The following is a 115,343-nucleotide window of genomic DNA, read 5'->3' on the forward strand; positions in this document are numbered from 1 at the left end:
TTCAAGGTAGGTTTTCAGCAGATCTCGTTGTGGTGCCTGGCGCTTATCCCGTGGAATCATGGCGTTTTCTTCCGGTTTTTGGGCGAAACGGGGAGATTTATGGTGGATATTATACTCGAAACTCAAGCCAACTCATTGCTTTGTTTCAGTTTTTTGGTTTTGCAGGGACGACTAAATAGGAAATTACCGCCACTTGCATTGAGACGTCGGAATCATAAAAACTCTGATTATCTCTGATAAAAATAGAAGCTAGCCTAAGAGCGTGCTGGTAGATCTGAAAATCTTCATCGCTTTTTTTTTCGTGGCTTTTGAAATTCATACTAAATTCCAGGGGCCACTCTTCAAAACCAATAAACTTATCCTCTAAATCCCTTATCTTCTTCTTGAGTTCGTCTGAACTCCTACTATCCCAGACCTTTACCAAGGACCCTACCAGGAAATCGGCTAGTTGGATTAGAACTTCCTGAGTGCTATCTATCGTGCTGAAAGAGGAGCTCCATAGAAGATCGGGAATGTGATTTTTCTCAACGTAAATCTTTAGACTTTCCTGGAACTCCTTTGATCCATGTTGGTCAACGACTACATCTAGGTCATCGAATGCTCTAAATAGCTTCCTATAGATTATTCCGTTAGTAAACTTCACAAAGGACCGCTTGAACTTTAAACCACTGTCCGGATTTATCTTCGATTTATCGATAAGAAGAAAAAACATCTTAAAGTCTAAAGCTTCAATGTCTGAGAGTATTTCAGTACGCCTTTTAAATCCCTTCTTATCCTTTACCTGACTGCTTTTAATTTCGCCAGATTTAAAGTGTTTTTCTCTAATTTTTTGGACAGCCGAACGCAACTCGGGGAGGTCTTGTTCTTCCACAACAACTGCAGCGACCGCGAAAAAATTAGTTGCTCCCGGCTTTTCAATTTCTAAATCTTGATTGCCTGATTCGTCGAGAAAAGCATACGTCCTTGTCACTGAAACACTCTCCTTAGCTCGACGAAACGACTTTGAATGGGATGAAGAAATTTTCGGCCAGTTGGTCGTATCGAATTTTGGAACGCTCAAGGTGCTGAGAACACTCCAACTCTAGATCACCATGAGGCAGCTTTGACTCAGCTAGGAACGCCACGAGCTGTCGAGCTTCAGTAATTAATCGCTGAAGGCTCTCATACGTTAATACAAAGGAGTTGTGAGCCTCAGCTTGATCTGTAGAGAAGCTATTGGGGTGAACAGATACTCTAATCGATTGAAATCCTGGATACTTATCCTTAAACCATTCATCCGCGACAAGAAGCTGGCCGTGGTTGTCTTTATTTAGCGGATTCGTGGCCTTCTTACGGCTCTTAGCTTCTAGGACCACCCCAATATTCCCCGGCATTAACCAGAGCACATCAGGCCCCTTACCTTTGACATCAAATCGTTCAGAAGAAAACCCAAGGAATTTTCCAAGTAAGGTAAGGGACTGCTCGAAGTTTGACGCGGAAGCCTCAGCATTTAAATTACTGACCACACTTTCAAACTCACTCAGAGTTCCCCGACGAACTCGATAATTTGCAAAGCGCTCTACAATGTTCTTCGCTTGTGATGTGGGCACATTAAGCTGACGGTACGGTGGTTTTACTTTAGGACGATGAAGCGCCCTATTCGTTGCAAAAGCGGACTGTTGCAGTGAGTCAGCCAAATCTTTGTTGCCCCAATGGTCGGCGATTTTCGCAGCTAACTGCCGCAGATACCCCTGGAGGGGTTTGTCTCCCGGCTTGCAGGCCTCGGCTGCTTTCTGGAGGGTATCAATTGCTTTTTCGACATGCCCATCTTTCCAATTTTCTATAGCCTTTCTCTCAAGCGCCGCAACCACAGTTTGGGAAGAGTCCTCCTTTTGGTCATCAATCAAGTCAGCTAGTTGCTCAGCATGGAACGAAGTCCAGTCAGTAGCTCGCGTAAAACTGAGGTCGACAGTCTCAATCAGTTCTTCATCTGAACTGATGTCCTTGCTTACATCTCTGCCCATGTCCAATTGGGCTTTGGTGGGAGCTGTAAGGAATTCAAAATTAGCGTCTTTCGCAATCCAAGCAGAAAGATCAGAGCCAACCAAGAGAACTACGCAATAATCCCCTGCTCCCCTAGCCGCGCGGCCTATGCCCTGCTCGATTCTTTGAGCGACAATCCTTGCTAAGCTTTCACCACCCTGTAGAACGACCGCTCTGTGCAACTCATAATCCGATGTCCCTTTCGGCAAACCATCCATTATGAGCAAACGACAGGAATCTCCAGGCAGATCGATCCCATCGTACCGATTTGCAAAAACAACGGGGCCCAGCAATTCGCGCTTCTGCAACTTCCCCACGATCTCATTTACTTCGCTGGTGGAGCTGGGCTTATAAGCGACATCCGTCCACTTCGTGGCAGCGTGATTTGAGGGTGTAATCACTATTGCGCCCGTGCGCTTCTGATCAACACAGATCGAGAGTAGCTTCCGGGAAATCGCCGCAGCATCGGGCGCGTAGTCCATGAGGGACGGAATGAGGATCATGCGCTCACTAACGCCAGCCAGAGAGCGGGACCGCAGAGGTGACTCAACCGCGGATTTCGAAGCACCGAAAGTTCGAATCAGCTCGCTATCGTCCGCAATTGTAGCCGACATGTATATTCGCCGTGGCGCACTAGAAAACGTCGGAAACAAGTTCGTTAGAGGTAAGACCGGAGTGATAGTAAACCGATTACGACTGATGAACGCTTGGCACATTTCTAGGCTGTCCCGGACCAATCTCCAGGCGAACTGTTCGGACATACCGGCCTGTGTTAAAAGTTCCCTCACGGTGTCGAGATGTTGATGCCAAGCCCAGTGTGGAACCTCTAGAACAGCCAGGTCATCACCCGATCTTATGTCATCAAAGGTTCCAATTTGAGATGAGGCTTTGAAGGTCTCTCGAAAGAGGTCTGTAAGGTTTTCATAGACGTCGTTTTCACCTTTTCGCTCCACTTCGATAGTGAAAGACGCCCGCACATCGGAAAAGGCCACATGCGCATCATCAAGAATTACGGCACCTACTTCTACAGGCGCAGTTGAGCCCGTAAGTCCGAATCTACTGCGACCATTGAAGAGTGACTTATAGTTGGCGACAAGCACGCAGCCGGAATTCTGGAAGTCTTCTTGGAAACCTTTGTTTGAATACTCGACTGCAGGTATTCCGTATTCCTGTGCTTTTTCGAGAGTTTGCCGCACCAATTGGTTGTTAGGCGCAAGATAAAGGACCGGCCTTCGCTGTTCATTAAGAGAAGACTGGGCAATAAGCAGGCCGACAAGGGTCTTTCCTCCTCCAGTATGTAGTTTAAGAACAACGTCGCGATCATCGCGCCTAGAGAACCAGCCTTTCAGAACCTCCGATTGGCTTGTGTAAAGATCATTAATTTGCGGTGGTTTAGGAAGTCGCCGAAAAATTTCTAGCGGATCAATAGGAAGGCTCTTTTTCTTTCGGGCTCGTAACTTGGCAAAATCGACCATGATTCAGATCCTTAGAACCAAAACGGCATGTAAGATACATAGGAAGATAACGTAGCATATGTAACGAGAGTTGTAGATGGTGAACGACATCAAGCGTCTACATAACGTCTACATTTTAATTATTGAATAAACCGAAAAGGGCGGCGTAGAAGCCAAGGCTTTGTTTTTTATGGTGCTCCGGGCCGGAATCGAACCGGCACGACCGTGAGGTCGAGAGATTTTAAGTCTCTTGTGTCTACCAATTTCACCACCGGAGCATTCGGGGGGAAGTTTTGAGGGCCGGAATTGTATAAGGCCATGGGCGATAACGCAATTCAAAACACCCTCGGTTAGTTTTTCCCTCAGGCTACTGGCTTCCGGGCCATCCCTTTGTAGATATACCCGGCTATCTTTGGTGATTTCGGAATGTAGAGGTTTTCCAGTTCCTCAAGCTCAAACCCGGCATGGCGGATCAGGTCTGCGATATGGCGGTTCAGGTGGCAGCCACCCGCCAATTTTTTCCAGCTTGGGTTGATGCGGTTTTGCCATTTGCGGGTGCTGTCATCGGGCGACTCGCCGTGCTCCAGGAACAGGAGTTCTCCCCCAGGCTTTAACACGCGCTTCATTTGCAGCAGCGCGGCGTTCCAGTCGGGAATGGTGCACAGAGTGAAGGTAAGCAGCACGGTATCCACGCTGTTATCTTGCAGCGGAATTTTCTCCCCCGGCAAGCCCAGCCACTCCACATGAATCGGTGTGCGCTTTAGATTTGGCTGGGCTTTGCGGCGCATGCCCTCGGAGGGCTCCAGGCCGTAAACCATTTCCACGGTGTCCGGGTTGTAGAATTCCAGGTTAATACCCGATCCCATGCCTACTTCCAGCACACGGCCTTTGGCCCGGGGTACTAGCTGGCTACGCAGTTTCATAACCTGCCCCATGGAGCAGGCCTTGTCGATAATATGCGGCAGGATGCGTTCTTCGTAAAAGCTCATGCTTTCCACCATACTTGTTTTTAATCAACGGGTGCGACAATCTGCCCTATCGGTTTAGCAGCGATATCCAGTAGCATGCTCTCTAACTGCCGGTAAAAACAATATTACAATTCAGGCTGTGGCAGCTGTGGAGTGAGTGCGCTGTGCTCGCTTATTGTGACGTTAACCTTTACCGGGGGTTCCTATGGAACTAGATCCTCTCATCCTATCGCGAATCCAGTTCGCTTTTGTCGTGTCATTTCACGCCATTTTTCCGGTGTTCACCATCGGGCTTGCTTCCTATATTGCCGTACTTGAAGGGCTTGCGTACAAAACCAGGAACCCGGTATGGCTGAAGCTGTCTTCATTCTGGACCACGGTGTTTGCAGTGGTCTTCGGAATGGGTGTGGTATCCGGGATTGTTATGTCGTTCCAGTTTGGTACCAACTGGAGTAATTTCTCCCAGGCTTCTGCCAACTTCCTTGGGCCCATGCTCAGCTATGAGGTTATTACGGCCTTCTTCCTTGAAGCGGCGTTTCTTGGGGTGTTGCTCTTTGGGCGCGATCGCGTTCCGCCCGGTGCGCATCTGTTTGCCGCAATTATGGTCGCCACGGGCACCTTCATATCGTCGTTCTGGATTCTGTCAGCTAACAGCTGGATGCAAACACCTGCCGGAACCGAGCTGCGAGATGGCATCTTCTACGTTACTTCCTGGAGCGAGGCGATATTTAACCCCTCCTTCCAGTTCCGCTTTGCCCATAAGGTTATCGCCTCGTTCCTGACTGGCGGCTTTGTTGTGGCCGGTGTCAGCGCATGGTATCTGCTGAAAGGCCGTGAGGTGGAAGCAAACCGCAAAGCCTTGTCCATGTGCCTGTGGTTGCTGCTAATTCTTGCACCTGCGCAGTTGGTGGTTGGCGATTTCCACGGGTTGAATACCCTTGAGCACCAGCCAACAAAAGTGGCGGCAATGGAAGGCAACTGGGAAACCTCCCGCAACGTTCCGCTGTTGTTGTTCGCGATTCCTGATCAGGAAAACCAAACCAACCATTATGAAATTGGTGTACCCAGCCTTGCCAGCCTGATTCTTACCCACGAATGGGACGGCGAGATTCCTGGCCTTAAAGATGTTCCTGTAGCAGAGCAGCCACCGGTTGCCATCGTATTCTGGTCCTTCCGGATTATGGTTGGGTTGGGAATGTTGATGATTCTTTTTGCTCTTACCGGTCTCGTTCTGCGTGCAGGTGGCCGCTATTGGCAGGCACCCTGGTTCCTTCAGGGTATGCGGTTCATGAGCGTTGCACCGTTTATTGCCGTTCTGACGGGCTGGTTTGTAACCGAGTTTGGGCGGGCTCCATGGCTGGTCTATGGAATGATGACCCAAGCTGAGTCAGTCACCCCCTCCCTCACCGGCGGTATGGCGCTGTTTACTTTGATTGGCTACGTGGTTGTGTATGCCCTGGTGTTCACGGCAGGCGTTTATTACCTCATGCGGGTGCTTTACGAAGGTATGGAGAACGATAAGCACGAGCCAGACACCCAGTCTGAACGGGCTAAACGGCCTATGTCTGCTGCACACACGTCATTTGAACTCCATGACTCCAAAGAACAGCCGACCAAACAGGGAGGACACTGATTATGGAACTGCTTGATTTGGCACTCGTATGGGCATTTATCATCGGTTTTGGCGTCATTATGTATGTGTTGATGGACGGCTTCGATCTGGGCGTGGGAATTCTCTTCCCCTTCGCCCCGACAGAGCAGGATCGCGACGTGATGATGAACTCGGTTGCTCCGGTATGGGACGGCAACGAAACCTGGCTGGTGCTCGGCGGTGCCGGGTTGCTGGGCGCATTCCCGCTGGTTTACAGCATATTGCTGCCGGCCTTGTACATTGGCGTGTTTCTGATGCTGGCCGGTCTGATTTTCCGGGGCATTGCCTTTGAATTCCGTTTCAAAGCGCGCACCTCCCGTTATCTTTGGAACTGGGCCTTTGCCGGTGGCTCGACTGTGGCCGCATTCGCCCAGGGCGTGGTTGTAGGCACTTACATTCAGGGCTACGAAACCGCCAATGGCGTGTTCACTGGCGGTGCGTTTGATTGGCTGACCCCATTCACCGTATTGACTGGCCTTGGGCTGCTCGCAGGTTATGCGTTGCTGGGCTCTACATGGCTGATCATGAAAACCGAAGGCCGGTTGCAGGAGTGGGCGTACAAAATCACCCTGCCCCTGTTAGCCGCTGTGCTGGTGGTGTTTGGCATTATCAGTGTGTGGACACCGTTTATAGACGATATGGTTCGCGACCGCTGGTTCAGCAACCTTAGCCTTATCTGGATTCTGCCAGCACTGACTTTGCTGTGCGCTTTCCAGATATTCCGGTCGGTGCGTAACCGGTTTGAAGGCATGCCTTTCGTGGCCACTATGGGATTGTTCATAACAGCCTATCTGGGTTTGATTGTGAGCCGGTGGCCGTATCTGGTTCCGCCTGACTACACCCTGTGGGATGCAGCCTCGGCTTACGATTCGCAGCTGTTCCTTTTGATCGGCTTGCTGATTGTTATTCCATTTGTACTCACCTACACGGCGTGGACCTATTGGGTTTTCCGGGGCAAGGTACGTGCTGGGGAGGGTTACCACTAAGTGACAAAGCAGGCTCTTGACCAGCGCGCAGTACGGTGCTGGCTTTCAGGGCTTACAAGTGGCAACCGGCGCTGGATTCAGGGTACGGTTGCCGCAGGTACCCTGGCCGGCGTCGCCACCATCGTGCAGATGGTGTTTCTGGCGCGCATTGTTCACCTTGGTGTTATCGAACATGCGCCAACCTCCGAGCTGGCGCCCTATTTTCTTGGCCTTGTTCTGGCTATTGTTTTCCGATCTGTAGCCCAGGGTGTGCAAACTCACCTTGCGGCACGATGCAGCGAACAAGTACGCCGCACTGCACGGCGTCAGATCCATCAGCACTGGTGCAGCATGGGTCCACTTGAATTGGGGCAAACCTCTGCAGGTAGCCTGGCAAGAGAGTGGATTGACCACGTTGATGCCTTGCACGGTTATTTCGCTCGCTTTCTTCCCCAAATGGCGCTTTCCCTGATCGTTCCGCTTTTGATTCTGATGTTGGTGTTCTATCTCGACTGGCTTGCCGGGATTTTTCTGCTTCTGTCAGCCCCACTGATCCCATTCTTCATGGCACTGGTGGGTATGGGTGCGGAGAAGCTTAACCAACAGCATTTTGAGACTGTGAGCCGTTTGTCTGGTCAGTTTCTGGATAAGGTTCGAGGCATAACCACTCTGCAATTGTTCGGGCAAACCGAAAGCGCTGCAGAAGTGATTCAACAGCGTTCGGATCAGTACCGCAAAATCACTCTGAAAACTTTGCGTGTGGCGTTTTTATCTTCAGCGGTTCTCGAGTTCTTCGCGTCCGTCGCCATAGCGGTCATCGCTATCTATATCGGTTTTGGTCTTCTGGGTTACATAACCTATGGGCCGTCATCGGATTTAACGCTGTTCTCCGGGCTGTTGATTTTGTTATTGGCGCCGGAGTTCTTTCAGCCATTGCGCATACTCTCCCAGCACTACCACGATCGGGCCGCTGCGCTTGGGGCTGGTGCCGAGATTCTTGCCCGTTTGAATGATGACGGGTCGGTTGTTTCTTCCTCGGGCGAGGAAACAGAAAGCCTCAGAGCTACGCCCTCAGCCCCCGAGCCTGTTACCGGCAACGAGACAATCGAACTGAACGCCGTGTCACTGGCTTTTCGAGAAGATCACAAGGTTCTCAGGGATGTATCGCTGGTGATCGGTAAAGGCGATGTAATTGCCCTTATAGGCCCGTCCGGGGGTGGTAAATCCACACTGCTGAACCTTCTTGCAGGATTTTTGGTGCCAGACAGCGGCGATATTCACCTGTTTGGCATGCCAGCAGGCAGCTTTGCCTTTGGCTGGCTAGGCCAGAGCGGATTTCTTGTGCACGGCACCTGGGCAGATAACCTTCGGCTGACCAGTCCGGATGCTTCTGATGTGGCTATCGAGACAGCATTGAGAAACGTTGGCCTTGGCCCCTTGCTGGACAGCCGAGACGACGGCATTTTCAGTCAGGTGTCGGAAGACGGCCAAGGCTTGTCCGGTGGTCAGGCCCGGCGCCTGAGCCTGGCACGAATTTTTGTGGCGGATTACGACGTAATTCTTCTGGATGAACCCACAGCCGGCCTCGACAACGACAGTGAGATGTTTGTTCTTGAGGCGCTTCACAAGCTTGCTCAGGCCGGCAAGACACTGATCTTTTCCACCCATCATCAGGCGCTGCTGGCTCTCGCCAATCGGGTGTTACTGGTGTCTGGCGGCGAGGTTAAAGATGTCTGAACTTAAGCCATGGCTAACATTGATATATCAGCGCCCCGGCAGGCTCTTCGTGGGTGCCCTTCTGATGCTGGCCGCCCTGCTTTCCGGGCTTGGTCTGCTGGCGCTTTCCGGCTGGTTTATCACTGAAACTGCATTGGTGGGCGTTCTTCTCGCGGCCAGCTTACCGGCCACTATCAATCTGTATGTGCCAGGTGGTGGCATCCGGTTTTTTGCAGTATCCCGCACGGTTTCCCGTTACGTGGAGCGGCTCTATAACCACGACACCGTGCTGCTACTGCTCACGGACATTCGCGTCGCCCTGTTCCGAAAGCTTGCCGCCGCCGGACGAGGCCAGAGGCGGGAGCTGACTGGTGCCCAGTGGTTATCGCGACTTACCAGCGATGTGGATGCTCTCGACACCCTGTACCTGCGCCTGATTGCACCAACGGCTTTGGCTGCGTTTGTAGCGCTACTGCTTTTTGGACTGGCTTGGATACTGTTTGATGTGAGAATCGCCGCTGGCGTCGCCCTGATACTCGGCATCGCTTTTGTAGTCGCCACAATCGGTGTTTACGCAAGAACAGCCAGGATTGCAGCTCGGCAGAGTGATCAGCAGGAATCTCTTCGCATGGCGGTTGTAGAGCACCTGGAAGGTTTTGCGGAGCTTACTGCAGCTGGCCGCGTAGGCAAACACGGCGCCTGGCTTATGCGCCAGGCGCACCAAACGGCAACGGAGCAGGTGAAAGCCGACTCCCGCACCGGCTGGCAACTGGCAGGCTCCAACTTGCTGATTAATCTTTCTGCAGTATTCGCACTCTGGGCAGGCTTCGAGTTGTTCCGCGCTGGCGCTATTTCCGGGCCCATTCTGGTTCTGCTGCCCATCGCCCTGCTCGGCCTGGCAGAAGTTTACAGCATGCTGCCGGAAGCCTTTGGCAAGCTGGGCGCTACCCAGGCCTCTGCTGCACGCTTGAACCGGGACTGCAGGAGTAAAGACATCGAGCATGTGCCGAATACCATTGAGCTACCTGAAGGCACCGCTCTGCTGGCCAAAGATCTCTCCGTAAAGTATCCCGAACATGCACCACTTTTTACCCACTTTGATTTGCAGATAGCAACCGGCGAGCGAGTGGGTATTCTTGGCCATTCAGGCAGTGGCAAGTCATCCCTTGCAGATACGTTCTCGGGTCTTCTGGCTCCTTCAGGCGGTGCCAGCTCAAGCCTTTCGTGTGCTTATCTCACTCAAAAAACCGTGTTGTTTGAAGATACCTTGCGAGCCAACCTGTTACTGGGCGCTCCGGATACAAGCGATGCACAGCTTTGGAGAGTTCTTGATGTAGTGGACCTTGCAGAGCGATTCGGCTCAGAGCGGGATCAACTTGATACCTGGCTGGGGAGTTCAGGAAGCCGGCTTTCCGGTGGTGAGGCGCGTCGCGTTGTGCTTGCCCGAGTGCTGTTAAGCCCTGCCCCCTTGCTGATACTGGACGAGCCATTTACCGGGGTTGATGCACCCACACGAGAGAAGATAACCAAGCAAATGGATATCTGGCTGGAAGGACGAACTGTAATTAGCTTGGCACACGGGCCGGAAGCCCTTCCGGGCACCGACCGTGTGATTCATCTAAGCGTTTAAACCCCAGCGTTTACCGGGTTTCAACTACCTCAAACGTAAGCCCTGCTTTGTTGGTCAAACGACCCAGCAGGTTGTCGCCAAGTATCGATGCGGGCGTCCAGAAGCCACCCTGCTTATCTGCAGGCACATCGAATGCCAGGCACATGCCGGCTTCGCCCAGCATTTTACCGGTAGAACCGTAGCCAGGGTCAGCATCGCCAGTCACCTTGGTGATCATGGTTTTGCCATCCGGGGTGCGCCCTACAAATCGCAAATCATAGAATCCTGCCTTTTGAGCCTCCGGGCTCGGGCCTTCGCCAGGCTGAGGCACGAACTTCTCGATCAACCAACGGGTTGGTTTAAGAGCAGACGCCGTCAAGAAACCCATCAGGGCCGCAGTAACACCGTAAGCCGCCAAACGGCCCTTGGCGCCAGTGCCCGTCATGATGGCTTCATCGTAGGTGAACTCTTTGCCATAACGGGCGTCTTGCAGGGCATTGGAGCGGTGCACAATACGAGTATTGATCGCACCCATTACAAACGGTGCCAGCCACACATTGAATGTTTTATCGAATTCCGCACCTTTCAGTGCCGGCTGGCGCACCTTTGAGCGATGCTCCGGTGGGCTGATTGAGAAAGGATTGGCTATTTCCTTACGCAGCTGCGAGTCGGATGCAGCTTCTTTGGCTACGTTGATAATAGAAGCAACCGTACCGCCGGAAACCCCGCCTTTGGCTACTTTCACACGCATGCGCACGTCTTGGCATGGCTCGCCAAACGTCTTTTCTGCCTGTTGTTGCAGGAACCAGACGCCCATATCCGACGGAATGGAATCAAACCCGCAGCAATGCACAATTCGTACACCGGAAGCCTTGGCCTGATCTTCATAGCGGTCAACCATCTGGCGAATCCACTGAACTTCACCGGTTAAATCGCAATAGTCGGTGCCTGTCTCAACACAGGCTTTCACCAGAGGCTCACCGTACAGCGCGTAAGGCCCTACCGTGGAAATGATCACGCGGGTTTGTTCACACATAGCTTTCAAGGCAGCGTCGTCGGTGGAATCTGCGAGAATCACCGGAAGTTCGCTTGCGTCAGCTCCCAAACCCGACTTTAGCGTGCTTAGCTTGGATTCTGAACGCCCGGCAATGGCCCACTTAACCTCGCCAGCAACGCCGTAGGTGTCATACAGGTATTGCGTAAGTATCTGGCCGACGAAACTGGTCGCACCGAACACAACCAGGTCGTAGGTGGTTTCTGCTGATTTGGTCATTGCCTGTCCTTTTTATGAGATCTTTTTGCCGGAATTGTGTGAGTTTTTCTGACTATTTACAGCGAAATTCAATAGAAGGATCTTAGCAGCTTTGAGGTGCCGTTCTAACTTCACTGGGAGCGCTTTAGTGACGTCGTCACGGCCAATCGCACAGCTTGGTGTATAAGGCACACTGGTGAATATCGAATAGATGCACCTTTGGAGATTCCAATTGGCCATATTCCTCCTGATACTTTGTTTGCTTCTTGCCATATTCAGTGGTTTTCTTTGCTGGCAATTCATTGAGCAGCGCAAGATTCTGTCACACCTGATCACCGAAACAATGCGAGCAGACCCGGAAGCTGATCTTGGGAAAGAGCCAGACTTGATCCTTACGCTTAAAGTGCTCAACCCGATTACTGTGGCGAAGCGTGAATCCCGTTCTGCACGGGTTCTGGCGGATAAACTCCCGGTGATGGTACGAAAAATGGTGTACCAGGGCGTTATGAAAGAGCTGGAGCAAGAGATGGTTGAGCGTGAAATCGACGTGGAGCTGAAGATTGAGTATCGCTAGGAGTTTCGCACAGTGACCGTCCAGCTATCCTTGGCATTGCTTTTATTAGTTGTAGCATCTGGCGCTCTTGGCTATGGCTTCGTGCAAGCCAGGGGCTCCAGAGCTCTCATACGCAAGCTTAATTCCTACCGCATAAAGACCAACAGTGCTGTTCAAAAGCGCCGCCTCGATCTCTATGAGGTGCGTAACCGGGCAAAACTTCTGGAGGACACGGTATCCAGTGGCGCGAGCGCTGTTGAGAAGGTGCACAGAGTCATCGCAAACACCACTTTTAGCCTGGTTGAGCGCCTTTCAAAAGACGACGAGGCCCGCGAAAGCGCCCTTAAAGCCCGCAAAACCCACGATCACACCAGTAAGCAGGTTTATCATGCGGTGCGCACCACGAATAAAGCCATTCATATTCTTGCTGACTCACTGTTTATCACTAAAGCAGAGCGGCGAGTGATATTGAGAAGGGGCACCCCCGAGCAGAAAAAGAACGACGAATAGGTCGCAAGGCAGATCAGTTCTTTTTGAAGCGCTTTACGGTGGGCTCTACAGTAACGGTAAGTGACTCAAGCTCTGCCACACGCGCAAGACCTTCCGCTCCAGCCCGATACAAATGTGGCGTCATCGCCAGTAAGTCAGAAACAGACTGTTTATCCGGAAGAGTAAGGCTGAAACGAACGGCCGACGTATCCACAGCTGTGAAACCTTCAGGCGCATCACTTGGAGGCTGGCGAGGCTCTTTTAGCTCTGGATAGATAATGTTTCGCAGCTCTATTAGGTGATCCGGGCCTGCGTCTACCTGTACTATCTCCCCGCCAGGTCTGAGCACTCGGGCAAATTCCCTGTAAACCGGAAAGCCGAACAAACATAGTATGCAATCGAGTGTTTCGGGCAGTACCGGCAAGTTTGCGTTACTCCCAACTACCCATGCAGGCGTTTTATCCTGCTTGGCTGCGGATAATATGGCCCACTTTGAGATATCCAGTCCCAGCATCGCAAGGCGTGCAGCGTCTGGCATTTTCTCTGCCAGATATCGCATGTAGTACCCTTCCCCACACCCGGCATCCATACAAGCCATAGCCGCCTCACAGTGAGTTTCATGGAACACTGCCTGAAAAACTGCTTCAGCAATAGGCTCATAAAATCCCGCCGCCAGAAATCTCTTGCGTGCCGCAACCATCTCCTTGTTATCACCAGGATCTTTGGAGCGTTTGTTCTGAACGGGCAACAAATGAACGTATCCCTGGCGCGCAATATCAAAACTATGGCCAGCATCACACTGCCAACTTCTACCCTTTAGCTGCAGGACAGAACCGTCGATTGGGCAAGCAAGTGCTTCAAATGGGGTGATGGTCATTAATAGACATCCGGAGTGGAAGGCTGGTTACGAGGGTAAGATTACAACTTATGGCTCTGCAACAAAAAAGACACCCGAAGGTGCCTTTTTCGTTTGCTGGCAGAAGGTTACAGAACCTTCTTCAGCTCTTCCTCAAGTTGCGGTACTGCTTCAAACAGATCCGCTACCAGGCCGTAATCGGCAACCTGGAAGATAGGTGCTTCTTCATCCTTGTTGATCGCAACGATCACCTTGGAATCCGACATACCGGCCAAGTGCTGGATAGCACCGGAGATACCCACCGCGATGTACAGCTGTGGCGCAACAATCTTACCGGTCTGACCTACCTGCATGTCGTTCGGTACAAAACCGGCGTCAACCGCAGCACGGGATGCACCCATACCAGCGCCCAGCAGATCAGCCACCTGCTCCAGCATTTTGAAGTTGTCGCCGTTCTGCATGCCACGACCACCGGAGATAACAATACCGGCACTGGCCAGATCAGGACGATCAGATTTGGCTTTCTCTTCGCCTACAAACGAAGACAGGCCTGCGTCTTTTACAACGTCCAGCTGCTCAACGGATGCAGAACCACCTTCAGCGGCTACAGGATCAAAGCCTGTCGGGCGCACGGTGATTACCTTGATGCTATCGCTGGTCTTGACCGTTGCGATGGCGTTGCCGGCGTAAATCGGACGAACGAAGGTGTCTGCGGATTCAACGCGAATGATGTCAGATACCTGGGCAACGTCCAGCAGCGCTGCAACGCGCGGCATGAAGTCTTTGCCTGTGGTGCCGGCAGAAGTCAGGATGTGGCTGTAGCCCTTACCCACTTCTGCAACCAGCTCGCCCAGATTCTCACCCAGGAAGTGACCGTATGCTGCGTTGTCGGCAACCAGTACCTTTGCAACGCCTTCCGCCTTGGCGGCAGCTTCTGCAACCGCGCCACAGTTTTCGCCGGCAACCAATACATCAATGTCGCCACCGATGGCCTTGGCAGCCGCTACAACGCTCAGAGTCGCCTGCTTCAGGCTGCTGTTGTCGTGTTCAGCAATTACAAGGATGCTCATTTAGATCACCTTCGCTTCGTTCTTCAGTTTATCGACCAGCTCGGCTACGTCGGCCACTTTAATACCTGCTGAACGGGCAGCCGGTGCTTCCACTTTCAACGTGGTCAGGCGCGCCGCAATCTCAACACCCAGATCGGCCGGGCTCATCACATCGAGAGGCTTCTTCTTGGCTTTCATGATGTTTGGCAGAGACGCATAACGTGGCTCGTTCAAACGCAGGTCGGTGGTTACCACCGCAGGCAGGTTCAGGGAAACGGTCATCAGACCACCGTCTACCTCACGGGTAACATTGACTTTTTCGCCATCAACAACCACTTCAGACGCGAAGGTGCCCTGGCCCATGCCAGTCAGCGCAGCCAGCATCTGGCCGGTCTGGTTGTTATCAGAATCGATGGACTGTTTGCCGAGAATAACCAGTTTTGGCTCTTCCTTCTCAACCACGGCCTTTAGCAATTTGGCGGCGTCGAGGGACTGAACGTCCTCATCGGCTTCAATGTGGATACCACGGTCTGCACCCAGCGCCAAAGCAGTACGAATCTGCTCCTGACACGCCTTGGGACCAATGGAAACCACGACGATTTCGTTTGCAATGCCCTTTTCTTTCAGACGAACCGCTTCTTCAACAGCGATTTCGCAGAATGGGTTCATTGCCATTTTGACGTTGGCGAGATCAACACCAGTGTTATCCGGCTTGACGCGTACCTTTACGTTGTAGTCGATTACTCGTTTTACAGCGACCAGAACCTTCATAGATTCCTCGTTCTTCTACGATGGGTTAATGACTCTCAACCAAAAATACTCTAAGACAGGCCCTGTATGGGCGGGTGACAGAGCATTCTCGATTGCTGCGTCTCGGCAGAATACCAGTATAAAAGGTATACAGACCGAACGTTTCAAACAGCGGCCTCGCACTGGGGCCATCCGTCACGGCGGACTAATACTGAAGGCAAAGATTAAATGGGTCAATAGTCCAGTTAGACGCGCCACATGTGTTTTCTTGGCCAATTTACCGGTACCGCACCTACTGCTAAGGGCAGAAACACACGCTACAGGCGGCTCAGCGCACTGAATTACAGCACAAATCTACAATGCCAAACCTTTGCTTATAATTCAAACAAACGTTTGTTTGAATCTTCAAATACGTTATCCTTTAAGCGTATAAAGGCTGAGTATTCGCCTGCGGGTAGTCGTCTGGGCAAACATTTACCGGTATGATGGCGCCCCAGAATTTTAAAAAAGCCTGCGGGCATACAATATCCATTAAAGATGTTTGAGGAGACCAACGTGGAACGCGAATCGATGGAATTTGATGTTCTTATCGTCGGCGGCGGCCCTGCTGGCTTGTCGGCAGCTTGCCGAGTGATGCAGCTGGCACAAGAGTCCGGCGAAGAACTGACGGTATGCGTAGTAGAAAAAGGTTCAGAGATCGGCGCGCACATTCTGGCCGGTACGGTATTTGAACCTACCGCCCTCAACGAACTCTTTCCCGACTGGAAAGAGAAAGGCGCCCCACTGAACACTCCGGTTACCCGTGACGATATTTTCCTGCTGAAAAACCAGGACAAGGGAACCAAGATACCAAACGCCTTCGTACCGAAGAACATGCACAACCACGGCAACTACATTATCAGCCTTGGTAACCTGTGCCGCTGGCTTGGCGAGCAGGCAGAGGCACTGGGCGTAGAAGTTTACCCGGGGTTTGCTGCAGCTGAGACGATTATAGAAGACGGCCAGGTTAAGGGGATTATCACCGGTGACATGGGCGTTGCAGCCGATGGCTCGGAAAAGGAAGGCTACATGCCGGGCATGGAACTGCGTGCCAAGTACACTCTGTTTACCGAAGGCTGCCGTGGACACCTGGGCAAGCGCCTGATTAAAGATTTCAACCTCGATGAGGGCAAAGACCCCCAGCACTACGGCATCGGTATTAAAGAGCTTTGGGACATTGACCCAGCCAGGCATGAGCCAGGCCTTGTTGTGCACACAACCGGTTGGCCTTTGACGGAAAGCGGCTCTACGGGTGGTAGTTTCCTGTATCACCTGGAGAACGGCCAGGTATATGTCGGGTTGATTGCAGACCTTTCCTACAGCAACCCGCATTTGAGCCCGTTTGAAGAATTCCAACGCCTCAAGCTCCACCCAGAATTCCGAAAGTATCTTGAAGGCGGCAAGCGCGTGTCTTATGGCGCTCGCGCTCTAACCAAGGGTGGATACAACGCTCTGCCCAAGATGAGCTTCCCTGGCGGCCTGATACTGGGTTGCGACGCAGGCACTCTGAACAGCTCCAAGATCAAAGGATCTCATACTGCGATGAAATCAGGTCTTTTGGGCGCTGAAGCAGTATTCGAAGCACTCAAAAATGGCCAAACTGGTGAAGAAATTACCAGCTTTGCAGACCGTTTTGAAAAGAGCTGGCTGTATAAAGAGCTGTACGATGAGCGCAACTTCGGCCCGGCAATGCACAAGTTCGGTAACTTCATTGGTGGCGCAATTGCATTCTTTGAGCAGAACATTCTGCGCAGAAGCCTGCCTTTCACACTACGTGATTTGACGCCAGACTACGCTGCGATGAAGCCCGCAGCCGAGTGCAAAAAGATCGCCTATCCCAAGCCGGATAACAAGCTGACCTTTGACCGCCTTACGTCGGTGTTTATTTCCAACACCAACCATGCGGAAAACCAGCCGGTTCACTTGAAGTTGACCGATCCTGATATCCCCATCAACGTAAACTTGCCCAAGTACGATGAGCCTGCTCAGCGCTACTGCCCTGCAGGGGTTTACGAGGTGGTTGAAAAGGATGATGGCAGCGGTAAACGCTTCCAGATCAACTCTCAGAACTGTGTTCACTGCAAGACCTGTGATATCAAGGACCCTTCGCAGAACATCACCTGGGTAACGCCAGAAGGCGGCGGCGGGCCAAACTATCCCAACATGTAAGTTGGCCTGGTAGCCTGAAGCACCGATTTACCCGGTGCTTTAAAAGAACGGAGTTGCGATTGAAACCGCATCTCCGTTTTTTTATGACTGCTTTACAGGAGCACAAAAAAAGGGCCCCCTCAGGAGCCCTTCTTCAGAAACCGTCCTTACACTCTTAGTGAGCGTGGCCGTGTTCCTGCTCTTCTTCCGTGGCGTCACGCGCTTCGATGACTTCAACATCAAAGTGCAGAGTCTCGCCGGCAAGCGGGTGGTTCGCGTCGATGGTGACGGTCTCTTCGCTCACTTCCACAACACGTACAACCTGGGGGCCGCCCGGGGTCTGTGCCTGGAACTGCATACCTGGTTCGATGGTGTCTACACCTTCAAACGCGGTACGTGGAACTGGCTGAACCAGCTCTTCGTTGATTTCGCCGTAGCCTTCCGCAGGCTCAACAGAAACCTTAACCTGGTCGCCTGCGTTCTTTTCGGTCAGAGCACTTTCGAGCCCACCGATAATGTTTTGTGCACCTTCCAGATAAGACAGAGGCTCGCGACCTTCGCCACGGGAGGAGTCCAGCTCTTCTCCCTGGTTGTTGGTGAGCGTGTAGTGGATGGTAACAACGCGAGGTTGGGCCATGTGATCTCCTTGAGTGTCGCAATGACTGTTTGATTGATTAAGGGTAATCGAAAGTAATCATGAACAGCCAGACTGAACAGAGGGACTAACGACCACCGGGCCTCGTTTGAGAGCCAGGCTCGTAACAAGAGTGAAAACACAGTTTAACAAGTGACAGAGTGCGTTTTCCACCGTCATTTTTGGGGGCGCCGCTCGGCTTTTCAACCGCCCTGCCCGATTTTGTAGAAATTTCCGTGGCTGAATACGCCCAGCACCGGCTTTCCGTCGACGGTTTGCTCCACAACGTGCTCCGCCAGATCATAGTAAGCTGCGGTTACAAGGCGAGCATCGACACCGTGGCGAACCCGCACTATGGGACGGGGTTGATCCGAATCCTCATAGCTGCCGACTTCCAGAGGGTGATCCTCGCCAACCTCAATGGTTTCGCCCACGTTGGTGGTTATCTTTATGATTTGCTGTTTGCCGCTTCCCTCAACCATAAGTGAGTGAGCAAGCAAAGGCGTATCCTCAACCTGAATCCGCCATTTCTCTACGGGCGTTACCAGATAATAGTGATCGTCTTCTTCACGGCGGAGTATGGTTGAGAATAGCTTGACGATGGCTTCCCGGCCGATTGGCTCACCCTTATGAATCCATTCGCCATCACGGCTCACGCGCAGATCCATGTCTCCGGAAAGCTCCGGGTGCCATTTATCCAGCGGTGGGTTGCTGAGGTTTTTTCCAGTTTTCTGCACTTGTTCAACTAGATTGTCCGGGCTTTGGCTCATATCTCTGCTCCGTTAACCGCTAATTTACAACCCACGCTGCCACTCGGCCCTGAGCGGCACAGCCCCCGGGCTGGTGATGGCCAGGTTAACCTGATCCAGCAAGGTCTGCTTATCTCGCCCCAGGGTCCCTTTGAGGATCAGGTAATTCGAGGCATGGTCGCTTCTGAATATGGTTTGCTCAAGCTCAAGGTGCTCAAGGAAGGTTTTAATCTCCTCAAACAGGCCTCGTTGGGATAACGGTACAAAATCCACACCAAACCCTTCCCGGAAACGTTCTTCGCCCTGGGGAAAACTGACTACCAGGGTAGACAGGTAATCGGGTTGGGTTTCATTACAGAGGGTTGCGGTATTGATGGCATGTTGGCGGGAAAGAGTTTCGCCGCCTAAACCATTCAACACCATCACAGAGCTGGTTAGCCCCGCTTCGCGAATTTTCTCCAAGGCAGAGCGCGTTGATTCCCAGGTCTCCCCTTTATTGATGCGACGCAGCACTTCGTCGTCACCGGATTCCATGCCTACATAAAGGATTTTCAGGCCCGCTTCACGCAGCTGTTTGAGCTCTTCTACAGTTTTTTTGGCAAGGTTTCTGGGTAGGCAGTAGCTGGACACCCGCTGCAATTCCGGGAACGCTGAATTCAACTCCCCCAGTATCTCCAGCAACCGGCGGGTTGGCAGCACCATGGCGTCACCATCCGCCAGAAACACCCGCTTTACGCCGCCCAGGCTTTTGGCTGCATTTTCAATATCCTTGCGGACATCCTCCGGCTTACGGGCACGGAATTTTTTCTGTGGCTGAGTGTACATTTCACAGAAGGTACATTTATTCCACGAGCATCCGTTGGTAACCGGCAGAATCAGCGATTTTGCTTCACTGGGCGGCCTGAAAACGGGTTCAACATAATCAATAGGAAAGCTGTACATAGTCTGTACTCAAACAATAGAAATGACCCTGATCATAATTCAATCAGGGCAAAAACTGGGTTTTCAAGTCTGCGCAGCCAGGGCCTATAACGGGCATATCAAGAACCACGGCTTGCGACGTCATAAAGGGAATGCCCCGACGGTGCCCATCAACCAGCAATGTGGACAAGGCACCTACCAGAGGCATATGCGATACCAGCATTAATGGCGAGTGTTTGCTTTCAAGCAGGGCGTTCAGGCAAACGCCGGGGTCGTCATCCGGCGTAATGAAGTCTTTCTCTTCCACGGGGCAGTTCAGGATTTCTGACACAATGGCCGCTGTTTGCCGTGCACGTATGTAGGGACTGCTCCAGATAACTTCAGGGCGCCAAGGCGATGCGGCGATCTGCCTGGCGCACTGCGCAACCTGCTTGCGGCCCATTTCGGTGAGTGTTCGTTCCTGATCAAGCGAATGCCAGCCAGCCTCGCCATGACGCATAATGAGCAGATGCACAGTTAACCTCCAATAGTGGCTCCCGCATTACCCTTTACTTTTTATTCTGCGACTGTTCTCGGCAGTATGAACTCCACGTCGGAGTTCTGCACAGACATCATCAGTTTGTTGATCACGGCACTGATGGGAGCGTCTCCGTACAAAATCTCAAAAAGCCCGCGAACCAAGGGCATGTAGATCCCTAGCTCTTCAGCCTTTTCTTTCACCAGCTCCAGGGTGTAAATGCCTTCCGCTACCTGACCTAGCTCAGCCACTGCATCATCCAGCTTCTTACCCTGGCCTACAGCATGGCCAACCCGGAAATTTCTGCTTTTTGAAGAAGTGCAGGTAGCAATCAGATCACCTACGCCCGCAAGCCCCATAAAGGTCATCGGGTTTGCTCCAAGGCTGACAGCAAAGCGGCTCATTTCCGCAAGCCCGCGGGTAATCAGCATGGCCTTGGCGTTTTCGCCCATATTCAAGGCGGAGGCCAAACCAGAAACAATGGCGTAGATATTCTTGAGCGCGCCCGCTAGTTCCACGCCATAGATATCCACGTTGGCATACACACGGAAGTACTCACACCCCAGAAGATCCTGAACCCTGCTTCTTACCTGGGGATCTTTGGCTGCAATCACCGTGGCGGTAAGCTCCCGGTTTGCAATTTCGTTCGCCAGGTTCGGGCCGCTCAGAACCCCAATGCGACACTGAGGGATCTCTTCCTGGAGAATTTCGCTCATGAGCTTGAAGCCATTGGCTTCTATGCCCTTGGTCAGGCTTACAACAATCTGCCCTTGGGGAAAGTTGCCGCTGTTTTCTTTGATTACGGCACGGAATGCCTTGCTAGGGATGGCGACAAATACGATTTCCGCCTTGTTTACAGCGCTGCCCAGGTCCGTGGTTGGCAGTATATCGCCTTCAATTACAACATCTGGCATGTAACGGCTGTTGATGCCGGTTGTGCGGATTTCTTCAGCCTGGGCCTCATCACGCATCCAGAAGTGCACCCGGTGACCATTTTCACCGAGTACTTTTGCCAGGGCAGAGCCAAAGCTGCCTCCTCCGAGAACCGCTACATCGTGCACCGGCTCTTCAGCCCCATGTTTTAGAGGCTCGTTTTGTTCAGGCATAGTTAGTCCGTCTGTTTTGAATCAGGTTCGAATCCGTTGGGGCCCTGATGAGGCAAACACAGCGGCTCAGCTGGGTTCTTCGCACTCCAGAGCGCGAACAAGATTCTTGAACTCTTCCCGATTTTGGCTGTTCAGCCCCATAAGAACTTTATGAGCGGCCAATACCCTGTCACGCACGTCCTGCTCGCTCGCTCTCAATACAGGTATTTCTTCGAGTTCTTCGATGCGGGAGGCAGGCTCACGGACGATAATAAAGATCTTATCAAAGCCCATGGAGGTGATAATACGGGTAATATCCGGGTTGGTTGTAATAAGCGTAGGTAAGAATTGGCTTTGCTTTTGGGCGGCCATCGCAATTTTGGCGAGGAGGCCGAGGGTGGTGCTGTCAATAATTTCAGTTTCCGTGAGATCAATCACCACGGTTTTGAAGTGCGGATCCAGAGTAATGGAATCAACCAGATTATCCAGCGTGCAACAAAGGTTCAGCCGGATTTCTCCAATAAACTTAAGGACATAAATGCCCTGTTTTTCAGCCTGCAGGATCTTGTAACCAGCCATGTCTCTCACACTGCCACTATTTCAACGATGTGTTGTCTGACACTTTAACCGTATCAGTAACCGTCACTATACCGATATCGTCCGGCAACTCCGTGATCTCATCGAGCTTGAGAGCCTCGTTTAGAGATGCGACAGTGTGACGACCTCCAGATACGAGTTCAAGTAGTCTCTGCTCCTTTTCATCCAGACTCTTTTGCTGGATGACTTCAAGAATCCCATCTGAAAACAGAATCAGGTGGAAAGGTTTGTCCAGAGCAACGTCATACACTTCCCACTCAGGGTTTTCGAAGAGCCCTATTGGAAGGCCGCTACCTTCCAGAAATGCCGTTTCCCCGCCTTCAAATGAGAGCACCGGCATCGGGAAATGGGCTCCCACTGAATATCTTAACTTACGCTCGCTAAGGGATATGATACCAACAAACATCGTAACGTGTTTTCCCAGGCCGGTATCGAGCAGTTCAGAGTTAATTCGCTGCAGAAAGCGGTCAGGGTAAAGAATGTCGTCAGTAGAGCCACGACGAAGGTTGCGCTGCAAACGGTTACTCAGGTTTTTCAGCAGCACGGTCACGAATGCGGAGCTGGCACCATGGCCGGACACATCGGCAATATAGACCAGTGTCTTGTCTTCACTGAGGGGGAAGTAGTCGAGAAAGTCGCCACTAAGATAAAGAGAGGGTTTAATTAGATGGTCGACGTACAGGCCACCGGTAAACTGCTCTTTCTCCGGCAACATGCGCATTTGAACCTTGCGTCCTGCCCTTTGATCGGCTCGCAATTCTGCAATGCCATCCCTCAGGTCGCGGTTGGCGTCTTCCAGCTCCTGACGATACAACTGATTAAGCCGACTCAACCTTACACGGTCGAGCAACTTGCGAATCACATCGCTCAGGGACTTTTTATCTTTAGCAAACGGCTTGAGGACAAAATCCGATGCGCCGGCACGAAGCGCGTCTACGACCTGTTTACTCGATTCAGTGGCTGAGAATGCAACGATGGGCGTTGGTGATTCAGCTTCGTCCAGCTGATCTGCCAGGCTCTCGATCTGAGGGGGCATGAGGTCTGCAAAGATAACATCGGGCATGCTATCTTCAATGACCGCACTTGCTGTGGCCAGATCATGATATCCCGACACGTAAAAGCCCCTGGTTTCAAGGTAGCGCGCAAGTTCGGCACGAGTCTTCTCGTCTGCATCAATGATCAGTATTCGAATGAGTAGGCGCCCGGTGCGCGAGGTCATGGCTGCTGCCCTAAACTACTAGCGATAAACGAAAATCGGCTTTTCAAAACCTATTTTGGCACGCCCCTGTGATATAACAAGGCCAGTTTCACGAAACCCGGAGATTCCTGCGAATGAGAAGTGCGGTAAATGACCTGTTAGGCGCTTATGACAAGTTGATTATGGATCCGGTTCACGGTGCCATTCCGCTATACCGTCATGAGGTGCAGGTGATTGACCACCCTCTGTTTCAGCGCCTTCGAAACATTTGCCAAAACGATATTCTCAGCCTGGTATTCCCCGGCGCAACACACTCCCGGTTTCTGCACAGCATTGGCGTGATGCACGTTGGCACACGCATGTTCCGCTCAATGATTGACGCCTACCTGCGCGAGCGCCAACTTAGCAACCAGACCGACCTCAGCTTGAGTCAACTGGACGCCATTGATTACCTGGCAAAAACCATTCGCATGGGCTGCCTGCTTCATGACAGCGGGCACTCAAGCTTTTCGCACCAGTTCACCAAGGCACAGCGGATTCGTGATCTGATGAGCCGCCCTGGTCGCTTTGCCGACCTCTGGGAAGGTGTTGATTACTCTGCCTATCACCGCGCCGAGCCGGAAGAGCTGGAACATGAGCACTATTCCGTGCGGGTAGCACACGATGTGCTTGAAGCGGTTGATTTGGAAAGCGCTGGCCTCCATGCCGAAGATGTTATCGGCATTATGGAAACCACCGAGGTAACGCCCAGCGAGACCTTCTGCCGCCATGCCCGAACCTTTTGGGGTTTTATTGCAGGAGAAGATTCAGAAGCTGGGTCCCTGATCAGCGAGAATATTCCACAGCTGGTGCTTGGCCTGCTTTCATCCATCGTATCCGGGGAGATTGATGCCGATCGCGCAGATTACATGCTGCGCGACGGGTTTCACTCTTCTGTGACCATTGGCGGATTTAATCTCGACCATCTGCTCAGCAACCTGCGTATCGGTTGGGATGAATCAGAACCCTGGTTGGGGCTGGCAATTACCCAGAAAGGTCTGGGAGCGCTGGAAGACTTTGTATACAGCCGCTATCAGATGTACCGCAAGGTATACGCCCACAAAACAGCGCTGGGATTCGACTGGCTGCTGCGTGAGGCCATCAACGAAGTTCTGGAGGATGCAGAGAGCTTTGAGTGGGTTGATACCTGCCTGAGCAACATGCGGTACTTTGCAGAACTCACTGACAACTTCTTTTGGGAAGCTTTTCGGAAGGTTGCCCGCCAGCGCCCCGACAGTTTTTCCTTCTGCATCGTCAACCGGGTAAAGCTGAACCACCTGGATACCCGGGAAGATCTGTCAGCCGGCGGCATTGCAAGCCACAGCGCCTGGCTGGCCGAAGCTATGGAATTGAATCCGGCCCACGTAGTGACTTGCTCCATGCGGGCTCGTTTTTCCAACATTCAGGACAACTTCAACGGCATAAAGGTGCTGGTGCGGGACCCGGTGAACCGTACCCGCTCGCTGAAAAAAATCACCGATGTCAGTGCCTTTTTCAGCAAGTTCAGCGACGGAACCATCACCCACTTTTACACCCGCCCAGACTCCACCGTAGATGCCGCAAAAGGGGTCACCGGCTAACTGACTTTGCCGAGCAGGCAGATACCAAACCAGAGGCGCTGTCGAAAGCGCCTTCAACCCTGCCACCGCAGAGCCAATCGCCCGCAAGGCCGATACCCTGCTCTTCAAACCAAAGGTGGCCCGGGTTGGCGCCACCTTCCGAGCGAGCATACAGCCAGCGATGAGCCACTGAATCGGTCACCTTTGTGTCTGTTCCGGTTAGCTCTCGGAAGGCTGCGATCAGGTCTGCCGTTACCTGCTCGGGCGTTGCATCAACATTCTGTTCCGTCCAGTCTGCGTTTGCATGCAACACCCACCACACGCCTTTATCTTGGGAATCGGTATTTTCACGCCCAGGTTTGGTGGAGTTATTAGCCACCCAGTAGAGCACGGGGTGATCACACCTCATGCCAACGTGGCGCGGCCATGGATTCTCCTCAAACCTGGCGGCCACAGCCCAGCAGGGTAAAACCCGGCTTACTGCATCATCAAGCTGTGCGGCCAGTTCCGACAAATCACTGTGCGCCAGCAAATCTCTGGCCTGGGCCGGCGGCGCTGTGATAATAACCTGATCGAATTGGCCCACCTGCTCTCCACTGGTATCCCAAAGTAACCACCCCCCCTTGTTGCGGGTAAGTTGCTCAATGCGGGTTTCCGCCACCACGTTTACATGGGCCGCCATTGCACGGGAAATAGCAGTCATCCTGGGTGTTCCAACATAGCGGGGTTCCTCAGGAAACCCCTGCCACTGGCCTTGCTTGTCCTGAAACCCCAGGTGGCCCTTCCACGTACTAAAGCTATTCTTCCCGGCAAACTCTGTCAGAAATGGCACAAAGTCGGGATTGCGGGCAGTGAAGTATTGGGCACCAACATCTGCGGAACCACCAGCAACCCGTTTTGCTGCGAGCCTGCCGCCGGGGCCTCGGCTTTTTTCAAACACTGTTACGTCGTGGCCCTTCTGTTTCAGTTTGATGGCGGCAGTTAAACCGGCAAGGCCTGAACCAACTATCGCGATACGGCGTATATCATTTTCAGAAATCGTCTGATTAAACATGGCTTAGGGTGCATCCAATTACAGTGGTCAGAGCGTACAAACGAGCAAGCGACAGGGCCAGGGGTTTCCGAACACCTCGCTGTACAGGTTCCATTCAGAGCAAAAGGGCAATCAGGGTATGACCCGAATGCAACACTTTTTCTTCAATATTCAAAGATGGTTCGATTCCGATGCCGGATCGGATCACATAGATGCCAACTCCCGCGCCTTCAACGTTGTGCGCGTTATACCATTTCTGGCTTTGCACATGGCCTGTTTGCTAGCTTTCTATACCGGCGTAAGCGTGTTTGCGGCCGGTTTTGCCCTGGTGTTTTTCTGGCTAAGAATGTTCGCCATTACGGGATTTTATCATCGGTACTTTGCACACAAGACCTTTAAAACCAGTCGCGCTGCACAATTCGTTTTTGGCGTGCTCGGCGCCAGTGCAGCTCAGCGAGGGCCCCTTTGGTGGGCAGCGCATCACCGGCACCACCACCAGCATTCTGACCGGGAACAAGATCTGCACTCCCCTCATCACGGCGGTTTCTGGTGGGCCCATATGGGATGGTTTACCTGTGATGCAGGCTTTATAACCGATGAAAAGCGCATACGCGACTGGCTGAAATTCCCTGAACTCAAACTTCTCAACCGTTTTGATGCGCTGGTGCCAGCTGCGTCTGCACTTTTGATTTACGGGCTAGGTGAAGCGCTAGCTGCCTGGGCACCGGAGCTTGGCACTAATGGTCTGCAGCTGCTGGTTTGGGGATTCTTCATTTCCACAGTGGCGCTGTTCCACGCAACGGTTTCCATCAACTCCCTCTCCCATGTGTGGGGCAAACGCCGCTTTGAAACATCAGACGACAGCCGCAACAACTTCTGGCTGGCGCTGCTCACTCTTGGTGAAGGCTGGCACAACAACCACCATCGTTGGCCTCAATCCGTCCGCCAAGGATTCCGCTGGTACGAAATCGATGTGACCTGGTATGGGCTTTGGGCTTTATCGAAACTGGGCATCATTTGGGATTTGAACCCGATACCCAAGCATATCCGGGAAGAAACCCGCCAGCGTGACCAAATCAGAAAGGTGCAGAAATGAAAATCGAAGTTGGCTGTCCCAACCCAGCCATGCCCGCAACACTGGAAGCGTTCAGGGTTTTGTTCAACCAACTGGACAAAGGTAACCTGCACAAGTTGCCTGCTGTGTACAGCGAGGACATACAGTTTCAGGACCCGCTTGGCGCTGTCGAAGGCCTTGATGCATTAACTCATTACTTCGCCGGCGCCTATTCCAACGTAATCTCCTGCCAATTTGTCTTTGAAGATGCCCTGGTTCAGGACAGCTCTGCCACCATTCCCTGGGTAATGCATTTACGCCACAAACGCATTCGCAACGACCGGGAGATACAGGTTGCAGGCATCAGCCATGTGGCCGTGAAAGGCGGAAAGATCTGTTATCACCGGGATTATTTCGATGCCGGGCAGCTTCTGTACGAAAACCTGCCGGTGATCGGCGGGGTTATTCGCTGGGTGAAGGGTTACGCGGGATGAGTGATCGCCTTAAAACCGTATCGAACATATGGATTACGGGTGCCAGCTCCGGGATTGGGGAGTCTGTAACCCGGGCCCTTGTGCGCGGCGGGCACCGATTGATTGTTACCGGGCGCCGTGCCGAGCCTCTGGAACAACTTCAAACACTTGCCGAAGAGCGAATTTCTCCGGCAGTGGCAGACACAACCCGCAAAGAGGATCTGCAAGCCATAGCGCCAGCGCTGGAATCCTTTGGCGATCTGAATATGGCCATACTCAATGCCGGCACTTGTGAATACCTCGATGTCGCCGACTACAACAGCGATGTGATCGCCCATAATATCGAAACCAATGTGATCGGCACCGCACGTTGTGTTGACATTGCCTTGCCTGCACTGCGCCGTGCTCGCGCCAAAAACTTGCCAGCCACCCTGGTTATTGTGGGTTCTTCTGCCTGGTGGTTTCCATTCACCCGGGCAGAAGGCTATGGCGCATCCAAGGCTGCCTTGGCGTACTTCACCCAGAGCCTGCGAGCGGATCTTGCCGCAGAAGGAATTGATGTGGTGCTGGTATCTCCGGGGTTTGTAAAAACGCCCCTGACCGACCGCAACGATTTTCCTATGCCCTTTCTCGTCACTGCCGAAGAGGCCGCAGAACGGATTGTGAGCGGCCTTGCCAAGGGCCATAACGAAATCGCTTTCCCCAAGCGCTTTACATGGATTTTGAAATGTCTGGGTGCTCTGCCCCAGTCACTGATTGACCGCATAGCCGCTTCCATGGCCCGCAAAAGCTCCAGCGAACAGGAAACCAATTGATGAATAACGAACGTCAGCGAATTGCCGTTATCGGTGCCGGAGTATCTGGCCTCACGGCTGCTTGGCTTCTGGCAGGAAAACACGATGTAGAAATCTTTGAAGCCAACGATTACGCGGGTGGCCACACCAACACTGAATATGTGGAAGCAGACGGGCGAACCTGGCCGGTTAATACCGGTTTTATTGTGTTCAATGACTGGACCTACCCGAATTTCATGCGCCTGATGGAACGCTTGGGAGTACCTTCCGAAGTCAGTGATATGAGCTTCAGCGTAGACAGTACCACCACGGGCCTGCAGTACAATGGTACCAGCCTGAATACGCTGTTCGCCCAACGTAAAAACCTGTTCAATCTGCGATTCCTGAATATGGTTCGGGAGATTCTCCGGTTTAATAAAGAAACCCGGGCCGACATGGCGGCTGGAAATATCGAAAGCACTGAAACTCTGGGCGCCTATCTAAACCGCAACGGCTACTCCCGATACTTCCGGAACTACTACATTGTGCCCATGGGTGCAGCTATCTGGTCGGCGCCGGAAATTGTGCTGGAGCAGTTCCCGATCCGCTTTTTCCTCCAGTTCTTCAACAACCACGGCATGCTTTCCGTTGACGACCGGCCTACCTGGCGGGTTATTTCCGGTGGTTCTGCCCAATATGTGAAAGCAATGATGGATCGACTTGGTGACTGCATTCGCCTGAATACACCGGTACAAGCTGTAAGCAGAAATGAGAGCGGCGTTACGGTAACGGCACAAGGGCAGGCCCACGAGTTCGATCAGGTCATATTTGCCTGCCATAGCGACCAGGCACTCAAGATGCTGACCGACCCCAGCGACCAGGAACGTGACATTCTGGGTGCCATTCCTTATCAAAAGAATGATGTGGTTCTGCACACTGACAGCAGCGTGCTCCCAAGCAACCAAAGAGCCTGGGCCGCCTGGAACTACTACATTCCAAAGCACAGCACCGAGCCGGTTTCGGTTACCTACAATATGAACATTCTGCAGAATTTTCATCAGGCCCCGAAGGTTTTCTGCGTCACCCTGAACCGCAGTCATGACATCGCACCGGATAAGGTCATCAAACGGTTCAACTATGCTCACCCTGTGTTTACCCTCGAAGCCGTTCAAGCTCAGGAGCGGTATGCAGATATTGGCAATAAAAACCGCACCCATTATTGCGGCGCATACTGGTTCAACGGTTTCCATGAGGATGGCGTGCGCAGCGCCCTGCGGGTAACGGGTGATTTTGGAGTGGAGCTCTGATTATGGCCAGCCAATGGTTACAAGGCTCAATACGGCACCGGCGCTTATATCCGGTTCGGCACGAGTTTGAATACCACACTGGCATGCTGGCGCTGGATACCGATGAGTGGCATCAGGTTGCCAATGTAAGCCCCTTTTTCTCACTGGAGCGTTTCAACTGGATGTCCCTGAAGCGCAAAGACTATTTCCGGCCCGAGGCCGGTGACCTGTCAGAAGCGGTGCGGGATCAGGTAAAAGCGGCAACAGGCTGGTTTCCTGACGGGACGGTGGAGTTGATTACTCACCCCCGCTACGCCGGGTATATTTTCAACCCGGTGAGTTTTTACTTTTGCTATCGCACTGGCAAAAGTGGCGCCAACGGCGATGTTCCTGCTGTGATCATGGCGCAGATTACCAATACCCCCTGGCATGAGCGCCATGTGTATTGTCTGGAAACCACTGGCAGCGAAGCGAATTCAGCCGGATGGCGCACAGAACAGTTCGGGTTCACCAAGCGCTTTCATGTGTCTCCCTTCAACGCCATGGCGCAACACTACAAATGGACATTCAGCTTTCGTGGGCCGGAGCTTAGAATTCACATGAACGTGCTGGAAGAAGGCAAAAAACATTTTGATGCCACCCTGGTAGTCCAGAGAGCCCCTCTCACACGTAAAACCCTTCATAAAAGTCTGCGCCATTTCCCGGTGGAAGCATTCAAGGTTGCGGCCGGTATTTACTGGCACGCGCTGAAGCTGAAATTCAAGGGTGCGCCCTTCTACACCCACCCGGACAAACTCGCTGACAGTGACCCCGCCCACAGGCTGGGGAACACCGATCAAGGTGTCGATGTGACCAGCACAGGCGACTCAAACAAGACTCGAGGAAAGGTAAGCTCATGGAGAACATGAATACTTCGGCCAATAGCATCGCCAACTCTCAGGGCAGTTCTTCACTGGTTAGCCGCATAGCGCGCAGCCTGGTTATCCAACAACTGCGGCAATTGGGAGCAGGCACCCTCACCGTTCGTGAAACCGGCATGGACGACCTGGTGTTTGGCAATGGCAGCTCTGAGCACCCGCCCGTAGAGCTGATTATTCATGACCAAAGCACATGGCGAGACCTGCTGACTGGCGGCAGCGTTGGCGCAGCTGAAGCCTACGTAGCGGGAGACTGGTCGTCGCCGGATCTTGTTGCCCTGCTCCGGTTTTTTACCCGCAACATAGACCGGATGAACGAATTTGAAGACAAATTCAGCTGGGTTACCAAGCCTGCTCTGAAGGGCTTGCATTGGCTGAACCGCAATACAAAAGACGGCTCCAGAAAGAACATCAGTGCCCATTATGATCTGGGCAACAATCTGTTCGAAACCTTTCTCGACCCCACCATGATGTATTCCTCTGCGATTTACCCCAGTGAGGAATCGACACTGGAGGAAGCCGCCGTTCACAAGCTGGACACCATCTGTAAGAAGCTGGACTTGCAGCCCGGCGACCGAGTAATCGAGATAGGCACCGGCTGGGGGGGCTTTGCCATTCATGCTGCCAAACATTACGGGTGTCACGTAACCACCACAACCATCTCCAAAGAACAGCTGGAACTGGCACAAGCGCGGGTACGCAGCGAAGGCCTGGATGACAAAATCACCATGCTCTTCGATGATTATCGCGACCTGGAAGGCCAATTCGACAAGCTGGTTTCCATCGAGATGATCGAGGCCGTTGGACCGCAGTTTCTGGACAGCTATTTCAGCAAGATAAACGCCTTGCTGAAACCAGACGGCCTGGCCCTGATTCAGGCCATCAACATGCCGGAACAGCGTTACCAACGCGCCCTGAAAAATGTGGACTTTATCCAGCGCTTTATTTTCCCCGGGAGTTTTATTCCATCCTTCGGTGCCATTCTGGATTCGGTACGCAATCAGTCAAACCTGGTACTCACCCATTCGGAAGATACCGGCTTTCATTATGCTCGCACGCTCCGGGACTGGTGTGACCGCTTTATGGCCAACCGGGACGCCCTCGAAGCCATGGGCTACGACCAGGCCTTCCGCAAGCTCTGGCACTTCTACTTTGCCTACTGCGAAGCAGGGTTCAGCGAGCGGGCTATCGGAGTATCACAGTTGGTTTTCGCCAAGCCCGGCAATAAGCGGCAGAACATACTGAGTGTATGATTACTTCAGAAGCTGCTCGTAATATATTGAACTTCATACTCTTTCAGATCGGTTGGTTTACCTGTGTTGTGTATCCCGATCTGATGGGACCCTTGGTGGTCGTGGCGTTTCTGGTTATCCATTTTGTGTTGGTGAGCCAGCATCGCTTTACGGAATTGCAGTTTATCGGGCTAGGGGTCCTTGTAGGCTCCCTGCTTGACGGCTTTTGGCTCAATGCCGGCATTCTGAGTGATGGCAACACAGGCGATGAACACCTGATTACACCTGTGTGGCTGGTGGCTATCTGGGCAATCTTCATGACCACCCTCAGCCATTCCCTGAATTGGATTAGCCGCAAAATCTGGCTGGCCTTTGTGTTTGCGCCCATTGCAGGTCCACTCGCCTATTGGTCGGCAAGTAAACTGGGAAATGTAGCCCTTCCGGACTTGCCGCTCTCCCTGGCAGCCTTGGCTCTGGGCTGGTTTGTAGTGTTTCCGTTGTTACTGTTCATTCGCAAGTCACTCTACCCGGAGCTTGTGTAGATGACTCGGACAGGAACAACTGTTGCTGCTGCGATTGTTCTGGCCGCCTTGGCAGCACCAGCATCTGCTGGTCTGTTTGAGTTTACCGGGCAGGCGGAATCCAGCACTGGAGAAGCGCTATATGAGGAACGGCACCGCATTGAAGGTTCTTGTAAAGCCGGAGTGTTCCAGCCTCTGGAGCATAGGGTTGTCTATATCCGCCGAGCTGAAAGTAATCGCCACCCTTTCGCTGAAAAGCGCCTCGATTACCGCTCTTCTCTTTTGCGCCCAGTGGTGAAATATCAACAGCCAGACTTTAAAGAGTCGCTTGAAATTACCTACCCGGCTTCAGATTCTGCGGCGATTGTGTGGCAGCAGCCCGGGGGAGAAATCAAACAGTCCAATTTAGGGGGTTCGAACGATCTGGTGGTGGATGCCGGCTTTGACAACCTGGTACGCCAGAACTGGCATAAGCTTACCACTGGTGAATCCGTAAAATTCCGGTTCTTGGCACCCACCCGTGGAACGGATTACGCCTTTATACTGGAGCCTGCTCAAAACCTTTCAATAGAGGCCGATCATCTGGTGCAAATCCGCCCGGAAAGCCTTGTTCTGAAATTCCTGGTGGATCCTATTGTTCTTGGCTACAACAACAAAGGCGCTCTCACAGCCTACTCGGGCCTTACCAACGTGCGCGAGAACGCTGACCAAAACCACACTGCGACCATCCATTATGAAGTGAACAACTATCCGGAATGTGACCTCATTCCCTGAAACTGCCGTCTCCAGGGACGCAGCTCAGCGGTTTCAATGTGGTAAACTCCTGCGGCAACCAACGCCGGAGAGTTTTTAGTCATGATGTTTGTGTCTTTTAACGTCAACAGTATACGTACCCGCCTGCACCAGCTTGAAGCGCTGATTGAAAGCCATAACCCCGACTTTATCGGCCTTCAGGAAACCAAGGTAAGAGATGAAGAATTCCCGGTTGAGGCCATTCGTGAACTGGGCTACCACGTGCATTTCCACGGCCAGAAAACCCACTACGGTGTTGCCTTATTGTCACGCATGGAGCCAGATCAGGTTACTAAAGGCTACCCTGGAGATGACGAAGACGCCCAGCGCCGCATGATTACCGGCCAGTTCACAATTAATGGGCAAAAGCTCACTGTTCTCAACGGTTATTTCCCCCAAGGCGAGAGCCGCGACCACCCCATCAAGTTTCCAGCCAAGGAGAAGTTTTACGCAGATTTGATGGCCTATCTGGACGAGCTTAACGATCGGGACGGCCACGTGGTGATCATGGGTGACATGAACATCTCTCCCACCGATAAAGATATCGGCATTGGCCCAGACAACGCCAAGCGGTGGCTGCGTACCGGTAAATGCTCATTCCTTCCGGAAGAGCGTGAATGGCTGGCTCAGGTTGAGGCCCGCGGTTACACCGATGTGTTTCGCCACCTGTACCCCGATGAGGCGCAAACCTTCAGCTGGTTTGATTACCGCAGCAAGGGGTTTGAACGGGAGCCCAAACGGGGTCTGCGTATTGACCTGATCATGGCCAGCGACGGCCTGTTAACGAAAGCAAAGGAAGCTGGCGTGTCTTACGAGTTTCGAGGCATGGAGCGGCCATCTGATCACTGCCCGGTGTGGGCTACATTTGACCTTTGATACCTGGCCGGGGCCGATATGACGAAAATTAAAACCCGGGATCGAATACTCAACACCAGCCTGTCGTTATTCAACAGTTTGGGCGAGCCCAACGTAACTACGTTGCTGATCTCGGATGAGCTGGATATCAGCCCCGGCAACCTGTATTACCACTTCAAGAGCAAGGGTGACATTGTAGAGGAGCTGTTTTCTGCGTTTGAGGCTGAAGTGCTGGATTTATTGACGGTTCCGGAAGACGTGGATATCAGCCTTGATCAACAGAGTTTCTTCTTGCATATGCTATTTGAGGCCGTGGCAAGGTACCGGTTTCTGTATCAGGATCTGGTGAATGTATTGTCCCGTTACGAACGCTTGCAACTACGGTTCAAACGGATTCTGAAAAAGAAGACCGGGGCTTTCCGTAGCATCTGCCAAAGCTTGCGCAACCAAAGGATGATGAGCATCGAGGATGATGATCTGGACTCACTGTGTGAGCAGCTCACCCTGACCGCCTGTTACTGGAGTGCGTATGACACCCTATCCCACCTTGACGACCGGGAATCGGTAGATCCCGGTCGCGGCGTGTATCAGATGATGCACTTGATGCTGCCTTATTTCGCACCCGATATTCAGGAGCACGCGAAACTGATCAGCCAGGACTACTTGATGTAGTTTGCGCCAGGTTCTTACTCTTCTTCGTCACTGGTATTACTGCCTCGGAGCTTTGATAGCTCCGCCTCCAGCGCCTCTATTCTTTGCTCAAGCGCTACAATATCTTCCCTGCGATGAATCCCCAGCCTGCGCAAGGCTCCAGACACCCGCTCATCAAACATGTGCTCCAATCTATCCCAGGTACCGGTTGCCCGCTCGCGGACACCTTCAACCCGATCTTCCACAGAGCGGATCTGCTTTTCCACCACGCCACGGGTTTTATTCTCCAGCTGCTCTCCCTCCTGGACCAAGCGATCAAAAAATCGACCGGTGTCTTCCTCAGCCTTCGTATAGGCTCCCAGACCAGCAAGCCAGATTTGCCGTGCTGAGTCCTTTATTTTTGCAGCCAGTTGCGGATCACTTTCCGGCTTTTTGTCGTTCTCATCAGACATGTAACAACCTCAGGGAAGGGATAGTTTGCTTAACGTTCATTATATTACAGGTCGCAGGCAATTTCAGTCGGGCTGGAAGCCGCGTTGCAACAGGGCTCAGTATAACAGCGGGTTTTATATGCAAAAATGTTCCCACGCAAAGTGGTTGCCAGCTTGAAGTGTTCAAAATATAGGCAATACTTGCTTATACCGGAGTCTCTGCAGACGCCGGTTTGTCTGGAAGCCTTTCATGGATACTACTCGCACGCCTCTGCCCGGCATTCCCGCCGGGCTTTTTTTTGGTATGATTGCCAACGGTTATAAGCTTATTCCTATTTTATCTTTCTAATCGGCTTAGCATCTGAAAGTAATTAGAATACCTTAACTGACATGACCCGTTATAGGAGTTACGGAATGATTGATATTGCATGGGGTAGTTTCACTCCCTGGTCGGCACTGGTTGGTGGGGGGCTGGTAGGTCTCGCTGCTGCGAGCTTTCTTCTGCTAAACGGCAGGGTTGCGGGTATCAGTGGAATTCTGGGAGGGTTGCTGTCTCCATCTTCTGGTGACATCGGCTGGCGTATTGCGTTTCTCGCCGGCCTCATCGGTGCACCGGTTATTTGGGTACTCGCTGCAGAGTTACCCGCTATTGATATAGAAGCTGGATACCCTGCCCTGATAATCGCAGGTCTTCTTGTGGGCATTGGTACCCGATATGGCTCGGGCTGCACCAGCGGTCATGGGGTTTGCGGGCTATCACGGCTATCACCAAGATCCTTAGCGGCAACGATAAGCTTCATGTTCGCCGGTTTTGCGACCGTTTATATTATCCGACACGTATTGGGAGTGTAATTCATGAAATCTGCTTTGGCCTCGTTGTTCGCAGGCTTGCTGTTTGGTATTGGACTGATTGTTTCTGGCATGGCAAATCCGGAAAAAGTGTTAGGTTTCCTTGATATTGCGGGCCTTTGGGACCCCTCTCTTGCATTCGTGATGGGCGGCGCAGTTATCGTTGGGCTTTTTGCATTTGCGATTGCGCGAAAAAGAACCCTGTCGTTCCTTGGTTTCAGCATGAGGGTGCCGGGCCAGTCACATATAAATAAACGCCTGGTCATCGGCGGCTTGCTGTTCGGGGTTGGTTGGGGTATCGCCGGTATCTGCCCGGGCCCCGGGCTTGTAGGTGTGGGCGCGGGTGAAATCAAATCCGTTGTATTTGTAGCGTCCATGGTGGCTGGCATGGGCCTGTTCGAACTGATAGAGCGCATGCGAGCGGGCAAGCCCGCCCAAGGTTGGAGCACGACGGCCCAAGAGTGAGCCGACTGACCGCCTATCATTCTGACAGACGCCATCACCTATGAGATGATGGCGTCGTTTTTTACCGAATCCGGAGACTAACCCCCATGGATATCCGAAAGATTGACGACACAATTTCTGTCGCTCCACAGATTACGTACGGCGATGTGGCAGAAGCCGCCAGGCTTGGTTTCAAGACACTGGTTGCCAACCGTCCAGACAGGGAGGAATTTGGACAGCCGGCCATGGCTGATCTCGAGGCCGCCGCATTGGAAAATGGCATGACTTGGGTTTACATGCCAGTGGCATCGGGGAACATCACTGACGCCGATGTGGATCATTTTGGGGCAATGATCCAGAATTCCGAAAAGCCCGTATTGGCTTTCTGCAGAAGCGGAACCCGTTGTACTGTGCTCTGGGCTTTGAATGCTGCTCGCAGTGTTAACGCCGAGGAAATTTTCACAAAAGCGCGAGGCGCCGGATACGACATCAGTGGTCTGGCCCCTCGCATGGCGCAGCAAGCTCGCAGCCAGTAAATAGTCTTTCGTATTTTCGATCAACGCTCAGGATTCACCTCCCCATGCAATACAAAGGTTCAGAGAACTTCCGGCACAACCAGCCGGAACGGATTGGTGTACTGGTAACCAACCTGGGCACTCCAGATGCCCCAACCCCCTCAGCTTTAAGGCGCTACCTGGGTGAGTTTTTGTCTGACCCCAGAGTAGTTGAGCTACCTCGCCCCCTTTGGTGGCTGATATTGCATGGCGTTATCCTTCGCATCCGCCCCAAGCGCAGCGCTGCGGCGTACGCCAGCGTGTGGCAACCTGAGGGCTCGCCACTGCTGATTCATACAGCGAAGCAAGCCGAAGGCATTCAGGAGAGCCTGAGAAAGAAATACGGCAACGATGTGGTTGTAGGCTTTGCCATGCGCTACGGCAACCCTTCAATTCCACGGGTACTTGATGAAATGCAACAGCAAGGTGTCAGGAAACTTATAGTCCTGCCACTTTACCCGCAGTATTCCGCTTCGACATCTGCCTCTACATTCGACGCCATTGCAAAAGATTTCTCAAAGCGCCGTTGGATACCGGACCTTCGCTTTGTTTCTCACTACCCGGACTACCCGCCCTACATTGAGGCGATGGCGCGCCATATTGAAAACCACTGGGAAGAAAAAGGGCGCAACCAGAAGCTGGTCCTCTCCTATCACGGAGTGCCCCTCAAATACCTTACGAAGGGCGACCCTTACCACTGCGAGTGCCACAAAACCTCAAGGCTTCTTGCGGAACGGCTTGGACTGGCAAAAGAAGACTATATAACCACTTTCCAGTCCCGCTTCGGTAGAGAGGAGTGGCTCAAGCCCTATACCGACGAGACGCTGAAGACTCTGCCAAGCCAGGGAGTAAAGTCCATAGACGTGTTTTGCCCCGGCTTTTCATCTGACTGCCTGGAGACTATCGAAGAAATCGACGAAGAAAATCGCGAATACTTTATGGAGGCAGGCGGTGAAGGCTTCAGCTACATCACCGCCCTCAATGCGACACCCGGGCACATTGATGCTCTGGTGCAATTAATTGAAGAAAACCTCAAAGGCTGGCAGCTACCGGATAACCAGCCTGAAACGCTCATCGCCCGCAATCAACACGCAAATGAGCAAAAAAGCGCGATCTACCCTGGCCGGGAACTTTAAACCAAAGGCTCAGTAGCATTTACCGCTTCTGAGCCGATTTTGAAAATGGTATGAAGCACTGTACGCCCTATTCTTCCTCTTCATCCTTTTGGCGCTGTCCTGTGCCCGAAAGATCAGGCATGGCTTCACAGAAGGTGCACTCATCAATATCCACACTGGCACCACCCGTCTCAACATAGCGCACTCTGTGGCTGGCCTGGCCGCGGTTAGTAGAGACAGAAAACTTGCGATCGCGACGATCTACAGCGCCAGCCTCGTTCATGGTATCTACTTTATTGCCTGACATATCTACCTCCCGTGTGCACCCCTGAAATACAAAGCTCAGCGTCAAGGGGATAAGATGGGGCCGCTTCGTCCAGTTTAAAGCCTGGAATACCAAAGAGCATGCATCGGGGTGCCGGACCACAACTGACTTGTAAAAGTTAAAGCGAGCTATTGGGTAATGCGAGAAGTATTCTGGAGAGATTAAGCACTTGATTTCATGGAATAAAAATGGCGGTGGGCCAGGGATTCGAACCCCGGGAGGGCTACTAACCCTCGGCGGTTTTCAAGACCGCTGCATTCGGCCACTCTGCCAGCCCACCGTTTTTCCATTGCTGCCTAGCGACAGCGGAGTGCATGATACCGGAATTGTCTGTGCTGTCAACGCCCTGCACAAAACTCCATGCAAATTTGAACATTAACTGTGTTTAATGGAATCTCGGGACGACTTTCGTGTCGTAAATGATTGAAAGTTGAGAATTCGACATTATGATAGTGTGTAATTCTAGGTGATTGGCGCCTATCAGGCTTTGGGCCTGACGCCCGTAACCAACCAAGTTGCATTTAACCGGAGATCAGAATGCAAAACAGACAGTTCAACGCTCAGCAGAACCGCAATGGCATGATTGCCCGTGGGTCCGCTACCGCACCAATGAGTGCGTCAGCTACCAAGGTTTTGCGTAACACCTACACCCTGCTGGCAATGACGCTGGTATTCAGTGCTGTCATGGCAAGCGTATCCATGTCCATTGGCTTGAGCCAGGGCGCAAGCCTTGTGTGCAGCCTGGGCGCACTCGCTCTGATCTGGTTTGTACTCCCACGTACTGCGAACAGCTCAGCCGGCATTGCTGTAGTATTTGCCTTCACCGGCCTGCTGGGTCTGTCCCTTGGGCCGATCCTGTTCTACTACCTGCAGTTCCCAAGTGGCGGTGAGATCATCATGCAAGCCCTCGGCGGCACAGGTTTGGTGTTTTTCGCCCTGTCCGGCTATGTTCTCACTACCAAAAAAGACTTCAGCTTCATGCGTGGCATGCTCGTTGCCGGTCTGGTTGTGGTTCTGGTTGCCGCACTGGGTGCGATGATTGCATCCATGTTCGGGGTTGAAATATCAGCATTCAGCCTGGCCCTGAGCGCAGCAATTGTATTCCTGATGTCAGGCTTCATCCTGTACGACACCAGCCGTATCGTTAACGGCGGTGAAACAAACTACATCATGGCCACTACAGGACTGTACCTGAACATCTACAACCTGTTCGTGAGTCTGCTGCACCTTATTGGAGCTTTCTCCAACGACTAACCTCGGGGAAGCACTCCACGCAATTTGCAGTTAACGGAAACCCCGGCCTTTGCCGGGGTTTTTGCTATTGGTACACTGGCCCAACTTCAGGCGAGAACTGCACCCATGACTGCCACCACTGTTCAAAACTACACCTTGGTCATCACCGGAGCACCCTACTCTTCCCAAGCCCCGCAAACAGCGCTGCTGTTTGCAAAAGCTGCGGTAGCGGCTGGACATACCGTGGATAAAGTCTTCCTTTATGGAGATGGCGTTCACCTTGCCTCCTCGCTCTCCTCACCCCCTTCGGACGAATCCCACTGGGCAGACCAATGGGGCAATTTTCTGAGTGATAACGATATACCTGGTGTCGCCTGCATTGCGTCGGCGTTAAGGCGCGGTCTGATAGATGAGTCAGAACAAAAGCGTTATGAGCTGCCCGCCAGCAACCTCCGGGAGCCGTTCATCATTGCCGGGCTTGGTGAGTGGGTAGAAGGCACCATGGCATCTTCACGGGTACTCTATTTCCACGCAGGCGACTGAGCATGAGCACGCTGATTGTTATTGATCAACCTCCTTACGGAGCCTGGGCGGGCCGCGAAGCCCTCGACATGGCTTTCTCACTTGCAGCTTTCGACCAACCAGTTGCATTGCTGTTTACAGGGGCTGGCGTTAACTGGCTGCGAAAGTCCCAGGAAACTATGGGGATTGAGCAAAAATCGGTAGAAAGGAATCTTTCCGCTGCGCCGGTTTTTGGTGTTGAAGCGATATATGCAGATGCAACAGCCTGCGCCCTGTACGGACTTGTACCGGACAGTATGGTGGCAGGTGTCGCCATAGCTGAAAGCAGTGCTGAGGTAATACGCCAACACTCACACACCGCCTTTGCAGGCTGACTCACACCAGGTCGGAACTCGTTATGGCCCAGATTCACACTCTCCATATTCTTAACAAGGCCCCCGAGCACCCGCGCTCAGGCGAATGCCTACGGTCCTTAAATCCCGGGGACGCACTTCTTCTTATTGAGAACGCGGCACTGGCACTTGCGACCCCAGGGGAGCTGACTGCTGGCATACCCGTTTATGCCCTGTCTCCAGACGTGTTAGCCCGCGGTCTTGCTCAGACTGCTCGAAAAGCTTCGCTTGTGGACTTCCCAGCCATGGTTGAGTTGACCGCACAGGCGCAAAAAGTAATAAGCTGGTAACCCATGACACAAAGAAGCATGCCCGAGAGGAACAACGAAGGATTTCTCGAAAATCCGAACGACTGGACGCCTGAGATTGCCGCTATAATTGCTGCAGACGACCAGATCGAGCTGAATGAAAACCACTTGGAAATCATAGAGTTTCTGAGATGTTTTTACAAAGAACACGAAATGTCACCGCCCTCAAACCGACTGTTTGTAAAGTCAGTGAAGGAGGCTTTGGGTGAGGATAAAGGTAACAGCATCTATCTCATGCAACTCTTTCCTGGCACCCCTGCCAAAACAGCTTGCCGGATAGCAGGTCTGCCCCGGCCGACAAATTGCCTCTAGGGTTTGCGTCGTTCCAGATCTGCTGCACTGCCAAGCAAGCTGCTGAGCCCGTTCTCGAAAATACCGGAGCCAAACTTGAGGAATTGTCGAGTAGACTCCTTGACGGTGCCATCCCAGGCGTTTTCGGGTAGCTCCCTCAGGGTTTCAGCCACACCAACCTTTACACCCTGAGCTACACGGGGCTCAATTTCGTCAGTCATAGCAACAATCTCCGCCACCTTACGATCAAGGTAAGGCCGAATCACAAGCAGCCAAAACCCCAGAAGCACTGAAAGAACAGCGGCAGCAGTAACAGCAAACTGTGCGACAAGCATTGCCCAGACAGGCATGGAGCTCTCCTTTAATTCAATATTGAGTAGCTAAAGCGGGTAATTGATCAACGCCAAAAACTGTATGGTTCCCGCGATGGCGCCAAATATGCCACCAACAAACATGAGCTGTATCTCCTCCTCGCGAAATGCCGGTCGGAGTATGTCCTGAAACTCTGCTGGCTGCAGCGCTTTCATTTGCCCAGCCAATACCCTGGCCACAACAGGCGCACGCTCCTTGTTAAAAGCGGGGTCGCTGAATACGTCCTGTGTTGCATGAAGTGCCTGCTGATTCATTGCCTTTTTCAACTCGGTATAGCCGCTCATCCCAACCGTTACCTGAGCTGTAAGCTTCACTAGCAAGGAGTTGTCCATCAGGGGCCTCAAGTGCTTCTGTATAATTGCACGAGTGCGGTCGCCCCGACATCCGTTTATCATGGCATCCGCCACTTTCTCGACAGTAATCAGCTCTTCTGCAACCAAGGTTGCCCAGATGTCACTGATTTCAGGCTGGCGCCTCAGAAACAGCCCTTGTATATGCCAGAACAGAAAGCGGCGAGGCTTCAGAGGCGAAAAAATAAGATTAATCGCAAGCCAGTTCGTTACAAAGCCGATTACAAACCCGCCAACCGGCAGCAACCAAGGTTCGGGATAGCGCGACCAGAGCGGAGCAAGTACGCAGCCAAGAATGCCTCCGATGATAGCCCCACGGTTGATGACCGATCTGAGCTCAACCGCGCCGGCCTGCTTGAATATGCGGTTCATCAAATCGGGGTGCTGCTTCAACTCTCTGCTTAGCAGCGCTTTGAGATCAACCAGCTCATCAAGATCATCACCAAAATCCTCAACAAGATCTTCAATGCGAGCCGGCAATTGTTCCCGCGCCCATTGGTATATGCGCCTGCGCAAAAACATGGGCAAGTTATCCCAGAGCACCGGCTGAATCTCGTACATCATTTCATCAATGTATTCGTCGAGTCGTGGCGTTACCTGCGAAAGAACCTGTTCAACAATCTTTTGAGGCTCCAGCTTTTGATAAACGGCATTAAGATCACCAAACTGCCGAAGTGTTCGGTCGATACAGATATGGGCCATTTTCTCGGCTTTACGCGGAATTACGCCTTGCCAGCCAATAACTCCAAGGCCGACAAACTGCACCGGGTAAAAGGACATCTGTATTGCAAGCCAATTGGTAAACCAGCCTACCAAGGCGGCCATGATGGGCACGGAAATAAACGCAGCGTCAAACAAGCGGAACCCCGGTTTTCAAATACAGGCATTTTACCTGCAGCTTTTTTCATTTGTGGTCGGGCGGGCCATCAGTTGCCGCCTCTGATTGTAGAACGAATGATGCGATAGCCCGCAATCTGTGACATTGGCCGAGAAGCCATCGTTACACAGCAACTGTGGCAGCGAAATCAGGAAAAGCTTTAGAGCTGAGAACCAGAGGGAGAAAGAGTACAGCTGAAAGGAAAAGCAATGCACCCGGGATACCTGCGATGTATCTGGCAGATATTCCGGGATCTGACGTAAACTTACATCAGCAATGGCAACCGGGCTTAAAGCCTGCGAGCATTATTGGTAGTACGCGTTCTCGGTCTTCGAGTGATCCGTCACATCACGAACGGCTGTGATTTCTGGCACTCTGTCTTTGAGCGTGGTTTCTACACCCTGCTTCAGAGTAAGGCTAACCGCTGAGCAACCCTGACAACCGCCACCAAAACGCAATACTGCAACGGAGCCGTCGACAATTTCCACTAGCGAAACGTCACCACCGTGGGCCGCCAGGTTCGGGTTGATTTCTGAAGCCAGAACGTAGTTCACCCTGTCTGGCAAAGGCGCGTTTTCATCAACGTTTGGAACCTTGGCATTCGGGGCTTTGATCGTTAGCTGGCCGCCCATCTGATCCTTGGAATAGTCTACATACGCTTCTTCAAGGAATGGTACAGAGTTGTGATCCAGGTACAGCGTGAACTTTTCAAGATCGACCTGCTCATCTGTAGGTACAATCTCGTTGGGAGGGCAATAAGCCAAGCAGGTTTCAGCATTTTTAGTGCCCGGCTGGGTTACGAAAATCCGTACGCCCATGCCTTCCACATCCTGCTTTTCGATAAGTTGTGCAAGATAATCCCGTGCGGGATCTGTCACAGTAACCAATGCCATGTTATCAACCCGTTGGTAAGTTTAGATTCATTTTAAGGGAGTTCGTGGCAACATGAAAGACCAACCAATTTAGTTGGTCTTTCCCAGGGTAGTAACTTTCCCTTACCATAGGCCGTCCACACGAACTTGATGCAAGTAAAGAATAACTGGGCGCGGAACTACGACTGTCGCCAGCATTTTTGCTATGATCCCGCGCCATTGGACCAAACACGCCGTTAATGACGACATCCGGAATACTGACTATGACCGATCGCAATACTCGCCTGGAACAACTTCACAAAGCCCTGAAAGAGCGCATTGTGATTCTCGATGGCGGCATGGGAACCATGATCCAGAACCTGCAACTGGACGAGAAAGCGTTCCGGGGCGATCGGTTCGCCGACTACGACCGTGAAGTAAAGGGCAACAACGACCTGCTCAATATCACTCAGCCTGCCCTGTTGCGGAATATCCACGCTGAATACCTGGATGCAGGCGCAGATATTATTGAGACCAACACCTTTAACTCCACTCGCGTATCCCAATCGGACTACGGCCTTGAAGAAATCTCAAGGGAGCTGAACGTAGAGGCCGCAAAGCTGGCACGGCAAGTAGCGGACGAGTATACCGCCAAAGACCCTTCCAAGCCGAGATTTGTGGCAGGCGCCGTTGGGCCAACCTCACGCACGGCGTCTTTATCTCCCGACGTGAATAACCCTGGCTACCGAAACACTGACTTTCAGAGCCTGGTTGATAACTACTATGAATCGGTAGAGGGCCTGGTTGAGGGCGGTTGCGATATTATCCTTATCGAAACCATATTCGACACGCTCAATGCTAAAGCTGCCATTTACGCAACTCAACAGTACTTCGAAGACAGTGGTATAGAACTGCCTATCATGATTTCCGGCACTATCACTGATGCCTCCGGCCGCACGCTTTCAGGCCAGACAACAGAAGCCTTCTGGAACTCGATTGCCCACTCTCGCCCGATCTCTGTGGGGCTTAACTGCGCTCTGGGCGCCGATGCCTTGCGCCCTTACGTTGAAGAACTCTCAGCCAAGGCAGAAACCTACGTTAGTGCGCACCCGAATGCTGGCCTCCCTAACGAGTTTGGTGAGTACGATCAGACACCGGAAGAAATGGCTGAAATTATTGAAGGCTTTGCCCGCGACGGATTCCTTAATATTATTGGCGGCTGCTGCGGTTCGCGGCCTGACCATATCGAAGCCATAGCCAAAGCCGTTGCCAAGTACCCTCCCCGCAAGATTCCTGAGCGTCCAAAAGCACTTCGCCTATCAGGCCTTGAACCTTTCACAGGTGACGAAAACACTCTTTTCATCAACGTTGGTGAGCGCACCAACGTTACCGGCTCCAAGCGCTTCTTGCGCCTGATTAAAGAAGAGCAGTATGAAGAAGCCCTGAGTGTTGCCCGGGACCAGGTTGAGAACGGTGCTCAAATCATCGATATCAACATGGATGAAGGCATGCTGGATTCCAGGGAGGTGATGGTCACCTTCCTGAACCTGATTGCCTCCGAGCCGGACATCTCACGCGTGCCCATCATGCTCGATTCATCCAAATGGGACGTCATTGAAGCCGGGCTACGCTGCATTCAGGGGAAGGCGGTGGTTAACTCCATCAGCCTTAAAGAAGGCGAAGAAGCCTTCATTAAACACGCAAAGATCTGCATGCGATACGGCGCGGCTGTTGTGGTTATGGCCTTCGACGAACAAGGGCAAGCGGACACCTTTGAGCGTAAAACCGAAATTTGTAAGCGCTCTTATGACGTTCTGGTCGGCATTGGCTTCAATCCGGGCGACATTATTTTCGACCCGAACGTGTTTGCCATCGCCACCGGCATTGAAGAACACAACAACTACGCAGTGGATTACATAAACGCCTGTCGCTGGATTCGGAAGAACCTGCCCCACGCATCCATTTCAGGTGGTGTAAGTAACGTCTCCTTCTCCTTCCGTGGCAACGATGTGGTGCGTGAAGCCATCCACTCCGTGTTTCTTTACCACGCCATCAAAGCCGGCATGAACATGGGTATCGTAAACCCCGGGCAGCTGGTTATTTACGATGAGATTGAGCCAGAGCTGAAAGAGCTGGTTGAAGATGTTGTACTCAACCGTCGCGAAGATGCCACGGATCGCTTGTTGGAAATTGCTGAGCGTTTCAAGGGTAAAGGCGGCAAAACCCAGGAAGAAGATCTGGCCTGGCGTGAATGGCCCGTCATAAAGCGGCTAGAGCATTCGTTGGTTAAGGGTATTACGAACTTCATTATTGAAGATACAGAAGAATGCCGCCAACAGGCCGAGCGCCCGATTCATGTAATCGAAGGCCCGCTGATGGACGGCATGAACGTGGTTGGCGACCTGTTCGGCGACGGAAAGATGTTCCTGCCCCAGGTAGTTAAAAGCGCCCGAGTTATGAAACAGGCGGTTGCCCACCTTATTCCCTTTATTGAAGCAGAGAAATCTGAAGACCAGCAGGCTAAAGGCAAAATCCTGATGGCCACGGTTAAGGGCGATGTTCACGATATAGGCAAGAACATTGTTGGCGTAGTGCTGCAGTGCAACAACTACGAAGTGATTGACCTTGGGGTTATGGTGCCCAGCGATAAAATTCTGGCCGCAGCCAAAGAGCACAATGTCGACATCATCGGCTTGAGCGGCCTTATCACACCGTCACTGGATGAAATGGTGCATGTTGCCCGTGAGATGCAGCGCCTGGATTTCCATCTGCCATTGATGATTGGCGGTGCCACCACATCCAAGGCACATACGGCTGTTAAAATTGAGCCCCACTATAAAAACGACATTGCCCTTTATGTGTCTGATGCCTCTCGCTGCGTGAACGTCGCTTCACAACTGCTCAGCAAAACTGCCAAGCCTAAACTGGTTAGCGATGCGCGTGAGGAATACGACATGATCCGGGAACGCCGCAAGCAGCGCGGTGACCGCACCAAGCTCGTCAGCCTGAAAGAAGCTCGGGCACGGGCTCCGGAAATCAACTTTGACAACTACGTTCCACCCAAGCCGACCTTCACGGGAATACGGCGGTTTGAAGAGTACGACCTGAAGGAGCTTGAACCTTACATCGACTGGACGCCCTTCTTCATCTCTTGGGATATCGCCGGCAAATATCCCCAGGTATTCGACGACCCCAAACGCGGTGAAGCAGCGCGAAACCTGTTTGATGACGCCCAGGTTATTCTTCGCAAAATGGTTGACGAGAAGCGCGTAAGCGCCTCTGGTGTGATTGGTTTTTGGCCAGCACACCGCCGTGGCGATGACATTGTGGTCTATACAGACGAAAGCCGCACTGAAGAGCTAACCACCCTGCACCACTTGCGCCAGCAGGATGAAAAAGCCCCGAACAAGTCGATGATGGCGCTGTCAGATTTTGTGGCAGAAGAAGGTTCTGAGCATTGCGACTATGTTGGTGGCTTTGCGGTAACCACCGGTATCGGCGCGGAAGAAATGTCGCTGGAGTACAAAAACGCCAACGACGACTACAACGCGATCATGGTCAAAGCCCTCGCAGACCGCTTGGCGGAGGCCTTTGCAGAACGCATGCATGAGCGGGTACGCAAAGAGTTCTGGGCATACAACAGCGATGAGCAACTGGCTAACGAAGATCTGATCAAGGAACGGTACCACGGAATTCGTCCGGCGCCTGGCTACCCGGCCTGCCCTGACCACACAGAGAAAGCGACTCTGTTCAAGCTGCTCGATGCCACCGCCCAGACCGGTATCGAGATTACAGAAAGCTTTGCCATGTTCCCAACAGCTGCGGTTTCGGGTTGGTACTTCTCACACCCTGAGTCCAAGTTTTTCTCTGTGGGTAAAATTGGCGTAGATCAGGTTGAAGACTATGCTGAGCGTAAAGGCCTTTCAAAAGCGGAAGCAGAGCGCTGGTTGGCACCAAGCCTTGCCTATGATCCAGCGGAGTAAAGGCCAGGCTCGCACCCAATCAGGATGAGTTTTTATGGCAGATACGCCAGGCAAAGATAAAAACAAAAACGAAAAGCCTCAAGGGCCAGGTGTTTTAAAAGTAATCCAAAGCGTGGCTGCCGGCGCTCTGGGCGTTCAGTCCAGCAAGCGCCGGGAAGAGGATTTTGGCAGCCACAGCCCATGGCCCTATGTCATTGGTGCCCTTCTCTTCACCGGCCTCTTTATCGGCACTCTTATCGTGGTTGTGCAGATGGTTTTGTCTGGCCGGTAATCCTTACTGGCCAGATACCCACAGCACCGCAAACGCCACAACGAGCCCAATAATTACTACTGCAGCTACAGCGTCAATGGTGCTATCTGATTGCATCGAGTCCTTCATTCCCTGCTCCTGTTATGTAAAACCTGCAACTTTGATGTTGAGTGAGACGACCGCTCACTTAAGTTTCTCCGTATCAGTAAAGCACCAAATTGACATTCGTCCAGCTCACCGCGCGAGCCCTTATCACCATAATCGATAAACATATCTTGAAATAATCGTTTCTAGTATAAGGGGCGACTGTTATCCTTCGTTTCAGATATAAGGCGCCGGCTTCCATAACCACGCTTTCACGATATTATTTCCGCGGGATCTCTCTACTATGTACGTATACGACGAACACGATCGGCAAATGGCTGTCGAGCGGGTTGCACAATTCCGGGACCAGACCGAAAGGGCTTTGGCCGGTGAATTGGCTGAAGATGAATTTTTGCCCCTTCGTTTGCAGAACGGGCTATACGTGCAGCGGCTCGCACCCATGCTGCGCATCTGTGTGCCTTACGGCATGCTGCGCTCGGTTCAACTTCGCCGCCTGGCCCGTATCACCCGGGATTACGACAAGGGTTATGCGCACTTTACAACCCGCCAGAACATTCAGCTAAACTGGCCCAACCTGGAGGATGTGCCTGACATTCTTGCCGAGTTGGCAGAAGTCGAAATGCACTCCAACCAGACCAGCGGTAACTGCATCAGAAACACCACAACTGACCAGTTTTCTGGCGTACAGTCCGATGAGCTTACAGACCCGCGGCCTTACTGCGAAATCATTCGCCAGTGGTCTACGTTTCACCCGGAATTCGCTTACCTGCCCCGGAAGTTCAAGGTTGCGGTAAACGCCTCAGAGAAAACTGACAGGGCGGCCATTCAGGTTCACGACATAGGTCTTCAGATTGTACGTAATGAAGCAGGCGAACTGGGCTTTCGGGTTCATGTAGGTGGTGGTCTCGGGCGAACGCCCATGGTGGCTCCGGTTATCCGAGAGTTCCTGCCGGAACTCGACCTGCTGACCTATCTGGAATCGGTTCTCCGGGTTTATAACCGCTATGGCCGCCGCGACAACAAATTCAAAGCCCGCATCAAGATTCTGGTGAAGGCGCTAACGCCAGAAGGCTTTGCGGAGAAGGTTGAGGCCGAGTGGGCTCACATCAAGGACTCCCCCAGCCGACTAACCCCGGAAGCTATCGATCGCATCAAGGCCTATTTTACCGAGCCGGCTTACGCCGTCCTGGATAATGCGACTGAACTTCTCGCCCAGCAAAGGTTCGAGAATCGTGGTTTCGACCAGTGGCTGAAATACAACGTGGATACTCACAAAAAGCCTGGTTATGCGATTGTTTCTCTGACTATGAAAAAAACCGGGACCCCACCGGGAGATGTGACGGATCGGCAGTTAGAGCAGATTGCAGATCTGGCCGATGAATACAGTTTTGGCGAAGTTCGGGTCACCCATGAGCAGAATGTGGTGTTGGCCGATGTGCGTCAGGATCGTTTGCTGGAACTCTGGCAAGAGATTGTGCCTATGGGGTTTGGCACCGCCAACCTGAACATGCTGACGGATATTATTTGCTGCCCGGGCGGTGACTTCTGCGCTCTGGCAAATGCCAAGTCGATCCCTGTGGCAGATGCGATTCAGCGCCGCTTCGATAATCTGGATTTCCTGTACGACCTTGGTGAAATCGATTTGAATATTTCAGGCTGTATGAATGCCTGCGGTCATCACCACGTAGGAAACATCGGTGTTCTTGGGGTAGACAAGAAAGGTGAGGAGTTCTACCAGGTGAGCCTTGGTGGGGCATCACAACACGACGCCACTATCGGCAAGATACTGGGCCCATCTTTTGCTCGGGATGATATGCCGGATGTGATCGCCAAGATTATTGACGTGTACGTTAACAAGCGCACGGAGGAAGAATCGTTTCTGGATACCTACCGCCGTGTTGGAATTGATCCTTTCAAGGAGCGGGTTTATGCCTGACATTATTTTCCGGGATGGCAGCATCCGTCAGAACCAATGGAATGTGGTACAGCGCCCTGAAAATGGCGAAGCTTTGGATATTCCAACACAGCAGCGCGTGTTGATTCCAGCTGACCTGTGGGTTGAAAATCGTGAGCGGTTTATTGGTAATGACGACGTCGGCGCATGGCTCGATAGCCATGATGAGCCGGAGATTCTGGCAGATTATGTGAATGATCTGCCGATGATTGCGGTTAACTTCCCCAAGTTCAGCGATGGCCGGGGCTATAGCTCTGCTCGCCTTTTGAGGGAGCGGTTTGGCTTCAAGAATGAGCTGCGGGCAATTGGGGATGTGCTGCTGGATCAGCTTCAGTTTATGAAGCGTTGTGGCTTTGATACTTATGAGTTGCGCCCTGATAAGGATATTCGCAAGGCGGCTCGGTGTCTGAATTTCTTCAGTCAGGGGTATCAGGCTGCTACGGATACCGACATGCCGTTATTTCGGCGTCGGGCTTCTTAACCGTAAACGCTTGAGTCCACAGTCAGGGCCGGAAGGCCTGTCAAAACACGCTGTTAATACGTCCGTGTACGCTCGGCTCCGCCATCCATGGCTCCGCACGGTTTTGACAGGCCTTCCGGCCTTGACTGTTCAAACTATGGCGTTTTAGATCGCGTGATCTAAAATGATTTTTCCTGATGACTCGCCTTTCAAAAAGGCGTTTAGCGCACGTTCCAGATCAGCACGGCCAATCCTTTTTGCAGACGCTTCCGTCTTCTCGCACTTCCAGTCACCCGCAAACTTTTCCCATACGGCTTCTTTGTCCGCCAGCGGAATCTCCACTGAATCAACACCCAGCAGGTTTACACCCCGCAGGATGAATGGAAGCACCGTTGTTTGTAGCTGTGGGCCAGCAACCAGTCCGCAGCAGGATACGGAACCGCCCGGTTTGATTTGCTTTAGCAGTTCGGCAAGAGGTGTCCCGCCTACTGTATCCACCGCGTTGGCGAAGGTCGGTTTCAGTATGGGTTTCTTGTCTTCGGCCAGTGCGTCGCGGCCAAGCACTTGTGTTGCACCCAGAGCTTCGAGGCTTTCGGCATGGTCGGCTTTGCCGCTGATCGCGACTACGTCGAAGCCAAGCTTTGCCAGCAGTTCTACAGCAACGCTGCCAACTGCACCTGAGGCACCGGAGACTGCCACTCTGCCCTGCTCTGGCCTAGCACCCATGGTCAGGAGTTTTTGCACGCACAAACCGGCTGTGAGGCCGGCAGTGCCGTAGATCATGGCGGCTTGAGCACCCCAACCAGAGGGCATGGGAACACACCAAGCGGCGGGTACCCGGATGTACTCGCCAAAACCGCCAGCGGTGTTCATGCCCAAATCATAGCCGGTTACGATAACCTGGCTGCCTACCGCCGGGGTTCCCGTGGCGGACTCAACCACTTCGCCTGCAGCGTCTATGCCTGGTGTATGTGGAAAGGATCGACTAACGCCTTTGTTTCCAGAGGCCGAAAGCGCATCTTTGTAGTTCAGCGAGGAGTGGCTGACTTTTATCAGCACTTCGCCAGCCGGGAGATCGGCCGTGCTCAGGGTCTGTTCTGTGCCTTTGTAGTTGCCATCTAGCTCTTCAACTCTCCAGGCTTTGAATTCGACATCGCTGGTCATGGCCTTCTCCAATTTTAGTTAGCTACTGGATTTTCTGGTTGCGAAACGCACTCAACACTTTCCATACGGTGTGTTCCAGCGCAGAGCTGGTTGCCAGCCCGAGTTTTTCAGGCAAGGTTCGTTTACGTTCGAATGACACTGATACTACGTCTGCCCTGTCACAAGCCTCAATGAGATATTCGTCGGAGGTTTTGATCTCATCAATCAGCTTTACGTCCAAGGCACGTTTTCCGAACCAGATATCACCGGTAGCTACTGCCGCAATATCCAGCTCTGGCCGGCGCTCGCTAACGTAGTCTTTGAACAGGTCGTGGGTGTCTTCCAGATCTGCAAGAAACTTCTGTCTGCCTTTATCGGTATTCTCCCCGAATATGGTCATAGTGCGCTTATGCTCGCCCGCGGTCAGAATCTCAAAGTCGACGTTGTTTTTCTTGAGCAGGCGATGGAAGTTTGGCAGTTGTGCCACAACGCCAATCGAGCCAAGAATCGCAAAGGGCGAAGCAATGATACGATCTGCCACGCAGGCCATCATGTATCCACCACTTGCCGCCACCTTATCGACACAAGCGGTCAGATGAATGCCTTTGCTGCGAATACGATCAAGCTGTGCAGCCGCCAAGCCATAGGAGTGCACCAGCCCGCCGCCACTTTCCAACCGGATAACAACTTCATCTTTGCCGGGCTCAGCCACGCTTAATACGGCAGAAATTGCCCTGCGCAGTGGGTCGGTATCACTTGCTTTGATATCGCCGTCAAAATCCAGCACAAAAATCCGTGCTGGCGTTGTTTCTGGCTTATCTGTATCCGGTTTCTTGGCTTTATCCGCCTTTTTATCAGCTTTCTCTTTTTTCTTTTTAGCCTTGCTCCAGGCTTTCAGTTCCTGGTCAGTCATCAGGCGTGCCTGAATAGATTCCCGCAATTTGCGGTACTTTTCGTTGAGCTTACGTATTTGCAGCTCACCGTCGTCGTCTTCTCCGTCTTTATCTTTCTGGGTTGCTGCAACAATAATTGAAACCACCACAACTGCCGCAATAACAAAGGTGATCACTTTTGCCAAAAACAAACCGTATTCAGTCAGGAACGCCAAATCGCTTCTCCAGCCAGTTAAGCAAGCACGAGAGTGTAACTTACCGAAACTCTGGTGATAAGCAGAGCAAAAAAATTAAAACAAGCGTTCGATCGGGCTTGACAGTGATTAAGTCTCCCCATAAAGTCGGGAAGCGAAGTCGGCTCTATCCGGCAGCTGCCAACGATGGCTTGTGAAGCCATGCATACAAAGCAGTTTTCAATACAAGACAACCACCAAACAAAGGGTAAAAAAATGTCTGTAGATCAAATCTTTGAAAAGCTCGAGCAGAACTTCAACGCAGATGCCGCTCAGGGCCTGGACTTGGTATTCCAGTTTGATATCGAAGACGACAAGACCCACCACCTGGTCATCAAAGATGGCACATGCAAGCTGCACGAAGGCCCTCACGACGATCCTTCTGTAACACTGATCATGAACTCTGAAACCCTGCAGGGTATCGTGTCTGGCGAAACCGACGGCATGCAAGCTTTCATGGCTGGTCAGCTGCGCGCTGAAGGCGACATGATGCTGGCTACCAAGCTGGGTGAGCTTTTCAACATGGGCTGATTTCGCCCCTGTGAGCAGACCAACGCTCATAAAAAACCCGCGCATTGCGCGGGTTTTTTATTATCTGGAGGAGCGTTTCAAACACTCATCAAAGATCCACATCATCCAGGGATGTTTCCGCCAAACGCAGCAGATCTACGTTACTCTCCTCACGCTTGCCAATCCCCTCAATATAGTACTCGAGAGATGTCAGTGCATCCGCCAAAGCTTCCAGAACCTGGTTCCCCGGTGCATCGCGAGAATCCAGCATGCGTTCCTGAATAGAGGCTGCCACACGCTCAAGCACGTGGGCAGCGCCTGGGTCATTTATCATCTGCAACCCGCCCCAAATGCTGTGCAGGGTTGCAGGCAGGTTAGCCAAATGAAGCTTGTCATAATCCGACTCCACAAACGCGGTAATCGCGCGCTTCGCCAACGTTAATGCGCCACGGGCTTCATCCGCAACTACATACACAGCTTCCTTGAAGTACATAGACTCTTCACGGCTGCGCTCGCTGCCCGCCAGTGCGTCAGTTTCAGCGGTAATGCCCCGGCTGACGATTTGCATAACAGCGTCTTCAATACCCAGCACAGAATCCGCAAGGCGGAAAAGCTCTTCCTCTCCGGGCAACCGTGATTCTGCTTCCCAGTTGCGAAGCCTGCCTGCTTCTTCGCGAGCTATGGTCGCAAGCCGATTAAGGTCCAGCATAACCAGGGTGTTAGAAAGGCGTTCCAGAGCATCTGCAATGGAAGACAGCTCTGCCAGATCCGGCTCTATGCCGCGCTCGATAATATCCAACTTGTCTTTTAGCTGGTTGAGTTCATCTTGCAGTGCCTCGGATAGCGACGTCAGTACGTCAGTACCAGGGCCGTACAATCTTCTTGCATGGGCTTCAAGAATGGAATCCGGAAACTCAGCTGGTGTGAGCTGGAATTCTGAAAGTACACGAGTCACTTCGGGATTACCGGAGCCACTGCGATAAAGCAGATATACCAGGTCGCGAATGAGTGAATCGGGCGCATCTTTAGCGGTTGCTACCTTGCCGACATACACCAGTTCCCGCGAGTACTTTTCAATGCGCATAAACGTGCGCTTGCGGGCTTTGGTAAACGGCATGGCACGGTCAAGCATGGTGTCTGCCACGATCGCAACGAGGCACCACATTTGTCCCATTGGGGCACCTTGACACAAACGAACAAAACCACGAGCGGCGCGGCTTATGAGTTTTTGGCTCACCACAGGGTTTCGATCCCTGAGAATGCCGAGCAAAGCTACCTGAAACGTAAGGCGCATCCGCCGGGCAACGATTTCGTACTCAGCCTCATTACCTTCAAAATCAGACACCTTTAAACCAGCGCAAAAATTCCGCTGATCTTTTACGTCCACATCAAAAAAGCAGGACTCGGGATAAGGTTTTTCCCGGCGAGCTTCTCGCAGTTCGTTAATTACGGGCAATAACAATTCAGGATGGTCTGCACGCTGCTGATGGTAGTACTCAACATAGCGGCGAAGAATAAACAGCGCATTGCTCAAGGTGGTGAGTAGTATGTTCTTGTCATCGTTGGCGCCGACAGGAACATCGTTGGCCATTGCCACGGCCTCCTGGCACAGAAGCGTACCACCGCGAAGCTCCACCAGGATAAAGATGCCACGAAGCTGATTGAGGAAATCCAGACAGTTCTGCAAATCCTCCCCGCTTTCACGGTTTTCCTGAAAGCGCTCAAGACTGGATTCTGCCTGCTTGATGGTCTGCTCTATTTCACTTTTGACCAGATCAAACGACTGCGATTTCGTCGCAAGAGACGATTGAACCATAAACGCTTCCTGTTAATCTGCGGAAACTACCGCACCTTCCTAGTGAACTGTAGGCCGACAAGGCTGCGTGCCAGACCTTTTTGTTGTTGAGCTGGCTCAAACTTTCCTGAACTGAGCCCGTACACTTTGCACTAAAAACTGACGTACTTATCACTACTTATAACATAAAACTCGAGTACCTCAACAAGGCTGGCGTGTAACAATTAGTACAGGCCGACACAGTTCTCATTCTGCGCCCTCGAGTTTACTCCAGACAGTTTCACCTGCCTTCTTTTCCATAGCAGACATGAATGCCTGATGCGCCTCTGATTCAACGTCTGTGGCGGCAACAACACGCAAACGGGGACGGTCAGGACTCAACCGTCGAATTCCTCCCCCCATGCCTCCATTATCCGACCCGGCATCCAGCGACAAGGCTGTCTGCCCACCGGTGAGAAGCAGATACACCTCTGCAAGGATCTCGGCATCCAGCAGAGCTCCATGCAGCTCCCGGTTACTGTTATCAACGCCGTAGCGTTTACAAAGGGCGTCCAGGTTGTTCTTCTGCCCAGGGTGCTTGGCTCGCGCAATCGCAAGGGAATCGACAATACCGCAGTAATCCGCCGTTTTGCGCACAGGTTTGATCCGGCCAAACTCCGAATCCATGAAACCCACGTCAAACGCGGCATTATGAATAACAAGCTCTGCACCCTTGATGAACTCGAAAAACTCATCAGCAATGTCTGCAAATTTCGGCTTATCCACGAGAAACTCGTTGGTAATCCCGTGGATAGTGATGGCTTCGGCTTCGATTTCCCGCTCAGGGTTCACGTACACATGGTAGTTACGCCCTGTGAGCTTGCGCTCCATCATCTCGACACACCCGATCTCGATGATCCGGTGACCTTGTGCCGGGTCAATACCGGTGGTTTCTGTATCCAGTATTATCTGTCTCATAATTCCCACATTAATCCAGTTCAGCAACGCCCTTGTTCGCAAGTTCGTCTGCGAGTTCGTTATCCGGCACACCTGCGTGGCCTTTTACCCAGTGCCAATTAACCTTGTGCTTACTGGTTTCCGAATCCAGTTCCCGCCAAAGATCCTCGTTTTTAACCGGCTTTTTCGCTGATGTTTTCCAGCCGTTACGCTTCCATCCTGAGAGCCATTCAGTAATTCCCTTCCGTACATACTGGGAGTCCGTGTACAGCTCAACTTCGCAATCGCGCTTGAGTGCTTTTAACCCCTTGATTGCAGCCATTAACTCCATGCGGTTATTAGTGGTGTGCCGCTCTCCACCGTGCATGGTTTTTACCGCATCACCATAGCGCAGAACAACACCCCAGCCACCTCGGCCCGGGTTACCTTTGCAAGCACCATCGGTATACACAATTACCTTCCCCGACATTCAAACTCCCACAATTAATGGCCCTGTAGGCCTGTCATTTTTCCGGATGGTCACGGCTCTGTGGCGAGCATCCCCGCGCAGCACCAACTGTACCCGTTCCAGACAAACCCAAAACGCTACTTTGCCGCCAAACATGTCGCCGTGGGATTCGCGCACACACCCGTTTTTTTGCAAGGATACAGTAATAGGCCCCAACCGGCAGAAACCTGTAACCAGATAATCGCTCACCCAGCACACCCGTCCCCTTGCGACCACTGCGCTGGAAAGGTAAACGATAAAAGCGAGTCAGGGATGTTTCAACCTGAAAGTCCAGCAAGTGGAGCCAGTCTTCCATTCGTCCACGGGACAAGAACCGCCCACCCCACGGGCCACCATTATGGCGCGATATCAGCCTTCGCATTCCCCATAAACTGACCGGATTAAAGCCGATCAGAGCAATCATGCCATCGCCTCGCAACACCCGGGCAGCCTCTCTCAATACCTGATGGGGATAAGGCGAAAAATCTGCGGTATGGTGGAGGACCACAAGATCTATTGAGTCCCCGGGAAAGGGCAATTCGTCGGCATCGCACACAACCACCCCGTCAGGTATGTTGGCAAAGCAGCTGGGGGTAGTCATGATTTTCTGGGAAAAGTCAGTTCCATTTGCCAGTGGAAGCCGATGACTAATGCCAACCTGAAGCTGCCGCGCTCCCGTCAACCGATTCAGTCGCTGCTCAAGAAAAGCCCGTTGGTCTGCCAGCAACCTGCGCCCAAGCGGTGTCTGAAACCAGTTTTCAAAGCTCTCGCTCCTGGATGAATAATCAACGTTCTGGGCATTCTTCACACTGCCATTACTCCCGTCTTGAATAATCGGCAAGGACAACCCCGAATTCACCGACTGTTGGGGCTACGACCGTAATGCTCTATCATATGAGACAAACTTGCCAAGCATTTACGGGGACATCTGATGCTCACCATCTCCGCCATACCGGCATTCAACGACAACTACATCTGGTGCATTGCAGACACAGATACCGGTAAAGCCCTGATTGTGGACCCTGGCCAGGCAAAGCCGGTTCAGGATCATCTCGCAGAACAGGGGCTGAAACTGGACACGATTCTCGTTACCCACCACCATCCTGATCACGTTGGGGGCATCAAGACTCTGGTTCAGGACAATCCAGATTGCCGCGTAACCGGACCAGCAGAATCACCCTTTAAAGGTAGCACCAACCTTGTACATCCGGGCGACGAAGTGATTTGGAGAGATATCACTTTCCAGGTTATGGGTGTTCCAGGGCACACTCTTGATCACATTGCCTACTTCACCGACGTTGAAATCGGTGGGCGCCCAGCTCTGTTTTGTGGCGACACCCTTTTCGTTATCGGCTGCGGCCGGCTCTTTGAAGGCACACCGGCCCAGATGCTGGAGTCCCTGAAGTCCATTCGTGAACTCCCAGGTGAAACGGCCATTTACTGCGCCCACGAGTACACCCTTTCCAACCTTCGCTTCGCCCGCAGTTTACTGCCGGATGACAGCAAACTTGAAGCCTTTGAACGCCATTGCAAAGACAAGCGACAAGCAGGTGAACCTACCGTGCCGTCAGTTCTTGAACAGGAAAAGCAACTTAACCCGTTTTTACGCTGGGACGACCCCATGGTAGTAAGTGCAGCCAAACGCTATGCAGCCGAACACGGTCTGCCGGTGGATTCGGACAGTGCGATCTTCGCTGCAATTCGTCACGGTAAAGATAACTATTGATCGGTTAACAAAACCTCTCAATGTCGTAACGAGAGGTTTCTTGACCCTATTAAACGAGCTCCCATAGAATCGTTTAAACTTTTGCTCCTAACTCATTAAATATGCCGGGTTTTCAGACACAATCCCAGCGACAATCCAGACTCGGAAAACGCCTATGTTGGTTAAACGTTTGCCCCTGCTTTTTATTCTTGGTGCTTTGGCAGGCGGCTGCAGCTCTCTGTATCTTTCCAAAGAATCTGCATCTGAAAACCCGCTGGACTCGGAAGAGGTAACTCTCGCTGCCGGAGATGAAGGGCTTAAAGAATCGGTGGAAAGTGGCAAAGACAGTGACGCAGTACGAAATGAGCCACTGGATGACGCAATCGCGCCTGAACTCAAAGTTGCCGCACGGGAAGCTCGGGAAAAACTGGATAATCCGGATCAGAATATCACCACAGAAGTTGCCGGACAGGCAGATATGTGGGACCGGCTCAGAGCCGGGTTTATGTTGGACCACGATATTGACAACAAGCGTGTTCAGGACCAGCTTAACTGGTATGCGCGGCACCCAGGCTACATAAACCGGGTAGTCGAGCGCGGAAGCCGGTACCTTTACCACATTGTTAACGAAACTGAGAAACGAGGTCTTCCAGCAGAATTCGCACTGTTACCCGTGGTAGAAAGCGCATTTGATCCCTTTGCGTACTCCCACGGCCGGGCAGCAGGGCTCTGGCAATTTATACCCTCAACAGGCAAGTACTTTGGGCTGACTCAAAGCTGGTGGCACGATGACCGCCGCGACGTAATTGCCGCTACGGATGCCGCCCTCACTTACCTTGACCGCCTGACCACTCGCTTTGGTGGTGACTACACCCTCGCCTTGGCTGCATACAACAGTGGCGGCGGCACGGTTTCCAGCGCCATGCGCCGGAACCGAAAAAGCAACAAACCCGAAGATTTCTGGTCATTACAGCTACCGCAAGAAACTCGACATTACGTCCCAAAGCTGATTGCGCTGGCAAAGATATTTGATGACCCCGAAGCCTACGGTATAGAGCTCCCTGCCCTTCTGGACGAACCCTATTTCGATATCGTTGACACTGGTGGGCAACTGGATTTGGCCCAGGCAGCGGAGCTTGCGGGGGTCGACATCGATGAGATATACCTGCTAAATCCCTCGTATAACCGCTGGGCAACCTCTCCGGAAGGCCCCCATCGATTGCTGGTGCCGCACAAGAATGCTGAAAGTTTCCGCACAGCTCTGGCGGAAATCCCACCGGAAAAACGCGTGTCCTGGCGTAACTATGTCGTCAAATCGGGTGACAGCCTGAACACCATCTCCAGAAAGTTTTCCACAACCCCGGCGGTGTTGCAGCAGGTCAACAATTTGAATAGTGACCTGATTCGTATCGGCCAACGGCTAATGATTCCCTCAGCATCAAAAAATTCCGATGCCTACGCTCTCAGCGCATCCCAGCGGCTAGAGCGCAAGCAGGACAAAAAACGGGCAGGAAGCAAGCTGCGCTATACCGTGCGCCGTGGCGACACCTTCTGGGATATTGCCCGCGAGCATCGGGTTTCAGTACGCCAGGTTGCGGCCTGGAATGGTATGGCGCCCGGAGACCCTCTCATACCCGGCAAGGAGTTGGTGATCTGGTCAAATACAGCCCAACCCACCATTGCCTCAGCTGACAGCACCCGTGGCAAAGCCATGGTCCGCAAGGTGGGCTACCGCGTTCGTAAAGGCGACTCTCTTGCCCTCATTGCCAATCGTTTTTCGGTAAATGTGCGAGACATCGCAAGCTGGAACGATCTGAACACCTCCCGTTATCTGCAACCAGGGCAAAGTCTGGTACTCTACGTCGACATCCGGAACAGCCCCTGATCATCACCTACTAAGGGCCGGAACTTTCAGTAAGTATAAGAATCATAAAAATTTAGCAGACAGGAGCGCGGGGCAGGATGCCCGGCGCGTCAGCTTAAAACACCTGAATGTGCGAGACCCATGACAAGAATCTTTACCGCCCCACGCCTTACAACATTTTTTTCAGTTCTGGCTCTTTTTGCTTCTCCCACCTCTTTGTATGCCAGCGATTCATCAACAGACACTGAGCAGCTCGAAGCCCAACCGGTCCACGGCATGGCCATGCATGGCGCGCCCAGATATCCGGAGGGGTTCAGCCATTTCGACTACGTTAACCCCGAGGCGCCAAAAGGTGGCGCTCTGAAAATGGCCGTAGTGGCTAACGGTTTCGACACCTTCAACCCCTTTGTTATTCGCGGAGTTGCCGCAGCGGGCATCAGTAACTATCTCTACGACACTCTGCTGGAGTACTCGGCAGACGAACCCTTCTCCATGTATGGGCTCATTGCGGAGTCACTGGAAACCCCGGAAGACCGCAGCTATGTGGTATTCAACCTCCGGGAATCAGCACGTTTTCAGGATGGCGAGCCCATCGAGGCGGACGACGTAAAATTTTCCTTTGAAATCCTGACCACCCAGGGGCACCCGTTTTACCGCAATTATTATGCGGATGTGAGCAAGGTAACGATTGAGAACCCTCACCGCATCCGTTTTGATTTCCAGGAAACCAGCAACCGGGAACTACCCCTGATTCTCGGCCAGATGCCTATTTTCCCGGCGCATTACTGGGAGAATCGTGAGTTTGGCAAGAACGGACTGACACCACCCGTTGGAAGTGGTGCATACCGCATTGGCAGCTTTGAAGCAGGCCGCACGATCGAGTACGAACGACAGGACGATTACTGGGCAAAAGACCTTGGCGTGCGTAAAGGCCGGTTGAATTTCGACCGTGTTCGCTACGATTACTATACCGACGATACGGTTGCACTGGAGGCATTTAAAGCGGGTAGCTTTGATTTCAGAGTAGAAACCTCTGCCAAAAACTGGGCAACAGCCTACACCGGTGAAAAGTTTGATAACGGCACTATCATCACTGAAGCCATTGAACACCACCGCCCCACAGGTATGCAGGGCTTCGTGTTCAACACCCGCAAGAAAGTGTTCAGCGATCCCCTGGTACGGGAAGCACTCACTTACGCATTCGATTTTGAGTGGACCAATAAAAATCTGTTCTATGGTCAATATGACCGCACCAACAGCTACTTCGAAAACAGTGAACTGGCAGCAACCGGCCTGCCAACTGGCCGGGAACTTGAAATACTCGAAGCTTACAAGGACAAGTTGGACCAGGACATCTTCACCAAAGCATTTGAAGCACCCTCCACAGATGGTAAGCAAGGCCTGAGAGGTAACCTCAGAACAGCGATGGAACTGCTGCGTTCGGCGGGTTATGAAGTTCGCGACGGTAAAATGGTGCATACAGAAACAGGCAAACAACTGGCCTTCGAAATACTGTTATTCCAGAAAACCTTTGAGCGAGTTGTCCTGCCCTTCAAAAATAACCTCGCCCGTCTGGGCATTGATATGTCTGTGCGCCTTGTGGACAGTAATCAGTACGTTCAACGTGTGCGTGAGTTCGACTACGACATGATTACCCAGGGCATCGGCCAGTCAGACTCCCCGGGTAATGAGCAGCGCGAGTATTGGCACTCATCCACGGTAGATGCCAACGGCTCGCGCAACTACGCTGGCGTGAATGATCCGGTAGTCGACGAACTGGTAAGCCTTGTAATTCAGGCCCCAAATCGGGATGAACTGGTACAGCGCACCCGCGCGCTCGATAGAGTTCTGCTGCACGGGCATTACGTGGTACCACACTGGCACCTGGCTAAAGATCGCGTTGCCTACTGGAGCCACTTGAAACATCCGGAAAAGACTCCCAAAAACGGCACCGACCTCGACGACTGGTGGGCTGAGCCCTGAGGAAGTAGCCGCTAAATGGGCATTTATATACTCCGGCGCCTGGCGCTGATTATTCCTACTCTGATCGGCATTTTGCTGCTCAACTTCGTGATCATTCAGGCTGCGCCTGGTGGCCCGGTTGAACAACTGATTGCGGAAATGGAAGGCCACGGCGGCAGTGCCCTGGCCCGGGCAGGTGGCGGCGATACAGGAGGCGAGGTTTCCAGCGCTTCCAGTGACCGCAGGGGCTCCCGAGGTATTCCTGATGAAATGCTGAAGGAAATCGAAGTCATGTATGGCTTCGACAAACCCGCCCATGAGCGTTTCTTTAAAATGCTCAAAGACTACGCCACCTTCAATTTTGGAGATTCTTTTTTCCGGGAACGAAGTGTCACCGAGCTAATTGTGGACAAGATGCCTGTGTCTATCTCCCTTGGGCTCTGGTCTACCCTGATCATCTACTTTATATCCATACCGCTTGGCATCCGTAAAGCAGTGACAGACGGTTCCCGTTTTGATGTGTGGAGCAGTTCTGCCATTGTTATCGGCTACGCTATTCCGGGCTTCCTGTTCGCTATCCTGCTCATCGTCCTCTTTGCCGGTGGTAGCTACTTCGATTGGTTCCCTCTGCGAGGACTGACCTCTTCCGACTTTGATCAGATGAACTGGTACCAGCAGGTTGGCGATTATTTCTGGCACCTCGCGTTGCCGGTTACCGCCAACGTGATCGGCGGCTTCGCCACACTCACCCTGCTCACCAAGAACTCATTCCTCGACGAAATTGGCAAACATTATGTGGTAACAGCAAGAGCCAAGGGTCTGGATGAAAAGCAGGTTCTGTACGGGCACGTTTTCCGCAACGCTATGCTGATTGTGATTGCGAGCCTTCCCGGTGTTCTTGTTTCGCTGTTTTTTACCGGCTCGCTATTGATTGAGGTGATTTTCTCCCTGGACGGCCTTGGTCTGCTTGGTTTTGAAGCGGCGCTAAACCGGGATTATCCGGTTATTTTTGGCACTCTCTTTATTTTTACGCTCATGGGGCTCGCTCTGAAACTGATCAGCGACATTACCTATGTGCTCGTAGACCCCCGCATCGACTTTGAAAGCCGGGAGGGCGCGTAACATGAAGGCGCTGACGCCCATTCAACAAAGACGCTTGCGTAACTTCCGCAAGAACCGCCGCGGATTCTGGTCTCTGTGGGTATTTCTGGCCATTTTTGGGCTTACTCTGGTGGCCGAATTAATCGCAAATGACAAACCGCTTGTCATTTCCTATCAGGACACACTGTATTTCCCGGTAATAGAGAGAGTGCCTGAGGAAACCTTTGGCGGTTTTTTGCCAACAGATGCAGACTACAGGGACCCCTTCATTGCTGAAGAAATTCAGGCCAATGGCTGGATGTTCTGGCCGCCGATTCGCTTCAGTTACGACACGATTAATTATGATCTTGAGGTGCCCTCACCTGCACCGCCAAGTTCCGTAAACTGGCTAGGCACTGACGATCAAGGTCGGGATGTCGCCGCACGGGTTATTTACGGCTTCCGCATTTCGGTCTTGTTCGGCCTGACGCTCACCATAGCCAGCTGTATCGTTGGCGTAATGGTTGGTGCAATCCAGGGCTTTTACGGCGGCAAAATTGACTTGATTGGTCAACGTTTTATAGAAATCTGGTCGGGGCTGCCGGTACTGTATCTGTTGATTATTCTCTCCGGCATTGTGCAACCAAACTTCTGGTGGCTGCTCGGCATCATGTTAATGTTCAGCTGGATGGGACTGGTTGATGTAGTCCGCGCAGAGTTCCTGCGAGCCCGTAATTTCGAATACGTCAAAGCCGCAAGGGCACTTGGGCTGGATAACCGGAAAATCATGTTCCGCCACATTTTGCCTAATGCGATGGTGGCAACTCTGACCTTCCTGCCATTTATCCTGACCGGCGCCATTACCGGCCTGACTTCCCTTGATTTTCTTGGCTTTGGTTTGCCATCAGGCTCACCTTCTCTTGGGGAGCTGATTGCCCAAGGCAAGGCGAACCTGCACGCTCCCTGGCTAGGCATTTCAGCTTTCGCTTCCTTATCACTGATGCTGACCCTGCTGGTTTTTGTAGGGGAAGCTGTGCGGGATGCCTTTGATCCCCGCAAGAACGGTTAAGAGGCAGCTGATATGAGCACACTATTGGAAATAACAAATCTGTCGGTCAGCTTCAACCAGGGACCAAAGGCCGTGGATTCCATATCCCTCAGCCTGAACAAAGGCGAAACTCTGGCGCTGGTTGGTGAAAGTGGTTCGGGTAAATCCGTTACGGCGTTGTCTGTGTTACGGCTTCTGGATGAACGATACGCCAGCTATCCCAGTGGTGAGATTCGTTATCGGGGCGAAAACCTTCTGCAGGCCTCAGAGAAGCGTTTGCGCCAGGTTCGTGGGCGCGAGATCAGCATGATCTTTCAGGAGCCCATGACTTCCCTGAACCCTCTGCACAACATTGAGAAGCAAATCAGCGAGACCCTGGAACTGCACAAGGGCATGCGCGGGCCCCAGGCAAGGAAGCGTTGCCTGGAACTGTTAACGCTGGTCGGTATAGAGAACCCGGAAAGCCGCTTTGGCGCCTATCCGCACCAGCTTTCCGGAGGTCAGAAACAACGTGTGATGATTGCCATGGCGCTGGCAAACGAGCCGGACTTGCTGATCGCGGATGAGCCAACCACCGCGCTGGACGTAACCGTTCAGAAGCAAGTTCTGGAGCTGTTACAGGATCTGCAGCAGAAGTTAGGCATGGCCATTTTGCTGATTACTCACGACCTCACTATTGTGCGGCGTTATGCCAACCGGGTTGCGGTCATGGAGCACGGCAAACTGGTTGAGCAAGCTGAAACTACTACCCTGTTTGATTCACCCAGCCACCCTTACACCCGCAAACTTTTGAGTGCCGAACCTCCGGAAGCACCTCTGGCTCCCCCGAAAAGCGACAAGCCGTTGTTGAGCGTCAGCAATCTGGATGTTCGTTTCCCCACGCGCAAGGGGCTATTCGGTAAGGTAAAAGAGCATTTCCATGCGGTCAAACAGGTCAGCTTCAGCCTGGATCGCGGCCAGACGTTAGGAATTGTGGGTGAAAGCGGTAGTGGTAAAACAACCATAGGCCATGCGCTACTCAAACTTACCGGCAGCACCGGAAGTATCAAGCTAGACGGCCAAGAGCTGTCGGATCTGGATCAGAGCGCCTTCCGGCCCTGGCGCCGCCGGGTACAGATTGTATTTCAGGATCCGTTTGGTAGCCTGAGCCCGAGAATGTCCATCGCCGAAATTGTTCGCGAGGGGCTTGAGATACACGATGCGGATAACCGTGATACCCACGACACAAAAGTGATTGCGGCGCTAAAGGACGTAGGGTTAGACCCTGATGCAAGGCACCGTTACCCGCATGAATTCTCTGGTGGCCAACGTCAGCGCATTGCAATCGCCAGGGCACTGGTGCTGCAGCCGGATCTCATCATTCTGGATGAGCCCACCTCAGCCCTGGATCGCACCGTGCAAAAACAGGTCATCGAACTGCTTCGGGATATTCAGGCACGCTATGGTCTAAGCTATATCTTTATCAGTCACGATCTTGCGGTTGTGCGGGCGCTTAGTCATCAGTTGCTGGTACTTCGGCGGGGGTCGATTGTGGAATATGGGGATGCCGGTGATGTTTTCCGGGCCCCTGCTGAAACATACACACAAGAGTTGCTGCACGCGGCTTTTTTCTACCAAGCGAAAGATGCCAATATCACTACGACTATTTGAGCGTTACTCCTGCCGGCTTACTTCGGGGATAATGCTCTAAAATCAGGAACAAAGGGAGAAGGATCCATGGGTATACTCAGTGGTAAGAGAGCGCTGATTGTTGGCGTAGCCAGCAAACTGTCCATTGCTTACGGTATTGCAGACGCCTTTGCCCGCGAAGGTGCGGAACTGGCTTTCACCTACCAGAACGACAAGCTGCAACCGCGAGTAGAGAAATTTGCCGAGGGCTGGGGTAGCAAGCTTATATTTCCTTGCGACGTGGCGAGCGATGAAGAAATTGAAAATGTCTTCAAGGAACTGAACAAGCACTGGGACAACATCGACATTATTGTTCACGCTGTTGGCTTTGCCCCCGGGCACGAGCTGGATGGTAACTATGTTGATGTCACCACCCGCGAGGGTTTCAAGATCGCCCACGACATCAGCTCTTACAGCTTTGTTGCCTTGGCTAAAGGCGCACGCTCCATGATGCACGAAGGCAGCTCTCTGCTCACTCTCACCTATCTGGGTGCAGAGAAGGTTCTTCAGAACTATAACGTGATGGGGCTTGCCAAAGCCTCACTTGAAGCGAACGTAAGGTACATGGCTGCCAGCCTGGGCCGCGATGGAATTCGGGTGAACGGTATTTCTGCGGGGCCGATCAGAACCCTGGCAGCCTCAGGCATCAAGAGTTTCCGCAAGATGCTGGCAGAAAATGCACGTCGCGCACCGCTTCGTCGTAACGTAACCATTGAGGAAGTGGGTAATGCGGCCGCATTTTTAACATCTGACATGGCCAGCGGTATTACCGGTGAGATTATGTACGTAGATGGTGGCTTCAACATCACTGGCATGGGCGAACTTGAAGAGTAATCCATTGCAGATCATGGAAAAGCCAGCGGCAAGCTGGCTTTTCTACTTTCAGAACCGGACAGTATGAACTAGGACGCCTCCATGGCGCTGGCTACAGCCTCTGTCCATTCCACATAGGCTGTTTGAGCAGATTCAACAATTCGCATCCCTACCAGATAGCCGGCCTTTTCCGGCCGAGACCAAACAACCTCCACAGTCAGAACAAACGGTTCTTCATGGTCTCCCAGTGAGACTGACACCGGATACAAGGCACCCGCCGACAGGCATTCCTCAGAAAGCAGACAAAGCCCGCTGACGGAAATATCACGCACGGCACAAGCCATCTCTCGTCTGGAGGAACCAGCGATGCCTTCAGATGCAGGATATCCGGCTTCAAGCTCAAGCGTAATCTGTGCACGGGCCGTTAGACGGTACTGTTTGCGGTTGTCCTGCCCGCCAGCGGGGTCTTCCTCTGTTCCAAACGTATAGTCAGTATCTTTCATTATTATTCCTGGCTTCTTGTTTGCGGACTGATCAGTTACGCCCGACTCGTATACGGCCAACCACTCTGCTTAGTGTGTCATCAAACTCCGCTGCGCCGCCCATAACGCGAATCCGTTCCTCGACGATTCCCAACACCAGCTCATCTTCCAGAAATTCCCGGCGATTGAGCCCAAGCCGGTCGACGAATATCAGTTTTCTGGAGGCATTTGTGCGAACAGCAAGTTTGAGTCTGGCATCTTCAGTTTCGGGCTCTTCTGCTTTCACCACAATCCAGCCACCCAGGCCTATCTCGTCGACCTGCTTCTGCGCAACCAGCATCTTTTCCCTGTAGAGTCTTTCCTGCTCCGCTTGCTCGTCTGCCAAACGCTGGTCCTCTGCTTCCCGGCGCTGGCGCTCCTGCATTGCCAGGCGCTCAGCTTCCTGCTGCTGACGGGCTAATTCTGCCGCCTCCCTCTCTTTGCGCAGCGCTTCGGCACGGGCCTTTGCCGCAGCAGCCGCCGCCTCACGCTGCACCCGCTGTTTTTCGTACGCTGCTGCAAGGAGTTGCACGGTTTCTTCAAGCACATCACCAAAAGGTGTCGGAGCCGGCAGAGGGCGAATTTTTCCGCTCTCCTTGGCTTCACAGAAGTCCTCCCAGGGTTGCAAACCGAGCTTTACGCCCGTGCCGTTGGTCCAAAGTATTTCAGCAGTATCTTCCAGCAAAACACAGAAAAAACGACGCTGTTCAGATTCGCCCTCACCCTGAACGAACCACATCCCCTCAAAAGACTGAAATTCCCGGCTTTCTAAAGCTTCAAAGCTGAGCCACACAGGGTTCCATGAAAAGTTACGGCTTTCAGGCAGTGCATCGATCAATTCGGGCGTATCGCCACGTAATCTGGACATCATCACTGTCCCAATGCCGGCGAGGGAGTTAGGTGTAAGCGGGCGATCAAACACACGGCCCCAAACATCCACCAGTCGGTCACCTATCTGTTCGCCAACATGGTACAAACGATCCCTGTCTTTATCTGACAGCGAGGGGTCACCAACCCACACCAACCACTCCAGCAGTTTGCTGCCATGGCGGCAGGTTTCACCGTTAACTCCTGAGTCCCACACAGCCTGCTTGAGCAGGCCCTGCCAATGATCAAAAATAAAATCGAGTACCGGCTGAGGCAATTTCCGCCCCTGCAGGGCCCGGCCAATAAGAGCTCTTGAAGTCTGCTCTGCTCGCCGCTGGCGCGCGGCACCCTGCTCAGTCTCCTGCAGTCGCAGGCGCAGCCTTCCAGTTTGTGCATCACGCTTGGCTGAATCCTCCTGCCACTGCTCGCAAAACGTGTCCACAGCACCGGTGGAGTCAGAATCGAAAGCGGCAGAAACCGCAACAACCAGCGTGTCTAGCTGATCGAGAAGCGCTTTCGATGAGCGGCCACCAGAATCACTCCAGCCACACCACTCCTGCAAGCTATCGAGCCACTCCAGCAACACGTTACTAAAAGCCTGATGGCCATCGAGATCCATACGCCAAGCAAGATAAAACCGTAAGCGGGCGATACGTCGGGCAATCTCGGCGTGCAGCCCGCTCGTTTTGAGAAATACATCCATGATGCGATCGGCCACATAGGCCGCGTTGATCTGGCGCACTGACCACTCAAGGTGCACAGAACGAATCACGTGAGTTACACGCTCATCCCGTTGTTCCGTCCAGCATGAAAACAGCAGCGGCTTCCAGTCGCTGGCTGTTTCTGGTGACAACTTACCCACAGGGTAAGGAAGGTCGGGAACACGGATACCGGCAAGCACATCGTCAATTTTTTCGGCAACCGCCTTCCGCGAAGCCACCTGGTGGGACTTCGGCCTGTTTTGTGACATCCATTCCTCATGCTTAAGAAGCGTTGAAAAGGCCCAGTAAATAAAGCAGTATAACGAACTCGCCGGGGTTGACCACAACTGCGCCCGGCCTTATTTGCTTTAATCTGCAGTCCTGCTGGCTTATTTCACAGTACAGCCAGGCTACAATGAAAAGAATCGGGGAACCCGCAAAAAATGTCCGGCAATAAACTTGAAAACTTGAACGTGGCGAGCCAGGAAACACTTATTACCCCTGAAAAGCTCAAACAGGATATGCCACTCACCGGTAAGGCCGCGCAAACCGTTACGAATGGCCGCCAGGCGATTTATGACATTATTGACGGTAAAGACCATCGTTTGTTCCTGGTGGTGGGCCCCTGCTCTATTCACGACGTGGATGCGGCCCGTGATTATGCCAACCGCCTCAAGAAGCTTGCAGATGAAGTAAGCGACACCCTGCTTATCGTGATGCGTGTATATTTTGAAAAACCACGCACAGCCGTTGGCTGGAAAGGTCTGATCAACGACCCGCACCTGAACGACACCTTTGATATCGAACGAGGCCTGCAACTTGGTCGTCGTCTCTTGCTCGATATTAACGAGCTGGGCTTGCCCGTTGCGACTGAAGCACTTGATCCAATTTCGCCGCAATACCTTCAGGATTCCATTGCCTGGTCTGCCATTGGCGCCCGCACCACAGAATCCCAGACGCACCGTGAGATGAGCAGCGGCTTGTCCATGGCCATTGGCTTCAAGAATGGCACAGATGGCAGCCTGGATGTTGCCGTAAATGCCATGAAGTCCGTTTCCTATTCCCACAATTTCCTGGGAATAGACCAGCAAGGCCAGGTTGCGATCATCCGAACCAAAGGCAACCAGTACGGCCACGTGGTTCTGCGCGGGGGTGGTGGCAAGCCCAACTACGACTCCGTGAGCGTTACTCTGTGTGAACAGGCACTGGAAAAAGCCGGCCTGCGTAAATCCATCATGGTGGATTGCAGCCACGCAAACTCCAGCAAAGACCCGGCTATCCAGCCATTGGTTATGCAGGACGTCACCCATCAGATCCTCGAAGGTAATACTTCGATTCAAAGCCTGATGATTGAGAGCAACATCAACTGGGGCAACCAGTCTATTCCCGAGAATCTGGCAGACCTTAAATACGGCGTGTCTGTCACCGATGCCTGTATCGATTGGGAAACCACCGAGAAAGCCATTCGCGAGATGCGCAATAAACTGAAATACGTGCTGCCAAAGCGAAAAGCAACCTGATTTTGATGCAACGGCATAAATGGAAACGGGGAGCTTCAGGCTCCCCGTTTTTTTTGACTAATACTGCTAATCAGGCCGTCAGGTCAGGCAAACCTCCAACCCAGTCCAAGCGATCCCTCAAAGCAACGACATGGCCAACAATGACAAGGGTTGGCGCCTGAACGTTTTCTTCGGTTACCCGCTGCACAATAGTTTCCAGGTTGCCGGTAACCACTTGTTGTTCCCGAGTGGTGCCCTTGGAAATAAGAGCAACCGGCATATCCGGTGTCATACCATGCCCTATCAGCTCTTTACAGATAATAGGAAGGCCAACTAACCCCATATAAAAAACCAGTGTCTGATTGATCTGGACAAAATCCTTCCAGGGCAAATCGCAGGTATTATTTTTGAGATGGCCTGTCACAAAGCGCACAGACTGAGCATAATCCCGGTGCGTCAACGGAATGCCGGCATAGGACGCACACCCGGATGCCGCCGTTATCCCAGGCACAACCTGAAACCGAATTCCAGCGCTGGCCAATGTCTCAATTTCTTCACCGCCACGGCCAAAGATAAACGGGTCTCCGCCTTTTAATCTGACAACCCGAAAACCTTGCTTGGCAAGATCCACTAATCTCTGGTTGATCTGATCCTGAGGCAAAGTGTGGTTCGCCCGCTGTTTACCAACGTGGATCTTCTCAGCTGATTCGGGAATCAACGCGAGAATCTCCGGCGAAACCAAACGATCGTAGAGCACCACCTCTGCCGAGGTAATAAGGCGCCAGGCCTTCAGCGTAAGCAACTCCGGATCCCCGGGGCCAGCACCCACAAGGGCAACTTCCCCTGCGGAGCTGTTGGGGTTCGAGGTGACCGGGTTTGCTCTGTAGCGGACAGGTGCAGGCCTTGAACCCACACCTGATCCTACTGGTTGTTCAGGCTTGTCGTTCATTGAATACGCTCGGCACCACCCATGTATGGTTTGAGGACTTCGGGAACAAGAATGCTGCCGTCCGCCTGCTGATAGTTCTCCATAACAGCAATCAAAGCTCGGCCAACCGCCAGGCCAGAACCGTTCAGAGTGTGTACAGGCTCTGGCTTACCGGTTTCCGGGTTACGCCAGCGGGCACCCATTCGGCGAGCCTGGAAGTCGCGAGTATTGGAGCAGGAGGAGATCTCACGATACTTGCCTTGCCCAGGCAGCCAGACTTCAATGTCGTAGGTTTTCGCTGCCGAAAAGCCCATATCCCCACCGCACAAAGCAACCAGTCGATATGGTAATTCAAGCAACTGAAGCACTTTTTCGGCATGACCAGTAAGCGCTTCCAGTGCGGCATCGGATTCTTCAGGGCGAACCACTTGCACCAATTCAACCTTATCGAACTGGTGCTGGCGGATCATGCCTCGGGTATCACGGCCGTAGGATCCCGCTTCACTACGGAAGCAAGGAGTATGACAAACCATCTTCAGAGGCAACTCTGCGGCGTCGAGAATCGTATCTGACACCAGGTTGGTTACCGGTACTTCTGCGGTCGGTATCAGGTAGAGTGAAGGTTCGCCCTGCATCTTGAACAGATCGTCTTCAAACTTTGGCAGTTGGCCTGTGCCATAAAGCGCATCGGCGTTAACCAGATAAGGCACATAGGTTTCTGAATAACCATGTCCGTCTGTGTGCAGGTTCAGCATGAACTGGGCAAGAGCGCGGTGCAGTCGCGCGATTTGCCCCCGCATGACGGCAAATCGTGAGTGCGCAAGCCGGGTGGCGGTTTCAAAATCCAGACCGCCGAGTTCATCGCCCAATGCAACGTGATCCTTGGGCTCAAAATCAAACGTCTTGGGTGTACCCCAGGTGCGAACTTCAATGTTGTCTTCTTCGCTGTCGCCAGGGGTTACGTCCGCATCCGGCAGATTTGGAATGCCCGCAAGAAAGTTATTGAGTTCCTGCTGCAAGACATTCAACTCTTTCTCCGCCTCAGACTTACGGGACTTCAGGCTCTCTACTTCGTCCAGTAGCGGCTGTATGTCTTCACCCGCCGCTTTGGCCTTACCAATGGACTTCGATTTTTTATTCTGCTCGCTCTGCAGGTTCTCTGTGCTTACCTGAAGGGCACGGCGGCGCTCTTCAAGAGTTTCAAAAGCGGCGATATCAAATACGAAGTTCTTGATGGCCAGCCGGCGGGCGATCTCTTCAGTCTGGTTGCGGACGAGTTTGGGATCGAGCATGGGTATCCTGGATTTTCCGGTTTGCGATGTATGTAGAATAACTCGCCATTATACCCGTGCCGGCGCCGGTGGCTACCGCTGCAGAAACCTTGTTTGGGGTTCAGGTATGGCGTTTTATGGGGCTTTGTTGATTGAGTGCGTCGAGCCGCTGGCGCTTTTCTGAAAGTTTGATTTCCAGGCCGCGGTTGACGGGCTCGTAGTACCGACGCTGGTGAATGGCCTCGGGCAGGTAGGACTCCCCCGCCGCAAAGGCATCCGGCTCATGATGTGCATAGCGATAGGTGTCACCGTGGCCCAGGCTTTTCATGAGTTTGGTGGGGGCATTTCGCAGATGCACCGGGACTTCGTAATCCGGGTCCTTCCGTATATCGGCCATGCACTGATTATAGGCCTTGTAAACGGCATCGCTTTTTGGGGCAAGCGAGAGATAGGTCACCGCCTGTGCCAGGGCAAGCTCTCCTTCAGGACTGCCCAAGCGCTCCTGAACATCCCAGGCATCCATACTTAATTGCAGCGCACGAGGATCGGCATTGCCTATATCTTCACTCGCAATGCGCACCAGGCGGCGAGCAACGTACAATGGATCACACCCACCATCGAGCATACGGCACAGCCAATAAAGCGAACCATCGGGGTCTGAGCCCCTTACAGACTTGTGCAGGGCTGATATCTGGTCGAAGAATACGTCTCCGCCCTTATCAAAGCGCCGCAGACTGGTTTGCATCACCTGTTCAAGGTGGTCGGCATTAACCCGGTTTTTCCCGTCGCTGCCCGGCTCCGCCAGATCCGCCGAAATCTCAAGCATATTGAGCGCTCTGCGCGCATCACCACCAGATGCCGAGGCCATAACTCCAAGCACGTCATCCGACACCTCAAGCTGGCCGCCGAACCCCTCTTCTGCTGCAAGCGCCCTGGCCAACAGCCGCAGAATATCGGCTTCCTCCAGATTCTTGAGGACATACACACGGGTGCGAGACAGCAAAGCGCTATTCAATTCAAAAGAAGGATTTTCGGTGGTGGCACCAACAAATATAAACGTGCCGTCTTCGATATGTGGCAGGAACGCATCCTGCTGGCTTTTGTTGAAGCGGTGGACTTCGTCCACAAACAAAAGCGTATCCTGACCTTGGGATTGCTTGCGGTTACGGGCGCGCTCAACAATGGCACGGATATCCTTAACACCACTGAGCACCGCAGATACTGTTTCGAAGCTGAGATCGCCAACGCTTGCCAGCAGTTGTGCAAAGGTGGTTTTACCAACTCCCGGTGGCCCCCACAGGATCATGGAGTGCAGTTGTGCCTGCTCTACTGCTCTGCGCAGTGGTTTTCCCGGCCCGACAAGATGGGCCTGGCCAACGTAATCGTCGAGGCTTTCAGGGCGCATGCGTGCCGCGAGAGGCCGAAATCCGACCTGCTCGGTGAACAGGCTGTTTTGCATATCAGTTATCGTCCCGGATTACGTCAACGCCCTCCGGGTACTCAAGCTTGAACACACTTCTTTCCACGGTTTCATTTAGCCGAATGTGATCAAAGCTGAGTACACTGAGCTGTGACAGCGAGTCCTGCATACGCATCTCCTGCAACTCATTGTTGAAGAAGGTCAAACGCAGAGATACAAACAACGAATCTTCATTTTTCGGCTCAAGCGTGAACTCCCGGGTGTCTTCGCTTATCTGGCGGCCGGAAACCCTGTAGGTTTCTTCCAGGTTATCAACCTCTCCACTAAGCAGCAGGGCGGGGGTGTTTTGAACGCGGTCGTCCAGACTGTGAATCGTTACCTGCTCCAGATCCGGGTCATAAACCTCTACACTCTTTCCATCACTAACAATGAGCTGTGACAAAGGCGCGCGGGTTTCCCAGTAAAACAGGCCTGGTCGTTTCGCCTTCAGCAAACCACGGGTTTCCTGCACATTATTCCCGTTCTCACTGACTACTATCTGAATAAAGTCTGCCTGGTAGGTTTCGTAACTTTTCAGCAGGGAGGCAAGCTCAGTGGCAGAGCCATCTTTGCCCGCTGCCAGCAGTGAACTGCTGAACAATACTGCCACCGTCAGTGTCGCAACCAATGCCGACAGGCGTTTCAGAAAAAGCTGTTGCATACAGTACGACTCCTAATCTCTGGGTGGGGGCGGGGCCAAAACTTCACGGGCCCCGTTGTGACCGGCTGAACTGACCACTCCGGATGCTTCCATGGCTTCAACCAGGTTGGCCGCCCGGTTATAACCTATCTTGAATTTGCGCTGCACGGAGGAAATAGAAACTCTGCGCCCTTCGGTTACAAAAGCGACCGCTTCATCAAACAGCGCGTCGCCTTCATTGTCGCCACCCTCAGATAAGGTGGGTACACCCGGCAGGTGTTCGCCTTCAGCGCCATTAAGTACGTCATCCACGTACACCGGCTCGCCTCTGGCTTTCCAGGCACTCACAACACGGTGAACCTCATCGTCATCCACAAAGGCGCCGTGAACTCGCACAGGAAGCCCGGACCCAGGTGGCAGATAAAGCATATCGCCGTGTCCTAGTAGCTGCTCCGCGCCGCCCTGATCAAGAACAGTGCGCGAGTCAATCTTGGACGATACCTGGAACGAAATACGGGTAGGAATGTTTGCCTTGATCAGGCCAGTAATTACATCCACAGAGGGCCGCTGAGTGGCGAGGATCAAGTGAATACCTGCCGCCCTCGCCTTCTGGGCGATACGTGCAATCAGCTCTTCTACCTTCTTGCCAACAATCATCATCATGTCGGCGAACTCATCGATAACCACAACAATCAACGGCAAATGCTCAAGCTCCGGGCGTTGTTGCTCATCGTCGGCAAGGTACTCGTCCGGTTTCCAAAGCGGATCCAGAAGCGGTTCACCGGCGGCAGCCGCTTCTTTAACTTTAAGATTGTAGCCCGCCAGGTTTCGTACCCCTTGCGTGGACATTAGCCGGTATCGACGCTCCATCTCCGCTACGCACCAACGCAGTGCATTTGCCGCCTCTTTCATGTCGGTAACAACAGGTGCAAGAAGGTGCGGGATACCATCGTAAATGCTGAGTTCCAACATCTTGGGGTCAACCATGATGAAGCGCACATCCTCTGGCCCAGCCTTCAAAAGCATACTGAGCAGCATGGCGTTCACACCGACCGACTTACCGGAACCGGTGGTACCGGCAACCAGCAGGTGAGGCATTTTGGCCAGGTTCGCAACCATAGGGTTGCCGCCGATATCGTTACCCAGCGCCATGGTAAGCGCCGAACTTGATTCCTTGAACACCCGGGAACCGAGCACTTCGCTAAGCCGAACAATTTCCCGCTTTTCGTTGGGAATCTCAATGCCAACGACTGACTTGCCGGGAATAACCTCAACAACACGAACACTCAGGACCGCAAGTGAACGCGCCAGGTCTTTGGCAAGATTGGAAATCTTGCTGACTTTAACACCCGCTGCCGGTTTGATTTCGAACCGGGTGATTACCGGGCCAGGGTTAACTTCAACCACTTCCACAGACACACCAAAGTCGCTCAGCTTTTCCTCAAGCAATCGCGACATGTGCTCCAGAGCCTCTTCGGAGTACCCGCTCTCTTTATGCTCCTCGGGTGGATCGAGCAAGGAAATAGGCGGAATCGGGCTTTCTATATCCTCAAGCAGCGAGGCCTGGGAGTTTTTAGCGCTGTTGGCCAGCGGTGGCTGCTCGTTCTTCTTGAATGGCGATATTTTCAGTGACCGACCACCGGCCGGTGGGGCTGCTTTTTCCTTGTTTGGGTCCAGCGATTGGCTGCGCCCTTTCGCAGGCGCATCGTCCCGGGAGCTGAAACTTTCCAGCCGGGCAGGTTCCGGATCTTCACTAGCAGAAAAACCTTCAATAGCAGGCTCTTGCCGCTCGCTGGGTCGGGCTTTTGGTTTGGAAGCCTTGGCTGGCCCAAATCCGGGGATGCTATGCCACCAACGTTTACCTGACTTGTCCCTGGCAACATTATTGTCAGGTTGGCTAATCCGGGCCGCTGGTTGAGGCTTTTGAGCGACAGGACTCTGCTCCGGCTGGGCAGGTTTCTCCAGCGCTGGCTTCGTTTTGTCGGATTGCACAAGTTTTTTGAGATACTGCCCCAGCCGGAGAGCGAGGCCACCGAGCTGATCCATAAGCCAGAACCAGGACAATCCGACAGTGACTGTCAGAGCGAAAAGAAAGATCGCTATAAGTAAAAGCGTGGTTGCAGGCAGGTTAAAAAACCGAATCATGGCATCTGAAACAGCGGTACCAAGTACACCACCTGAGGACGCACCGAGACCAAACACAGAGTAAAGCGAGAGAAGACTGGTAGCAGAGAGCAGGATCAGCAAAAAGCCGCCAAAGCGCATCAGAAACAGCGGCCAGTGCATATCAAGAGAATCATTACGCCTGCGGATCAGCATGATGGCATAACCCGCCACCATCATCGGAAACAGATAGGCAACGTGACCGAAAAAGTCCATCAACAGACTCGCCAGCCAAGCGCCGGAGCGGCCGGCTGCGTTCAACACGCTGGTATCATGACCGATACTGGCCCAGCCTGGGTCCGAAGGGCTGAACGTCACAAGCGCCATAGCCAAATAAATGCATAGGGCAATGAGCCCGATCACCGCGCCTTCACGGGCACCCTGCGCAGCAAGGCGGCGAAAGCGCAGCTGTTTCTCTGTCAGTTTTTGTGGTGATTGCTTCGCTTTTGCAGATTCGGCCATGAATACTCAAACGTTAGGTGTTGCTTGCGTTCTGAAGTACCTGAAACCCTCTGTACAAGTCTGTTTTCAGATCTTCGACTGCTTCTATGCCCACCGAAACACGCAAAAGATTTTCGGTGATACCAGCTCTGGATTTGTCTTCCGGCGATAAGCGCCCGTGAGTCGTTGTGGCCGGATGGGTAATCGTGGTTTTAACGTCGCCCAGGTTGGCGGTAATGGAAATCATCCGGGTGGCATCGATAAACTTCCAAGCTTCTTCCCGGCCGCCCTTCAGACAAAATGACAAAACCCCACCAAACCCTTTCTGCTGCTTTTTAGCAAGCGCATGCTGTGGATGGCTATCAAGCCCTGCGTAATATACCCGCTCCACCGCAGGCTGCTGCTCCAGCCACACTGCCAACTCTAGCGCATTGTCGCAATGGGCTCGCATACGGATTGGTAAGGTTTCCAGGCCCTTGTGAAAGACCCAGGCGTTAAAAGGGCTCATTGTGGGCCCCGCGGACCTCAGGAAGCCATAGACTTCGTCCATGAGCTTTGTTGGACCAACCACCACACCACCTACACAGCGGCCCTGACCATCAAGATACTTGGTTGCAGAGTGGATAACGATATCCGCCCCGTGTTCCAAAGGCCGTTGCAGCACCGGCGTGCAGAAACAGTTGTCCACCACGAACAGGGCATCATTTTTGTGGGCAAGCTGTGCCAGCGCCTCCATGTCGGCCACTTCGCAAAGAGGATTGGACGGTGTTTCGATAAACAGCATGCGGGTGTTTGACCGCATAGCCCCGGCCCACTCCTGAGCATCAGTAAGGCTCACAAATGACGTTTCAACACCAAACTTAGCCATGTATTTCTGAAACAGCACATTGGTGGTTCCGAATACACCACGGGAGCAAATAACGTGATCGCCAGTCTTCAACAGTGCCATGCAGGTGCTGAGAATAGCGGCCATGCCAGATGAGGTTGCAACCGCACGCTCACCACCTTCCATCGCAGCGATACGGCCCTCAAATGCCTGGACCGTTGGGTTGGTAAACCTGGAGTAGATATTACCTGGCTCTTCACCACCAAAACGGGCCGCTGCCTGAGCTGCACTGGAGTATACGAAGCTGGAAGTGGGGAAAATGGCATCGCTGTGTTCCAGCTGACCAGTGCGCAGCTGCCCTGCCCTCACCGCCAGAGTATCCAGAGACATACCCTCAAGATCCGATTCGGGAATCTGGACAGTTTCTTCGCGGTGAAAAGTCATGAGCGTCTCCTGCTAAGGCTCGGTAATCAGTCTTCGTCGTTGTGAAGGTCAATAATGCCGTTGTCGCCAGACATTGCGTCTCCGCACCCCGAGCGCTGGATGTCATTACGCGCTTCATCAAGGCGGTTGAGGTAGGCCGTATCTATATCGCCGGTTACATAATCCCCGGTAAACACCGAACACTCCCAACCATCAATGCTGTCATTCACGTCACTGACACAGGTCACCAGATCTTCCAGATCCTGATACAACAACCAATCTGCGCCAATCAAATCGCGAATTTCGTCAACCGTTCGGTCGTGGGCAATCAATTCATTGGCCGATGGCATATCTATGCCGTAAACGTTAGGAAAGCGAACCGGGGGCGCGGCAGAGGCAAAATAAACCTTCCTGGCACCCGCATCCCTTGCCATCTGAACAATTTCCTTACAGGTGGTACCCCGAACAATTGAATCGTCCACCAACATGACGTTTTTGCCCTTGAACTCCAACTCAATGGGGTTCAGCTTCTGGCGCACAGATTTCTTGCGCATGGTCTGTCCAGGCATGATGAATGTTCGGCCAATGTAGCGATTCTTTATGAACCCCTCCCGGAACTTCAACCCCAACCTGTGAGCCATCTGCATGGCAGATGTGCGGCTGGTATCGGGAATTGGCATAACCACATCGATATCGTGATCTGGGCGCTCGCGCTGGACCTTGTCTGCCAGAGTCTCACCCATACGCAGTCGGGCTTTATAGACCGACACGCCATCAATTATGGAGTCTGGTCGTGCAAAGTAGACATGTTCGAAAATACAGGGGAACAGTTTCGGTGCCGCAGCGCATTGCTGCGTATAAAGCGTGCCGTCGGTTTCGATGTAAACGGCTTCGCCGGGAGCGATGTCCCGTACAAGCGTGTAACCAGCCGCGCTGAGAGCAACACTCTCGGATGCGATCATGTATTCCTTACGGCCGGTTTCATCGGTGCGCTCACCATAACAAACCGGGCGTATGCCATTGGGGTCACGGAAACCCACAATGCCGTAACCGGTAATCATGGCGATAACGGCATAGGCTCCGCGGCAACGTTCATGCACGGCCCGCACCGCAGAGAAAATTTCATCTTTTGTCGGATCAAATTTACCCAGCTTTTGCAGTTCGTGTGCAAAAACGTTCAGCAGAACTTCTGAATCCGAGTTGGTGTTGATATGCCGCAGATCTGTACGGAACAGATCCTGGCTCAGTTCGTCGGCATTGGTCAGATTGCCGTTATGAGCCAGAGTAATACCGTAAGGGCTGTTCACATAGAAAGGCTGGGATTCGGCGGAACTGGAACTGCCTGCGGTGGGATAGCGCACATGGCCTATGCCAACATTGCCCACAAGACGGTGCATGTGACGGGTATGGAAAACGTCCCGCACCAAGCCATTGTCTTTACGCAGAAAAAAGCGATCATCCTGGAACGTTACAATACCTGCCGCATCCTGGCCTCGGTGCTGAAGTACAGTCAGCGCATCATAAAGCGACTGATTTACATGGGAACTACTGACGATGCCGACAATGCCACACATGGATAAGATGATCTCCGGGTGTTAGTTCTGAATGTTAGCGGGATGCGGACGTGGGTTCCACGGCCTTTTGAGATTCTGGTGCCAGAAAACGCGCAAACTCGTCACCGAATGTTCGCCGGGACCAGTCTTCAACCACCCCCAATCGATCAATCATGACGGATGTCCTCCACCAGGTATCCTGGGCCAGAGGGGTATAACGAATGAAGGCTATCGCGACAATCACAACAACAATGCCGCGCAACAGCCCAAACCCCATACCCAGAACACGGTCGGTGGCAGAGAGCCCTGTGGCACGGACAAGATGGCCAATCATATTGTTGATTATAGCGCCGACGATAAGCGTGCCGAAAAAGAGAATGGCAAAGGCTGCAATCAGTCGCACCAGCGGCGTTTCTACGGTGTTCTCGAGCAACGCCTGCATCTGGGGATGGAAGGTTCGGGCAAGTATGAACGCGCCCACCCACGTCACTAGAGACAAGGCTTCCTTGACGAAGCCCCGCTTCAAACTGATGAGAGTGGAAACTGTAATGAGGGCAATGATGACCCAGTCGATCCAGATCAGCGCTTCCATGGAAGTCCCGGTGGAGAAAAGGAAGCGCGAATTCTATCAGGAAACCGCCGTGCGCCAAAACGCCTGATTGACATAAAGCAGATCAAAAGCGTTATTTGTCGCCAGAAGTGACCAAGCTGTCCAATTTGAAAGCTTCATCAAGGACACGCTTCGCTTCCTCTGCTTTGGATTTTTCAGCAAAAGGCCCACTGAAAACGCGTGTCAGCGTGGTATCACCTCGAACAACTTCCTGAAGATGGGAGCTATAGCCCGCTTTGCGGACGTTATCGCGGAGACGGCGGGCATTATCACTATCCCCAAAGCTACCCAACTGAACAACCCAGGCTCCTTCCAGAGAGCGCGTATACTCTGCACTTTCCTGCTCTGCGCTGGTTTCAGGCGCTTTTGGATCTGGCGCGGTCTGCCGGGTCGTAGCAGAAGACGCAACCGGTTTGGGCTGAGACGGTTCTGCCGGTGGAGGTTTGGACACATCCGCGGTGGGCTTTTCTCGTGCATCCGGTACAGGCTGGGCAGCAGATGCATCATCTTCCAGAATTCTGAAGCCTTGATTGCCGGAGCTGGCACTTTCCACGCTATCTTGTTGATACGCGGGGGGCGCTGCCAAATCTGATACCGGTGTTTCAACTTCCGGGAAAGGCGGTTCCTCGGGGATATTAATCGAGGTGGAAGTGCGCTTTGAGTGGGGCTCATCGAAAACCATAGGGACAAAAATAACAGCCAGTGAAATAAGAACCAGCGCCCCAATGATTCTTTGCTTCAGTCCATCCACGTTTCTTGGCTCCTCGCTCATTTTTCCCAGAGTCATACTAACTGCCCGCCATCCATAACTCCAAGCCTTGCGGCAAGCTATGGACAAAGTTTAAGGCTGGCCCCCGACTGCTCATACAAGCAGTGAACGCGCCTCTGCGACCGTAAAAAACGAACCAAAAACAATAATAATGTCATTCGGGCCTGCCGCCACCCGCGCCTCTGCGATAGCACTGGCGACAGAATCGTGTGCGCAAACTCTGCTTAGTTCACAGGGCACAAGCCTGTCTTGCAGGGTTTCCGAACTCAGGCCTCTGGGCACCTTAAGCCCCGCAAGGTGCCAGCAGTCAACAATCGGGGCCATGGCGTGCGCAACACCCTCCACATCCTTATCTGCCAATGCTGCATATACTGCATGCACTTTTTGACTTGCTCCTTTCAGAGCCTGCAACCTTGCTGAAAGCCAACGGGCGGCGTGGGGATTGTGGCCCACATCAACATATAGATCGGGTTCGTACCCAAGACGCTCGAACCTACCCGGCACTGTGACCTTGGCCAGCGCAGCTTCAAGTGACCCGATCGCCATGCCTGGCTCAAGCGTCAGCATTGCTACAGCCGCAGCAGCCACACCAGGAACAGGCAAAGGCCCAGCCGGCAACCGAATATCCTGCTCCTGAACATGCAGAATGAAGTCCAGGCCAGCGTTACCACCTGCAACCTCATCAATTGTGTAGTTCTCGCCTACTCGTTTGAGTGCGACTTTCTGAGCAACTGCCTGCTGAATCACTGAGCGCGGCGGGTCAACATCGGCAAGCACTGCTGGTATGCCGGGCCGTAGAATACCGGCCTTCTCGAAACCGATAACCTCCCGGTTGTCTCCAAGAAACGCCACATGGTCAATATCCACAGAAGTAATAATCGCAAGATCCGGATCAATCACATTAACGGCATCGAGGCGCCCTCCGAGGCCCACCTCAAGAATCCAGTCCTGAACACCGGCCTCATTGAGAACAACAAATGCAGCAAGGGTGCCGAATTCAAAGTACGTCAGTGTTACTGAACCGCGGGCCGCCTCTACCTTTTCAAACGCTGAAATCAGAGTCGCATCATCAACGTCCACACCATCAACACGGATACGCTCGTTGTAATTCTGCAGATGCGGTGAGGTATAAGCACCGGTGCGCCGGCCGTGGGCTTGTAACAGTGCTTCCAGGGCTGCGACCGTGCTGCCCTTGCCGTTGGTTCCGGCAACACTAATTACACGTGCCTTGGGCTTGCTGCGGAAAAGCCGGCGCAACACCACAAGTACCCGGTCGAGCCCAAGATCAATTTCGGTGGGGTGGATCGATTCCAGCCAGGACAGCCAGTTATCAAGGGAGGCCCCGGCCCCCGGTGCTTTCGGGGGCTGGGATTTCGGTTTACTCGGCTGGAACATCAGCGTCTGGCTTTTCCGTTATCTCAAATTCGATGGGTTCGTCGGTACCCGGGCGTTCCTGCCCGGTGAACTTCGCCAGTACGTGGGCAATTCGCTCACGCATCTGGTGACGGTGCAGAATCATGTCTATCGCTCCGTGCTCCAGCAGGAATTCACTGCGCTGGAAGCCTTCGGGAAGTTTTTCACGAACCGTCTGTTCAATAACCCGAGGCCCCGCGAAACCAATCAACGCGTTGGGTTCGGCGATATTGAGGTCGCCCAGCATCGCAAGACTGGCAGATACACCACCGAAAACCGGATCCGTCATCACAGAAATATACGGTATGCCTTCCTGCTTCATGCGCTCCAACACAGCTGCTGTTTTGGACATCTGCATCAATGAAAGAATGGCTTCCTGCATCCGGGCCCCACCGCTGGCAGAAAAGCAGACCAGAGGAATCCGCTCGGCAAGCGCCACATTGGCTGCCTGAACGAACTTCTCACCCACCACCTGCCCCATAGAACCGCCCATGAAACCAAATTCAAAAGAGCAGGCAACCAGTGGAACACCCAGTGTTTTGCCTTTCATGGCAACGAGGGCGTCTTTCTCACCCGTGGCTTTTTGAGCTTGCACGAGGCGATCTTTATAGCGCTTGGTGTCCTTGAACTTCAACCGATCCCAAGGCTCAAGGTTTGCACCAATTTCTTCGCGATCTTCCGGGTCCAGAAAAATATCAAGACGGCGACGGGCAGCAACCCTCAGGTGATGATTGCACTTGGGGCAAACATCCAGGTTTTTCTCCAGCTCCGGCTTGTAGAGAAAGGCTCCACATTTGGGACATTTTTTCCAAAGCCCTTCAGGAACACCTGTTCTGCGATTGGATTCCGAGCGAATTTTGCCCGGCATTATCTTGTCCAGCCAGTTACTCATGGTTTCATCCTGTCCTTTGATTCCTGTCTGCCCTCACCTTCCAACTTTCAGGTCAGGAGGCCAGGCTATCCAGTGCTTCACGCATCGGGTTGAGCAGATCTGTCAGTGCTCGTTTAAGCGCGTCGATATCTGTTTGATTTCTGGCTATTGTATCTACCAATACACTGCCAACAATTACACCATCGGATACCCTTCCTACGGCAGCAGCTGTTTCAGCGTCACGAATACCGAAGCCAACACCAACCGGCAGTGCCGTCAACTCATGGATATGGGCCACTTTAGCGGCGACTTCATCGACGTTTATTTTGGCAGCTCCGGTCACACCATTAAATGAAACATAGTACACATAACCTGAAGAGTGATCGGCAATTGCACGAATTCTCTCATCCGTGGTGGTCGGCGCCAGCAGGAAAATCGGATCCAGCCCACGCTCAGCGAACAAAGGCGCAACCTGGTCCGCTTCTTCCGGGGGTAAATCCACAGTCAGAACGCCATCGACACCCGCCGCGACCGCTGCATCTGCAAAAGCTTCATAGCCCATGGCTTCAATAGGATTGAGGTACCCCATCAGCACCACTGGAGTAGTGTCATTGGTTTTTCTGAACTCGCTCACCATCGCCAACACACGACGCAATGATGTACCGTGTTTTAGCGCGCGCTCGCAGGCCAGCTGAATCACCGGCCCATCGGCCATCGGGTCTGAAAAAGGCACACCCAGCTCGATGATATCGACACCAGCGTCTACCATAGTGTGCATCAACCCCACAGTTTCGTCGGGGTGCGGATCACCAGCGGTAATAAACGGAATAAGTGCCTTACGGCCCTGTCCTTTGAGGGTCTGGAGAACCCCTTCAATTCGGCTCATGCCTGCTCCTGTCGATTAATCAGACCACTATTCACAGTTCAATACCATCCAGCTGTGCGACGGTATGGATGTCTTTGTCGCCGCGACCGGAGACATTAATTACCACCATCTGGTCTTTGTCCATCGTGGCTGCAAGCTTGACCGCATAGGCGACTGCGTGAGCGGATTCCAGCGCTGGCATGATGCCCTCAACGAGCGTCAGCATACGAAATGCTTCGAGCGCCTCATCATCGGTTACCGACACATAGTTAGCCCGCCCGATATCCTTCAACCAGCTATGCTCTGGCCCTACTCCCGGGTAATCCAGCCCGGCACTGACGGAATGGGTGCTGGCGATCTGCCCGTCATCGTCTTCCATCAGGTAGGTGCGGTTGCCGTGGAGTACTCCAGGGCGACCAGCACACAAAGGCGCAGCATGCTCACCGGTTTCAATGCCATGACCGCCGGCTTCAACGCCATAAAGCTGCACAGATTCATCCGTAAGGAACGGGTAGAACATGCCAATCGCGTTGGAGCCACCACCGACACAGGCAACCAGAGCATCCGGCAATTTACCCGTTTTTTCAAGAGATTGACGGCGGGTTTCGCGCCCGATAACCGATTGAAAATCGCGTACCAACAACGGGTAAGGATGGGGCCCGGCTACCGTACCGATAATGTAGAAAGTATCGTCCACATTGGTAACCCAATCGCGCATGGCATCGTTCATTGCATCTTTAAGTGTACGACTGCCGCTCTGAACGGCATGCACCTGTGCGCCGAGAAGCTTCATGCGGTATACGTTCAGTGACTGACGTTGAACGTCGTCTGCGCCCATGAACACATGGCATTCCAGGCCCAGTCGGGCGCAAACAGTGGCTGTAGCAACGCCATGTTGCCCGGCACCGGTTTCTGCGATGATCCGCTTTTTACCAAGGAAGCTGGCGAGCAAGGCCTGGCCAATGGTGTTGTTTACCTTGTGAGCGCCTGTGTGATTCAGGTCTTCCCGCTTTAGCCAGATTTGGGCACCACCGGTTTCCCGGGTCAGTCGCTCAGCAAAGTACAAAGGGCTGGGGCGGCCAACATAATCTGCAAGATCTTTATCAAACGTGGCCTGAAACTCAGGATCGTTCTTGAGCCGCAAGTATTCCCGCTCTAGCGTCATCAGGGAATCCATCAGCGTCTCGGAAACGAATCGTCCGCCAAAGGCGCCGAAGTGTCCTCGCGCATCCGGCAATGCCGTCAGCATTTCTTCAGTCAGTATTACAGACACGGTGAACCTCTCTAATAAACTTGGTGATTTTTTCGACGTCTTTGATGCCTTTGCTCTTCTCTACACCACCACTGACATCAACAGCCCAGGGCCTCACCTTCTTTACGGCGCCAGACACGTTATCAGATGACAACCCACCGGCCAATATGAGGGGTAAAGCACGCTCAGACGGAATCAGGTCCCAATTGAATGAGTGGCCAGTGCCCCCATAGCGATCAGGGTCCCAGGCATCAACCAAAAGCCCGGAGGCGAACTTGTAATCGTCAAATGCCTGTTCGATCTGCCCGGCCCGCTGAACCCTTATAGCCTTGATCCAGCGACGATCAAACTGTTCGCAAAACCCCGCAGTTTCATCGCCATGAAACTGCAACAAATCAAGAGGAATACGCCTCAAAACTTCGTTGACGTAATCTCGCTCTGGATTCACAAACAGCCCGACAACCGACACGAATGCCGGGATGTGATGGGCAAGGGCCTCCGCCTGCTCAATGGTAACGGAACGGGGGCTCGGCTCGTAAAACACGAACCCAATTGCATCAGCTCCTTTGGCGACTGCTGCCTCAACGTCCTCAGCTCGGGTCAGCCCACAAATTTTAACTCGCGTATTCATGGCATCTGCACCGGCTTTTGCTTTGGATGAATGTGCGTTGGCTGAACCGGGGAATTATCAACCACGCTAAACCAGGGCCGGGCAAATCCCGGACCACATTCCGCAGGTGGTATTTCAAAACTGTCAGGATACCCCACATCAACCAGATACAAGCCGTGAGGCGGCGCGGTGACTCCGGCCAGGGTCCGATCCTTCGCAGCCAGTATGCCATGAATCCAGGATAAGGACTGCTTTCCGGACCCTACAGCCATTAGAGCCCCCGCAATATTCCGCACCATGTGGTGGAGAAAAGCATTAGCCTGCACATCAATTACGACGAAGTTTGCTTTGCGGGTTACTTTTATCTGTTCAAGAAACCGAATAGGGGTTCGAGATTGGCAACCGGCAGCGCGGAAAGAGGAGAAATCATGCTCCCCCACCAGCGACTGGGCTGCTTCGTGCATTCTCTCCGCGTCCAGTTCCCGAAACGTCCAGCTCACTTGCCCGCGCTGAATTCCGGGGCGTATCGGGCTGTTGTATATAACGTAGCGGTAGCGTCTGTACACGGCGGAAAAGCGCGCGTGGAAGTCCTCACTGGTGTTCCCTGCCCAGTGCACAGCAATATCGAACGGCAATGCCGTATTGATACCCATAACCCAAGAGCGGAGATTACGAACAGCGTGCGTTTCAAAATGGGCAATTTGATAGCTTGCATGTACCCCGGTATCAGTACGGCCGGCACATACGAGATTTATGGGATGGTCAGCCACGCTGGAAACGGCTTTTGTAAGCTCAGCTTCAACCGATCGAACTCCGGACTTTTGCAACTGCCAGCCATGAAATTTTCGGCCATCGTATTCAAAAGCCAAGGCAACACGCCCGCCACCAATGGCATTGTCCGTTGTGAGTTCCTGAGGGTAGAGAAACAAGTGTGAATCCGATATGTATGTTGCTGTAAAAACAAAGCGCCGGCTGATTGCCGAGAGATTCCCCGGCGGCCGGCGCTTGCTGCCTCAATAATCCGATTATAACGGATCAGGACAGATTTTTAAGCAAGTCCTGTGCTTCAGCTTTCTGCTCGTCGTTACCCTCAAGAGCAACCTCTTCAAGAATGTCACGGGCTCCGTCACTGTCGCCCATTTCAATGTAAGCCCTTGCCAGATCAAGTTTGGTCGCGGCCTCATCAGTTCCTGCGAGGAAGTCGAAATCATCATCGTCACCAAGATCATCTTCATTAATCTCGGAAAGCGGTGGTTTTACGACACCATCCTGCACCTCTTCGGAAGCAATAGGCAGCTCTTCATCAAGAAGGCTTTCGTCATCTTCCGACTCAAGAGTGTCTTCCAGCCCAAGCTCGTCATCCAGTGACAATTCATCATCAAGAGAGAGCTCATCGTCTTCAAGACTGACGTTATCGCTCTCGACAGCGTCAGAGAACTCTTCCATCAAGGCCAGGTCTTCATCGGACACATCCAGCTCAAGATCATCAAGCGTAGACTCTTCCAGCTCGCCGTCGGCAAGTTCGCCTTCTTCACCGGCGACCTTATCAAGCTCGGCATCCAACTCGTCAAGGAAGCTTTCATCCAATGAATCAAGACCCAAGCCGTCAACCTCAGCTTCCGGTTCTGCTTCATTCTTCGGGGCTGCCTCAGGCGCAACCTTGAAGTCGGATTCGAGGGCATCATCTAGCATCAGATCTGAGGAGTCACCCAGTTCGTCAAGCTCCCCAAGGGTATCCTCGAGAGACTCATCAGAATCATCCAGGTCTATCTCCAGAGAAGAAAAGTCACTCTCCTCCTGAATGCCTGCCCCCTCTTCATCGGCTTTAGGCAACTCAAGGCCCGACAAGTCGTATTCGATCAGGGCATCAGAATCCTTCTTTTCTTCGCCTTCTGCTGATTCCTCTTCATCTGCGCTGGCATCCACAGAACTTTCTGTATCTTCCAGCGAATCGAGATCAAAGTCAGCCAGATCGGCGTCAAAATCGCCGAATTCGTTTTCAACCGACTCTTCGCGCGTTGACTCAGCCTTATCAGACAACAGCTCATCAGACAGAGGTGCAGGCGCCTCGAATTCTTCGCCGAAGGAGTCGGAACGAAGCTGGGACTCCAGGTCATCAATGCTCGGCATTGACTCGGCTTCTTCGAGGCGAGCGCTAAGTTCGTTCGCCTGCGCAAGAGCCTCGTCGTCATCCAGTGCCTGAATTTCACCAAACTGCTTCTCGAAAGACTCACGATCCCGGTTGTCGGCATAGACACCAAGAAGTTTCAGACGCAGGTCTGTGCGGCTTGGTTCTTTGGAGATTGCAGCTTCCAGAACCTGAGCTGCCTGATCGTAGCGGCCGTATGCTACGTAAGTGTCAGCCTCCTCCAGAGCATCACTGGTGACTTCACTCTGAACAGACTCTTCATCATCCAGGGTCAGATCAAAGGTATCTTCCGGACCTTCAGGGTCACTGCTCAACTGCTCGTAAAACGCTTTTTCTCTGTTCGCACTGCGTCGGGCAAGAAGCAGAAGGAGAAGTAGCAACAGAATCAGGCCACCACCAAGGGCAATCTGGTACATCGTATTGCCAGTAATGGCATCGATAATATTGCCGGGAAAGCCCTTCTCAACAGCGGGCGCAGGTTTTGGCTGGGCTTTGGCCACAGGTGCGTCTGGCGCTGCAGGCTGTTCTGTCATATCTGGCTGCTCACCAGCGACAGGCACTGCATCACTGCTGGTCACATCTGCTTCCAGACCGCTTTCGGCCGTTTCCCCGGTCGGCTCGGGTTCAGCAGTTACGCCGGTAGAATCCGCTTCACCTGCAGACTCTTCCTGATCAACCGCCACCTCCATACCGGCAGGATCAGTTTCAGCTGCTGCCTGCTCTTCACCAAGCTCACCTGTAGGCTCAGCCTCAGTCATGCCTGCGACTGTTTCGCCCTGCTCAGATACAGCGTCATCTTCGCTAGCAACCGTTTCATCAACAGTTGCGTCTGCCGCAGGAGCTGTTTCAGCATCGACTGTAGCAGTGGCAGCGCCAGCGGCTGCACCTTGTTGCATTTCCGCTAGCTGAGTGTTTTTAAGTTCAAGCAAGCGCTGCAGAGTTTGCACCTGGTCTTGAAGATCATCAACGCGGCTATTGAGCTCATCGTTCTCACGGCGCGCGCTTTCAAGCTGCTCCATCACTATGGCTGAACCGCTATCTACACCACCAGACAGCTGTCCATCACCGCCGGCTGAACCACCTTCAGCCTGAGTACGACCGCCTTCATCATCGGCAACCAGCAGTTTAAGTTCGTCGCCACCGGCCTGCACTGCTCCTGCACTGCTCGCAGCGGTTTGCTGGGCAGGTGTGGCATCTACCGTGCGTTTGGGTTGCTGGAATTCCTGATTTTGCCGGGCTACCGCACGGGTTGCCTCGGCACGGCTGCGATTACGGATTTGATCTGCCGTTGGAACACGCAAAACCTGACCGCGCTTGAGCCGGTTAATGTTGTTGCCAATAAACGCGTCAGGATTCAGATCCTGCAGCGCCAGCATTACCTGCTGCATGGACAGGCTGTTATCAGGGCGAACAGCAGATGCGATAGTCCAAAGCGTATCAGCGGGGCCTGTAGGCCCGAAGGTATCTGAACCATATCCGCTGCTTCGCGACTGCTCTACCCTTGTTTGACGTCGAACTGACTCAGCACTGCGATCTGCAGTAGCAGGACGGGATTGTGCAGAAGGTGCTCGCACAGGCTCTGCAATGCCTGAATCTTCCGCAAAAACCGGAGGGTCTACAAGAACTGCGTATTCACGCATGATCCGGCCATTAGGCCAGGTCAGTTCCAGCAGGAAATTGAGGTACGGCTCTCTCAACGGCTCCCGGGAGGATACATTCACCACCAGACTGCCATCGGGGCTCGTAGTTACATTAAAACGGAGCTTGCCAACAAACTGGCTCCGTTGCAGACCCAATCTCTGATATGCCCTTTCTGGAGCGACGTTCACAAACACATCACCGGGATCAACTCCCCGGCTTTGTGGCAGAACAATTTCCGCGTCCATCGGCTCATTCAGATAGGACTGAAGTTCAATTTCACCCAGCCCCAGGGCTTGAGCGACGCCGGATCCGAGCCCTCCCGCCAACGCCAGTGCAACCGCAAGCTTGCGTACCTTCATGCTTTTTCCTTTCAAGTCTCCGTTATCCGCGACTGTTTTTAAACAGAACCGGACGAGATAGGGTGACTTCCGTCTGGATAATTCTGGATTAATATGTCGCGTTTTCAACTCTTAGTCCGGCAAGTATTGTTGATAAAACCTCTTTTATCAATCAATCAGCCGCAATCCTTGCACCAATTATTTATCAGTTGCACGGAACTCCCTACTAGCCCTGAAAATAACAGGGGCGGAGCCTGAAATCAGCCTCCGCCCCGTAACCGGCTTTCTGAAACCGGACACAGTTGGCATTTATTGCCTCTGTGTAACAATTCTTAACGTTCCTGAAGGATTCGCAACATGCGGCGCAAGGGCTCAGCGGCACCCCACAACAGTTGATCGCCTACTGTAAACGCAGAAATATACTCCGGCCCCATGGCTAATTTACGAATTCGACCAATGGGTATGCTCAGAGTGCCGGTCACCTTCGCAGGTGTCAGTTCCGTAACGCTTGCATCGCGCTCGTTGGGAATCACTTTAACCCAGTCGTTAGCCTTCGCCAGAATTGACTCAATTTCTGAAACCGACAGATCTTTCTTGAGTTTGATGGTTAGCGCCTGGCTGTGGGAGCGCATGGCTCCAATCCGCACGCAAATGCCATCAATAGGAATCGGGTTGTCTGTCCGACCAAGAATTTTATTGGTCTCCACCCCTGCCTTCCACTCTTCCTTGCTCATGCCGTTATCAAGCTGTTTGTCGATAAACGGTATCAGGCTGCCAGCCAGAGGCACCTGAAAATGCTCGATTGGAAACGCATCTGAACGCATGGCCTCAGTGATCTTGCGATCAATGTCCAGAATTGCTGAGGACGGGCTGGCGAGCTCATCACTCACACTGCGGTTAAGTTCGCCCATCTGGTTGAGCAACTCACGCATGTTCTGGGCGCCAGAGCCAGAAGCAGCCTGGTACGTCATGGGTGAAGCCCACTCAATCAGATCCTGTTCGAGCAGCCCGCCGAGGGCGAGCATCATCAGGCTTACAGTGCAGTTACCGCCAATGTAATCCTTCACACCCAGCTTCAACGCATCATCAATAACGTTGCGGTTCACGGGATCCAGAACAATGACAGAGTGATCCTTCATGCGCAGCGTAGACGCAGCATCAATCCAGTAGCCTTCCCAGCCTGCATCACGCAGTTTCTGATAGACAGCACCGGTGTAGTCGCCACCCTGACAAGTAAGAATCACATCCAGAGTTTTGAGGGTTTCGATATCGAATGCATCCTGCAAGGGCGGCACGCCTTCCTTGCCCACATCCGGCGCTGGCTGACCAGCTTGAGAGGTGGTGAAAAATACCGGATCGATATCAGCAAAATCATTTTCTTCGCGCATGCGCTGCATGAGGACAGAGCCCACCATACCGCGCCAACCTACAAGTCCAACTCGCTTCATGTGCGACCTTTGAACCTCGCTTTATGCCCGCCCTCGGCCTATATCGCTGGCGGGGACAGGATGAATGTTCCCGCAGCAACCGCATCGTGTTGCTGTCGGGGATGGTCGTAATTTACAGGGCGGCCAGTACCGCATCGCCCATTTCACGGGTTGATACCCGGGTACCGCCTTCCGACATTATGTCGGCAGTACGTAGCCCTTGGTCCAGCACCCTGTTCACAGCCGCTTCGATCGCCGCAGCTGCTGCCTCTTCATCAAGGCTGTACCGCAACATCATTGCGGCACTGATAATCGTTGCCAAAGGATTGGCAATGCCTTTACCGGCAATGTCCGGTGCAGAACCGTGGCACGGCTCGTACATGCCCTGCTTTTCAGAATTCAGCGATGCCGATGGCAACATGCCAATGGAGCCAGTCAGCATGGCTGCTTCATCTGAAAGAATATCACCAAACATGTTGCCAGTCACAATCACATCGAACTGCTTGGGCGCACGAACCAGCTGCATTGCCGCGTTATCCACGTACATATGGGACAACTCGACATCCGGGTATTCGCTTTTCAGTTCGTTCATGATTTCGCGCCACAGCACGGTCACCTCAAGCACGTTGGCTTTGTCTACCGAGCACAGCTTCTTGCCCCGCTGCTGAGCAGCTTCAAATGCCACCCGGCCAATACGACGAATCTCGGTCTCGGTGTAGGCGTAAGTGTTGTAGCCTTGGCGTTCACCGCTCTCCAGCTGACGCACACCACGCGGCTGACCGAAGTAGATACCACCGGTTAGCTCACGAACAATCATGATGTCCAGGCCTGAAACAACCTCGGGCTTGAGTGAAGATGCAGAAGCCAGCTGTGGGTAAAGAATAGCCGGCCGCAGATTGGCAAACAGCTTCAGGTTGGAACGCAAACCCAGCAGGCCTTTCTCGGGACGCTTGGCCATGGGCAGCGCATCCCACTTTGGCCCACCAACTGCACCCAACAAAATAGCATCTGCTTTGCGCGCCTTCTCCAGGGTCTCATCCGGTAACGGATTATCTTCTTCGTCCAGAGCAGCCCCACCAACAAGGCCTGTCTCAAACGTAAGTTTCAGGTCAAACTTTTCATTGATGGCACGCAGGATCTTTTCTGCTTCGGTAATAATTTCCGGGCCTATGCCGTCACCCGGCAGAAGAAGTACTGTTCTGGACATCATGTGCTTCCATATCGTGATAAGCCGGCCCCGACCAGGCCGGCACATTAAAAGTTGCCGGGTATGGAATTTGCGCCCGGACTGTTACGTTTTTCAGCTCTTCAGAAAAATACCTGAAGCCCAGTTTACTGGCTTGCGCCAAACAACCAGGGCGCCGTTTTGCGACGTTGATCTTCATAGGACTTGATCAGCTCTGCATCTTCCAGAGTCACGCCAATATCATCCAGCCCATTCAACAGGCAATGACGACGGAAATCATCAACATCAAAACTGAAAGATTCACCCGATGGCGTGATCACGGTTTTGGCTTCCAGATCCACAGTCAGTTGATAGCCTTCCAGAACCTCAGCCTCATCAAACAACTTATCTACCACTTTTTCTTCAAGAACAATGGGCAACAGACCATTCTTAAAGCAGTTGTTGTAGAAAATATCTGCGAAACTTGGAGCGATAATAACCCGAAAGCCATAATCATCAAGCGCCCAGGGGGCGTGCTCACGGCTCGATCCGCAACCGAAGTTACTGCGAGCCAACAACACACTTGCGCCCTTGTAACGGGGCTGGTTAAGCACAAAATCCGGATTTAGCGGACGCTGGGAGCTGTCCTGATCCGGTTTGCCTTCATCCAGATAGCGCAACTCATCAAACAGGTTAGGGCCAAAGCCCGTGCGCTTGATGGATTTCAGAAACTGCTTGGGAATAATCATGTCCGTATCCACATTGGAACGGTCCATGGGGGCCACAAGGCCCTGGTGTTGCGTAAATGCGCGCATGGTTCAGTTCTCTCCTGTGGCTCAGTTCAGCAGTTCGCGAACATCAACAAAATGGCCCGCTATAGCAGCGGCTGCTGCCATCGCGGGGCTCACCAAATGGGTACGCCCGCCAAAGCCTTGCCGGCCTTCAAAGTTACGGTTGGATGTGGACGCACAGTGCTCGCCCTGTCCCAATTTGTCAGCGTTCATGGCCAGACACATGGAACAGCCCGGGTCGCGCCATTCAAGGCCAGCTTCCAGGAAAATGCGATCCAGCCCTTCCTCTTCCGCCTGGGCTTTTACCAGACCGGAACCCGGCACCACCATCGCCTGCTTGAGACTATCAGCAACCTTACGCCCTTTAACGACCACAGCAGCCTCTCGCAGGTCTTCAATACGGCTGTTGGTGCAGGAACCAATAAACACCCTGTCGAGCTTGATATCGGTAATCGCCTGATTAGCCTGCAAACCCATGTATTTCAGGGCCCGCTCAACGCCTTCGCGCTTGATAGGATCTTCTTCTTTGGCTGGGTCCGGCACATTACCGGTAACATCTGCGACCATCTCTGGCGAGGTACCCCAGCTTACTTGAGGCTTGATCTCTGAACCGTCCAGCTCAACCACCTTGTCAAAGACCGCGTCCAGATCGCTGTGCAGCGTGCGCCAGTATTTTACGGCGGCGTCCCAGTTTTCTCCCGTGGGCGAAAAAGGACGACCTTTTACATAGTCGATCGTGGTGCCATCTACGGCAACCATGCCAACCCGGGCACCGGCTTCAATGGCCATATTGCACACGGTCATTCGACCTTCCATGCTCATGTTCTGCAGCACCTCACCACCAAATTCGATGGCGTGGCCGGTACCACCGGCGGTGCCGATTTTACCAATAATCGCCAGCACCACATCTTTGGCGGTAACGCCCTTACCCAGCTTGCCGTCTACCTTCACCAGCATATTCTTCATCTTCTGCTGAACCAGGCACTGGGTAGCCAGCACGTGCTCAACTTCGGATGTGCCTATGCCGTGGGCAAGACACCCAAACGCACCGTGGGTAGAGGTATGGGAATCTCCACACACAATAGTCATGCCCGGCAAAGTGGCGCCTTGTTCGGGCCCAATCACATGAACAATGCCCTGGCGCTTATCCATGATCTTGAATTCAAGAATGCCGAACTCATCGCAGTTCTTGCCAAGGGTTTCCACCTGAATTCGGGAAACCGGATCGACAATACCCTCAATGCCCTTTGCGCGGTCCGTAGTCGGAACGTTGTGGTCAGGGGTAGCCAGGTTTGCGTCGATACGCCAAGGCTTGCGATTGGCCAAGCGCAGCCCTTCAAACGCCTGGGGTGACGTTACCTCGTGCAACAACTGCCGATCTATGTAGATCAACGCGGAACCATCTTCCCGCTGCTTGACCAAATGGTCGTCCCACAATTTGTCGTATAAAGTCTTACCCGCCATGATTCTCTCTCACTGTCTGGAGGTACTGTTTCTAGTGCTATACCTGGATACTTATGTCCAATCTTGAAGTAATCATACCGCTCACCTTCGGATAACCGCAATTCATGTTTGGCATTCATCGCATTCCATTTGGCTATAATGTAATCTTTACCGAAAAACACCGGTGGAGCACCAACCGTGGATTCAAATGCACTCAAAGCCTTCCTCACCATCGTCGACCAAGGCTCATTTTCGGAGGCAGCTGAGCAACTTCACCTCACGCAGCCAGCCATCAGCAAACGCCTTGCTGCCTTGGAAAACCAACTAGGCACAACTCTGATCGACCGCACCCACAGGCAAATCCGCCTGACTGATACCGGGAGCAGGCTTCTACCCCATGCGCGAAAAATTCTCGACGAAATTCACAATGCCCGCGTTGCCTTATCACCCGACTCAGAATTGCTTGAGGGCGAACTACAAATTATTGCCAGCCACCATATAGGCTTACACCACCTGCCCAAGTGGTTGAGACGTTTCAAGCGTGAATACCCGCAGGTAACCATAAACCTGCAGTTTATGGAATCCGATGCTGCATACGAACAAATGCGTAAGCGCAACGCCGAGTTGGCCTTTGTCACTCTGAGTGACAGCATGCTGCCAAATTTCAACGTATTCGCCCAATGGCCAGATCCCATGGCGTTCGTTGCAGGCGCCGACCACCCCCTGGCAACAGTCAAAAAGCCAACCCTCGCCGACCTGGCACCACACCCAGCCTTGCTTCCAGATACATCCACCTCAACGTATCGAGCAGTGAGCCGGTTGTTTCTCGAAAAAAGCCTGCCTTTACACCCCCAAATGCCTACAAACTACCTGGAAACACTGAAAATGATGACCAGCGTCGGCTTAGGCTGGAGCGTATTACCACTGCGCATGGTTGACGAAAGTTTGAAAGTGCTGGAGGTAAAGCAGCCGGTTTCACGGGTTCTTGGAGGAATCGGACTAACCGACAGGCATCCGGGTAACGCGGCCAAAGCACTGCTTTCCATTGTTCAACAGGAGGAAGATCACCCGGAATAAGGCTCCGGCGGAGCACTCAGTCCCCGCGCCGTTATAGCTATGGCTATTGCCATGGCCACAGCACCACCCCAAAAAGCGACGGATGTACTGAACCCTTCTACCAGAACGCCTGAGAGCCAGGCTCCCAGCGCTCCACCCGCCCCGAACGTTAGCCCGCTGTATAGCGCCTGGCCCTGCCCATGATGATGCTTGCCGAAAAATCCCTGAACATACTGCACCGAAACCGCATGAAGCGCGCCGTACGAAGCCGCATGTAATAGTTGAGCAAACAGCAGCACCGGGAGAAAATCCGTTAGCTCGGCAATTAATGCCCAACGAATCATCGTAAGCACCAGAGAACCAATCACAATCTGCCGTACTGTGAAATGCCGGGTTAGCCGGTGCATCACCAAAAACAGCCCGATCTCCGAAATAACCCCAAGCGACCATAGTAGGCCGATCGCAAGATTCCCGTACCCGTGTTGCTCAAGGTGAATACTGAAAAACGTGTAATAGGCGCCATGGGAAACCTGCAGAAGAAAATTCATCAGAAAAAAGGCAACCACCGCCGGATGCGTCACAATCGCCCGCAGACTACCCTTTGGCGCGGGAGGCTTCCGCTCCCCCTGTTCTGCCGGCAAAAGAAACACCGACACCACAATTCCGATAAACACCGGCACAAGCAGCCAGGGTAACCATTGAATCGACACCCACTCCAGAATCAGACCGACTCCGGCGACAGCGCCAATAAAGCCCACCGAGCCCCAAAGCCGAACCTTGCCGTATCTATCTCGCTGCTTTCCAAGTGATCTAAGCGTAATCACCTCATACAGCGGAAGAATAGCGTTCCAGAAAAACGTAAACGCCAGCATCACCAGCAGCAGCCCGTAAAACCCGGGCTCCAGGAACACCCCCGCAAAAAACAACGAACCGGTAATCGCCCCGAGACGAACAAGCCGAACCCTCTGGCCAGCCCTATCCCCCAGATGCCCCCAAAGGCTTGGTGCTACGATCTTTGTGAGCTGAATGGTCGCCATCAAGGTGGCAATTTGAAGATAGGAAAAGCCCTGCTCCTGAAGGTACAAAGACCAATAGGGCAAAAGCCCGCCCAAGAGGGCGAAAAACCAGAAGTAGAGGTTAGAAAGGCGCCAGTAGATTTCGGTATCTCCCAGAAACACGGGTAAAACGCCGAACTACGGTGATTCAGTCAGGTGAAGCTATTCAAAAATCTGGAGCGCCAAGGACGGCGCGACGAAGCCCTACATGGATGTATTTACGGGCGTTTTTTGAATAGTTTCACCTGGCTGGATCGGCACTCAAGTTAGCAGGCTTAAAGCTGCCCAATAACCGGCGTTTCAACAGCAACAGCAACATCAGCATTCTGACCACGATGACGCAAGTAATGATCCATCAACACAATGGCCATCATCGCCTCCGCAATCGGCGTAGCGCGAATACCCACACAAGGATCGTGCCGCCCAGTAGTAATAACCTCTACCGGATTGCCATGCACATCAATACTGCGGCCCGGCAAACGCAAACTCGATGTGGGCTTCAGCGCAATGCTCGCCAAAATCGGCTGCCCGGAAGAAATGCCCCCCAGTACGCCACCAGCATGGTTCGACAAAAAGCCCTCAGGCGTCATCTCATCACGGTGCTCTGTACCCTTTTGAGCGATACACCCAAAGCCCGCGCCGATCTCCACACCCTTTACCGCATTGATACTCATCAGCGCATGGGCCAAATCCGCATCCAAACGATCAAATATCGGCTCACCCAGCCCCGGGGGCACACCCTCGGCCACAACATTAATTCGCGCGCCAATGGAATCCCCTTCCTTACGAAGGGCATCCATATAGGCTTCCATCTCCGGCACCTTATCGACATCGGGACAAAAAAACGGGTTCTGATGAACCTGATCCCAATCAAGCTTCTCCGCACGAACCGGCCCAAGCTCAGACAAGTACCCGCGAATTCGGATGCCCAACCGCTCCTGCAAAAACTTCCGGGCCACAGCACCAGCTGCAACTCGCATCGCGGTTTCACGGGCTGAAGAACGGCCACCACCACGATAATCCCGAATGCCGTATTTGTGAGCATAGGTGTAATCAGCGTGTGCCGGGCGGAACTGCTCAGAAATCTTGGAGTAGTCTTTCGAGCGCTGATCGGTATTCTCAATAATCAGCCCAATGGGTGTACCCGTGGTTTTACCCTCAAACACGCCAGACAGAATACGAACCTCATCAGCCTCACGGCGCTGGGTTGTATGTCGGGAAGTACCGGGCTTACGCCGATCCAGATCTGCCTGCATATCAGCTTCCGACAGTTCCAGCCCAGGAGGGCAACCATCGATAATACAGCCCAGTGCGGCCCCATGGCTTTCACCGAAGGTAGTAACGGTAAAGAGTTTTCCGAAAGTATTTCCTGACATAATTCAATATCTTGTAAGGGTATTTGAATAATATGGTTTAATGTTTGCTTTGCCACTGGCGAAGGTCTTGCTCAGTAATGGCAAAAACACCATCGCCGCCATTGCCGAATTCCAGCCAGGTAAACGGGAGTTCCGGATAAGCCTCATCCAGAGCCACCCAGCTATTCCCCACTTCGACGATCAGCAAACCGCCGGGCGTAAGATGCTCTGCTGCCCCGGCGATAATCCGGTGCGCAATATCCAGCCCATCATCACCGGCAGCCAGCCCCAATACGGGCTCATGGTGAAATTCATCGGGCATGTCGCCCATATCTTCTGCATCAACATAAGGCGGGTTGCTCACAATAATATCGTACCGCCCGCTTATATTTGCGAACACATCCGACTGTACAGTGCGCACTCTGCCTTCAAGTTCATGAAACTCTATATTGGATTCGGCAACTGCCAAAGCATCTGGCGATATATCAGACAAATCTACATCAGCGTCTTCGAATACTGTTGCTGCACCTATGCCAATACAACCGCTGCCAGTACAAAGATCAAGAATCCGCTCAACAGGTTTGTCTCCTAACCAGGGCTGGAACCCGTTTTCAATCAACTCCCCAATGGGAGAGCGCGGAACCAACACACGCTCATCCACATGAAATGGCATCCCCATAAACCAGGCTTCGCCCAGAAGGTAAGCCAAGGGAACCCGATCATCAATGCGGCGCCGAATACGTTCAAGCACAAGCTGGCGCTCATCCCGGGTCAGCCGCGCATCCAGAAACAGCGTGTTGTTTTCCAGCGGAAGGTAAAGGCTGCGCATTACCAGTTGCACGGCTTCATCCCACACATTGTCTGTGCCATGGCCGAAAAACACCGGCGCTGCAGCGAATTGCGATGAGGCGTAGCGAAGGTAATCGCGAACGGTGTGGAGGTCTTCAATCGGGCTGGTCACAAACGCTGTTTCCTGTCAGGTCAGATTCAGCGCGGATTATACGCTGTTTAAATGCTCGACTGCAGCCATGGTATTGCCCTGGCCTCATTGGCTCAAACTGATAGCGGCCCAGAACTGTTCCGGTTTTCCTCAAATCGGTCCAAAGCGGCAGCCATGCATTCGCGCCCAAGCTGAATCAACTCAGGCGCTTTATGAAAGTCGTATGTCCGGCAGGCATTTTTGGGAACATTCACTAATAAATCAGGCGGATAACCCGCAAGCTTGTACTGCACCAAAGCACTTTGCATGGTTTCGATCGTCAGGTTCATCACATCAAACTTGCCGATACCCAGCTTGTCCCAGTTGATCGTTTCATGCTCTTCCTGGTACTTTTTTTCGCTCTTCTTGCTGCGTTCTTTTTCAACTTGCTTGTGAATTTTTTCTTCCGGGCTTTCATCTTCGCCTGCGCTCGCCCTCCCAACACCGAGGGATCTTAGCGAGTTCCAGTCAAGCCAACGGGAGGCCTTATCTCGGAACGTATCCATCAGCGCATCCGGGCCATCATCCTCGGATTCACTTTGGTACCCGCTAAAAGCAGTATCGGGAATACGCTGGCGCCGGTCATTTTCCCCACTGAGATTCACGGCCACAACCAGATCTGCATGGGCAGAAATAGTCGGCATGATGGGTAGCGGATTAAGCAACGCACCATCAACCAATACACGGCCGTCAAGAACCAGAGGGGTAACTACACTAGGAATGGCAACGGACGCCCGGATTGCCCTGTCCAACGGCCCCTCCTGAAACCAGATTTCCTTATGTGCCAGCAAATCAGTGGCGACAGCCGTATAGTGCAGCGGCAGGTTTTCGATACGGGTGTCGCCCAGCATTTCGCGGACAATTGAAAAAATCTTTTCACCCCGAATCGCACCAACAGCATTGAAGGTCAAATCGAGCAACTTGAGCACATCAAACTGGCCCAGCCCGGTTACCCAGTCTTTATAGTCCTGCATCTTGCCGGCAGCGTACATTCCGCCTACAAGGGCACCCATAGAACAGCCGGAGATTGCCACAATGTTGTAGCCGCGCTCTGCCAGAATTTCGATAGCACCAATATGGGCATAACCGCGGGCACCACCACTACCAAGCGTGAGAGCAACCGTTTGGCGTTTGCGCTCCGGGACTTTGTTTTCTGAGTTTTCAGGAACCTTGGCTACAGGGTTATCCGGCACGTTACTACCTCATTCCATTTAGCGCGTTATAACCATTACTTCAACCCGATCACCCTGACGTGCCGGATCTGTCACCACTACGGACGGCCCAACAATAACCAACTCCTGCTGCTGCCTCGATACTCCGGTTTTAGCCAGAACTTCGGAAAGGGACTCAACCGCTCTGCGAGCGCGCTCCATGGAAGCACTGAACGATTCCCCATCTCCTAGCGCGGAGTAACCTACAAGTACCACTTTGGCGCCCTCAGCGCGTGCAAGCTCACTGACCTTGCGGCGATCCGTAGCCTGCCAGTCAAAGCGGTAGGTAACGCCACCCTGCCAGGGTACTACCACTGGCCCTTCAACCCTGCTGGTAGCCGACCCAAGCCCAGGGACAACGGCCCCAGTGGCAACCTTCAGGTGTTCAACCCATACATATTCCCTGAGGTTGCCCCGGGTAACCGTGTAAACAGAGGTCAACCAGCGGGTGCCATCGTCGGCCACCACACCTGCCACCAAGTAATCCTGAGTGCCATCACGGCCATAAAGAACCGGCTGATTGAAAATCTGGTTTGCCCACACATTACTGCGACCACAACGGATGCCCGAACACTCGAACAGGATCTGTGCACCGCGCTGGTTGAGCTGGCCAAGATAGTGTTCCAGTGCTTCCCGGCGATTTGCATCCCGGGAAATCTGGTAAAGGCGTCCTTCCCCGGAAACCGGCAATCGGGCCATGGTTTCGGAGCGAATCTCGTTGTTAACTTCGCGCACAGGGCTGAACAGCACAAGGTGACCGCTAGACTCGATACGGGTAGTCACTTCCAGTGCTGACTGGGCAAAGGGCTGCGGCGCGGTCTCAGGGGTCGCAGCAGTGGCGAAGCTGGAGCCTGCCGAAAGCAAAGCAGAAACCAACAAGCTAAATACAAGATTCTTTGGCAAGGTATCACTCATTCTCGAGAAAATGTCTGACAGCATCGGCAACCGGGCGGGTATCCCCATCAAGATGACAATGATGCCCACCAGGCACATCAATCGTTTTCAAATCTGATATTGCGTCCGCACGGCTATCAAGCCCTTTACGTTTCGCCAGCAGCCCTTCACGAGCCCTCACAAACAGCGTTGGCGCTCTAACTGCTTTGAGAGAAGCCAAAACCTGCTCCTCAGTCATCATCAATGGAGACGGGTGCCGTAAACGGGCATCTGTGCACCACCCGTATCCTTCACCCTCGGGTTTTACATTTCGGGAAACCAGAGCCAGCGCCGCTTCATGGCTCAGGGGGCTAAACCCGCCCTCACGAACTTTGGCAGCAGCAACCATATCCGGATAAACCACAGGGCGGCCAGAGCCGGCGATTCGCTTTTTAATGGCTTTGCGCAACTGTGGAATCGTTTCGCTGGCCGGATGACTCAGTGCGCCGAGGCTGTCGATCATCACCAGCTTGCGCACCCTGTCCGGAAACGCTGCTGCATAGAGGGCACCCACAATGCCGCCCAATGAATGCCCGACAATGTCGATTTGCCCAGCCTGACCTTCACCGCAAAAGTGCGTTTCGATCAACTCGGCAAGATCCGCTACGTAATCCATCAACTGGTAACTCTGCCCCGGTGGGCGGTGACCAGATCGCCCATGGCCCGCCATATCCACTGCGAACAATGCCGCCCCCTTCGCCAACTCTGGCGCTATTCGGGAGAACGTCAGGCTGTTATCCAGCCAGCCGTGAAGCATTATAACGGGCGGGGCCGCGGGCTCAGAGCCTTCATGGAACTCTGGAGAGCCCTCAGCGGGCCAGCTCAGGCCCGTGAGCGTGATGTACTGCAACGGCCACAGCATCTCGCGTACCACTGCACCGCTGCCCTGAATATCGGGCGATAGGGCAAGATCGTTCATTTGTTTAATGCCCCTCACATTGTATGTGTTGGGCGATCAGAGCTCAGAGAACCGGCAAGATAGGATTCAATCTTGGTTTTTGCGCTTTCATCATCACCGTTGAACTGTACGCCAATACCAGCCGCCCGGTTACCCTGCGCACCCTTGGGTGTAATCCAGATAACCTTGCCTGCAACCGGAAGTTTTTCTGGCTCATCCATCAGGTTCAGCAACAAAAATACTTCGTCGCCAAGCTGGTATTGCTTTTGCGTAGGTATAAACAGACCGCCCTGGCGAATGTATGGCATATAGGCGGCGTACAAAACCGCTTTATCCTTGATCGTCAGGGTAAGAATGCCGCTGCGCGCACCGAATCCGGGCCCCATATCTGACACCTTCTGAAATTGGTTATTTTAGGTTAAACAAAAACCCTTTATAACTCCCGATGATAGCAGGAGTTCTTGCGAAAAGCGTAATCAGGACGCACGACGCTTTGTGGGCATAAGCTCGCGCCAGGCAATCAGCAATCGGCTGGCCTCAAGCTCGGGGTTTACGTTGTATACACCAGCCATGCGAGCCTCCCGAATTTTGTCCAACAGATCGTGGGCGCGCCAGGCCGGGTTATTGCTGGCCAGAAACCCTAGCATTTCTCCGGCTTCATGGTCGCTCGCTTTGCCTCCAGCGCATAACCGCGCCAAATCTGCGGCCCAGCCTTCAAACAACCACAACATATCTTCCAGCCCCAGCGCCTTGAATGCCTTTGCGGCTTCCGCTACTGCCACCTGGCCTCTCATGAACTGACGGAACTTGTCGAATGCTTCATCCCGTAACGCGGGAAACTCACCGGTAGCATATTCCAGGGCCAGACGTGGTGCATTACCTGCCAGCATTAGTGATTTTGCCAGTAACTCCGCAGATGGTTTTTTGTCACCATCCATATCCGCAGCCTTGCCAGCTAGCCACTTGTCAGCCTGCTCCGTTGACGGCAGTGAAATAGACAACACCTGGCATCGGGAACGAATAGTGGGCAATACGGGCCGACCACTTTCCTGCAGGAGTATTAGCACAAAGTCCGGTACTGGCTCCTCCAAGGTTTTCAACAGGGCATTTGCAGAGTTGACGTTGAGCTGGTCGGCGCGATCAATTACCGCAATCTTGCGACCAGCAACTTGCGGTGATGAGACTGCGAACGCCGAGAGCGACCGAATCTGCTCGATTCGTATCATCCGGGACTTTTCCGGTGAAAACACCCGAACATCCGGATGGCTTGATGCTGCCAGCAGTTGGCATTGACGGCACTGGCCGCAGGCAATCGGCGTTCCGGCCTCCTTGTTCAAGGGCGCAGAACATAGCAATAAGCCAGAAATTGCATCCGCCCATGCGCGCTTGCCTACACCACACTCCCCCGTAACCAATAAAGCATGGGGAAGCCTGCCATCAGACAGAAGGCCTTGGATCATCTGCCAGAGTTTCTGCAGCCAAGGCATTTCTAGGGCAATATCAGTCACTGTGTTTTCCTGAAGGGGCATTGGAGCTTGGTATTTTCGGCTGAGCTTTGCCGGCCCTGCGAAGCTGCCGCTTCATAGTACTCAGCAATCGGCGCAAACGCCTCAGCTCATCATCGTGGTGCTGGCCGTTATCGCCTTTGGCAGAACCAGGAGCCGATACAGCACTATAGTAATGGCTGTTAACCATCCGGGCAAAAAGACGTGCCGAATCGGCTACCGCAGGCTCAGCCGCCGCCAGCCTTGAAGCCAGAGTGGCAGGAGTTTCGCCACTTCTCACCGGCACCCCCGCACGCCCGCACAGCTGATACCAGCCATCCAGCAAACGAATATAGCGGTCCTTGCTGCGCCCTCTGCGTATTTGCAAGGCCGATACCAGGCCCGCTATCAAGAGGCCAGCGCCGACAATACCGGCGGTGAGGTAGCCTAACTCTTTCATACCGAACCCACCGGGCAAACGGGACATGAAGTTCAATTGGCTTTGACCCTGATAACCCACCACCCAGCGCTGCCATTGATAATTCACTCGATCAAGCTGTTGGCTCATCCATCTTATTGCAGCCACATTCCCATACCGCTGTGCAGATGCCCAGTTGTTTTCAAGGAAGGACCCTTCGTCGGCCACTGCTTCGCGCAAGCCAGATTCGATTCTGCTTGGTGAGATAGCAGCCGTGGGATCAAGGCGAATCCAACCCTCACCTTCAACCCAGGCTTCAACCCATGCGTGGGCATCGTATTGGCGCACAACCAGGTACTCATTACCTGCCCCGCTTTCGCCTCCTTGATACCCGACCACAACCCTTGCCGGAATTCCGGCCGAGCGCAGCACAAATGTGGTGGCTCCCGCGTAATGGGCGCAGAACCCGCGCATCTCATCAAAAAGCAGACTGTCTATGCCGTCGGTCGGCATTCTTGGAGGGCGCAGCGTATAGAAATAGGGCTGCTCCCGGAATCGGTCAAGCAGCGTGCGGATAACGCCAATATCATCAGTCGACTGCCTTAACTGCTCGGCGAGTTCACGGGCTCTCGGGTTGCCCGAGGCCGGTAACTGTAAATATCGACGCACCTCACCGGGCTCTAAAGCTTCGCTAACCTGCCCCCCTGAATCGCCCAACGCCAATCTGTAGCGAACTGCGCTATCTGCAGGCCGGCGGAAGCGAAACAGATCGCCTGACTCCTTTACCACGTTGTCTGAAACCGCTACGGAATTTTCGAGCGCAAACGCCCAGCGCTGGTCCGTTGGCTCCATCAAGACATCGTATTGCCCGGGCTCAAGTTCACCTATGCCGCCGTCCACATCAACCCGGCCAGGTCGCCGGAAAGGCTCGTAACCACTCTGGCGCCAGGTTCCATTATCGAGAGTATCCAGTATCAGCCCCCGCCAGTACCTGTCCCGGTGAGCTGGAATGGGGCCGCCAAAGGTCACCCTGAAAGCTCGTGCACTGCTTTGCGCAAGATTGGATATATCCCCTGGCCGCATGGTGTCACTGATTCCACTGCGGGCCTGACCAGAAACCAAAGGCACACTCCAAAGCGGCTCCATGCGCGGGAAGAAGACAAACAACAGCACAACAACCGGCAGCACTTTAAGGAGCATGCTTGCCAGCCTGCGCCAGCCGGCTTTTATGCCTCCGGGCAAGTCCGGTGCATTGAGCACCTGCAAGCCAATCAGTAATAAGGCGATGGCGCCGATGTTAACCAGCGCCCAATGGATTTCCTGATGAAACAGAAAGTTCACAGTGGCCAGATACACCAGAATATAAAACAGCACATAGAAATCACGGGCAGTGCGGGTTTCCAGCCACTTCAAACCAACTGTGAGTACAAAGAACGAAGCCGCGGTATCCACGGTAAAGCTCCCCTGCACACGTACCAGGTAAACTGCAATCAGCGCCAACATAATCCCGGTTCGCAACCAGCGCCCCGGCAAACGCACTCGGCCTTGCTGAGCCAGCCAACGCCAGCTTGCCAAGGCGACACACACAAGGATCAGCCACACGGGCAGCCGCTCAATTTGCGGCGACAGCAAGAGCGCAAAGCTTGCCATCAACCAGAGCAGCGCCCGGGATGGCAGGCTGTCGCTTTGCTTTTCAGGTTCCGGCGTTGACCGGCTCCAAAAACTCATATCTTCGCCCCTGCCGTCGCTTTCTTACCTGAATCCGTATTGCTGCGCGTGCCGTGGGGCGCGCCTTGCATATCCCTTGGCTTTTCCTGGCCCCAAACCGCCAGCGCCCGAAGGCAACGCGTTGCATGGGCTTGGCCAGAGTCTGGCTCTATTACCTGGCCGGGCAGATTCAAACCAAAACGCGCCCCACTCTTGCCACGCTCAATCACAAGCCAGGACAAGTAACTGAGCCGTAATTCGTGGTCAGTGCCGGAAAACGCATTAAAATCCAACCAATGAGGGCTGCCTCTATCGGCCTCCCAATCCTCCACCACCATCTGCCCACTGCGAGCAAAACGCTTCCACATCACGCGCTGGCTCATATCCCCATCACGCCAGGGCCTTAATTCAGCATGATCATTGCCCTCGGGAGAACGTGCACTTGCCGATTGATCACCATCGTCCACCGCACTGACCACGTCGGGCGCGGCTATTGGCCGAGGAAACACCACGCCTGCTGAAACCGGCCTCATCCAGGACCAGGCCTTGAGTAAACCAAAGGGGAAACGGGTTTCAATTCGGATGCTGTCCGGTCGCAAATAGCCCCGAAAAGCAGAAACCACCGGTAATGCCACATCAGCTGATTGCCCCGATGGCACATGACCCAAGCGAACCTGAGTGTCGTCATCTGAAAGCATGATGGCTATGGCGTCGTCTTTGCCAGCGGCAGCTCGCAGGCGAAAAAGAATGTCATCACCCGCAAATCCCTCCCCCGCCTGGACCAATGTGAGCTCCAGGCCAGAAAGGTTTCGATGGGTTTGGTGCATGGCACCCACAAACACGGCACCAAGGAGAAAAGTGACCAGATAAATAAGACTGTTCTGATAGTTAATGGCAGTAAGCAGCATGATCAGCAACAGCACGCCGAACACCACACCCGCGGCCGTAGGCAAGATGAAGAGATTTCTTTGGGTAAGTAGCTGGACATCGGAGCGCGGAATTCGACGGTTGATCCAGCGCTGCCAGCGGCTGCGGATTAGTCTGCTCATTATGTCCCTGAGGCCGGAAAAATTGATATAAGTTCAACACATCGAACATTCACTGCCATGTTAACCCGCATCGCAGCGCTTTTATAACTCTACGACCAATCAAGGATTCTGATCACAAACTGACACCCGCACCCTTGAAATGAAGCGGGACAACCCGAATACTGCTTAATAGAGAGATGCGTACTGATTGCTGTAACCTCAGACACGCCTCGTACCTGAGTTTATCGCAGCAAGAGGCCAGATTATGAAACACCTAAACCTGCCAGGCGGGCACTATCCCCGCGTGGCCAGTCTTATTAGAAGTACCAATATAAGCACCACCCCTATCGCAGCGGCCATTGCCGCGACACTTGCAGCAGCTGCGATGCCGGCGTTTGGGGGTGTTCAGTCCATGACTTCCGATGAAATGGTCGACACCTACGTTAAAGATTCTGCGGTTATTGTCGTACCCAGAGAAGGCCGTAAATCGGAAGCCGACCGCCAGCGCATTATCCGCTCTCTCACCATTTCCCCAGGTGAGCCAGTTGTTACCGAAGCGGAAGAGGAAGCCTACCGCGAAGGCCTGCAACGGCTTACCGAAGAAGGCCAATCGGATGCTTTGGTTAGCGCTGAAGAAGAATTCCTGCGCCGAGCGCTACTGCTCCCTCAGGAAGAGCTGGCAAGAGCCCAGCCCCAGGCAGACTTTACGCCGAACATTCCACCGCTGATCTTCGGCCAACAGATGCAGATTCCGGATGAGCCATTCACCCAATCGTTTCTTAACGATCAGCTGGGTATTGGTTTTGACGGGCAGAACCTGAACTTCTCCATCGGCAATCCGCCGGGTATTGATCAGATTCATCTTCCACAAGGGATTAATGAAGGGCCCATTTTGTTAACACCCAGACCGGGTGGTGGGTTTGACCTTTCTATCAGGGTGCCTGATCAGTAGGTAGTTCTGCCAAGCTCAATAAGGACTTAAAAAAACGGCCGCTTGTATTCTCAAGCGGCCGCTTTTTATTGACTGTAATCTTACACAGATCTTTTATTCAATTCCCGGAAACAAAAAAACGCCCCGACGAACGGGGCGTTTTAACACTACTGGTGTTCAGGTCAGATTAGTGACCGTATACCGCCAGCTTGGTGTTGGTTACTGCTACGTTGTCGAGTGCAACGGAACCGATAGAAGCTCCGCCGATTTCGATGCTTGCAACAGACACATCCATGAAGATGTTGTTAACATCGATGCGGAGTACGTCTACTGCTGTTGAGGCGCCTAGGCCGGTACCTTTGTAAACGTCCAAGTTAGCATTAGCAAATGTTGTGAAAACCGCCTGCTGCTGAGGAGTCATTGCTGCTACGTCATAGCCATTAGCTGTATACATAGCCATGGCATTAGCATCAGCGCCCGCACCTGTGATCTTCAGACCACGAACACCTACACCCAAGAAATCAACATCGAAGTTCATGTTCTGAACATCGAATGCTGCTACCAGGTTCAGGTGATCAGTAGCTGTATCAACCTTGATATCCAGCTGAGCCAGCATACCGAAGCCGCTCAGATTCGAGATCAGAGTTGTGCTATCAGTACCAGTATTACCTGCCAACAACTGCATCGAACCGACTTTCAGACCCCAATCGATCGGGTTGCCATCAAGTGTGCCAACGTGAATAACCGCATCGCCATCGTCAGCAATGTCGATGTCAACTTTGAGCTGATCCAACAGATCGCCGAAGCCAGCGCCAGCACCGATTGCAGTAACACCAGCACCACCAAGAACGATGTCGTTCACGGCGAAGGAACCTTCATCCGTATACTTGAACTGGCCAATAGACACTTTGGTTTCCAATTCAATGGTGACACCGGCCTGACCGGTTACGTCGCCCATTGCGGTATCGTTCATGGCTTGCAGTTCTGCGTTAGCTGCGAAAGGGGCAGCAGCCATAGCAGTGATCAGAGCAATTTTCTTCAGGCCTTTCATATTGTTCTCCTTATAAACTCGTTTTGTTTTTCTTACTGAGTTTTTAGTTTTGGATGTGGAATTCGCTACTCCACAATTCCATTTAAGATTGTTTTACAGTCTTAGTCCGTGACCCCATTCACAGTTCGCTAACACAACGCTTACATCCTGTAACGAACCGGCGACTGGCTCTCATTTCAGTTGGTAGCATCGGATTCGGGTTTACCGTCATGGAAAATCTGAAAAGGCTTCTCAGTAGTAACCGGCTCAGAATAGGTCACATGGCCATTCGTTACCTGGTATGGAACAACCTTGTTGCCAGAAATACCCAAGCGATGCTCAAACTCAATAACCAACGCCTCATCGTCGCTACCCTCACGGATTTTCCCTGTGTAGAGAATCACCGACCCATGAATTTTTCCGCGACGGGCCAGCGACTTCAGTGCTGCACGATACATAAGAATACGAATCTGAGCCGGCGCCTCCTTTGCCTGCTCATCTATGTTAATTCGCTTGACGGTGACGCCATCCTCAAGAAGCATCCAGGCCGACGGCATGTTGGGCTCTGAGTCGGCCAAAGTCTCCGTATACTCATCGGTCGCCTGCTCAGTCAAATGAAGTATTTGCTGCTGACCAAGAACTGCGTATTTTGACAGCTCCAGTTTTATGGCCATTTCCTGCTCTGGGGTTAGTTCAGCAGGGGGCGCTTCCTCAGCGCTTGCGGCCGGAACAGCAAAAAACACAGTAAGTAGAAGAGCGGTTTGCAGCGACTTTCCAAGATAAGACGTCATTATTGATCCTGTTTTATTGGCGGTAGCTTCTACGCTAAGACTTGCAACTCGGCTAGAATGCGACGTTCCAGTTCCGAGCAGGCAGTCTTCGTTTTTTTTGTATTTTCATTAGACCAGCCGCCTTCTAGGTCCGACAATGCAAATTTTGTGGCCTGAGTATCATTATTCCAATTAACCGGAGTTAATTTGCTACTTCCTGTTTCCTCGCCGCTAAGTCGCGAAGACTACGAACAACTGCTTACCCACGCTGCCAACCAACCAGACTTCGCCTACTTGGGAAGCATTGGAAATGGTAATAACCGGGGGTCCTTTAGTGGGTTTACAGCCTGTGCGATTTCCACAAAGCGCGTTAGTTCAGGGCATAGCCAGGCGCTCGACACACACCTGCTAGCCAAAGAAATGGAGGGCATGGTTCAGCGCTACGAAACTCCGCTACCGGAATCTCAAGCCCATTTGACAGGTGGCTGGGTGGGCTTTCTGAGTTACGAATTCGGGTACTTGAAAGAGCCCCGTCTTGCACCAATGTGCCCCACTCCTATAACCCCCCTGCTCTTTGCGGGTTTCTACCTTTGGGCCGCAAGCCACAACCGGACCACCGACACCTATCACCTATGGATTCACCCGGAGTGCCCCGAATGGGTTTGCAGCAACCTTCAACGGTGGCAGCGCGCTATGCCGCTACCCAGCAAAAACGTGGCTGAAAAGACCGCTGACTGGAGAATGATATCGCCGTTTAAGGCGCGCCAGCCTGCACAAGAGTTCATTAACGGCGTGAGCATGGTTAAGGACTACATCAACGCAGGCGACTGTTACCAAGTAAATCTCTCCCAGGAATTCCAGGGTAGTTATCAAGGACAACCCTGGATTGCATTTCAGGCGCTGGCTGAAGCTAACCCGACGCCTTATAGCGCTTTCCTGAAAGTAAATTCCAGCTCAGTCCTGTCTATTTCCCCGGAGCGTTTTCTTGAAATTCGCGGGCGCACGGTTAAAACCAGTCCGATTAAAGGAACACGGCCACGAGGTAAAATCCCGTCGGAAGACAAGGCCTACGCAGCAGAGCTTGAGGCATCGGAGAAAGATCGGGCAGAGAATCTGATGATTGTGGACTTGCTGCGGAACGACCTGAGTGTGCACGCTGCAGCAGGCTCTGTATCCGTAGACAGCCTGTTTGCCCTTGAGACCTATAGAAATGTCCATCACCTGGTTAGCCACATTCGCGCAGAATTGGCGGAAGGTGCTTCACCCATGCAGGTGTTATTCGATGCCTTCCCCGGTGGCTCTATAACGGGCGCGCCTAAAATTCGAGCCATGGAAGTCATTCGGGAGCTTGAGCCACATTGGCGAGGGCCCTATTGCGGTTCGGTATTTTATCGGGGGCTTGATGGCACTTTGGATAGCAATATTGCCATTCGTACCATGCTGTGTGACAAAGAAGAGATTGAAGGACAAGCTCAGGAGAAAGGGAGCATTCGTTGCTGGGGCGGTGGCGGAATCGTTGCGGATTCAGACCCGGAAAGCGAATACCAGGAAACCCTCACCAAAGTAAAACCGCTGATGGATTTCCTGGAAAACCTGTCCCCGAGCGGCTGAACGCCGCTCTGGAACCAAGGCCCTTTATACAAGGGCCTCCAGGCGTACATTTTAATCAAACGCTGTGAACAGCACTCGCCTTCAGGAACTCTTTCTTCAAATCTTCAAATTCATGCACGGCCGGGTACTGCGGAAATTCTTCGATCACGTTTTCAGGTGCATGGAAGAGAATGCCTGCTTCCGCCTGCCCCAGCATGGTGGTGTCGTTGTAGGAATCACCCGCTGCAATCACGCGATAGTTCAGCAACTGGAAAGCACGCACTGACTGACGCTTGGGATCTCTCTGGCGCAGCAGATAGTTGGTGATCTGGCCGTTCTCGGCAACTTCCAACTTGTGGCACAGCAGCGCTGGGTAGCCCAGCTTTTTCATCAGCGGCATGGCGAATTCATAAAAGGTGTCTGAAAGAATCACCACCTGAAAGCGTTCGCGCAGCCAGTCCAGAAACTCACGGGCGCCCGGCAGCGGGTCCAGGGTACCGATCACTTCCTGAATGGCCGGCAAACCGTATCCGTGCTCATCCAGAATCCGCAGACGCTGCTTCATCAGAACATCGTAATCCGGAATGTCACGGGTGGTGGCCTTGAGCTCTTCAATACCGGTTTTTTCTGCAAATGCGATCCAGATTTCCGGGATCAATACGCCTTCAAGGTCAAGACATGCCAGTTCCACAGTGATCTCCTGATTCAATGGTTCAAGTGTTAAGTCTGAATGAGAGCATGGCCTGCCCCCTTTTATAGACGCGGTATCATAAGAAATATCCGGGCAAAAAGCATCGTGCATCCCAAGAAAACACCAAGATTTACCGGTCTTACCTGCCCGCCTGGCTATAACCATATAGACGGTCATTCCTTTATGGAATTAGAGGTTTAGTGCTAATCTGCACAAAACTCGCATCAGGTACTGGTATTTTATGCGCAATATCCACGATCTACAGAACGAACTGGCCGATCAAAGCCCTAGGGCGATTCTGAAGGCTGCCTTCAAGCGCTATGAAAACATCGCTATTTCTTTTAGTGGCGCCGAGGATGTGGTGCTCATCGAAATGGCTCATAAGCTGACGGACAACCTTAAGGTGTTCACATTGGATACCGGTCGTCTGCACCCGGAAACTTACGAATTTATAGAACGGGTGCGTAAACATTACGGCATCAGCATTGAGGTTCTGTTTCCAGATGCCAATGAAGTGCAGGATCTGGTGAACCAAAAGGGCTTGTTCAGCTTTTTTGGGGATGGCCACAGCGAATGCTGTGGGATTCGCAAAGTAAACCCGCTTAAGCGCAAACTCGCAGGGGTTGACGCCTGGATTACCGGCCAACGTAAGGATCAGAGCCCGGGTACACGAAATGAGGTTCCTGTTGTACAAGAAGACGCAACTTTCTCTGGTCCCGGCAAAGCACTGGTAAAGTTTAACCCCCTGGCCAACTGGACATCCAAAGAGGTGTGGGACTACATCCGCATGACGGAAGCTCCCTACAATACGCTGCACGAGAAAGGTTTTGTCAGTATTGGTTGCCAGCCCTGCACCCGCCCTGTGTTACCAGGGCAGCACGAGCGCGAGGGACGCTGGTGGTGGGAAGAAGCCACACAGAAAGAGTGTGGCCTTCATGCAGGAAACCTGATCGCCCGCCAGTAAGGACTGGCGGTTGATTGTTGACCAGGCGCTTAGAGAATTGGCAGTTTTATATCTTTGAACAGGGCTTCTATCTCGCTGCGGCTGCTCTGGCGCGCAACAGCAGCATCAACCACCTCTTTTGTCAGATGGGGTGCGAAGCGCTGGATAAACTCATACATGTAACCTCGCAAGAATGTACCCTTGCGGAAACCGATGCGGGTAACACTCGCGCTGAACAGCTTTTTTGCGTCCAGTGCAACCAGGTCCGGGTCCGTTTTAGGGTCAAACGCCATGCTGGCGATAATTCCAACCCCAAGCCCCAAGCGCACATAGGTTTTGATTACGTCGGCATCTGCTGCGGTAAACACAACCTTGGGCGTCAGGCCTTTTGATTTGAAGGCCTCATCAAGCTTGGAGCGCCCTGTAAAACCAAACACGTAAGTGACCAGAGGGTGCTCTGCGAGCGCTTCCAGCGTCAGCTCAGGTAATTTAGCCAACGGGTGGTCTTTGGGCACGATAACCGTGCGGTTCCAACGGTAGCACGGCATCATAATCAGATCGTTGAACAACTCCATGGCTTCCGTCGCTATGGCGAAATCAACGGCGCCCGTTGCTGCCATTTCAGAGATCTGCATGGGTGTACCCTGGTGCATGTGCAGGGACACATCCGGGTAAGTCTCGATAAAGCCGCTGATAACTGGCGGCAATGCATATCGCGCCTGAGTGTGAGTGGTGGCGATGCTCAGGTCACCTTTGCGCTGGTTACTGAACTCCTGGGCGATCTTTTTAATTCCCTCTGCCCGGCGTAAAATTTCACCCGCCTCACGAACGATAATTTCACCCCCTGGGGTGATGCGGGTGAGATGCTTGCCACTGCGGGCAAATATCTCTAACCCCAACTCATCTTCAAGAAGGCGTATTTGTTTGGAAATGCCCGGCTGAGACGTAAAAAGACTCTGGGCGGTTGCCGACACGTTGAGATCATGGTGCGCAACTTCCCAGATATAGCGCAGCTGTTGTAATTTCATGGGCTTTGTCGCTCCCTGAGTTTTGCCTTAGGCGGACTGCAAGTGGATGTATACGGGAAACAGAAGCTAAGAATACGCATAACGGCACCGCTTTTCATTCTTTTTAAGTATAGATGGGCGCTTTGATTCAGTTTAGACCAAAATCTCGCCGGCGCAGCCTGTAACACGGGTGTTTGTTTCTCCAGCCATTGACTTGCGAGACACAAAGCACACAATCCCGGTACAACTTTATTTCCGGCACACAGGACGTCAATGCTGTTAACTACCAAATTCCTAAGGCCAGCCACCGACCCCAGAGCCGTGCAGCGAGACCGACTCAGCTCGCTTTTAGCGCCCGGCCACCCGAAGCGGCTCAACCTTGTATTAGCCCCGGCAGGGTTTGGTAAAACAACCTTGGTAAGCCAGTGGTGCGCGCGCACCTCCGGGCCAATTGCCTGGCTCTCTCTGGATGAGCATGACAACGACCCCCAGCGCTTCTGGCAATACGTTGCCAGCGCTTTCGAGCATGCGGGTCTAACGGGGCTTGAGCCCTGCCAAAAAAGCCTTTCCGGCAGCACGGATGACAGCATTAACAGCGCGATCACGGCACTGGTTAATGCCCTGGCTGCGGATGGTGGCCCCTGGGTTCTGGTGCTGGATGATTTTCAGTTTGCTGCCAACGACCGGGTTCACCGGCAGTTTGGCTACTTTGTGGACTACCTCCCTGCTGGTGTGACCGTTACGCTAATATCCCGCTCCGAACCGCCCTTGCCTCTGGCTCGTTGGCGTGTGCGACGTTGGGTACAGGAAATTCACCCGGCACTCCTGGCATTTTCGGAAGATGAGTGTCGGGAGTTTTTTCACAGCACCATGGGCATGGTCATTCCAGACCAGGACGTGCAGGCCATCTGCCAACGCACGGAAGGCTGGGTAGCGGCCCTGCAGCTTTCTGCTTTATCAGGCAGCGACAGAGGCCTGGAGCAGATCAAGTCGGGCGTGGCACAAGACGCGCCCACCGCTGCACTGAGCATCGATGAACGGCATATCAGCGATTACGTTCTCAGCGAAGTGCTGGATAAGCAACCAGATGAAATCGTTGCCTTCCTGCTCGATACTGCCTGTTGCCCCCGGCTGTGCGCGTCAATGTGCGACTCAATTCGTGAAACTGACAACAGCCAGGAGATGCTTGAAAGCCTGCTTTCGCAGCACCTGTTTCTGATTCCTCTGGACAATCATAACGAGTGGTTCCGTTACCACGACCTGTTTCGGGATGCACTGCTGCATCGGATTGGCCACGCCGACCCCACCCGGGCGCATCAACTTTGGCAGCGAACGGTTGAGTGGTTGCTTGACCACGGGCAGGTTCAGGGAGCCATTGCGCAAATTGTGCAGAACAAAGACTGGCCTTGGC

Annotated in this window: 106 protein-coding genes, 2 tRNA genes and 1 pseudogene (1 of these 109 running past the window's edge); 45 read left to right on the plus strand and 64 right to left on the minus strand. The window is 53.0% G+C overall.

The features are described from left to right. Positions 1-145: 145 nt before the first annotated feature. The 4 genes from FE848_RS00005 to FE848_RS00020 form a co-directional block, all read right to left on the minus strand. A complete protein-coding gene (locus FE848_RS00005; protein WP_200200697.1) occupies positions 146-970 on the minus strand; it encodes a DUF3800 domain-containing protein in 825 nt (274 codons plus the stop codon). A 13-nt stretch (positions 971-983) separates the two neighbouring features. Further along, the gene (locus FE848_RS00010; protein ID WP_200200698.1) at positions 984-3,497 is read right to left on the minus strand and encodes a DEAD/DEAH box helicase family protein; all 2,514 of its coding nucleotides are present in this window, start codon (positions 3,495-3,497) and stop codon (positions 984-986) included. 170 nt (positions 3,498-3,667) lie between these two features. After that, positions 3,668-3,754 (minus strand) — tRNA-Leu (locus FE848_RS00015). Between the two features lie 84 nt (positions 3,755-3,838). Then, positions 3,839-4,465 (minus strand): class I SAM-dependent methyltransferase, encoded by a 627-nt coding sequence (locus tag FE848_RS00020; protein WP_200200699.1) that lies wholly within the window; start codon positions 4,463-4,465, stop codon positions 3,839-3,841. 184 nt (positions 4,466-4,649) lie between these two features. Between FE848_RS00020 and FE848_RS00025 the strand changes: the two genes are divergently transcribed. The 4 genes from FE848_RS00025 to cydC are packed head-to-tail and all read left to right on the plus strand — an operon-like array spanning position 4,650 to position 10,406. Next, on the plus strand, positions 4,650-6,077 hold the full coding sequence (locus tag FE848_RS00025) for a cytochrome ubiquinol oxidase subunit I (protein ID WP_200200700.1): 1,428 nt from the start codon (positions 4,650-4,652) through the stop codon (positions 6,075-6,077). Positions 6,078-6,079: 2 nt separating this feature from the next. After that, a complete protein-coding gene (gene cydB, locus FE848_RS00030) occupies positions 6,080-7,081 on the plus strand; it encodes a cytochrome d ubiquinol oxidase subunit II (RefSeq protein ID WP_200200701.1) in 1,002 nt (333 codons plus the stop codon). Continuing rightward, positions 7,082-8,797 (plus strand): thiol reductant ABC exporter subunit CydD, encoded by a 1,716-nt coding sequence (cydD, locus tag FE848_RS00035; protein WP_200200702.1) that lies wholly within the window; start codon positions 7,082-7,084, stop codon positions 8,795-8,797. It abuts the gene before it with no gap. Continuing rightward, entirely contained in the window at positions 8,790-10,406 is a 1,617-nt protein-coding gene (cydC, locus tag FE848_RS00040; RefSeq protein ID WP_200200703.1) for a thiol reductant ABC exporter subunit CydC, read from the plus strand. The genes cydD and cydC overlap by 8 nt, the downstream gene beginning before the upstream one ends. A gap of 10 nt (positions 10,407-10,416) precedes the next feature. Here cydC and FE848_RS00045 read toward each other — a convergent pair whose 3' ends face one another. Beyond that, positions 10,417-11,658, minus strand: coding sequence for a saccharopine dehydrogenase family protein (locus FE848_RS00045; protein ID WP_200200704.1), 1,242 nt, complete (start codon positions 11,656-11,658; stop codon positions 10,417-10,419). Between the two features lie 211 nt (positions 11,659-11,869). Between FE848_RS00045 and FE848_RS00050 the strand changes: the two genes are divergently transcribed. After that, the gene (locus FE848_RS00050) at positions 11,870-12,211 is read left to right on the plus strand and encodes a hypothetical protein (protein WP_200200705.1); all 342 of its coding nucleotides are present in this window, start codon (positions 11,870-11,872) and stop codon (positions 12,209-12,211) included. A gap of 12 nt (positions 12,212-12,223) precedes the next feature. Further along, on the plus strand, positions 12,224-12,700 hold the full coding sequence (locus FE848_RS00055; protein WP_200200706.1) for a hypothetical protein: 477 nt from the start codon (positions 12,224-12,226) through the stop codon (positions 12,698-12,700). A 13-nt stretch (positions 12,701-12,713) separates the two neighbouring features. On the opposite strand, the gene FE848_RS00060 is transcribed toward FE848_RS00055, so the two are convergent. The 3 genes from FE848_RS00060 to FE848_RS00070 all read right to left on the minus strand — a co-directional run bounded on the left by FE848_RS00060 (position 12,714) and on the right by FE848_RS00070 (position 15,355). Continuing rightward, positions 12,714-13,556, minus strand: a complete 843-nt coding sequence (locus FE848_RS00060; RefSeq protein ID WP_200200707.1) for a putative RNA methyltransferase — start codon at positions 13,554-13,556, stop codon at positions 12,714-12,716. A gap of 107 nt (positions 13,557-13,663) precedes the next feature. Further along, positions 13,664-14,605: an electron transfer flavoprotein subunit alpha/FixB family protein gene (locus tag FE848_RS00065; protein WP_200200708.1), complete on the minus strand. Its 942-nt coding sequence runs from the start codon at positions 14,603-14,605 to the stop codon at positions 13,664-13,666. Continuing rightward, on the minus strand, positions 14,606-15,355 hold the full coding sequence (locus FE848_RS00070; protein WP_200200709.1) for an electron transfer flavoprotein subunit beta/FixA family protein: 750 nt from the start codon (positions 15,353-15,355) through the stop codon (positions 14,606-14,608). Positions 15,356-15,889: 534 nt separating this feature from the next. Between FE848_RS00070 and FE848_RS00075 the strand changes: the two genes are divergently transcribed. After that, positions 15,890-17,542 carry an electron transfer flavoprotein-ubiquinone oxidoreductase gene (locus FE848_RS00075; protein WP_200200710.1) on the plus strand — a complete coding sequence of 551 codons (1,653 nt, stop codon included), beginning with the start codon at positions 15,890-15,892 and terminating at the stop codon, positions 17,540-17,542. Between the two features lie 154 nt (positions 17,543-17,696). On the opposite strand, the gene FE848_RS00080 is transcribed toward FE848_RS00075, so the two are convergent. The 7 genes from FE848_RS00080 to FE848_RS00110 form a co-directional block, all read right to left on the minus strand. Beyond that, complete coding sequence (locus FE848_RS00080; RefSeq protein WP_200200711.1) at positions 17,697-18,158, minus strand: FKBP-type peptidyl-prolyl cis-trans isomerase; 462 nt, start codon at positions 18,156-18,158, stop codon at positions 17,697-17,699. Between the two features lie 200 nt (positions 18,159-18,358). Further along, positions 18,359-18,925, minus strand: coding sequence for a DUF1285 domain-containing protein (locus FE848_RS00085; RefSeq protein ID WP_200200712.1), 567 nt, complete (start codon positions 18,923-18,925; stop codon positions 18,359-18,361). 24 nt (positions 18,926-18,949) lie between these two features. After that, positions 18,950-19,846 (minus strand): radical SAM protein, encoded by an 897-nt coding sequence (locus FE848_RS00090; RefSeq protein WP_200200713.1) that lies wholly within the window; start codon positions 19,844-19,846, stop codon positions 18,950-18,952. 43 nt (positions 19,847-19,889) lie between these two features. Further along, positions 19,890-20,339, minus strand: coding sequence for a phosphohistidine phosphatase SixA (gene sixA, locus FE848_RS00095; protein ID WP_200200714.1), 450 nt, complete (start codon positions 20,337-20,339; stop codon positions 19,890-19,892). Between the two features lie 41 nt (positions 20,340-20,380). After that, entirely contained in the window at positions 20,381-21,448 is a 1,068-nt protein-coding gene (locus FE848_RS00100; RefSeq protein WP_200200715.1) for an NAD(P)H-dependent glycerol-3-phosphate dehydrogenase, read from the minus strand. Between the two features lie 66 nt (positions 21,449-21,514). Beyond that, a complete protein-coding gene (locus FE848_RS00105; protein ID WP_200200716.1) occupies positions 21,515-22,006 on the minus strand; it encodes an STAS domain-containing protein in 492 nt (163 codons plus the stop codon). Between the two features lie 16 nt (positions 22,007-22,022). Further along, positions 22,023-23,243, minus strand: a complete 1,221-nt coding sequence (locus tag FE848_RS00110; RefSeq protein WP_200200717.1) for a PP2C family protein-serine/threonine phosphatase — start codon at positions 23,241-23,243, stop codon at positions 22,023-22,025. Between the two features lie 113 nt (positions 23,244-23,356). Between FE848_RS00110 and FE848_RS00115 the strand changes: the two genes are divergently transcribed. Continuing rightward, positions 23,357-24,841 carry an HD domain-containing protein gene (locus FE848_RS00115; RefSeq protein WP_200200718.1) on the plus strand — a complete coding sequence of 495 codons (1,485 nt, stop codon included), beginning with the start codon at positions 23,357-23,359 and terminating at the stop codon, positions 24,839-24,841. Here the strand turns inward: FE848_RS00115 and FE848_RS00120 are convergent. After that, the gene (locus FE848_RS00120; protein ID WP_200200719.1) at positions 24,831-25,874 is read right to left on the minus strand and encodes an NAD(P)/FAD-dependent oxidoreductase; all 1,044 of its coding nucleotides are present in this window, start codon (positions 25,872-25,874) and stop codon (positions 24,831-24,833) included. The genes FE848_RS00115 and FE848_RS00120 overlap by 11 nt on opposite strands. Positions 25,875-25,992: 118 nt before the next feature. Between FE848_RS00120 and FE848_RS00125 the strand changes: the two genes are divergently transcribed. The 10 genes from FE848_RS00125 to FE848_RS00170 all read left to right on the plus strand — a co-directional run bounded on the left by FE848_RS00125 (position 25,993) and on the right by FE848_RS00170 (position 34,428). Continuing rightward, a complete protein-coding gene (locus tag FE848_RS00125; protein ID WP_200200720.1) occupies positions 25,993-26,949 on the plus strand; it encodes an acyl-CoA desaturase in 957 nt (318 codons plus the stop codon). Next, on the plus strand, positions 26,946-27,401 hold the full coding sequence (locus FE848_RS00130; protein WP_227715059.1) for a nuclear transport factor 2 family protein: 456 nt from the start codon (positions 26,946-26,948) through the stop codon (positions 27,399-27,401). The genes FE848_RS00125 and FE848_RS00130 overlap by 4 nt, the downstream gene beginning before the upstream one ends. Continuing rightward, positions 27,398-28,195, plus strand: coding sequence for an SDR family NAD(P)-dependent oxidoreductase (locus FE848_RS00135; RefSeq protein WP_200200721.1), 798 nt, complete (start codon positions 27,398-27,400; stop codon positions 28,193-28,195). Before FE848_RS00130 ends, FE848_RS00135 begins: the two co-directional genes overlap by 4 nt. Further along, on the plus strand, positions 28,195-29,460 hold the full coding sequence (locus FE848_RS00140) for an NAD(P)/FAD-dependent oxidoreductase (RefSeq protein WP_200200722.1): 1,266 nt from the start codon (positions 28,195-28,197) through the stop codon (positions 29,458-29,460). Before FE848_RS00135 ends, FE848_RS00140 begins: the two co-directional genes overlap by 1 nt. Positions 29,461-29,462: 2 nt before the next feature. Continuing rightward, positions 29,463-30,347, plus strand: a complete 885-nt coding sequence (locus FE848_RS00145; RefSeq protein ID WP_200200723.1) for a DUF1365 domain-containing protein — start codon at positions 29,463-29,465, stop codon at positions 30,345-30,347. After that, positions 30,335-31,609, plus strand: coding sequence for an SAM-dependent methyltransferase (locus tag FE848_RS00150; RefSeq protein WP_200200724.1), 1,275 nt, complete (start codon positions 30,335-30,337; stop codon positions 31,607-31,609). Before FE848_RS00145 ends, FE848_RS00150 begins: the two co-directional genes overlap by 13 nt. Then, positions 31,606-32,130 (plus strand): DUF2878 domain-containing protein, encoded by a 525-nt coding sequence (locus FE848_RS00155; RefSeq protein ID WP_200200725.1) that lies wholly within the window; start codon positions 31,606-31,608, stop codon positions 32,128-32,130. Before FE848_RS00150 ends, FE848_RS00155 begins: the two co-directional genes overlap by 4 nt. After that, positions 32,131-32,883, plus strand: a complete 753-nt coding sequence (locus tag FE848_RS00160; protein ID WP_200200726.1) for a hypothetical protein — start codon at positions 32,131-32,133, stop codon at positions 32,881-32,883. It abuts the gene before it with no gap. Between the two features lie 81 nt (positions 32,884-32,964). After that, the gene (gene xthA / locus FE848_RS00165; protein ID WP_200200727.1) at positions 32,965-33,777 is read left to right on the plus strand and encodes an exodeoxyribonuclease III; all 813 of its coding nucleotides are present in this window, start codon (positions 32,965-32,967) and stop codon (positions 33,775-33,777) included. Positions 33,778-33,795: 18 nt separating this feature from the next. Beyond that, on the plus strand, positions 33,796-34,428 hold the full coding sequence (locus tag FE848_RS00170) for a TetR/AcrR family transcriptional regulator (RefSeq protein ID WP_200200728.1): 633 nt from the start codon (positions 33,796-33,798) through the stop codon (positions 34,426-34,428). Between the two features lie 14 nt (positions 34,429-34,442). Here the strand turns inward: FE848_RS00170 and FE848_RS00175 are convergent, their stop codons facing one another. Continuing rightward, complete coding sequence (locus FE848_RS00175) at positions 34,443-34,859, minus strand: phasin family protein (protein WP_200200729.1); 417 nt, start codon at positions 34,857-34,859, stop codon at positions 34,443-34,445. A gap of 393 nt (positions 34,860-35,252) precedes the next feature. On the opposite strand from FE848_RS00175, the gene FE848_RS00180 reads away from it, so the two are divergent. The 4 genes from FE848_RS00180 to hemH all read left to right on the plus strand — a co-directional run bounded on the left by FE848_RS00180 (position 35,253) and on the right by hemH (position 37,821). Next, on the plus strand, positions 35,253-35,690 hold the full coding sequence (locus FE848_RS00180) for a YeeE/YedE family protein (RefSeq protein WP_200200730.1): 438 nt from the start codon (positions 35,253-35,255) through the stop codon (positions 35,688-35,690). 3 nt (positions 35,691-35,693) lie between these two features. After that, a complete protein-coding gene (locus FE848_RS00185) occupies positions 35,694-36,152 on the plus strand; it encodes a DUF6691 family protein (RefSeq protein WP_200200731.1) in 459 nt (152 codons plus the stop codon). Between the two features lie 86 nt (positions 36,153-36,238). Continuing rightward, a complete protein-coding gene (locus tag FE848_RS00190) occupies positions 36,239-36,667 on the plus strand; it encodes a TIGR01244 family sulfur transferase (RefSeq protein WP_200200732.1) in 429 nt (142 codons plus the stop codon). Between the two features lie 44 nt (positions 36,668-36,711). After that, the gene (hemH, locus tag FE848_RS00195) at positions 36,712-37,821 is read left to right on the plus strand and encodes a ferrochelatase (protein ID WP_200200733.1); all 1,110 of its coding nucleotides are present in this window, start codon (positions 36,712-36,714) and stop codon (positions 37,819-37,821) included. 67 nt (positions 37,822-37,888) lie between these two features. Here hemH and FE848_RS00200 read toward each other — a convergent pair whose 3' ends face one another. After that, positions 37,889-38,107, minus strand: a complete 219-nt coding sequence (locus FE848_RS00200; RefSeq protein WP_200200734.1) for a hypothetical protein — start codon at positions 38,105-38,107, stop codon at positions 37,889-37,891. A gap of 207 nt (positions 38,108-38,314) precedes the next feature. Next, positions 38,315-38,405: transfer RNA gene (locus tag FE848_RS00205), tRNA-Ser, on the minus strand. A gap of 257 nt (positions 38,406-38,662) precedes the next feature. Here FE848_RS00205 and FE848_RS00210 point away from each other — a divergent pair. The 5 genes from FE848_RS00210 (at position 38,663) to FE848_RS00230 (ending at position 40,892) form a co-directional block, all read left to right on the plus strand. Beyond that, positions 38,663-39,379: a Bax inhibitor-1/YccA family protein gene (locus FE848_RS00210; protein WP_200200735.1), complete on the plus strand. Its 717-nt coding sequence runs from the start codon at positions 38,663-38,665 to the stop codon at positions 39,377-39,379. Positions 39,380-39,484: 105 nt separating this feature from the next. Beyond that, positions 39,485-39,901, plus strand: coding sequence for a sulfurtransferase complex subunit TusD (gene tusD, locus FE848_RS00215; protein WP_200200736.1), 417 nt, complete (start codon positions 39,485-39,487; stop codon positions 39,899-39,901). 2 nt (positions 39,902-39,903) lie between these two features. Next, on the plus strand, positions 39,904-40,254 hold the full coding sequence (locus FE848_RS00220) for a DsrE family protein (RefSeq protein WP_200200737.1): 351 nt from the start codon (positions 39,904-39,906) through the stop codon (positions 40,252-40,254). A gap of 23 nt (positions 40,255-40,277) precedes the next feature. Next, positions 40,278-40,562 (plus strand): sulfurtransferase complex subunit TusB, encoded by a 285-nt coding sequence (gene tusB, locus FE848_RS00225; protein ID WP_200200738.1) that lies wholly within the window; start codon positions 40,278-40,280, stop codon positions 40,560-40,562. Between the two features lie 3 nt (positions 40,563-40,565). Next, entirely contained in the window at positions 40,566-40,892 is a 327-nt protein-coding gene (locus tag FE848_RS00230) for a TusE/DsrC/DsvC family sulfur relay protein (protein ID WP_200200739.1), read from the plus strand. Here the strand turns inward: FE848_RS00230 and FE848_RS00235 are convergent. The 3 genes from FE848_RS00235 to nfuA all read right to left on the minus strand — a co-directional run bounded on the left by FE848_RS00235 (position 40,889) and on the right by nfuA (position 43,363). Then, a complete protein-coding gene (locus tag FE848_RS00235) occupies positions 40,889-41,221 on the minus strand; it encodes a hypothetical protein (protein WP_200200740.1) in 333 nt (110 codons plus the stop codon). The two genes, FE848_RS00230 and FE848_RS00235, sit on opposite strands and share 4 nt — an antisense overlap. 30 nt (positions 41,222-41,251) lie before the next feature. Next, positions 41,252-42,451 carry a DUF445 domain-containing protein gene (locus FE848_RS00240; protein ID WP_200200741.1) on the minus strand — a complete coding sequence of 400 codons (1,200 nt, stop codon included), beginning with the start codon at positions 42,449-42,451 and terminating at the stop codon, positions 41,252-41,254. Between the two features lie 324 nt (positions 42,452-42,775). After that, positions 42,776-43,363, minus strand: coding sequence for a Fe-S biogenesis protein NfuA (gene nfuA, locus FE848_RS00245; protein ID WP_227714611.1), 588 nt, complete (start codon positions 43,361-43,363; stop codon positions 42,776-42,778). Between the two features lie 242 nt (positions 43,364-43,605). Here nfuA and metH point away from each other — a divergent pair, with 242 nt between their 5' ends. The 4 genes from metH (at position 43,606) to FE848_RS00265 (ending at position 50,094) form a co-directional block, all read left to right on the plus strand. Beyond that, positions 43,606-47,304: a methionine synthase gene (gene metH, locus FE848_RS00250; RefSeq protein ID WP_200200742.1), complete on the plus strand. Its 3,699-nt coding sequence runs from the start codon at positions 43,606-43,608 to the stop codon at positions 47,302-47,304. A gap of 34 nt (positions 47,305-47,338) precedes the next feature. Then, positions 47,339-47,575 (plus strand): DUF2970 domain-containing protein, encoded by a 237-nt coding sequence (locus tag FE848_RS00255; protein ID WP_200200743.1) that lies wholly within the window; start codon positions 47,339-47,341, stop codon positions 47,573-47,575. A gap of 367 nt (positions 47,576-47,942) precedes the next feature. Beyond that, positions 47,943-49,595 carry a nitrite/sulfite reductase gene (locus FE848_RS00260; protein ID WP_200200744.1) on the plus strand — a complete coding sequence of 551 codons (1,653 nt, stop codon included), beginning with the start codon at positions 47,943-47,945 and terminating at the stop codon, positions 49,593-49,595. Beyond that, positions 49,588-50,094, plus strand: a complete 507-nt coding sequence (locus tag FE848_RS00265; protein ID WP_200200745.1) for a DUF934 domain-containing protein — start codon at positions 49,588-49,590, stop codon at positions 50,092-50,094. The genes FE848_RS00260 and FE848_RS00265 overlap by 8 nt, the downstream gene beginning before the upstream one ends. A gap of 144 nt (positions 50,095-50,238) precedes the next feature. On the opposite strand, the gene FE848_RS00270 is transcribed toward FE848_RS00265, so the two are convergent. Together FE848_RS00270 and sohB are read right to left on the minus strand one after the other, a co-directional pair. Continuing rightward, positions 50,239-51,237: a YhdH/YhfP family quinone oxidoreductase gene (locus tag FE848_RS00270; protein ID WP_200200746.1), complete on the minus strand. Its 999-nt coding sequence runs from the start codon at positions 51,235-51,237 to the stop codon at positions 50,239-50,241. A gap of 22 nt (positions 51,238-51,259) precedes the next feature. Next, positions 51,260-52,324 (minus strand): protease SohB, encoded by a 1,065-nt coding sequence (gene sohB, locus FE848_RS00275; RefSeq protein ID WP_200200747.1) that lies wholly within the window; start codon positions 52,322-52,324, stop codon positions 51,260-51,262. 234 nt (positions 52,325-52,558) lie between these two features. On the opposite strand from sohB, the gene FE848_RS00280 reads away from it, so the two are divergent. Beyond that, complete coding sequence (locus FE848_RS00280; protein WP_200200748.1) at positions 52,559-52,873, plus strand: SCP2 sterol-binding domain-containing protein; 315 nt, start codon at positions 52,559-52,561, stop codon at positions 52,871-52,873. 88 nt (positions 52,874-52,961) lie between these two features. Here FE848_RS00280 and FE848_RS00285 read toward each other — a convergent pair whose 3' ends face one another. From FE848_RS00285 to FE848_RS00300, 4 genes are all read right to left on the minus strand, one after another. Then, complete coding sequence (locus FE848_RS00285) at positions 52,962-54,668, minus strand: chemotaxis protein (protein ID WP_200200749.1); 1,707 nt, start codon at positions 54,666-54,668, stop codon at positions 52,962-52,964. Positions 54,669-54,893: 225 nt separating this feature from the next. Continuing rightward, entirely contained in the window at positions 54,894-55,604 is a 711-nt protein-coding gene (gene dnaQ / locus FE848_RS00290) for a DNA polymerase III subunit epsilon (RefSeq protein WP_200200750.1), read from the minus strand. 10 nt (positions 55,605-55,614) lie between these two features. Beyond that, the gene (gene rnhA, locus FE848_RS00295; RefSeq protein ID WP_200200751.1) at positions 55,615-56,052 is read right to left on the minus strand and encodes a ribonuclease HI; all 438 of its coding nucleotides are present in this window, start codon (positions 56,050-56,052) and stop codon (positions 55,615-55,617) included. Between the two features lie 34 nt (positions 56,053-56,086). Continuing rightward, a complete protein-coding gene (locus FE848_RS00300) occupies positions 56,087-56,878 on the minus strand; it encodes a methyltransferase domain-containing protein (protein WP_200200752.1) in 792 nt (263 codons plus the stop codon). Between the two features lie 123 nt (positions 56,879-57,001). Between FE848_RS00300 and gloB the strand changes: the two genes are divergently transcribed. The 7 genes from gloB to FE848_RS00335 all read left to right on the plus strand — a co-directional run bounded on the left by gloB (position 57,002) and on the right by FE848_RS00335 (position 66,231). Beyond that, positions 57,002-57,796, plus strand: coding sequence for a hydroxyacylglutathione hydrolase (gene gloB / locus FE848_RS00305; RefSeq protein WP_200200753.1), 795 nt, complete (start codon positions 57,002-57,004; stop codon positions 57,794-57,796). Between the two features lie 154 nt (positions 57,797-57,950). Continuing rightward, positions 57,951-59,660 carry a LysM peptidoglycan-binding domain-containing protein gene (locus tag FE848_RS00310; RefSeq protein ID WP_200200754.1) on the plus strand — a complete coding sequence of 570 codons (1,710 nt, stop codon included), beginning with the start codon at positions 57,951-57,953 and terminating at the stop codon, positions 59,658-59,660. A gap of 120 nt (positions 59,661-59,780) precedes the next feature. Beyond that, positions 59,781-61,622 (plus strand): extracellular solute-binding protein, encoded by a 1,842-nt coding sequence (locus FE848_RS00315; protein WP_200200755.1) that lies wholly within the window; start codon positions 59,781-59,783, stop codon positions 61,620-61,622. Between the two features lie 15 nt (positions 61,623-61,637). Beyond that, positions 61,638-62,723 carry a microcin C ABC transporter permease YejB gene (locus FE848_RS00320; RefSeq protein WP_200200756.1) on the plus strand — a complete coding sequence of 362 codons (1,086 nt, stop codon included), beginning with the start codon at positions 61,638-61,640 and terminating at the stop codon, positions 62,721-62,723. Between the two features lies 1 nt (position 62,724). Then, positions 62,725-63,750, plus strand: coding sequence for an ABC transporter permease (locus tag FE848_RS00325; RefSeq protein ID WP_200200757.1), 1,026 nt, complete (start codon positions 62,725-62,727; stop codon positions 63,748-63,750). A 12-nt stretch (positions 63,751-63,762) separates the two neighbouring features. Continuing rightward, on the plus strand, positions 63,763-65,379 hold the full coding sequence (locus FE848_RS00330; RefSeq protein WP_200200758.1) for an ABC transporter ATP-binding protein: 1,617 nt from the start codon (positions 63,763-63,765) through the stop codon (positions 65,377-65,379). 66 nt (positions 65,380-65,445) lie between these two features. Then, entirely contained in the window at positions 65,446-66,231 is a 786-nt protein-coding gene (locus FE848_RS00335) for an enoyl-ACP reductase (protein WP_200200759.1), read from the plus strand. A gap of 68 nt (positions 66,232-66,299) precedes the next feature. Here FE848_RS00335 and FE848_RS00340 read toward each other — a convergent pair whose 3' ends face one another. Further along, complete coding sequence (locus FE848_RS00340; RefSeq protein WP_200200760.1) at positions 66,300-66,713, minus strand: PilZ domain-containing protein; 414 nt, start codon at positions 66,711-66,713, stop codon at positions 66,300-66,302. Positions 66,714-66,744: 31 nt separating this feature from the next. Further along, positions 66,745-68,568 (minus strand): DUF1631 family protein, encoded by a 1,824-nt coding sequence (locus FE848_RS00345; RefSeq protein WP_200200761.1) that lies wholly within the window; start codon positions 68,566-68,568, stop codon positions 66,745-66,747. Between the two features lie 174 nt (positions 68,569-68,742). Here FE848_RS00345 and FE848_RS00350 point away from each other — a divergent pair, with 174 nt between their 5' ends. After that, a complete protein-coding gene (locus tag FE848_RS00350) occupies positions 68,743-69,819 on the plus strand; it encodes a 3-deoxy-7-phosphoheptulonate synthase (protein WP_200200762.1) in 1,077 nt (358 codons plus the stop codon). Between the two features lie 70 nt (positions 69,820-69,889). Here the strand turns inward: FE848_RS00350 and cobA are convergent. From cobA to leuC, 20 genes and pseudogenes are all read right to left on the minus strand, one after another. Continuing rightward, positions 69,890-70,648: pseudogene (cobA, locus tag FE848_RS00355) on the minus strand (uroporphyrinogen-III C-methyltransferase); the annotation flags it as partial. Between the two features lie 95 nt (positions 70,649-70,743). Then, complete coding sequence (gene serS, locus FE848_RS00360) at positions 70,744-72,018, minus strand: serine--tRNA ligase (RefSeq protein WP_200200764.1); 1,275 nt, start codon at positions 72,016-72,018, stop codon at positions 70,744-70,746. A gap of 100 nt (positions 72,019-72,118) precedes the next feature. Further along, complete coding sequence (locus FE848_RS00365; protein WP_200200765.1) at positions 72,119-73,456, minus strand: replication-associated recombination protein A; 1,338 nt, start codon at positions 73,454-73,456, stop codon at positions 72,119-72,121. Between the two features lies 1 nt (position 73,457). Continuing rightward, positions 73,458-74,117 (minus strand): outer membrane lipoprotein chaperone LolA, encoded by a 660-nt coding sequence (gene lolA / locus FE848_RS00370; protein WP_200200766.1) that lies wholly within the window; start codon positions 74,115-74,117, stop codon positions 73,458-73,460. A gap of 12 nt (positions 74,118-74,129) precedes the next feature. Further along, positions 74,130-76,721 carry a DNA translocase FtsK gene (locus FE848_RS00375; RefSeq protein WP_200200767.1) on the minus strand — a complete coding sequence of 864 codons (2,592 nt, stop codon included), beginning with the start codon at positions 76,719-76,721 and terminating at the stop codon, positions 74,130-74,132. Between the two features lie 13 nt (positions 76,722-76,734). Beyond that, positions 76,735-77,970, minus strand: coding sequence for an O-succinylhomoserine sulfhydrylase (locus FE848_RS00380; RefSeq protein WP_200200768.1), 1,236 nt, complete (start codon positions 77,968-77,970; stop codon positions 76,735-76,737). Between the two features lie 26 nt (positions 77,971-77,996). Continuing rightward, entirely contained in the window at positions 77,997-79,523 is a 1,527-nt protein-coding gene (purF, locus tag FE848_RS00385) for an amidophosphoribosyltransferase (protein ID WP_200200769.1), read from the minus strand. A 34-nt stretch (positions 79,524-79,557) separates the two neighbouring features. Beyond that, positions 79,558-80,094 (minus strand): CvpA family protein, encoded by a 537-nt coding sequence (locus tag FE848_RS00390; protein ID WP_200200770.1) that lies wholly within the window; start codon positions 80,092-80,094, stop codon positions 79,558-79,560. A 91-nt stretch (positions 80,095-80,185) separates the two neighbouring features. Then, positions 80,186-80,863: an SPOR domain-containing protein gene (locus tag FE848_RS00395; protein ID WP_200201277.1), complete on the minus strand. Its 678-nt coding sequence runs from the start codon at positions 80,861-80,863 to the stop codon at positions 80,186-80,188. Positions 80,864-80,974: 111 nt separating this feature from the next. Beyond that, on the minus strand, positions 80,975-82,276 hold the full coding sequence (locus FE848_RS00400; protein ID WP_200200771.1) for a bifunctional folylpolyglutamate synthase/dihydrofolate synthase: 1,302 nt from the start codon (positions 82,274-82,276) through the stop codon (positions 80,975-80,977). Then, positions 82,260-83,186: an acetyl-CoA carboxylase, carboxyltransferase subunit beta gene (gene accD / locus FE848_RS00405; RefSeq protein WP_200200772.1), complete on the minus strand. Its 927-nt coding sequence runs from the start codon at positions 83,184-83,186 to the stop codon at positions 82,260-82,262. Before accD ends, FE848_RS00400 begins: the two co-directional genes overlap by 17 nt. Before the next feature lie 52 nt (positions 83,187-83,238). Beyond that, positions 83,239-84,051, minus strand: a complete 813-nt coding sequence (trpA, locus tag FE848_RS00410; protein WP_200200773.1) for a tryptophan synthase subunit alpha — start codon at positions 84,049-84,051, stop codon at positions 83,239-83,241. Positions 84,052-84,082: 31 nt separating this feature from the next. Further along, positions 84,083-85,279: a tryptophan synthase subunit beta gene (gene trpB / locus FE848_RS00415; RefSeq protein ID WP_200201278.1), complete on the minus strand. Its 1,197-nt coding sequence runs from the start codon at positions 85,277-85,279 to the stop codon at positions 84,083-84,085. A gap of 4 nt (positions 85,280-85,283) precedes the next feature. Beyond that, a complete protein-coding gene (locus FE848_RS00420) occupies positions 85,284-85,913 on the minus strand; it encodes a phosphoribosylanthranilate isomerase (RefSeq protein ID WP_200200774.1) in 630 nt (209 codons plus the stop codon). After that, positions 85,910-86,821: a tRNA pseudouridine(38-40) synthase TruA gene (gene truA, locus FE848_RS00425; protein WP_200200775.1), complete on the minus strand. Its 912-nt coding sequence runs from the start codon at positions 86,819-86,821 to the stop codon at positions 85,910-85,912. Before truA ends, FE848_RS00420 begins: the two co-directional genes overlap by 4 nt. A 106-nt stretch (positions 86,822-86,927) precedes the next feature. Continuing rightward, positions 86,928-90,041 carry a FimV/HubP family polar landmark protein gene (locus FE848_RS00430; RefSeq protein ID WP_200200776.1) on the minus strand — a complete coding sequence of 1,038 codons (3,114 nt, stop codon included), beginning with the start codon at positions 90,039-90,041 and terminating at the stop codon, positions 86,928-86,930. Between the two features lie 311 nt (positions 90,042-90,352). Continuing rightward, positions 90,353-91,468: an aspartate-semialdehyde dehydrogenase gene (asd, locus tag FE848_RS00435; RefSeq protein WP_200200777.1), complete on the minus strand. Its 1,116-nt coding sequence runs from the start codon at positions 91,466-91,468 to the stop codon at positions 90,353-90,355. A gap of 112 nt (positions 91,469-91,580) precedes the next feature. Then, positions 91,581-92,654, minus strand: coding sequence for a 3-isopropylmalate dehydrogenase (leuB, locus tag FE848_RS00440; RefSeq protein WP_200200778.1), 1,074 nt, complete (start codon positions 92,652-92,654; stop codon positions 91,581-91,583). A gap of 125 nt (positions 92,655-92,779) precedes the next feature. Further along, a complete protein-coding gene (leuD, locus tag FE848_RS00445; RefSeq protein WP_200200779.1) occupies positions 92,780-93,427 on the minus strand; it encodes a 3-isopropylmalate dehydratase small subunit in 648 nt (215 codons plus the stop codon). A gap of 21 nt (positions 93,428-93,448) precedes the next feature. Then, positions 93,449-94,867 (minus strand): 3-isopropylmalate dehydratase large subunit, encoded by a 1,419-nt coding sequence (leuC, locus tag FE848_RS00450; RefSeq protein WP_200200780.1) that lies wholly within the window; start codon positions 94,865-94,867, stop codon positions 93,449-93,451. A gap of 177 nt (positions 94,868-95,044) precedes the next feature. On the opposite strand from leuC, the gene FE848_RS00455 reads away from it, so the two are divergent. Further along, on the plus strand, positions 95,045-95,923 hold the full coding sequence (locus FE848_RS00455; RefSeq protein WP_200200781.1) for a LysR family transcriptional regulator: 879 nt from the start codon (positions 95,045-95,047) through the stop codon (positions 95,921-95,923). Here the strand turns inward: FE848_RS00455 and FE848_RS00460 are convergent. From FE848_RS00460 to FE848_RS00505, 10 genes are all read right to left on the minus strand, one after another. Next, positions 95,911-97,080, minus strand: a complete 1,170-nt coding sequence (locus tag FE848_RS00460) for an MFS transporter (RefSeq protein ID WP_320159489.1) — start codon at positions 97,078-97,080, stop codon at positions 95,911-95,913. The two genes, FE848_RS00455 and FE848_RS00460, sit on opposite strands and share 13 nt — an antisense overlap. A gap of 152 nt (positions 97,081-97,232) precedes the next feature. After that, the gene (gene aroC / locus FE848_RS00465) at positions 97,233-98,333 is read right to left on the minus strand and encodes a chorismate synthase (RefSeq protein ID WP_200200782.1); all 1,101 of its coding nucleotides are present in this window, start codon (positions 98,331-98,333) and stop codon (positions 97,233-97,235) included. A 37-nt stretch (positions 98,334-98,370) separates the two neighbouring features. Then, on the minus strand, positions 98,371-99,273 hold the full coding sequence (gene prmB / locus FE848_RS00470) for a 50S ribosomal protein L3 N(5)-glutamine methyltransferase (RefSeq protein ID WP_200200783.1): 903 nt from the start codon (positions 99,271-99,273) through the stop codon (positions 98,371-98,373). Positions 99,274-99,365: 92 nt separating this feature from the next. Further along, on the minus strand, positions 99,366-100,484 hold the full coding sequence (locus FE848_RS00475) for a patatin-like phospholipase family protein (protein ID WP_200200784.1): 1,119 nt from the start codon (positions 100,482-100,484) through the stop codon (positions 99,366-99,368). A gap of 18 nt (positions 100,485-100,502) precedes the next feature. Then, positions 100,503-101,405 carry a DUF4892 domain-containing protein gene (locus tag FE848_RS00480; RefSeq protein ID WP_227714609.1) on the minus strand — a complete coding sequence of 301 codons (903 nt, stop codon included), beginning with the start codon at positions 101,403-101,405 and terminating at the stop codon, positions 100,503-100,505. A gap of 4 nt (positions 101,406-101,409) precedes the next feature. Next, on the minus strand, positions 101,410-102,354 hold the full coding sequence (locus FE848_RS00485) for an alpha/beta fold hydrolase (RefSeq protein ID WP_200200786.1): 945 nt from the start codon (positions 102,352-102,354) through the stop codon (positions 101,410-101,412). A gap of 14 nt (positions 102,355-102,368) precedes the next feature. Continuing rightward, complete coding sequence (locus tag FE848_RS00490) at positions 102,369-102,719, minus strand: PilZ domain-containing protein (protein ID WP_200200787.1); 351 nt, start codon at positions 102,717-102,719, stop codon at positions 102,369-102,371. 90 nt (positions 102,720-102,809) lie between these two features. Further along, positions 102,810-103,841 carry a DNA polymerase III subunit delta' gene (locus FE848_RS00495; protein WP_200200788.1) on the minus strand — a complete coding sequence of 344 codons (1,032 nt, stop codon included), beginning with the start codon at positions 103,839-103,841 and terminating at the stop codon, positions 102,810-102,812. After that, entirely contained in the window at positions 103,834-105,963 is a 2,130-nt protein-coding gene (locus tag FE848_RS00500) for a transglutaminaseTgpA domain-containing protein (protein WP_200200789.1), read from the minus strand. Before FE848_RS00500 ends, FE848_RS00495 begins: the two co-directional genes overlap by 8 nt. Then, complete coding sequence (locus tag FE848_RS00505) at positions 105,960-106,991, minus strand: DUF58 domain-containing protein (protein ID WP_200200790.1); 1,032 nt, start codon at positions 106,989-106,991, stop codon at positions 105,960-105,962. The genes FE848_RS00500 and FE848_RS00505 overlap by 4 nt, the downstream gene beginning before the upstream one ends. A gap of 364 nt (positions 106,992-107,355) precedes the next feature. Between FE848_RS00505 and FE848_RS00510 the strand changes: the two genes are divergently transcribed. Further along, on the plus strand, positions 107,356-107,922 hold the full coding sequence (locus FE848_RS00510) for a hypothetical protein (protein ID WP_200201280.1): 567 nt from the start codon (positions 107,356-107,358) through the stop codon (positions 107,920-107,922). A gap of 166 nt (positions 107,923-108,088) precedes the next feature. Here the strand turns inward: FE848_RS00510 and FE848_RS00515 are convergent, their stop codons facing one another. Both FE848_RS00515 and FE848_RS00520 read right to left on the minus strand, forming a co-directional pair. Beyond that, positions 108,089-108,952 (minus strand): DUF6160 family protein, encoded by an 864-nt coding sequence (locus FE848_RS00515; protein WP_200200791.1) that lies wholly within the window; start codon positions 108,950-108,952, stop codon positions 108,089-108,091. A 176-nt stretch (positions 108,953-109,128) separates the two neighbouring features. Then, on the minus strand, positions 109,129-109,722 hold the full coding sequence (locus FE848_RS00520; protein ID WP_200200792.1) for a hypothetical protein: 594 nt from the start codon (positions 109,720-109,722) through the stop codon (positions 109,129-109,131). Between the two features lie 186 nt (positions 109,723-109,908). Between FE848_RS00520 and pabB the strand changes: the two genes are divergently transcribed. Further along, the gene (pabB, locus tag FE848_RS00525; protein WP_200200793.1) at positions 109,909-111,312 is read left to right on the plus strand and encodes an aminodeoxychorismate synthase component I; all 1,404 of its coding nucleotides are present in this window, start codon (positions 109,909-109,911) and stop codon (positions 111,310-111,312) included. Positions 111,313-111,367: 55 nt separating this feature from the next. On the opposite strand, the gene thrH is transcribed toward pabB, so the two are convergent. Continuing rightward, positions 111,368-111,982, minus strand: a complete 615-nt coding sequence (gene thrH, locus FE848_RS00530; protein WP_200200794.1) for a bifunctional phosphoserine phosphatase/homoserine phosphotransferase ThrH — start codon at positions 111,980-111,982, stop codon at positions 111,368-111,370. 241 nt (positions 111,983-112,223) lie between these two features. Here thrH and FE848_RS00535 point away from each other — a divergent pair, with 241 nt between their 5' ends. Then, on the plus strand, positions 112,224-112,946 hold the full coding sequence (locus FE848_RS00535) for a phosphoadenylyl-sulfate reductase (protein ID WP_200200795.1): 723 nt from the start codon (positions 112,224-112,226) through the stop codon (positions 112,944-112,946). Between the two features lie 29 nt (positions 112,947-112,975). Here the strand turns inward: FE848_RS00535 and cysB are convergent, their stop codons facing one another. Further along, positions 112,976-113,953: an HTH-type transcriptional regulator CysB gene (cysB, locus tag FE848_RS00540; protein WP_200200796.1), complete on the minus strand. Its 978-nt coding sequence runs from the start codon at positions 113,951-113,953 to the stop codon at positions 112,976-112,978. Between the two features lie 252 nt (positions 113,954-114,205). On the opposite strand from cysB, the gene FE848_RS00545 reads away from it, so the two are divergent. Then, positions 114,206-115,343, plus strand: the 5' end (the start) of a protein-coding gene (locus FE848_RS00545; protein ID WP_200200797.1) for a LuxR C-terminal-related transcriptional regulator. 1,613 nt of this gene lie beyond the right edge of the window; 1,138 of the gene's 2,751 nt are visible here — the first part of the coding sequence; the start codon lies at positions 114,206-114,208; its stop codon lies beyond the right edge, outside the window.

The sequence above is a fragment of the Marinobacter sp. 1-3A genome, assembly GCF_016597775.1.
Lineage (GTDB): Bacteria > Pseudomonadota > Gammaproteobacteria > Pseudomonadales > Oleiphilaceae > Marinobacter > Marinobacter xiaoshiensis.

Bases quoted from the DNA above. Each gene is read 5' to 3' on its own strand.
- leuB (WP_200200778.1), bottom strand. From the start codon at position 92,654: ATGTCCAGAACAGTACTTCTTCTGCCGGGTGACGGCATAGGCCCGGAA.
- FE848_RS00510 (WP_200201280.1), top strand. From the start codon at position 107,356: ATGCCGGCGTTTGGGGGTGTTCAGTCCATGACTTCCGATGAAATGGTC.
- FE848_RS00280 (WP_200200748.1), top strand. From the start codon at position 52,559: ATGTCTGTAGATCAAATCTTTGAAAAGCTCGAGCAGAACTTCAACGCA.
- tusD (WP_200200736.1), top strand. From the start codon at position 39,485: ATGACTGCCACCACTGTTCAAAACTACACCTTGGTCATCACCGGAGCA.
- FE848_RS00380 (WP_200200768.1), bottom strand. From the start codon at position 77,970: ATGACTTTTCACCGCGAAGAAACTGTCCAGATTCCCGAATCGGATCTT.
- FE848_RS00115 (WP_200200718.1), top strand. From the start codon at position 23,357: ATGAGAAGTGCGGTAAATGACCTGTTAGGCGCTTATGACAAGTTGATT.
- FE848_RS00365 (WP_200200765.1), bottom strand. From the start codon at position 73,456: ATGCAAAACAGCCTGTTCACCGAGCAGGTCGGATTTCGGCCTCTCGCG.
- FE848_RS00330 (WP_200200758.1), top strand. From the start codon at position 63,763: ATGAGCACACTATTGGAAATAACAAATCTGTCGGTCAGCTTCAACCAG.
- FE848_RS00020 (WP_200200699.1), bottom strand. From the start codon at position 4,465: ATGAGCTTTTACGAAGAACGCATCCTGCCGCATATTATCGACAAGGCC.
- FE848_RS00265 (WP_200200745.1), top strand. From the start codon at position 49,588: ATGCCTGACATTATTTTCCGGGATGGCAGCATCCGTCAGAACCAATGG.
- FE848_RS00500 (WP_200200789.1), bottom strand. From the start codon at position 105,963: ATGAGTTTTTGGAGCCGGTCAACGCCGGAACCTGAAAAGCAAAGCGAC.
- FE848_RS00190 (WP_200200732.1), top strand. From the start codon at position 36,239: ATGGATATCCGAAAGATTGACGACACAATTTCTGTCGCTCCACAGATT.
- FE848_RS00490 (WP_200200787.1), bottom strand. From the start codon at position 102,719: ATGGGGCCCGGATTCGGTGCGCGCAGCGGCATTCTTACCCTGACGATC.
- FE848_RS00270 (WP_200200746.1), bottom strand. From the start codon at position 51,237: ATGACCAGCGATGTCGAATTCAAAGCCTGGAGAGTTGAAGAGCTAGAT.
- FE848_RS00505 (WP_200200790.1), bottom strand. From the start codon at position 106,991: ATGAGCAGACTAATCCGCAGCCGCTGGCAGCGCTGGATCAACCGTCGA.
- FE848_RS00320 (WP_200200756.1), top strand. From the start codon at position 61,638: ATGGGCATTTATATACTCCGGCGCCTGGCGCTGATTATTCCTACTCTG.
- FE848_RS00060 (WP_200200707.1), bottom strand. From the start codon at position 13,556: ATGACCATCACCCCATTTGAAGCACTTGCTTGCCCAATCGACGGTTCT.
- FE848_RS00325 (WP_200200757.1), top strand. From the start codon at position 62,725: ATGAAGGCGCTGACGCCCATTCAACAAAGACGCTTGCGTAACTTCCGC.
- FE848_RS00255 (WP_200200743.1), top strand. From the start codon at position 47,339: ATGGCAGATACGCCAGGCAAAGATAAAAACAAAAACGAAAAGCCTCAA.
- nfuA (WP_227714611.1), bottom strand. From the start codon at position 43,363: ATGGCATTGGTTACTGTGACAGATCCCGCACGGGATTATCTTGCACAA.
- cysB (WP_200200796.1), bottom strand. From the start codon at position 113,953: ATGAAATTACAACAGCTGCGCTATATCTGGGAAGTTGCGCACCATGAT.
- metH (WP_200200742.1), top strand. From the start codon at position 43,606: ATGACCGATCGCAATACTCGCCTGGAACAACTTCACAAAGCCCTGAAA.
- FE848_RS00155 (WP_200200725.1), top strand. From the start codon at position 31,606: ATGATTACTTCAGAAGCTGCTCGTAATATATTGAACTTCATACTCTTT.
- FE848_RS00345 (WP_200200761.1), bottom strand. From the start codon at position 68,568: ATGTCACAAAACAGGCCGAAGTCCCACCAGGTGGCTTCGCGGAAGGCG.
- FE848_RS00025 (WP_200200700.1), top strand. From the start codon at position 4,650: ATGGAACTAGATCCTCTCATCCTATCGCGAATCCAGTTCGCTTTTGTC.
- FE848_RS00185 (WP_200200731.1), top strand. From the start codon at position 35,694: ATGAAATCTGCTTTGGCCTCGTTGTTCGCAGGCTTGCTGTTTGGTATT.
- FE848_RS00160 (WP_200200726.1), top strand. From the start codon at position 32,131: ATGACTCGGACAGGAACAACTGTTGCTGCTGCGATTGTTCTGGCCGCC.
- FE848_RS00230 (WP_200200739.1), top strand. From the start codon at position 40,566: ATGACACAAAGAAGCATGCCCGAGAGGAACAACGAAGGATTTCTCGAA.
- FE848_RS00420 (WP_200200774.1), bottom strand. From the start codon at position 85,913: ATGAATACGCGAGTTAAAATTTGTGGGCTGACCCGAGCTGAGGACGTT.
- lolA (WP_200200766.1), bottom strand. From the start codon at position 74,117: ATGCAACAGCTTTTTCTGAAACGCCTGTCGGCATTGGTTGCGACACTG.
- cydB (WP_200200701.1), top strand. From the start codon at position 6,080: ATGGAACTGCTTGATTTGGCACTCGTATGGGCATTTATCATCGGTTTT.
- FE848_RS00260 (WP_200200744.1), top strand. From the start codon at position 47,943: ATGTACGTATACGACGAACACGATCGGCAAATGGCTGTCGAGCGGGTT.
- trpA (WP_200200773.1), bottom strand. From the start codon at position 84,051: ATGAGCCGAATTGAAGGGGTTCTCCAGACCCTCAAAGGACAGGGCCGT.
- FE848_RS00065 (WP_200200708.1), bottom strand. From the start codon at position 14,605: ATGAGCATCCTTGTAATTGCTGAACACGACAACAGCAGCCTGAAGCAG.
- FE848_RS00200 (WP_200200734.1), bottom strand. From the start codon at position 38,107: ATGTCAGGCAATAAAGTAGATACCATGAACGAGGCTGGCGCTGTAGAT.
- accD (WP_200200772.1), bottom strand. From the start codon at position 83,186: ATGAGTAACTGGCTGGACAAGATAATGCCGGGCAAAATTCGCTCGGAA.
- FE848_RS00045 (WP_200200704.1), bottom strand. From the start codon at position 11,658: ATGACCAAATCAGCAGAAACCACCTACGACCTGGTTGTGTTCGGTGCG.
- FE848_RS00120 (WP_200200719.1), bottom strand. From the start codon at position 25,874: ATGTTTAATCAGACGATTTCTGAAAATGATATACGCCGTATCGCGATA.
- trpB (WP_200201278.1), bottom strand. From the start codon at position 85,279: ATGCTGACGGCATTGCCGGATGCGCGAGGACACTTCGGCGCCTTTGGC.
- FE848_RS00375 (WP_200200767.1), bottom strand. From the start codon at position 76,721: ATGGCCGAATCTGCAAAAGCGAAGCAATCACCACAAAAACTGACAGAG.
- FE848_RS00100 (WP_200200715.1), bottom strand. From the start codon at position 21,448: ATGCCTGAACAAAACGAGCCTCTAAAACATGGGGCTGAAGAGCCGGTG.
- cydC (WP_200200703.1), top strand. From the start codon at position 8,790: ATGTCTGAACTTAAGCCATGGCTAACATTGATATATCAGCGCCCCGGC.
- rnhA (WP_200200751.1), bottom strand. From the start codon at position 56,052: ATGTCGGGGAAGGTAATTGTGTATACCGATGGTGCTTGCAAAGGTAAC.
- leuC (WP_200200780.1), bottom strand. From the start codon at position 94,867: ATGGCGGGTAAGACTTTATACGACAAATTGTGGGACGACCATTTGGTC.
- FE848_RS00150 (WP_200200724.1), top strand. From the start codon at position 30,335: ATGGAGAACATGAATACTTCGGCCAATAGCATCGCCAACTCTCAGGGC.
- FE848_RS00430 (WP_200200776.1), bottom strand. From the start codon at position 90,041: ATGAAGGTACGCAAGCTTGCGGTTGCACTGGCGTTGGCGGGAGGGCTC.
- FE848_RS00335 (WP_200200759.1), top strand. From the start codon at position 65,446: ATGGGTATACTCAGTGGTAAGAGAGCGCTGATTGTTGGCGTAGCCAGC.
- FE848_RS00390 (WP_200200770.1), bottom strand. From the start codon at position 80,094: ATGGAAGCGCTGATCTGGATCGACTGGGTCATCATTGCCCTCATTACA.
- FE848_RS00520 (WP_200200792.1), bottom strand. From the start codon at position 109,722: ATGACGTCTTATCTTGGAAAGTCGCTGCAAACCGCTCTTCTACTTACT.
- tusB (WP_200200738.1), top strand. From the start codon at position 40,278: ATGGCCCAGATTCACACTCTCCATATTCTTAACAAGGCCCCCGAGCAC.
- FE848_RS00080 (WP_200200711.1), bottom strand. From the start codon at position 18,158: ATGGCCCAACCTCGCGTTGTTACCATCCACTACACGCTCACCAACAAC.
- FE848_RS00170 (WP_200200728.1), top strand. From the start codon at position 33,796: ATGACGAAAATTAAAACCCGGGATCGAATACTCAACACCAGCCTGTCG.
- FE848_RS00350 (WP_200200762.1), top strand. From the start codon at position 68,743: ATGTCCGGCAATAAACTTGAAAACTTGAACGTGGCGAGCCAGGAAACA.
- xthA (WP_200200727.1), top strand. From the start codon at position 32,965: ATGATGTTTGTGTCTTTTAACGTCAACAGTATACGTACCCGCCTGCAC.
- FE848_RS00085 (WP_200200712.1), bottom strand. From the start codon at position 18,925: ATGAGCCAAAGCCCGGACAATCTAGTTGAACAAGTGCAGAAAACTGGA.
- leuD (WP_200200779.1), bottom strand. From the start codon at position 93,427: ATGCGCGCATTTACGCAACACCAGGGCCTTGTGGCCCCCATGGACCGT.
- FE848_RS00135 (WP_200200721.1), top strand. From the start codon at position 27,398: ATGAGTGATCGCCTTAAAACCGTATCGAACATATGGATTACGGGTGCC.
- hemH (WP_200200733.1), top strand. From the start codon at position 36,712: ATGCAATACAAAGGTTCAGAGAACTTCCGGCACAACCAGCCGGAACGG.
- FE848_RS00400 (WP_200200771.1), bottom strand. From the start codon at position 82,276: ATGTTCCAGCCGAGTAAACCGAAATCCCAGCCCCCGAAAGCACCGGGG.
- FE848_RS00315 (WP_200200755.1), top strand. From the start codon at position 59,781: ATGACAAGAATCTTTACCGCCCCACGCCTTACAACATTTTTTTCAGTT.
- FE848_RS00220 (WP_200200737.1), top strand. From the start codon at position 39,904: ATGAGCACGCTGATTGTTATTGATCAACCTCCTTACGGAGCCTGGGCG.
- asd (WP_200200777.1), bottom strand. From the start codon at position 91,468: ATGAAGCGAGTTGGACTTGTAGGTTGGCGCGGTATGGTGGGCTCTGTC.
- FE848_RS00130 (WP_227715059.1), top strand. From the start codon at position 26,946: ATGAAAATCGAAGTTGGCTGTCCCAACCCAGCCATGCCCGCAACACTG.
- aroC (WP_200200782.1), bottom strand. From the start codon at position 98,333: ATGTCAGGAAATACTTTCGGAAAACTCTTTACCGTTACTACCTTCGGT.
- FE848_RS00145 (WP_200200723.1), top strand. From the start codon at position 29,463: ATGGCCAGCCAATGGTTACAAGGCTCAATACGGCACCGGCGCTTATAT.
- FE848_RS00285 (WP_200200749.1), bottom strand. From the start codon at position 54,668: ATGGTTCAATCGTCTCTTGCGACGAAATCGCAGTCGTTTGATCTGGTC.
- FE848_RS00340 (WP_200200760.1), bottom strand. From the start codon at position 66,713: ATGAAAGATACTGACTATACGTTTGGAACAGAGGAAGACCCCGCTGGC.
- FE848_RS00175 (WP_200200729.1), bottom strand. From the start codon at position 34,859: ATGTCTGATGAGAACGACAAAAAGCCGGAAAGTGATCCGCAACTGGCT.
- FE848_RS00090 (WP_200200713.1), bottom strand. From the start codon at position 19,846: ATGTACAGCTTTCCTATTGATTATGTTGAACCCGTTTTCAGGCCGCCC.
- purF (WP_200200769.1), bottom strand. From the start codon at position 79,523: ATGTGTGGCATTGTCGGCATCGTCAGTAGTTCCCATGTAAATCAGTCG.
- serS (WP_200200764.1), bottom strand. From the start codon at position 72,018: ATGCTCGATCCCAAACTCGTCCGCAACCAGACTGAAGAGATCGCCCGC.
- FE848_RS00140 (WP_200200722.1), top strand. From the start codon at position 28,195: ATGAATAACGAACGTCAGCGAATTGCCGTTATCGGTGCCGGAGTATCT.
- FE848_RS00180 (WP_200200730.1), top strand. From the start codon at position 35,253: ATGATTGATATTGCATGGGGTAGTTTCACTCCCTGGTCGGCACTGGTT.
- FE848_RS00105 (WP_200200716.1), bottom strand. From the start codon at position 22,006: ATGGCTGGTTACAAGATCCTGCAGGCTGAAAAACAGGGCATTTATGTC.
- FE848_RS00110 (WP_200200717.1), bottom strand. From the start codon at position 23,243: ATGACCTCGCGCACCGGGCGCCTACTCATTCGAATACTGATCATTGAT.
- FE848_RS00070 (WP_200200709.1), bottom strand. From the start codon at position 15,355: ATGAAGGTTCTGGTCGCTGTAAAACGAGTAATCGACTACAACGTAAAG.
- FE848_RS00310 (WP_200200754.1), top strand. From the start codon at position 57,951: ATGTTGGTTAAACGTTTGCCCCTGCTTTTTATTCTTGGTGCTTTGGCA.
- dnaQ (WP_200200750.1), bottom strand. From the start codon at position 55,604: ATGAGACAGATAATACTGGATACAGAAACCACCGGTATTGACCCGGCA.
- FE848_RS00535 (WP_200200795.1), top strand. From the start codon at position 112,224: ATGCGCAATATCCACGATCTACAGAACGAACTGGCCGATCAAAGCCCT.
- gloB (WP_200200753.1), top strand. From the start codon at position 57,002: ATGCTCACCATCTCCGCCATACCGGCATTCAACGACAACTACATCTGG.
- FE848_RS00515 (WP_200200791.1), bottom strand. From the start codon at position 108,952: ATGAAAGGCCTGAAGAAAATTGCTCTGATCACTGCTATGGCTGCTGCC.
- FE848_RS00010 (WP_200200698.1), bottom strand. From the start codon at position 3,497: ATGGTCGATTTTGCCAAGTTACGAGCCCGAAAGAAAAAGAGCCTTCCT.
- FE848_RS00235 (WP_200200740.1), bottom strand. From the start codon at position 41,221: ATGCCTGTCTGGGCAATGCTTGTCGCACAGTTTGCTGTTACTGCTGCC.
- FE848_RS00210 (WP_200200735.1), top strand. From the start codon at position 38,663: ATGCAAAACAGACAGTTCAACGCTCAGCAGAACCGCAATGGCATGATT.
- FE848_RS00485 (WP_200200786.1), bottom strand. From the start codon at position 102,354: ATGAACGATCTTGCCCTATCGCCCGATATTCAGGGCAGCGGTGCAGTG.
- FE848_RS00125 (WP_200200720.1), top strand. From the start codon at position 25,993: ATGACCCGAATGCAACACTTTTTCTTCAATATTCAAAGATGGTTCGAT.